101 protein-coding genes, 1 pseudogene and 1 riboswitch (2 of these 103 cut by a window edge) are annotated in these 115,343 nt (G+C 55.7%); of the genes and pseudogenes, 31 read left to right on the plus strand and 71 right to left on the minus strand.

The genetic code is table 11. The features are described from left to right. The 5 genes from N0M98_RS01795 to N0M98_RS01815 all read right to left on the minus strand — a co-directional run. Positions 1-2,171, minus strand: the beginning of a protein-coding gene (locus N0M98_RS01795) for a WIAG-tail domain (RefSeq protein ID WP_259616763.1). 2,962 nt of this gene lie to the left of the window's left edge; 2,171 of the gene's 5,133 nt are visible here — the first part of the coding sequence; it begins with the start codon at positions 2,169-2,171; the stop codon falls past the left edge of the window. Positions 2,172-2,321: 150 nt separating this feature from the next. Next, on the minus strand, positions 2,322-3,824 hold the full coding sequence (locus N0M98_RS01800) for a UDP-N-acetylmuramoyl-L-alanyl-D-glutamate--2,6-diaminopimelate ligase (RefSeq protein ID WP_259616764.1): 1,503 nt from the start codon (positions 3,822-3,824) through the stop codon (positions 2,322-2,324). Between the two features lie 185 nt (positions 3,825-4,009). After that, a complete protein-coding gene (locus tag N0M98_RS01805) occupies positions 4,010-4,546 on the minus strand; it encodes a chromate transporter (RefSeq protein ID WP_259616765.1) in 537 nt (178 codons plus the stop codon). 28 nt (positions 4,547-4,574) lie between these two features. Then, on the minus strand, positions 4,575-5,231 hold the full coding sequence (locus tag N0M98_RS01810; protein ID WP_249862130.1) for a chromate transporter: 657 nt from the start codon (positions 5,229-5,231) through the stop codon (positions 4,575-4,577). Between the two features lie 204 nt (positions 5,232-5,435). Continuing rightward, positions 5,436-6,587 carry a glycosyltransferase family 4 protein gene (locus tag N0M98_RS01815; RefSeq protein WP_249862129.1) on the minus strand — a complete coding sequence of 384 codons (1,152 nt, stop codon included), beginning with the start codon at positions 6,585-6,587 and terminating at the stop codon, positions 5,436-5,438. 225 nt (positions 6,588-6,812) lie between these two features. Here N0M98_RS01815 and N0M98_RS01820 point away from each other — a divergent pair, with 225 nt between their 5' ends. Then, the gene (locus N0M98_RS01820; RefSeq protein ID WP_259616766.1) at positions 6,813-8,000 is read left to right on the plus strand and encodes a YheC/YheD family endospore coat-associated protein; all 1,188 of its coding nucleotides are present in this window, start codon (positions 6,813-6,815) and stop codon (positions 7,998-8,000) included. A gap of 195 nt (positions 8,001-8,195) precedes the next feature. On the opposite strand, the gene N0M98_RS01825 is transcribed toward N0M98_RS01820, so the two are convergent. Both N0M98_RS01825 and N0M98_RS01830 read right to left on the minus strand, forming a co-directional pair. Beyond that, a complete protein-coding gene (locus N0M98_RS01825) occupies positions 8,196-8,795 on the minus strand; it encodes a DNA-3-methyladenine glycosylase I (protein WP_259616767.1) in 600 nt (199 codons plus the stop codon). Between the two features lie 144 nt (positions 8,796-8,939). Beyond that, positions 8,940-9,725, minus strand: a complete 786-nt coding sequence (locus N0M98_RS01830; protein WP_249862126.1) for an AraC family transcriptional regulator — start codon at positions 9,723-9,725, stop codon at positions 8,940-8,942. A gap of 139 nt (positions 9,726-9,864) precedes the next feature. On the opposite strand from N0M98_RS01830, the gene pyk reads away from it, so the two are divergent. Then, positions 9,865-11,283 carry a pyruvate kinase gene (gene pyk, locus N0M98_RS01835; RefSeq protein WP_259616768.1) on the plus strand — a complete coding sequence of 473 codons (1,419 nt, stop codon included), beginning with the start codon at positions 9,865-9,867 and terminating at the stop codon, positions 11,281-11,283. Between the two features lie 111 nt (positions 11,284-11,394). Here the strand turns inward: pyk and N0M98_RS01840 are convergent, their stop codons facing one another. The 5 genes from N0M98_RS01840 to N0M98_RS01860 all read right to left on the minus strand — a co-directional run bounded on the left by N0M98_RS01840 (position 11,395) and on the right by N0M98_RS01860 (position 23,943). Further along, positions 11,395-18,975, minus strand: a complete 7,581-nt coding sequence (locus tag N0M98_RS01840) for a polysaccharide lyase family 8 super-sandwich domain-containing protein (protein ID WP_259616769.1) — start codon at positions 18,973-18,975, stop codon at positions 11,395-11,397. Positions 18,976-19,317: 342 nt separating this feature from the next. Then, complete coding sequence (locus tag N0M98_RS01845) at positions 19,318-20,769, minus strand: sulfatase family protein (protein ID WP_259616770.1); 1,452 nt, start codon at positions 20,767-20,769, stop codon at positions 19,318-19,320. Next, entirely contained in the window at positions 20,766-21,644 is an 879-nt protein-coding gene (locus N0M98_RS01850) for a carbohydrate ABC transporter permease (protein WP_249862122.1), read from the minus strand. The genes N0M98_RS01845 and N0M98_RS01850 overlap by 4 nt, the downstream gene beginning before the upstream one ends. 24 nt (positions 21,645-21,668) lie before the next feature. Then, positions 21,669-22,556: a carbohydrate ABC transporter permease gene (locus N0M98_RS01855; RefSeq protein WP_259616771.1), complete on the minus strand. Its 888-nt coding sequence runs from the start codon at positions 22,554-22,556 to the stop codon at positions 21,669-21,671. A gap of 70 nt (positions 22,557-22,626) precedes the next feature. After that, a complete protein-coding gene (locus N0M98_RS01860) occupies positions 22,627-23,943 on the minus strand; it encodes an ABC transporter substrate-binding protein (protein ID WP_249862120.1) in 1,317 nt (438 codons plus the stop codon). A 148-nt stretch (positions 23,944-24,091) separates the two neighbouring features. On the opposite strand from N0M98_RS01860, the gene N0M98_RS01865 reads away from it, so the two are divergent. After that, the gene (locus N0M98_RS01865; protein ID WP_259616772.1) at positions 24,092-25,594 is read left to right on the plus strand and encodes an ATP-binding protein; all 1,503 of its coding nucleotides are present in this window, start codon (positions 24,092-24,094) and stop codon (positions 25,592-25,594) included. 209 nt (positions 25,595-25,803) lie between these two features. Further along, complete coding sequence (locus N0M98_RS01870; RefSeq protein WP_249862118.1) at positions 25,804-26,487, plus strand: response regulator transcription factor; 684 nt, start codon at positions 25,804-25,806, stop codon at positions 26,485-26,487. Between the two features lie 379 nt (positions 26,488-26,866). On the opposite strand, the gene N0M98_RS01875 is transcribed toward N0M98_RS01870, so the two are convergent. After that, entirely contained in the window at positions 26,867-27,718 is an 852-nt protein-coding gene (locus N0M98_RS01875; protein ID WP_259616773.1) for an EamA family transporter, read from the minus strand. 115 nt (positions 27,719-27,833) lie between these two features. After that, positions 27,834-28,601, minus strand: a complete 768-nt coding sequence (locus N0M98_RS01880) for a DeoR/GlpR family DNA-binding transcription regulator (protein ID WP_249862116.1) — start codon at positions 28,599-28,601, stop codon at positions 27,834-27,836. Positions 28,602-28,877: 276 nt separating this feature from the next. On the opposite strand from N0M98_RS01880, the gene N0M98_RS01885 reads away from it, so the two are divergent. After that, positions 28,878-29,657, plus strand: coding sequence for an EcsC family protein (locus tag N0M98_RS01885; RefSeq protein ID WP_259616774.1), 780 nt, complete (start codon positions 28,878-28,880; stop codon positions 29,655-29,657). Positions 29,658-29,713: 56 nt separating this feature from the next. On the opposite strand, the gene N0M98_RS01890 is transcribed toward N0M98_RS01885, so the two are convergent. The 13 genes from N0M98_RS01890 to N0M98_RS01950 all read right to left on the minus strand — a co-directional run bounded on the left by N0M98_RS01890 (position 29,714) and on the right by N0M98_RS01950 (position 43,300). Beyond that, positions 29,714-30,145 (minus strand): HIT family protein, encoded by a 432-nt coding sequence (locus tag N0M98_RS01890; protein ID WP_259616775.1) that lies wholly within the window; start codon positions 30,143-30,145, stop codon positions 29,714-29,716. A 121-nt stretch (positions 30,146-30,266) separates the two neighbouring features. Then, positions 30,267-30,866, minus strand: a complete 600-nt coding sequence (locus N0M98_RS01895) for a TetR/AcrR family transcriptional regulator (RefSeq protein WP_249862113.1) — start codon at positions 30,864-30,866, stop codon at positions 30,267-30,269. Between the two features lie 97 nt (positions 30,867-30,963). After that, complete coding sequence (locus N0M98_RS01900; RefSeq protein ID WP_259616776.1) at positions 30,964-32,481, minus strand: FAD-dependent oxidoreductase; 1,518 nt, start codon at positions 32,479-32,481, stop codon at positions 30,964-30,966. Between the two features lie 362 nt (positions 32,482-32,843). Then, positions 32,844-33,830 carry an S-layer homology domain-containing protein gene (locus N0M98_RS01905; protein WP_259616777.1) on the minus strand — a complete coding sequence of 329 codons (987 nt, stop codon included), beginning with the start codon at positions 33,828-33,830 and terminating at the stop codon, positions 32,844-32,846. A gap of 108 nt (positions 33,831-33,938) precedes the next feature. Then, entirely contained in the window at positions 33,939-35,588 is a 1,650-nt protein-coding gene (locus N0M98_RS01910) for a b(o/a)3-type cytochrome-c oxidase subunit 1 (RefSeq protein ID WP_249862110.1), read from the minus strand. Between the two features lie 91 nt (positions 35,589-35,679). Continuing rightward, positions 35,680-36,165 carry a cytochrome c oxidase subunit II gene (locus N0M98_RS01915; RefSeq protein WP_249862109.1) on the minus strand — a complete coding sequence of 162 codons (486 nt, stop codon included), beginning with the start codon at positions 36,163-36,165 and terminating at the stop codon, positions 35,680-35,682. Between the two features lie 27 nt (positions 36,166-36,192). After that, entirely contained in the window at positions 36,193-36,321 is a 129-nt protein-coding gene (locus N0M98_RS01920; RefSeq protein WP_249862108.1) for a cytochrome c oxidase subunit 2A, read from the minus strand. Positions 36,322-37,079: 758 nt separating this feature from the next. Further along, entirely contained in the window at positions 37,080-37,682 is a 603-nt protein-coding gene (locus tag N0M98_RS01925; RefSeq protein ID WP_259616778.1) for a hypothetical protein, read from the minus strand. A gap of 176 nt (positions 37,683-37,858) precedes the next feature. After that, complete coding sequence (locus tag N0M98_RS01930; protein ID WP_259616779.1) at positions 37,859-38,980, minus strand: hypothetical protein; 1,122 nt, start codon at positions 38,978-38,980, stop codon at positions 37,859-37,861. Further along, a complete protein-coding gene (locus N0M98_RS01935; protein WP_259616780.1) occupies positions 38,977-40,440 on the minus strand; it encodes a sensor histidine kinase in 1,464 nt (487 codons plus the stop codon). The genes N0M98_RS01930 and N0M98_RS01935 overlap by 4 nt, the downstream gene beginning before the upstream one ends. 4 nt (positions 40,441-40,444) lie before the next feature. After that, a complete protein-coding gene (locus N0M98_RS01940; protein ID WP_249862104.1) occupies positions 40,445-41,134 on the minus strand; it encodes a response regulator in 690 nt (229 codons plus the stop codon). A 147-nt stretch (positions 41,135-41,281) separates the two neighbouring features. Continuing rightward, positions 41,282-41,833 (minus strand): MFS transporter, encoded by a 552-nt coding sequence (locus tag N0M98_RS01945; protein WP_259616781.1) that lies wholly within the window; start codon positions 41,831-41,833, stop codon positions 41,282-41,284. Then, the gene (locus tag N0M98_RS01950; RefSeq protein WP_259616782.1) at positions 41,834-43,300 is read right to left on the minus strand and encodes an FAD-binding oxidoreductase; all 1,467 of its coding nucleotides are present in this window, start codon (positions 43,298-43,300) and stop codon (positions 41,834-41,836) included. A 138-nt stretch (positions 43,301-43,438) separates the two neighbouring features. Between N0M98_RS01950 and N0M98_RS01955 the strand changes: the two genes are divergently transcribed. Then, entirely contained in the window at positions 43,439-43,654 is a 216-nt protein-coding gene (locus tag N0M98_RS01955) for a hypothetical protein (protein ID WP_249862101.1), read from the plus strand. A gap of 150 nt (positions 43,655-43,804) precedes the next feature. After that, positions 43,805-44,314: a GNAT family N-acetyltransferase gene (locus N0M98_RS01960; protein WP_249862100.1), complete on the plus strand. Its 510-nt coding sequence runs from the start codon at positions 43,805-43,807 to the stop codon at positions 44,312-44,314. Between the two features lie 365 nt (positions 44,315-44,679). On the opposite strand, the gene tenA is transcribed toward N0M98_RS01960, so the two are convergent. The 4 genes from tenA to N0M98_RS01980 form a co-directional block, all read right to left on the minus strand. Continuing rightward, positions 44,680-45,348 (minus strand): thiaminase II, encoded by a 669-nt coding sequence (gene tenA / locus N0M98_RS01965; protein ID WP_249862099.1) that lies wholly within the window; start codon positions 45,346-45,348, stop codon positions 44,680-44,682. Between the two features lie 96 nt (positions 45,349-45,444). Beyond that, on the minus strand, positions 45,445-46,251 hold the full coding sequence (locus N0M98_RS01970; protein WP_249862098.1) for an energy-coupling factor transporter transmembrane component T family protein: 807 nt from the start codon (positions 46,249-46,251) through the stop codon (positions 45,445-45,447). A 35-nt stretch (positions 46,252-46,286) separates the two neighbouring features. Beyond that, entirely contained in the window at positions 46,287-47,819 is a 1,533-nt protein-coding gene (locus tag N0M98_RS01975; protein ID WP_259616872.1) for an ABC transporter ATP-binding protein, read from the minus strand. Beyond that, positions 47,819-48,406: an ECF transporter S component gene (locus N0M98_RS01980; RefSeq protein WP_259616783.1), complete on the minus strand. Its 588-nt coding sequence runs from the start codon at positions 48,404-48,406 to the stop codon at positions 47,819-47,821. Before N0M98_RS01980 ends, N0M98_RS01975 begins: the two co-directional genes overlap by 1 nt. 127 nt (positions 48,407-48,533) lie before the next feature. Beyond that, a riboswitch (TPP riboswitch) is annotated at positions 48,534-48,638 on the minus strand. Positions 48,639-48,867: 229 nt separating this feature from the next. Between N0M98_RS01980 and asd the strand changes: the two genes are divergently transcribed. Together asd and N0M98_RS01990 are read left to right on the plus strand one after the other, a co-directional pair. Continuing rightward, complete coding sequence (gene asd / locus N0M98_RS01985) at positions 48,868-49,656, plus strand: archaetidylserine decarboxylase (protein ID WP_259616784.1); 789 nt, start codon at positions 48,868-48,870, stop codon at positions 49,654-49,656. 46 nt (positions 49,657-49,702) lie between these two features. Beyond that, positions 49,703-50,980, plus strand: a complete 1,278-nt coding sequence (locus N0M98_RS01990; protein WP_375295434.1) for an MFS transporter — start codon at positions 49,703-49,705, stop codon at positions 50,978-50,980. 174 nt (positions 50,981-51,154) lie between these two features. Here N0M98_RS01990 and N0M98_RS01995 read toward each other — a convergent pair whose 3' ends face one another. Then, positions 51,155-52,579, minus strand: coding sequence for a stalk domain-containing protein (locus N0M98_RS01995; protein ID WP_259616785.1), 1,425 nt, complete (start codon positions 52,577-52,579; stop codon positions 51,155-51,157). A gap of 85 nt (positions 52,580-52,664) precedes the next feature. Next, the gene (gene pdxR / locus N0M98_RS02000) at positions 52,665-54,143 is read right to left on the minus strand and encodes a MocR-like pyridoxine biosynthesis transcription factor PdxR (RefSeq protein ID WP_259616786.1); all 1,479 of its coding nucleotides are present in this window, start codon (positions 54,141-54,143) and stop codon (positions 52,665-52,667) included. Between the two features lie 120 nt (positions 54,144-54,263). Here pdxR and N0M98_RS02005 point away from each other — a divergent pair, with 120 nt between their 5' ends. After that, positions 54,264-54,890 (plus strand): pyridoxamine 5'-phosphate oxidase family protein, encoded by a 627-nt coding sequence (locus N0M98_RS02005; protein ID WP_259616787.1) that lies wholly within the window; start codon positions 54,264-54,266, stop codon positions 54,888-54,890. 140 nt (positions 54,891-55,030) lie between these two features. On the opposite strand, the gene N0M98_RS02010 is transcribed toward N0M98_RS02005, so the two are convergent. Then, complete coding sequence (locus N0M98_RS02010) at positions 55,031-55,327, minus strand: DUF6509 family protein (protein ID WP_249862091.1); 297 nt, start codon at positions 55,325-55,327, stop codon at positions 55,031-55,033. Between the two features lie 169 nt (positions 55,328-55,496). Between N0M98_RS02010 and N0M98_RS02015 the strand changes: the two genes are divergently transcribed. Then, complete coding sequence (locus N0M98_RS02015; RefSeq protein WP_259616788.1) at positions 55,497-56,819, plus strand: ABC transporter substrate-binding protein; 1,323 nt, start codon at positions 55,497-55,499, stop codon at positions 56,817-56,819. Between the two features lie 142 nt (positions 56,820-56,961). On the opposite strand, the gene N0M98_RS02020 is transcribed toward N0M98_RS02015, so the two are convergent. The 3 genes from N0M98_RS02020 to N0M98_RS02030 form a co-directional block, all read right to left on the minus strand. Next, positions 56,962-57,228 (minus strand): hypothetical protein, encoded by a 267-nt coding sequence (locus tag N0M98_RS02020; protein WP_249862089.1) that lies wholly within the window; start codon positions 57,226-57,228, stop codon positions 56,962-56,964. Positions 57,229-57,342: 114 nt separating this feature from the next. After that, positions 57,343-57,891, minus strand: a complete 549-nt coding sequence (locus tag N0M98_RS02025) for an SLOG family protein (RefSeq protein ID WP_259616789.1) — start codon at positions 57,889-57,891, stop codon at positions 57,343-57,345. Then, the gene (locus N0M98_RS02030) at positions 57,888-59,057 is read right to left on the minus strand and encodes an MFS transporter (RefSeq protein ID WP_259616790.1); all 1,170 of its coding nucleotides are present in this window, start codon (positions 59,055-59,057) and stop codon (positions 57,888-57,890) included. The genes N0M98_RS02025 and N0M98_RS02030 overlap by 4 nt, the downstream gene beginning before the upstream one ends. A gap of 89 nt (positions 59,058-59,146) precedes the next feature. Here N0M98_RS02030 and N0M98_RS33820 point away from each other — a divergent pair, with 89 nt between their 5' ends. Further along, a complete protein-coding gene (locus N0M98_RS33820; RefSeq protein WP_375295435.1) occupies positions 59,147-59,524 on the plus strand; it encodes a YrzA family protein in 378 nt (125 codons plus the stop codon). Positions 59,525-59,552: 28 nt separating this feature from the next. After that, positions 59,553-60,224 carry a sulfite oxidase-like oxidoreductase gene (locus N0M98_RS02040; RefSeq protein WP_259616791.1) on the plus strand — a complete coding sequence of 224 codons (672 nt, stop codon included), beginning with the start codon at positions 59,553-59,555 and terminating at the stop codon, positions 60,222-60,224. A 65-nt stretch (positions 60,225-60,289) separates the two neighbouring features. Here N0M98_RS02040 and N0M98_RS02045 read toward each other — a convergent pair whose 3' ends face one another. Next, a complete protein-coding gene (locus N0M98_RS02045) occupies positions 60,290-60,877 on the minus strand; it encodes a DUF3238 domain-containing protein (protein ID WP_259616792.1) in 588 nt (195 codons plus the stop codon). A gap of 275 nt (positions 60,878-61,152) precedes the next feature. Then, positions 61,153-61,986, minus strand: a complete 834-nt coding sequence (kduI, locus tag N0M98_RS02050) for a 5-dehydro-4-deoxy-D-glucuronate isomerase (RefSeq protein ID WP_249866479.1) — start codon at positions 61,984-61,986, stop codon at positions 61,153-61,155. Between the two features lie 361 nt (positions 61,987-62,347). On the opposite strand from kduI, the gene N0M98_RS02055 reads away from it, so the two are divergent. Further along, a complete protein-coding gene (locus tag N0M98_RS02055; RefSeq protein ID WP_249862084.1) occupies positions 62,348-63,655 on the plus strand; it encodes an aminotransferase class I/II-fold pyridoxal phosphate-dependent enzyme in 1,308 nt (435 codons plus the stop codon). Between the two features lie 167 nt (positions 63,656-63,822). On the opposite strand, the gene N0M98_RS02060 is transcribed toward N0M98_RS02055, so the two are convergent. The 6 genes from N0M98_RS02060 to N0M98_RS02085 form a co-directional block, all read right to left on the minus strand. After that, complete coding sequence (locus N0M98_RS02060; RefSeq protein WP_259616793.1) at positions 63,823-64,092, minus strand: hypothetical protein; 270 nt, start codon at positions 64,090-64,092, stop codon at positions 63,823-63,825. Positions 64,093-64,106: 14 nt separating this feature from the next. Continuing rightward, positions 64,107-64,415 carry a hypothetical protein gene (locus tag N0M98_RS02065; RefSeq protein ID WP_249862082.1) on the minus strand — a complete coding sequence of 103 codons (309 nt, stop codon included), beginning with the start codon at positions 64,413-64,415 and terminating at the stop codon, positions 64,107-64,109. Beyond that, the gene (locus tag N0M98_RS02070; RefSeq protein WP_259616794.1) at positions 64,412-64,774 is read right to left on the minus strand and encodes a hypothetical protein; all 363 of its coding nucleotides are present in this window, start codon (positions 64,772-64,774) and stop codon (positions 64,412-64,414) included. The genes N0M98_RS02065 and N0M98_RS02070 overlap by 4 nt, the downstream gene beginning before the upstream one ends. Next, on the minus strand, positions 64,764-65,246 hold the full coding sequence (locus tag N0M98_RS02075; RefSeq protein WP_259616795.1) for an RNA polymerase sigma factor: 483 nt from the start codon (positions 65,244-65,246) through the stop codon (positions 64,764-64,766). Before N0M98_RS02075 ends, N0M98_RS02070 begins: the two co-directional genes overlap by 11 nt. 135 nt (positions 65,247-65,381) lie before the next feature. Next, entirely contained in the window at positions 65,382-66,641 is a 1,260-nt protein-coding gene (ilvA, locus tag N0M98_RS02080; RefSeq protein WP_259616796.1) for a threonine ammonia-lyase IlvA, read from the minus strand. 220 nt (positions 66,642-66,861) lie between these two features. Next, a complete protein-coding gene (locus tag N0M98_RS02085) occupies positions 66,862-68,817 on the minus strand; it encodes an S-layer homology domain-containing protein (protein WP_259616797.1) in 1,956 nt (651 codons plus the stop codon). Between the two features lie 282 nt (positions 68,818-69,099). Here N0M98_RS02085 and N0M98_RS02090 point away from each other — a divergent pair, with 282 nt between their 5' ends. Next, positions 69,100-70,713, plus strand: a complete 1,614-nt coding sequence (locus N0M98_RS02090; RefSeq protein WP_259616798.1) for an FAD-dependent oxidoreductase — start codon at positions 69,100-69,102, stop codon at positions 70,711-70,713. 77 nt (positions 70,714-70,790) lie between these two features. Here N0M98_RS02090 and N0M98_RS02095 read toward each other — a convergent pair whose 3' ends face one another. Next, entirely contained in the window at positions 70,791-72,584 is a 1,794-nt protein-coding gene (locus N0M98_RS02095; protein WP_259616799.1) for an ABC transporter ATP-binding protein, read from the minus strand. Positions 72,585-72,883: 299 nt separating this feature from the next. On the opposite strand from N0M98_RS02095, the gene rsgA reads away from it, so the two are divergent. Beyond that, positions 72,884-73,945 carry a ribosome small subunit-dependent GTPase A gene (gene rsgA, locus N0M98_RS02100; protein ID WP_259616874.1) on the plus strand — a complete coding sequence of 354 codons (1,062 nt, stop codon included), beginning with the start codon at positions 72,884-72,886 and terminating at the stop codon, positions 73,943-73,945. A 159-nt stretch (positions 73,946-74,104) separates the two neighbouring features. Here rsgA and N0M98_RS02105 read toward each other — a convergent pair whose 3' ends face one another. The 3 genes from N0M98_RS02105 to N0M98_RS02115 are packed head-to-tail and all read right to left on the minus strand — an operon-like array spanning position 74,105 to position 76,955. Then, positions 74,105-74,644, minus strand: a complete 540-nt coding sequence (locus N0M98_RS02105; RefSeq protein WP_249862075.1) for a hypothetical protein — start codon at positions 74,642-74,644, stop codon at positions 74,105-74,107. A 46-nt stretch (positions 74,645-74,690) separates the two neighbouring features. Continuing rightward, positions 74,691-76,103 (minus strand): DEAD/DEAH box helicase, encoded by a 1,413-nt coding sequence (locus N0M98_RS02110; protein ID WP_249862074.1) that lies wholly within the window; start codon positions 76,101-76,103, stop codon positions 74,691-74,693. Between the two features lie 54 nt (positions 76,104-76,157). Further along, positions 76,158-76,955: an alpha/beta hydrolase family protein gene (locus tag N0M98_RS02115; RefSeq protein WP_375295436.1), complete on the minus strand. Its 798-nt coding sequence runs from the start codon at positions 76,953-76,955 to the stop codon at positions 76,158-76,160. 348 nt (positions 76,956-77,303) lie between these two features. On the opposite strand from N0M98_RS02115, the gene N0M98_RS02120 reads away from it, so the two are divergent. The 4 genes from N0M98_RS02120 (at position 77,304) to N0M98_RS02135 (ending at position 80,159) form a co-directional block, all read left to right on the plus strand. Beyond that, positions 77,304-77,567, plus strand: a complete 264-nt coding sequence (locus N0M98_RS02120) for a DUF2573 family protein (protein ID WP_249862072.1) — start codon at positions 77,304-77,306, stop codon at positions 77,565-77,567. A 252-nt stretch (positions 77,568-77,819) separates the two neighbouring features. Then, positions 77,820-78,599 (plus strand): RNA polymerase sigma factor, encoded by a 780-nt coding sequence (locus N0M98_RS02125; RefSeq protein ID WP_259616801.1) that lies wholly within the window; start codon positions 77,820-77,822, stop codon positions 78,597-78,599. A 21-nt stretch (positions 78,600-78,620) separates the two neighbouring features. Beyond that, positions 78,621-79,622 (plus strand): hypothetical protein, encoded by a 1,002-nt coding sequence (locus N0M98_RS02130; RefSeq protein WP_259616802.1) that lies wholly within the window; start codon positions 78,621-78,623, stop codon positions 79,620-79,622. Between the two features lie 18 nt (positions 79,623-79,640). Beyond that, positions 79,641-80,159, plus strand: a complete 519-nt coding sequence (locus N0M98_RS02135) for a pentapeptide repeat-containing protein (RefSeq protein WP_259616803.1) — start codon at positions 79,641-79,643, stop codon at positions 80,157-80,159. Positions 80,160-80,327: 168 nt separating this feature from the next. Here N0M98_RS02135 and N0M98_RS02140 read toward each other — a convergent pair whose 3' ends face one another. The 5 genes from N0M98_RS02140 to N0M98_RS02160 all read right to left on the minus strand — a co-directional run bounded on the left by N0M98_RS02140 (position 80,328) and on the right by N0M98_RS02160 (position 84,492). Then, positions 80,328-81,101: an SDR family NAD(P)-dependent oxidoreductase gene (locus N0M98_RS02140; RefSeq protein ID WP_249862068.1), complete on the minus strand. Its 774-nt coding sequence runs from the start codon at positions 81,099-81,101 to the stop codon at positions 80,328-80,330. An 86-nt stretch (positions 81,102-81,187) separates the two neighbouring features. Continuing rightward, a complete protein-coding gene (locus tag N0M98_RS02145; RefSeq protein ID WP_249862067.1) occupies positions 81,188-81,646 on the minus strand; it encodes a chemotaxis protein CheX in 459 nt (152 codons plus the stop codon). A 128-nt stretch (positions 81,647-81,774) separates the two neighbouring features. After that, positions 81,775-82,572 (minus strand): ABC transporter permease, encoded by a 798-nt coding sequence (locus N0M98_RS02150; protein ID WP_259616804.1) that lies wholly within the window; start codon positions 82,570-82,572, stop codon positions 81,775-81,777. Between the two features lie 16 nt (positions 82,573-82,588). Then, entirely contained in the window at positions 82,589-83,485 is an 897-nt protein-coding gene (locus tag N0M98_RS02155; RefSeq protein ID WP_259616805.1) for an ABC transporter permease, read from the minus strand. Further along, complete coding sequence (locus N0M98_RS02160; RefSeq protein WP_259616806.1) at positions 83,476-84,492, minus strand: ABC transporter ATP-binding protein; 1,017 nt, start codon at positions 84,490-84,492, stop codon at positions 83,476-83,478. Before N0M98_RS02160 ends, N0M98_RS02155 begins: the two co-directional genes overlap by 10 nt. A 351-nt stretch (positions 84,493-84,843) precedes the next feature. On the opposite strand from N0M98_RS02160, the gene N0M98_RS02165 reads away from it, so the two are divergent. The 5 genes from N0M98_RS02165 to N0M98_RS02185 all read left to right on the plus strand — a co-directional run bounded on the left by N0M98_RS02165 (position 84,844) and on the right by N0M98_RS02185 (position 88,776). Beyond that, positions 84,844-85,611 (plus strand): gluconate 2-dehydrogenase subunit 3 family protein, encoded by a 768-nt coding sequence (locus tag N0M98_RS02165; RefSeq protein ID WP_249862063.1) that lies wholly within the window; start codon positions 84,844-84,846, stop codon positions 85,609-85,611. Positions 85,612-85,629: 18 nt separating this feature from the next. Continuing rightward, on the plus strand, positions 85,630-87,351 hold the full coding sequence (locus tag N0M98_RS02170; protein WP_249862062.1) for a GMC family oxidoreductase: 1,722 nt from the start codon (positions 85,630-85,632) through the stop codon (positions 87,349-87,351). 14 nt (positions 87,352-87,365) lie between these two features. Next, positions 87,366-88,103 (plus strand): twin-arginine translocase subunit TatC, encoded by a 738-nt coding sequence (gene tatC, locus N0M98_RS02175; RefSeq protein WP_249862061.1) that lies wholly within the window; start codon positions 87,366-87,368, stop codon positions 88,101-88,103. Positions 88,104-88,204: 101 nt separating this feature from the next. Further along, positions 88,205-88,408, plus strand: coding sequence for a twin-arginine translocase TatA/TatE family subunit (tatA, locus tag N0M98_RS02180; RefSeq protein ID WP_249862060.1), 204 nt, complete (start codon positions 88,205-88,207; stop codon positions 88,406-88,408). Then, on the plus strand, positions 88,405-88,776 hold the full coding sequence (locus N0M98_RS02185; protein ID WP_249862059.1) for a c-type cytochrome: 372 nt from the start codon (positions 88,405-88,407) through the stop codon (positions 88,774-88,776). Before tatA ends, N0M98_RS02185 begins: the two co-directional genes overlap by 4 nt. A gap of 53 nt (positions 88,777-88,829) precedes the next feature. Here the strand turns inward: N0M98_RS02185 and N0M98_RS02190 are convergent, their stop codons facing one another. From N0M98_RS02190 to N0M98_RS02200, 3 genes are all read right to left on the minus strand, one after another. After that, complete coding sequence (locus N0M98_RS02190; RefSeq protein WP_249862058.1) at positions 88,830-89,297, minus strand: zinc ribbon domain-containing protein; 468 nt, start codon at positions 89,295-89,297, stop codon at positions 88,830-88,832. Positions 89,298-89,527: 230 nt separating this feature from the next. Further along, entirely contained in the window at positions 89,528-90,010 is a 483-nt protein-coding gene (locus N0M98_RS02195; RefSeq protein WP_259616807.1) for a CcdC family protein, read from the minus strand. Positions 90,011-90,151: 141 nt separating this feature from the next. Then, positions 90,152-91,111, minus strand: a complete 960-nt coding sequence (locus N0M98_RS02200) for an acetylxylan esterase (RefSeq protein WP_249862056.1) — start codon at positions 91,109-91,111, stop codon at positions 90,152-90,154. A gap of 221 nt (positions 91,112-91,332) precedes the next feature. Between N0M98_RS02200 and N0M98_RS02205 the strand changes: the two genes are divergently transcribed. After that, positions 91,333-92,625, plus strand: a complete 1,293-nt coding sequence (locus tag N0M98_RS02205) for an MFS transporter (RefSeq protein WP_259616808.1) — start codon at positions 91,333-91,335, stop codon at positions 92,623-92,625. Between the two features lie 116 nt (positions 92,626-92,741). On the opposite strand, the gene N0M98_RS02210 is transcribed toward N0M98_RS02205, so the two are convergent. The 4 genes from N0M98_RS02210 to N0M98_RS02225 form a co-directional block, all read right to left on the minus strand. Further along, positions 92,742-93,332, minus strand: a complete 591-nt coding sequence (locus tag N0M98_RS02210) for a type 2 periplasmic-binding domain-containing protein (RefSeq protein WP_259616809.1) — start codon at positions 93,330-93,332, stop codon at positions 92,742-92,744. 175 nt (positions 93,333-93,507) lie between these two features. Next, positions 93,508-97,848: a X2-like carbohydrate binding domain-containing protein gene (locus tag N0M98_RS02215; protein WP_259616810.1), complete on the minus strand. Its 4,341-nt coding sequence runs from the start codon at positions 97,846-97,848 to the stop codon at positions 93,508-93,510. Positions 97,849-98,019: 171 nt separating this feature from the next. Further along, positions 98,020-98,874 (minus strand): AraC family transcriptional regulator, encoded by an 855-nt coding sequence (locus tag N0M98_RS02220; protein ID WP_249862050.1) that lies wholly within the window; start codon positions 98,872-98,874, stop codon positions 98,020-98,022. 210 nt (positions 98,875-99,084) lie between these two features. Next, positions 99,085-99,576: a cysteine dioxygenase gene (locus tag N0M98_RS02225; protein ID WP_259616811.1), complete on the minus strand. Its 492-nt coding sequence runs from the start codon at positions 99,574-99,576 to the stop codon at positions 99,085-99,087. Positions 99,577-99,886: 310 nt separating this feature from the next. Between N0M98_RS02225 and N0M98_RS02230 the strand changes: the two genes are divergently transcribed. Beyond that, positions 99,887-100,684 (plus strand): TIGR01457 family HAD-type hydrolase, encoded by a 798-nt coding sequence (locus N0M98_RS02230; RefSeq protein ID WP_249862048.1) that lies wholly within the window; start codon positions 99,887-99,889, stop codon positions 100,682-100,684. Between the two features lie 19 nt (positions 100,685-100,703). After that, positions 100,704-101,319 (plus strand): annotated as a pseudogene (locus tag N0M98_RS33825) (histidine phosphatase family protein). Here N0M98_RS33825 and N0M98_RS02235 read toward each other — a convergent pair. Both N0M98_RS02235 and N0M98_RS02240 read right to left on the minus strand, forming a co-directional pair. After that, positions 101,265-101,825, minus strand: a complete 561-nt coding sequence (locus N0M98_RS02235) for a PadR family transcriptional regulator (RefSeq protein WP_249862046.1) — start codon at positions 101,823-101,825, stop codon at positions 101,265-101,267. The pseudogene N0M98_RS33825 and the gene N0M98_RS02235 overlap by 55 nt on opposite strands. 273 nt (positions 101,826-102,098) lie before the next feature. Beyond that, the gene (locus N0M98_RS02240; RefSeq protein WP_259616812.1) at positions 102,099-103,637 is read right to left on the minus strand and encodes an MDR family MFS transporter; all 1,539 of its coding nucleotides are present in this window, start codon (positions 103,635-103,637) and stop codon (positions 102,099-102,101) included. 266 nt (positions 103,638-103,903) lie between these two features. On the opposite strand from N0M98_RS02240, the gene N0M98_RS02245 reads away from it, so the two are divergent. After that, complete coding sequence (locus N0M98_RS02245; protein WP_249862044.1) at positions 103,904-104,806, plus strand: LysR family transcriptional regulator; 903 nt, start codon at positions 103,904-103,906, stop codon at positions 104,804-104,806. A gap of 6 nt (positions 104,807-104,812) precedes the next feature. Continuing rightward, the gene (locus tag N0M98_RS02250; RefSeq protein WP_259616813.1) at positions 104,813-105,619 is read left to right on the plus strand and encodes a histidinol-phosphatase; all 807 of its coding nucleotides are present in this window, start codon (positions 104,813-104,815) and stop codon (positions 105,617-105,619) included. Between the two features lie 233 nt (positions 105,620-105,852). On the opposite strand, the gene gloA2 is transcribed toward N0M98_RS02250, so the two are convergent. Then, positions 105,853-106,242, minus strand: a complete 390-nt coding sequence (gene gloA2 / locus N0M98_RS02255) for an SMU1112c/YaeR family gloxylase I-like metalloprotein (RefSeq protein ID WP_249862042.1) — start codon at positions 106,240-106,242, stop codon at positions 105,853-105,855. A gap of 12 nt (positions 106,243-106,254) precedes the next feature. Next, positions 106,255-107,739 (minus strand): glycerol kinase GlpK, encoded by a 1,485-nt coding sequence (gene glpK, locus N0M98_RS02260; protein ID WP_259616814.1) that lies wholly within the window; start codon positions 107,737-107,739, stop codon positions 106,255-106,257. Positions 107,740-108,044: 305 nt separating this feature from the next. Between glpK and N0M98_RS02265 the strand changes: the two genes are divergently transcribed. Beyond that, positions 108,045-109,706: a glycerol-3-phosphate dehydrogenase/oxidase gene (locus N0M98_RS02265; RefSeq protein ID WP_259616815.1), complete on the plus strand. Its 1,662-nt coding sequence runs from the start codon at positions 108,045-108,047 to the stop codon at positions 109,704-109,706. A gap of 8 nt (positions 109,707-109,714) precedes the next feature. On the opposite strand, the gene N0M98_RS02270 is transcribed toward N0M98_RS02265, so the two are convergent. The 6 genes from N0M98_RS02270 to N0M98_RS02295 all read right to left on the minus strand — a co-directional run. Further along, positions 109,715-110,266 carry a glycerol-3-phosphate responsive antiterminator gene (locus N0M98_RS02270; protein WP_249862040.1) on the minus strand — a complete coding sequence of 184 codons (552 nt, stop codon included), beginning with the start codon at positions 110,264-110,266 and terminating at the stop codon, positions 109,715-109,717. Between the two features lie 264 nt (positions 110,267-110,530). Further along, on the minus strand, positions 110,531-111,901 hold the full coding sequence (locus N0M98_RS02275) for a sensor histidine kinase (protein WP_249862039.1): 1,371 nt from the start codon (positions 111,899-111,901) through the stop codon (positions 110,531-110,533). Positions 111,902-111,903: 2 nt separating this feature from the next. Then, positions 111,904-112,617, minus strand: coding sequence for a response regulator transcription factor (locus N0M98_RS02280; protein ID WP_249862038.1), 714 nt, complete (start codon positions 112,615-112,617; stop codon positions 111,904-111,906). A 253-nt stretch (positions 112,618-112,870) separates the two neighbouring features. Next, complete coding sequence (locus tag N0M98_RS02285) at positions 112,871-113,839, minus strand: carbohydrate ABC transporter permease (RefSeq protein WP_249862037.1); 969 nt, start codon at positions 113,837-113,839, stop codon at positions 112,871-112,873. Positions 113,840-113,855: 16 nt separating this feature from the next. Further along, entirely contained in the window at positions 113,856-114,719 is an 864-nt protein-coding gene (locus N0M98_RS02290; protein WP_259616816.1) for a carbohydrate ABC transporter permease, read from the minus strand. Then, positions 114,719-115,343: the 3' end of a DUF5696 domain-containing protein gene (locus N0M98_RS02295; protein ID WP_259616817.1), read on the minus strand. It continues 1,730 nt past the right edge of the window; 625 of the gene's 2,355 nt are visible here — the last part of the coding sequence; the start codon falls outside the window, past its right edge; the stop codon is at positions 114,719-114,721. Before N0M98_RS02295 ends, N0M98_RS02290 begins: the two co-directional genes overlap by 1 nt.

Genomic DNA, 115,343 nt, shown 5'->3' on the forward strand with positions numbered 1-115,343 from the left:
AGCTTCTCCGCGGTTACCGACTGCTCGCGCAGCTGCTCGAAGCCCACGGCGCCGAAGGCGATATGGTGGATTTGCACGCCGCCAAAAGCCAGCTTGGATGCCGTCACCGACTGCTCTTGCAGCTGCTCGGTTCCTACGGCTCCTACGCTCAGCTGCTCGCACCCGACCGCACCCGGGTTCAGATGCTGCGTTTCGACCGCCCCTTGAGCCAGTTTGGAGCTTGTGACCGACTGGTCCTGCACATGGACCGAACCGACCGATCCTGGCGACAGATGAGCCGCTTTGACAGCCCCGTTCATCAGATGCTCGCTGAGCACCGATTGTTCCGCCAGCTTCTCCGACGTCACGGCGCGATCGGCCAATTTCTCCCGCGTTACCGCTTCCGTAGCCAGATGCGGCGCTTTGACGGCCGCCTTAGCCAAGCTTTGCGACTGGATCGAGCCCGCCGCCAAATGCTCTCCCAGCACTGCCTCGCGGCCAAGCTTTTCGCTCGTTACGCTGGAATGCGCCAGCTTGGCGGTAGTAATCGACAGATTCGTCAATTTATCCGTCGATACGGATTCGCTCGCCAGCTTCGACGTCGTTACGCTCTGATTGGCCAGTTGAACGCTTTGCACGGCTCCCTCCTGCAAATGCTGATGCTGAATGGAACCGTATGCCAGCTTCTCGGACGTAACCGCCCGATCTTGCAGCTTGGAGGTTACGACCGCATGATCCTGCAAATGATCCTTGGCGATTGAGTTCGGTCCGACATGGTCGGCCTGAACCGCCTTTTCGGCCAAATGGGCGCTTGTGACCGCACCGGAGGACAAGTGATCTGCGGTTACCGATTTCTTGGCCAGCTTGCTCGATACGACGGACAAGTCCCCAAGCTTCCCTGAAGTGACTGCTCCGTCAGCCAGTTGGAAGGAACCGACGCTTTGTTCCGCAAGCTTTTTCGCCGTGACCGCTCCGTCCTTCAAATGCCGAGGCTCCACGCTTCCCGATTGCAAATGCACGGCTTCGATAATGAAATGATCCAAATGCATTCCGTTTACCGCATGTTTGGCAAGCTTATCCGCCGTAACCGCGCCATCCTGCAGATGGTCCTCATTTACGGATTCGATAGCCAGATGCGTCTCGTTCACTTGATTAGGGGCGATATTGCCGCTGTGCACAATATCGTTGGCCAGATGCTCGTGCAAAACGACGCCCGACTGCAAATGCTCGGAAGCGACGCTCCAAGGAGCCAGCTTTTCTTCCGAAACCGACTGGTTCGCCAGCTTCTCTGCCGTAATTTCTCCGTCCGCGATTTTGCCGGCCGTAACGGAAAGATCTCGCAGTTTCTCCGTCGTTACGGACAAATCCGCCAGCTTAGCCGTATTAATAATGTAGTTCGCCAGGTTAGTCGTTTGAATCGTTCCGCTTTTAATTTTCTCCGAAGTGATGGATTGGTTAAGAATCTGCTCCCCCGTAATCGCTTCTTCCGCCAAATGCTTCGTATGAATCGAACGCTCCGCGATCTTGATCGCATCGATCGTTTTATCGGCCAGCTTATCGGAGGTGATGCTGTTGTCCTGCAGTTTTTCGCCGCCGATCGTTCTTTCCTGAATTTTGTCTCCGGAGATCGCAAACGGGGCGATATGTTCTTCCGTGACTGCGCGGATGCTGAGCTTCTGCGAAGTTACGCTGCGGTCGCCGAGCTTCGACGTGGTGACCGCGTAATCGGAGAGCTGCTCGTGGCTGATCGAGCCGCGTTTGACTTTGCTCGCGTCAATCGCATTGCGGGCGACCTTCTCCTGGGTAACCGCCTCGTCAGCCAGGTCGTCGGTATATACGACCGGCCCGCTTACCGGAATTTGCTTGCGCTGCTGCAGCACCGGCTTGAAGGAGAGCGGTTTAGTCTCTTTCAATACAGCCGGCTCTTCTTTGACTTTCTCCTGCACTGGCGACACTTGCGGCTTTTGCGGAGCTTCCGGTTCCGTCGCCTTCGCCGCCGCGGCATCCTTAGTAAGAACTTCAGCCTCCGCCGGCAAGTGACTGATCAGCGCATCGCCTTCCTCTGCGCGGGGTTTTACATGCTTGCTGCTTGATGAAGCTTCATCGAGCCATTTTAACTCATTAAACGCACCGCTTTGCTTTCTTCGAAGCGGAGATATTTTGGCGCCGGCCCGGCTGCTCTTTTTCCTCATCTGCACTTCCTCCTGTGTGGTTGGCCCGTAGTTTTATGCATATGTCAGACTTTTGCAACCTTAAAGTAGTCTTTTGTAACATATGCATTTACCTAGAAGGAAGTCATTAGGCCCGGGAAAAATAGGCTCACACCTATCCGAAATGGAAGCTTAACGGCCTTCACGCTCCCGCAGCGCATCTATGACGGCTTCGCGGTCGTCGAAATGCATTCGCCGGCCGTTCATGAATTGGTAGTCTTCGTGACCTTTGCCGGCGACGATTACGACATCCCCTTCACCTGCAAGCATCACAGCCCGGCGAATCGCATCCGCCCGGTCGGCAATCATTTCGCAGTGCGAAGCCGGAAAGCCCTCTTCCACAATCCCTCGCCCTATATCCTGCATAATGGCATCGGGATGCTCATAACGGGGATTATCCGACGTTACGATAATCCGCCCGCATAGCCGAGCCGCGATCCTGCCCATTTCAGGCCGCTTGGCGCGGTCCCTGTCGCCTCCGCAGCCGAATACGGCAACCAGTTGACCGCGGGTAAATCCGCGGGCGGCGCGCAGCGCTTGCGCCAGACCGTCCGGCGTATGGGCATAGTCGATCAACACGGTGAACGGCTGGCCTTCGTCTATCGTTTCCATCCTGCCTCTGACAGGCTTCATACCCGCCATATATCGTGCCGCCTCCGCAATTTCTATTCCTTCGGGAATGACGGCCGCGATTGCCGCCAGCGCATTGTATACGTTGAACAAACCGACCAAAGGGAGCCGAACGGCGGCCGACTGCCCGAGGTACGACACGTCGAACTGCGTTCCCGATGCGCTGAGCCGGATATTTGCCGCCGTCACATCGGCTTTATTGTTTATTCCATAGGTAACGATTTGCGCCGTCGTCTGCCTTCGGCAATAATCCGAAGCGGAATCATCCGCATTAAGCACGGCAACCGCCCCGGCGCCGTCGCTGCTGCAAGCGTTGCCGAGACGTGAAAACAAGAGCCCCTTGGCCTCCAAATAGTTATCCATGGTCAGATGATAATCCAGATGGTCCTGAGTCAAGTTGGTAAACACCGCAGTATGAAAACGGGTGCCGATGACCCGGCCCAAGTCGAGTCCTTGCGATGTAACCTCCATCACGCAATAATCCGCCCTGGCGTCGGCCATCCGGCGCAAATTATTCTGTAGGTCCGGCGGTTCCTGCGTATTGTTGGCAAAAAACGTCTCCTCCTGTCCGATCCGCGTGTACAGATTGCCCATTAATCCGGTATGAAAGCCATGCTCTTTTAACAGATGCTCGATCAAATGACTCGTCGTCGTCTTGCCGTTCGTTCCCGTAATGCCGATGACCTTGAGCCGCGTGCTAGGATAATCGTAAAAACGCGAGGCGGCGGCAGCCAAGGCGTACCTTGCATCCTTAACATAAATAAGCGGCACGTCCCCGCTTTCTGCAACATCCCGCTCCACTACCAGCGCCGCCGCTCCCCTTCGCACCGCATCCCCGGCGTAAGCATGGCGGTCCTCCAAAATACCCGGGGAACCGGGAATGCAGACAAACAAATCTCCGGGGCGAACGCGCCGGGAATCCATCTGCACGCCGGTGATGTCAACCGTATCATCGCCTGTCCTGCGAATCGTATGCAAACCTGAAAGCAGCCTTCTTAGCTCCATCGCTTATCCTCCTGTCGGCTCCATCGTCTTACTTGGATACCTTATTGTATTACCATTTTAAGGGCATTATTTTTCCCGTATCCAAAAATGACGCCGATGTTATCCAGATGTCAGAAAAGGCTGCGCCAACGGCAAAAAGAGCCTCGCATAACGAGGCTCGCCGGTGAAAAAGCATCCTATTAGATTTAGTAGAAAAACGCTGTGCCCATCAAAGCCGATACCGACAAAACGACCAGCGGGTGAAGCCGGTATTTGGCGGTACCAATGACGGCGAAAGCGAATATAATGACGAGGGCTGCGGTATGGGCATTGATTCCGAGAACCGTCGATCCGCCCGCCCCTACGCGGTAAGCCGCGAATATGACCATCGCCGCCACCATCGGTTTAAGCCCGTAAAAAATCGCCTGCATCCATCCGTTATTGCTTTTTTTATAGAAAAAAATAGCCAATGCGATAATGATAAGAAAGGAAGGAAGAATCATGCCGATGACGGACACGACCGCACCCGGCATTCCGGACGTTTTGAATCCGATCAGCACCGCGCTGTTCGTAGCGATGGGTCCGGGCGACATCCCCGCTAACGATACGGCCTCGGCAAAATGCTCCGGCGTCATCCATTGATGCTGCAGCACCTCATGCTCAATGACGGAGAGAATCGCATATCCGCCGCCGAAGGAAACGAGGCCTACCTTAAAAAAAGTCCAAAACAACGCTAGCAGCATAATTTCTGCGTCCTTTCCTCAGAAGCCGTCATATTCCGTCTCCCCATATATATTGCCCGGGTCCTGCGGCCGCCGGAACGACGGAATCGCGCTTATCCGGCTTGCCTTCCTTTAATCCCCGTCCCAGCTTCTGCTTCCACTTGAAACACATAACGCCGACGAGTGTGCCGATCAATAGCAGCACGGCCGGATGCCAGCCGGAGAATACGAGCGCCGCCAAGGCTCCCAGCAAAATCAGCAGCGTCGTTTTATCGGATACGGACGACTTGAACATGCGCCACCCGGCTACGGCGATGAAGGCGACTACCGCGGCATGAATGCCTTCGAAAGCGGCCGTTACTTTCTTCGCATCGTGGACCGCCGAATAACCGATCGTAAGAAGGAGCATAATAATAAAAGTCGGAAGAGATATGCCGAGAACCGCGGCAACGGCACCCGGCAGCCCAGCCAAACGATATCCGACCAATGTAGCGGCATTAACGCCGATGCCCCCGGGAGCCGAACCGGCGATGGATAAGGCTTGACTCATTTCCTCCGCGTCCATCCAGCCCCTTTGTTCCACAATCTCCTTCTCGATAGCCGGAATCATCGCGTATCCGCCGCCGAATGTAATCGGACTGATTTTACAAAAAGACCAAAAAACTCCCCACAGTAAAGACGCCTTTTTTTTATTTTCTTTGTTCATGATGCAGCATCCCCCCTGTTAAAAACCGATCTTATCGTTCATGTCCATTATATACTACTTATTATCTTTTTGGAATAAACTTTGACATAAAACTTTTTTATTTTAAATGAAAAGTCCGTTTATGCACAAAAAGAGGCCTAATCGGCCTCTTTTTTCAGCGGAATACTATGAATTGAATTTCAACTTAATTTCATTTTAGAATTTTCAATATAACCCATATAATTCCATCCATCGCCTTGCCGTACATTCCCAAGTAAACTGTTCGCGAACCTTCCTCAGGCTTTCTTCCCCAAGTTGTTTGGCCAATTCCTGACGAGTCAGCACAGTGGAAACCCACTGCGGCAGCTCCTTGCCCAGCAGCGGCGCATCGATCAAGTAGCCCGTCACCCCATGCTCGATAATTTCTTTCATTCCCCCCACGCGGGTAGCCGCCACCGGAACGCCCGAGGCCATTGCCTCCACGTTGACCAAACCGAAAGCTTCCCTGCTGTTGGAGGGAACGACGAGAATATCGGCCAATCCGAACCACGACGCGATTTGATTATGCGGAACATATGGGATGAAGCGAACCCGCTTCTTCATCTTGGCCCCCATGCGGTGCAGTCGCCTCACATAAGGCGTCGTGCGTTTCGAGCCGTAGAACGCCCCGCCCACGACCAGCAGAACCGCGTCCGGCACAAGCTTGGCGATTCGCGGCATCGCCCGCAGCAGATGATGGACTCCTTTTATTTCGATAAGACGCCCTACATATAAAATGATCTTTTTACCGCTAAGCCCCATACTCCTAAGCATTCTCTCCCGTCTTGCGGCACCTTCCTCCGTCCAGCGGGAAGTAAACTTCTCTGTATCGACGCCCAGATGGTTGACTACGATGTTACCGCTTATGGAGGGGGCCATCCGTTTCAGCCGTTCCATAAGATAGCTGCTGTTGACGACAATCCGGTCGGCCGCAGCCAGACAATCTTGCAGCTCGGCTCTGCCGATATGACGCCCCGAAACGAAAGTAAGCGAGTGAAGGACAAGCCAGATTTGGGCTTTCGGATGATGACGGCGTAAATAACGGACGAAGCGCGGGCGGTTTTCCACCTGAATGATTTGCGGCTTGTATTCGAAGAGCTTCCGGCTTACGTGGCGAATATAAGCTGAAGGGGTAGGCGCAGGCACCCTCACGTAGCGGACGCCGCCCACATTCTCCAGTTTCGGTCTGATCCCGGACATTCTGCCGAACACAACCGGACTTACTCTGGCGGTCATGCGTTTGGCCACCTGTTCGATCACAAGCTCGACCGAGCTGCTCGTTGCCGAGGGAATGACGAAAGAACCCGGAGATACGATAGCGATCACAGGACGTTCCATGCTGCCGCCTCCTCTGTGACACAATTCCGTTCATAATGCAATGTATTCAACTGCAGAGCTACGTGGAACGGCATAGGGACGACTCCCTAACCGAGAAGACGGGACAGGCGCCTCAATGTTCAATGAATGCCTACCGCATTTGTCCATTACCTGTTCGAAAGCGGCGGCATAAGCTGTATAAAGACTCGAATGCAAGGCCATTTTCGCACAAAAGGAGTGAGCCTCATGGAGTCTCCCTACGTAGGCATCCTAGTCAACGACAAGCTGCACAGCCGGCTCCCGTCAGGGAACACCCAATACGAAGCCGTGGATTTTTACGTGGAGGCCGCCGGAGAATACGGATTAACCCCTTGTTTTTTTCGCATTCAAGACGTTAAGCGCGATACGTTCCGGGTCAACGCTTACGTCAAGGAGAACGGCCGCTTCGTGCAAAAGCATATTCCGCTGCCGGCCGTCATTCATAACCGGGCCATTTACAACGGATCGGCCGAATATAACGAATTATCGTCCTGGGTAGCCGGCGGAACCCGTCTGTTCAACCAATGGAACCGCTACGGCAAGCTGCGGGTTCACGAGCTGCTCATGCAGAATCCCGACCTTCGCCCGCATCTGCCCGGAACCTCGGCGGCGAACACGACGAATATCGGTATCATGATGAAGCTGTACGACAAAATCATTATCAAGCCGGATCGGAGCAGTATCGGAAGAGGCGTCATGCTGCTGCAAAAAATCGCTTCCGGCTGGAAGCTCACCTATCCGGTCAGCCTCAGCGTGCGTAACAAAAAGAAGCGGCATCTTCGCTTCCGCGGCCCCCGGCTTCCGGCGCTACTCGTTCGGCGGCTGAAAAAAATGCCGTATATCGTGCAGCAATGTCTCGCCTTAGCGACCTATCGCGGCAGACCGTTCGATCTGCGCGTTTCCGTGCAGCGGGACGGATCGGGCCTGTGGCAGGTCACGGGACTTGTAGCCAAGGTTGCGCCCAAAGGCAGCTTTCTGACTAACGTGGCACAGGGCGGTACCGTGCACCGGCTCGAAGACATCCTCGCAGAAGAATACCCGCTGCTTGACGGGCAGCTCGTCTACGCGCAGCTGTGCGATTTCTCGCTGCGGGTTTGCCGTTATCTCGGCGAACAGCTGCCTCATCTGGCCGATCTCGGTCTCGACGTCGGAATGACCAAAGACGGCTATCCCCTCTTCGTTGAATGCAACGGCAAGGACCAGCGGTACAGTCTGCGGGAAGCCGGGCTGCTCGACGAATGGAAAGCTTCGTTTTTCAACCCGATCGCCTACTCCAAATATTTGCTGGATAGCTGCGTCAAAGAACAAATCCCCCAAAAGCCATCCATGCCGCTACGCGGCACCACAGACAATGGAAATGGGGTACCAAGAGTAATTTCCAGGGTAGTGACGTGATGCTCTGAAGCTTATTTCGTCCGTATCCAGCTTCAGCTGAATCGGCGTCTAACCATTCAGCTAGGATCGTTCTATGGGTAGACATTACTTTCGGGGGAGCCCCCGGATATCCACAGGATATTGCTGCGCATCATTTCCTAAACAAAAATAAAGCGGCCCTATCAACAGGACCGCTTTGTTTTTGAATCCGCCGCGTTAGCCGCGTTCATGCGCGTGCTCCGCTTGATGCCCGCAGCCGCCTTTGTACAGGTAGCATTGCGTCATGTGGTCGTTGACCATTCCGGTCGCCTGCATCAATGCGTAACAAATCGTCGATCCGACGAATTTGAAGCCGCGCTTGCGCAAGTCTTTGCTCAGCGCATCCGATTCGGCCGTGCTGGCCGGGACCTCGCTTAAAGAGCCCCAGCTGTTCAGAATCGGGCTGCCTCCGACAAACCGCCATATATATGCGTCGAAGCTGCCGAATTCCTCCTGAACTTTCAGCAATGCCCTGGCATTGGTTACCGCCGACTGCACTTTCAGTCGGTTGCGGATGATTCCCTCATTCGACAACAGCTCCTCGATCTTGGCGTCGTCATAGGCGGCAACCTTGAGCGGATCGAACCGGTCGAACGCTTCGCGGTAATGCTCCCGCTTCTTCAGCACCGTATACCAGCTTAGTCCCGCCTGCACTCCTTCGAGTATGAGCATCTCAAACCATTTATGGTCGTCATGTACCGGAACTCCCCACTCCCGATCGTGGTAGTCCGCATATAGCGGGTCGCTATTCACCCAGCCGCAGCGCGTTTTCTCCACTCGCTATCCCTCCATCTGTTCGTCATGGCTTTATCATACCATAGGACTTGGACAAGTTCTGTCATAGTTCGATCGGCAGATTGAAAAGAGCGGTCATTGATTCATGGCCTGCGGTCGATAGAAAGCAGCGGACAAGCCGATTTTTCATTGGACCGGCAGTTCCCGTTCTTTGATATAAGCCGCGGGAAGCTTGCCCGTCTCCCGTTTGAAGATGCGGTGAAAATAAGACGGATCGCAGTAGCCCAAATAATCGGAAATATCTGCTACCGTTCTGCGGGAATGCGTCAGCAAATAAACGGCCGTCTTTACCCTTAGCGCGTGAACGTAACCGCCTATCGTTTGCCCGGTCACCCCGCTGAACAGCGAAGCGGCGTAATTGGGGCTTTTGCCGATCGCGTTCGCCAAATCTTCTTTGGTCACTTTTTCCCGGTAATGATTTTGGATGTACGCTTTCATCAGCTCGATATGCCGTTCCTTCACGGAGGTCGGCTTGCCTTCGTCCAGCTCCCGGTTCCAATGCGTCAATATTTCGAGCGCCAGCGATTGGCACATCGCTTCGCGGTATGGCAGCTGTTCATTCCATTCTTCATGCATCATCCGGAACCTTTGCAGCAGCAGCTCGTATTTTCCCGTTTTCCATTTGCAAAAGTCCTGCGCCGACAGTAGCGGCAGCGCCGGAGACGACGTTTCGTCGCGAAAAGCGGCGACATATTTCTCATGCATGACAGTCGGGATGCTCTTGCCGTAAAAAGGAACGCCGCTCGGGATCAGCAGCAAATCCCCCTTCTCCAGCATCAGCTTTTCCTGATGAACCCAGTATAAGCATTTGCCGTAAGTGACGAGAATGAGCAAATACCACGGGGCTCCTTCCTCATATTCCTCAAACCACTGGACTCCCGTATCCTGACGAACGGTTTCCATATGCAGCATCGCGGGGTCACCTGCTCTATATAACGTAGTTTTTCGATACTATTATACATTTGCCGTACTATATTTCATAGTCTAATTCGACAATTTTCCCTACAATGAGTTCCAACAGCATATAAACAACAAGGAGTGGAACTGATCCATGCTACGTAAAACGAAAATATTGTGCACTATGGGACCTGCCTGTGATTCGATCGATACACTGAAAGAACTGATTCGCGCCGGAATGAACGGAGCCCGGATTAATATGGCCCACGGCGAATTGTCGGATCATGCCGGACGGATCGCAAAAGTGCGTCAGGCTGCGGAAGAGCTCGGCGCAACGGTCTCCATCCTGATCGACATTAAAGGGCCGGAAATTCGCATCGGACTTCTGGAAGAGGCTTCCTACGAGCTTCACACCGGCGGCGAGCTGACATTAACGACGGAACAGATCAAAGGCACGGCCAACCGGATTTCCGTCTCTTATCCGCAACTGACTCAGGATGTCGGCGTAGGCTCGCGCATTCTGATCGACGACGGATTGATCGAGCTGCGCGTCGAAGCGATCGAAGGCACCGAGATCCGCTGCCGCATTTTGAACGGCGGTGTGATCAAACCGCGCAAAGGCGTCAATCTGCCGGGCGTACACACCTCCCTGCCGGGCGTAACGGAAAAAGACGTCCTGCACATTCAGTTCTCCGTTGAACAGAACGTCGATTTCATCGCTGCTTCCTTCGTGCGGAAAGCAAGCGACATTATGGAAATCCGGAAAATTTTGGAGGAAAAGAAAGCCTCTCACATTCAAATTATTTCCAAAATCGAAAACCAGGAAGGCGTAGACAATCTGGATGAAATTTTGGAAGCCTCCGATGGGCTTATGGTCGCCCGCGGCGACCTCGGCGTCGAAATTCCGGTGGAGGATGTGCCGATCATTCAGAAGCAGATGATCGCCAAAGGCAATGCCGTCGGCAAAACGGTCATTACCGCGACGCATATGCTCGATTCGATGCAATCGAACCCTCGGCCGACTCGCGCGGAAGCGTCCGACGTGGCGAATGCCGTCTATGACGGCACCGACGTGCTGATGCTGTCCGGGGAAACGGCCGCAGGCAAATATCCGGTGGAGTCCGTCCGGACGATGGCGGCTATCGCAACGAACATCGAAGCGACGCTGCCTTACAGCGAGATGCTGTCGCAGAAAGCGGCGCTGCGCAAAACGAACATCACGGAAGTAATCAGCCAAGCCGCCGTAGGCTCTTCGCTCGACCTGGAGGCGCAGGCGATCATTACTCCGACGGAGACCGGGTTCAGCGCGCGGATGGTATCCAAATACCGTCCGAAATCTCCGATTATCGCGGTTACCGCCAACGATTGGGTGCTGCGCCGCCTTACGCTATGCTGGGGAGTCACTCCGGTCCCAGGACCGAAAGCGGAATCGACCGACGCCATGTTCGAATCGGCTATCGGCAGCGGCGTGAAATCCGGCATCATCAAGCAGGGCGACTTGATCGTCGTTAGCGCAGGCGTTCCGGTGGGGCAATCCGGGTCCACCAATCTGATTAAAATTCAGAATGTCTAAGATTCAAATGGCCCCTCCGCTCTTTTTCACCTCACTTCATCCGCGCAAGAAAATAAGAAAAGCTGCAGAGAACGTTCTCTGCAGCTTTTTGCTTTGTTTCGGGTTAGCCGCCTAGCGGTCTGCTGCGCCCTTGCCGTTAAACAGCGCGAACATCAATGCCGCCGCTTCCGCTCTGGTCATTGCGGCTTGCGGGTCCAGCCGCATGCCGCTTTTGCCGTGCAGCAATTCGTCGCGCAGCAGCAGCGCCGCCGCTCCCCGGGCATATCCGGAGACGGCCTGGCCGTCGGAATAATCATTCAACCTTCTTTCATCCTCCGCCGTCGCATCGATCGACGCGCCGTACAGCGCACGCGCCGCGAATACGGCCGCTTCTTCCCTGCTGACCGTCTGCTCGGGAGCAAACCTTGCCTGGCCGACACCCTGAACCCATCCGGCTTCATAGCCCGCTTGCACAGCCTTATACTCCCAGGAGCTTGGGGAAATATCCGTAAAAGGCAGCTCTTGCGCCGGCTTGGAGGCGGCTTGCCGCTGCATGGTCTTAACGAGCAGCTTCATCCATTCCGCGCGGGTCACCGGAGCGTCCGGCTCGAACTTGCCGTCTGCTCTGCCTTCGATAATGCCTTTGGCCGCCAAAACCGACACGGCACGAGCCGCCCAATGAGACGAAGGCATATCGGCGAACGAAAGGTTGTTGATTGAAACTTGGTACGTGCTGAAATGATCCGTTACAAATCGAACCGTATGCGTCGCTTCGTCATACCGTCCCGCTTTATTCTCCGGCGGATTGGAACCGTTAATATAGAAGACGGTCAATAAACCAGGGTCCTCTCCTTGCTGCAAAGCGTAAGGAAGGCTGACCGTCACAGGAGAGAGCAAGCGGTCGATTGCCGCCGTGCCGCCGGCGGAATTCGTTCCTTGCAAGCGCAATTCGAACGCCGGGGCGCTGCCCGCTTGCGTCTGCATGACGCTGATTTGGAACGCGTTCAGTCCATCCAGCGCAAGCGATTCCGGCAGCCATTCCAGGGCAACCCCGTTCAGCTCTGTGCGTAGCCTCGTATAGCCGTAATCGCCCAGGTTGGTGAACATAGCTGCGGGCAGCTGCAGCGAAGCGGGCTTCGCCGCATCCGGCGTCTCCAGCCGGATCGTTAAGTCGCCGCTCTGCGGCAGCGGCAGACCGGCCGCCTGCAGCCGCTGCGAGGCCGCCGTGCGCAGCTCGTCAAGCCGGGCGAGCTGCGCCGTTAGATCATCGGCGGTCAGTGCCGCCGACGAGGAATCCGCGGCCTCCGGCGCCGCTTCGAGGACGCTCAGCCGATCGAGCGCCGCTTGCAGCGCTTGGCGCTGCGATGCGCCGCCGCTATCGCCGGCCTGCTGCTGCAGCAGGCGCTCCAGCTCGGCCAGCGCGGATACCGCGCCGCTCACGCCGCTCGCGCTGTCGCCTCCGGCGCTGCTGCCGCTGCGGTGGCTCCTGCTTCCGCTACCGCCGTCGCCTCCGCTTCCGCTGCCGCCATCGCCTCCGCTTCCGCTTCCGCTTCCGCCATCGCCTCCGCTTCCGCTTCCGCCATCGCCTCCGCTTCCGCTTCCGCTGCCGCCATCGCCTCCGCTTCCGCCTCCGCTGCCGCCATCGCCTCCGCTTCCGCTGCCGCCATCGCCTCCGCTTCCGCTTCCGCCATCGCCTCCGCTTCCGCTTCCGCTGCCGCCATCGCCTCCGCTTCCGCTGCCGCCATCGCCTCCGCTTCCGCTGCCGCCGTCGCTTCCGCTTCCGCTGCCTCCGTCGCCTCCGCTTCCGCTGCCGCCATCGCCTCCGCTTCCGCTGCCGCCATCGCCTCCGCTTCCGCTGCCGCCATCGCCTCCGCTTCCGCTGCCGCCGTCGCCTCCACTTCCGCTGCCTCCGTCGCCTCCGCCTCCGCTTCCGCCATCGCCTCCGCTTCCGCTGCCGCCGTCGCCTCCGCTTCCGCCATCGCCTCCGCTTCCGCTGCCGCCATCGCCTCCGCTTCCGCTGCCGCCATCGCCTCCGCTTCCGCTGCCGCCATCGCCTCCGCTTCCGCTGCCGCCATCGCCTCCGCTTCCGCCGTCGCCTCCGCTTCCGCTGCCGCCGTCGCCTCCGCTTCCGCTGCCGCCGTCGCCTCCGCTTCCGCCATCGCCTCCGCTTCCGCTGCCGTCATCGCCTCCGCTTCCGCTGCCGCCATCGCCTCCGCTTCCGCTGCCGCCGTCGCCTCCACCCGGTGCTGCGGCCACCGTCACGGCGCTGGTTGCCCGCTCACTTCCGTCGGCGGTGCGCACGGTAATTACCGCGCGGCCCGCTGACAGCGCTGTGACGACGCCCTGCGAGTCGACGCCGGCTACCGACGCGTCGGAGCTTTCGAATACTAGCTGTCCGTTCACCGCATCCGCCGGTGTTACGGACACCTGGAGCATGGCGGTCTCGCCGATGCCCAGCGTCAAGCTCGCCGGCGTCACTGCGACATGATCGGCCGTCGGCACGAACGTGTACACGCTGACATCATCGATGTAGACCGGCGCGTCGACCGCGCCGTAGCTTGTGCTGAAGCGGATGCCGTCGATCGCGCTCCCTTCGTTCCAGAATACGGCGTCCGCGGCGATCAAAGCGCCGTCCGCGTACAGCTGGAACCGCTGCCGGCTTACGTCCACATCCAGCTTGACCGTATGCCAATTTAATGTAGCAACCTTGATCAAATCTGTCGTTACATTGCCCGGGCCCGTCAGCTTCAGCGTCCCGTTGGAGCTAAGCTTGATCAGTGACGTGCTTCCGTTCATTAACTCGAAGGCCGAAAATTTGCCTGTATTTTTCTCGCGAAATTTCCATTCGGCGACGAATCTGCCGGTTTGAGGGGCAAACGTCCGGCTGGCCGCATCGGAAAATTTGCTGTCGTTATCGTTCAGCAGCAAGCTTTTGTTTGCCACCGAAGGCATCTCCGCCACGGATACTTCGGCCGTCGACGCTTTATCTGCAATCGTCCAGCCTTCCGGCTTCGCGCCGGTGTCCGTGCCGTTGAAATTATCGTACAGGAGAGGGGAAGCGCCGAATACGTAGACGATCACATCGTCAACATACAGAGCCGTCGACGCATTGTCCTTCTCCGTTGCAATGCGAAGCCCGTCGATGCCGCTTCCCGCATGACTGAATGGTATGCCGATAGCGGCAAGCGTCCCGTTCACGCTGATGTCGAACGTATTTCTGACCGGATCGATCCGAAGCTTCGCTTGATTCCACATGCCTTGGGCGACCGCGGCCACCTGCCGCTCTCGGCCGTCCGCATCCTGCACGCTCAATACGTCGTCATGCGCCCGCAATACGATTGCTGCGGTCACCCCGTCCGTCAGCTCGAAGGCCGGTGCGGCTCCTGGGGCGGTCGAAGCCCACTTCCATTCCAGCTCGAATTTCGTGGTCTGGCGGGCAAAATCCCGCGACGCCGCCACAGAGCCGCTGCCGCTTCTATCGAGCAGCCGCAGCGACAGACCGTCGGCGCCGCTCAGTCCGACGAGCGAAGCGGTCGTATCCTTATCCGTTGAGACGTTCCAATCCTCCGGCTGGTTGCCCGCCGTTTGCCCGTCGAACACATCGTATACATGCGCGATCGGAGGTACGGCCGGAAGCGGGTCCGGCACATTGCCCGGTTCTGCGGCAGGTGTGGCAGGTTCCGGCCGCGGTTTTGCCGGGTCCGTATCAAAGACGGCATGCAGCGTTTTGCCCATCGTCCCGTTCACGTTCACGGTCAATTTGATCGTCGGCGACAGCTGCGTCACGAATACTTGCTCGTCGGAGGACAATACCCCGGCTGCCGAACGGTTTAATTCCAGCTCGATCGTCCCCGTATTCTCCAGCGTCGGATCGGCTACGGCTAGCTCCAGCTTGCCGCCGTCCTCCTGCTCCTTGACCATAACGGACGCCGGACGGCTGCTTGTGATGAAATCCGCCGTCGCCGGCTCCTCCTTCCAGAAGTTCGCGGCCGTAATATGCAGCTGCTGCTCGCGCACCGCTTGCACCGCCGGGGAATTGCTGATAATCGTCACCCCGGGATGCGCAGCGTAATCGCTCGTTTGCTGGGCCGATTTGTTCGGCAGCACGATATAGCTGTAGGTCCCGTTATCCGGGTTATGCCCATGGTCGAACCACATCGTCAAAAATCGGTTCGTCCGCACATCGGAAGAAGTCGTCGGGTTATCGTTAATATCGAGCCAGGTGCCGCTGCGCTGCTCCCGCAGCATATGCACGCTCGGCGCATCCGGAAACACGTAACCGATATCCGCTCCGGGCGCATTGCCGGTAAGATGAGCCCAATGCGTCTGCTCGCTAACCTGCGACCAGCCCGCATCGGCAGGCATCGTCACCCCGTCGACGACAAACGGATTGTCGCCGGCAGCGTTCAGCTTACGCTGATCGACGGTCGTCTCGATCGTGCGGTCGTCGCTGCTGCTGATCCCGGCTCCGAGAGCGACGATTTCGTCGTCGAACATAAACCACGACTTGTTCGCCGTCAGCGTCGTGCCGATCTGCTGCAGGTTCATTCCCGTCGCGCCGTACGCTCCCAGCGCGACGCCCCCGGCCCAGGAATTGCCGGGCGCCGCTTCCCCGTCGCCGTACTGGTAGTTCGTAAACGTGCGCTCCCGCGTATCCACTGTCGTTCCCGGCAAACGGTACAAATTGACGGTCGGCCAGTAATCGTTCGTATACTGGTTTTTATCCGCGTTGTACAAATACGTCATACCGTCCCCGGTATACCAGCCTTTGCCGTTTTCCCCGTTCGTCAGCTCGTACGTCTGAATCCGCTTCGAGCTTTTGCTGACGCCGAACGCATATTGATCGCCGCGGTGCACCGACCGCGCCATCCCGTTCAGCTCGTAATGCGCCGGCCCGTCTCCCTCGGCTACAATCGCCGGATCGGCCATCCATTGCTTCACCGTCTGAATCGTCTCCGCATCGCTTAATTGCTTGTAATAGTTGAAGTCCGCGTTCGCCGTCAAATAATGCTTGATCAGCTGCTTCATCTTCAGCGCATCGTCCGCAGGCGCGAATTGGGCGAGCCTCGCCATTCCGGCAATAATGCCTCCCGCCGCCTGATTGACCGTGTTCGCCTCTCTGGCGATGGCCCGGCCGCGGACCATATCCATCACCTGGCCGTTATAGATGATAGGAGCGAAAGCATCGTTAACCCAGCGGAATACATTCGATGCTTGCGGGTCGGTGACCTCCCAGTCGGTGCCGGCGAGCATATACAGCAAATTGCCGACGCCGCGGATCAGCACCTCTCCGTAGCTTCCCGTGTAAGCGACGGTGGAATGCTGGACGAACGAGCCGTCTTCGTAAAAACCGTCTCCGGAGGTCACATAAGGAAACAGCGGGCTCATCTGCTCGCGTACATGCGTTAAGCGAGTGTCGTCCTTCGTCACGACGCCCATGATGAGCTCTACCGTCAAAATGTCCGAACGGTTGGCCCCGGTCTGCGTGAAGCTCGGAAGCGAAATATCCCCGATAAAATGATCCATCGTCCCGACGTACCGGCTGAGCTGCTGCGGCGTCAAAACGTCGTACAGCAGCACCGTCAGATCGGCCAGCCGCAGCGGCGCGCCGATTTGCCAGTTCCACCAGTTGCCGTACTGAATGCCCGTTTCGTTATATTGATTGGCGTACAGCCAGTCCAAAGCTTCTATTATATCGTCCCGCAGCCCGATATGATGGTAGAGCGCGCCGCCTTTCATCGAATACGCAAGCGCCATCGTTTTCAGCCGGGTGTAGTTCGTCGTCACCCCGTCGGATACCGTGTCGGAAGGAAGCACGTCGCTCCACAAATAGGATCGTCCCGGATCGGTGTTCAACGTGCTCCAGTAATTGGCCGCGCTCGTATTGGTCGACGAAACGATCTCCGCAATGTTCGCATCCGTAGTATCAATGGCGGCTCCGCCGTCCAGCGTTTTTTTCCATTTTAGCCGCATGAGGTCGAATGCATCGGCCGGCTCCGCCTGCTGCCGCACCGTTACGGTCGTGGCCGCCGTCTTTCCGCCGTCTTGCGCCGTTACCGTAATTTGCGCGGTTCCCGGCTGATAAGAGCGGACAAGCCCGGTTTCATCGACCGAGGCTACCTCGGGCCGGCTCGAAGACCACGAAACATCGCGATTGGTCGCGTTGGCCGGAGTCCATTTGGGCTGCAGCGTTATCGTATCCTGCACATCCATCGTTACCGCAGCGGGCAAAGAGACTTGTTCCACAGCAATGATCGCATCGGTTACCGTCACCAGCGACGACGCGCTCGCCCCGCCGTCGGCGGCTTTGGCCGTAATGACGGCCGTCCCCGCCGCTATGCCGGTCACAATGCCCTGCGAATCGACGGCGGCTATCGACGGCGCGTCCGAAGACCACTCCAGACGGGGATCGGAAGCCTCGGCGGGTTCAATGACGGCAGGCAGCGACGCGGACTCTCCGGTTGCTATGCTGAGAGCCGAAGGCAGCGAGACGCTCTGAACATGGACGAACGGCACGACCGTGACCGTCGTTGCGGCCGTTTTCCCGCCGTCCACGGACGCTGCCGTGATCAGCGCGGTTCCCGCCTTGATCCCGCTGACGACGCCGTCGCTATCGACGGCGGCAATGGCCGGGTCGGAGGAAGACCAGCTCACGCGCTGATCGGTCGCCGAAGCAGGCTCGACGTACACGTTCAATGTTACGCTCATTCCTTCCGCCACCCGGACCGCCTCCGGCAGCAGCACCTTGTCGACATGAACGACCGGAGTCACCGTAACAGCGGTTAATGCGGTTTTTCCTCCGTCTCTCGACGTCGCCGTAATGACGGTTTGCCCCGCCGTAACGCCCTTGATGATGCCATCCGCATCCACGGCGGCTACGGAAGAATCTGCGGACGACCATAAGATACGGGAGTCCGAGGCATCCGCCGGACGAACATCCGCAGACAGCGCAGCGGTCGTCCCTTCCGCCAGCGACACGGCGGACGGCAGTGCAATACCGCTGACGGGGACAAACTCGGAAATTTTCACATCGTCGACGTACATGCTGGCCGGCGAACCGCCTGTCCCGGTTTGGGAAATTTTAATAGAAGAAATTTTATCCCAATTCGCCTGAAGCGGCGAGCCCGTCAGCACGGGCTGTCCGTTGACGAATACGTCGAGCAGCCGCTGATCCTGATCGAGAAATGCGCGTACCGAATACCACGTATTCGCCTCGTAGGAGCCGATTTGCGTGTTAAACGCTTTCATTTTGCCGCCGGCATCTACGGACACAATAGTGGTATACAACCCGCTCGCGCTTTTCAGCTCCAGCACGCTGCGGGCATGCGTCGTATCCGCAAACAGAACGGAAGCCTCCAGGACGACTTTACCGGTAATTTGCGCCGACAGCGTTCTCGCCGTATTGACGACTTTGCCGGCCGAAGTCGACACAAGCCGCAAACTGCGATCCGCACGCGAGTAGACGGCCTCCCCGACCGCATAATCGCCCGCGCTTACGTCCGCGTTGTACAGCCCCCAATTGCCTCCGACCTCCGCCGCCGGCCCCGAAGTCGAAGGGGTCGCAGGGTAGCTGTCGAAGCTCGCCGCCACGTAGACGCGGGCCGCCGCCTCCGCTCCGGGAATGCCTCCGGCACAGGAGAGAGCCGGGGAAACAAGCAGCATTGCGGCTAGCAGCCGGCATACAAATAACCGGAACCGTTTCGAACCGAACATACATGATTCCTCCTCTAGTTATGAAATGACCATTTTATGTAAGCGGTAACATATCATTTTAAAAAAAGAACGCCTCCGATTCGGAGAAACCGTTCGTTGAGAAAATTTAGCTGCGGCTAAGTCCTTGTCTAAACCCGCACGATTGAGCGTGGGAAGGAAATGGGCTATGGGGTTCCAACCGCTGTTCAAAGGCGGCCGCTATCGCTTCTCCGCCCCACAGCCATTTCCTCTTCTGTTCTACTGTTGCTTCCGCAAGCCTCACAGGCAATCCTGATATTTTCCAAATTCTATATTTATAGTAAGAACACCTTCTATCGACGTCTTTTCATCGGTGCCCGTGACCTATTCGGCTATAAAAGCGTCGCCCGCAGCCTTAAGCCATTCGCGGAGCTGGCCCTCCAGCCGCTCCGCCACGGGATGCTGCGAAGCCCTCTGCAGCTTGAGCGGATTCATCTGGTAAGGGTCCTCCTGCAAATCGTACAGAAGACGCAAGCAGAAGCTCGGATCGACGGCCGAGTAACCCCGGTGCACGACATACGTATACCGCGCCGTCCTCACCCCGCGCCAGCCGTAGCGCTTGTTGTCGAGCCCTTGGGCGGCGAACTGCTCGATCGCGTCCTTGCGTCCCGGGAAGGCGCAGATGAACGCGGCGGACGGAGCGTCGCCTCCGCGGCCGAGAATCGGGCCGGAGCAGTCGGTTCCCTCTACCGTCTCGGGGATCGCCAGCCCCGCGAGTCCCAGCAGCGTCGGCATAATATCGACGCTGTTGAATAGGAGGTCGGTCTCACCGGCGGCAATACGCCCGGGCCACCGCATCAGACAAGGAATCCCGATCGATTCTTCATGCCAGGAATGCTTCGCCATTAAGCCGTGGGCTCCCATCAGCTCGCCATGATCGGACGACAGCACGACCAGCGTATCGTCCGCAAGCCCGAGCTCCTTCAGCTTTTGCAGCAAACGGCCGAACTGCTCGTCAATGCCGGTAACGGCGGCGCAGTAGTCGTTCATATATTCCGTCAGACGCTCGATTCCGTCCTCGAACGGCTCGCCGGTATGCGCGGCCAGCCCTTCCGCCCGCACATTCGGCCGAAACTTCACAGTCCGTCCCTCATATATCCGCTTGTAGCGGTCCGGAACCTGATCGAACGGACTGTGCGGCGGATTCCAGGAGACGAACAGCGCGAACGGCTCTTCCCGCCGCCGAGCCCGCTGCTCCAAGTAATCGAGCGCCATATCCGTCTCATGCTCGACGGACCATTGACGGATCTGTATCATCTCCGGCGAATCCCGCCAATAATGCGGGGTCATATGCTCGTCGTACGTGCCGTACGAGTACCAGAAGTCGAAGCCGTGCCGCTTCGGCCCGGGCGGCGTATAGGCGTCCCAGCCGGCCGCTCCCGATTCTGGCCGCTCCGCGACGTTCTGCTCCGGCAAGTCGAGATGCCACTTGCCGATATATCCGGTCGCATAGCCGGATTGCTTCAGCGCATCGCCGATGCACATATCGCTCTCGCGAAGCTGTATGTCCGCTCCGAGCTTGCAGTTCGTGTACACGCCGCTCGTCTGCGGATACGTTCCCGTCATCAGCGCCGCCCGGTGCGGCGAACAGAGCGGCGTACAGCTGACGGCGTGGTTAAACACCAGGCTCTCCGCGGCAAAAGCGTCGATATTCGGCGTCATCACCTCATCCTCGCCGCGGAAACCGGCTGCCTGTCTGCGCCACTGGTCGGCAAACACATAGACGATGTTCGGCTTGCGTGTCAGGCCCGCCGGCTCGTTCATCGTATCCGTCATCCTTTCACCGCTCCCGCCGCAATGCCTTCCACGAAGTGATCCTGAGCGATGAAATAAATGATAATCGTCGGAATGATCGCGCAGACGGCCGCCGCCATCAGCGGAGCGTATTCCGTCGCATGCTCCGTCTGGAAGTGCTGCATGCCGAGCTGCAGCGTAAACAGCTTGTCATCGTTCAAATAAATGAGCGGCCCGAGAAAATCGTTCCACGAATGCATGAACGTAAAGATCGTCAAGCTCGCGATAGCCGGACGCGTAAGCGGAAGAATAATTCGCGCGTAAATGCCGAATTCGCTCAGCCCGTCGATCCTCGCCGCCTCGGACAGCTCCTCGGGAATCGACATATAGAACTGCCGGAACAAGAACACGCCGAACGGACTGAACGCTCCGAGCAGAATGAGCGCCCAATGCGAATTCAGCAGGCCGAACTGCTTCATCAGCAAAAACTGCGGAATCATCATCACCTGAAACGGTATCATCATCGTCGTAATATACAGGAAGAACAACTTGTCCCGCTCCGGAAACCGTACCTTGGCGAACGCATAAGCGGCCATCGAGCAGGTGACGATCTGCAGCACCGTCGTGCTGACGGCAATTTTGATCGTATTGAAATAATAAGTGAAGAACGGCAGGTCGTTCCATACCTTCGAATAATTCGAGAAGTAGAACGTGCTCGGAATCCACTGGATCGGGAAGCCGAATACTTCCGCCTCGGATTTGAACGAAGCGGAGATCATCCACAGAAACGGCAGTATCATCGAGCCTGCCACGGCGATAAGCACAATATATAACAATCCTTTAACGATCCGCGCTCCCGGCGAGCGGGTAAGCTTCAAGGAATGCGGCTGTTTGGAAGTATGCGCGACTGAATTCATTCTCTTGTCATCCCCGTTCGTCGGTTAGTAGTTGACCCATTTTTTCTGGCCGCGGAATTGGATTACCGTAATCAGCATAATAATGGCGAACATCACATAGGCCATAGCCGAAGCATAGCCGTATTCGTACCGCTGGAAGGCGGTGTAATAAATATCGTATACAAGTACGTGCGTGGAGCGTCCCGGCCCCCCTTTGGTCAGAAGGAAGATCAGGTCGAACACTTTGAACGAATTGATAATGCCCATAATGACGGTGAAAAAAATAACCGGCGACAGCATCGGAATCGTAATTTTGACGAGCTGGGACAGCTTGCCCGCCCCGTCGATTTCCGCCGCCTCGTACAAGTCCTTCGGAATCCCCTGCAAGCCCGCCAAATACAGCACCATATAGTAGCCGACATTTTGCCAGATCGTAACGATAATGACGGAGAACAGCGCCCACTGCGTCGAAGCGAGCCAGCCCGGAGGATGATCGACGCCGATGCTTTTCAGCATGCCGTTGATCGGCCCCATCGTCGGATTGAACAGCAGCTGCCAGACGACCGCGACGGCAATGGTTGCCGTAATATGCGGCAGAAAGATCGCCGTACGAAATATTTTGAGTCCCTTGATTCCTCTATTCAGCGCCACGGCCGCAAGAATGGCGAGCAGCAGCGTCAGCGGAACGGATACGACCATCATGACAATGCTGTTCAGCAGCGAAATGCGGAACGATTCGTCGCCGATCAGCCGCTTGTAATTGTCCAGTCCGGCGAACGTGATGTCTCCGAAGCCGTTCCAATCGGTAAAGCTCATCAGAAACGAGGCAACGACCGGAAAGCAAATGAAGATAAGAAAACCGAGTATATTCGGGAGCAAAAAAGCATACCCTACCAGCCGGTTTCGTCTCGTTAACGCTCTTGATGCCTGCATGCGTTCAGCTCCCTCCTGCAAACGGAATCGCGCCGTAATCCTAGGAATACGGGCGATCCCATTTTTTTATCTATTGTTTACCCGCTTTGTAATCCTTGGCGTATTTGTCCGCCCATTCCTTTTGCACGCGCTCGCCGATTTTTTGAATCGCTTGGTCGACGGTTTGGCCGCCGGAGAGGGCAAGCTCGCCTTCCTGTACATAGATGTTGCCGACAACGATGTTTTTCACGCCCGGCAGCAGCGGATATTCCGGATATTCCTTTTGCTCGACGAAGTAGTGGATGTTTTTCGGCTTCATGCTGCCGTCGCCTACATACGCTTTGCGGATGTCGTCATTCGTAAATCCGGTCAGGAAGCCTTTGGAAGCGAAAATTTTGGCGCCCTTCGCTCCGGTCAAATACTGCAGCAGCTTGAACGCCGCTTCCTTGTTCTTCGACTCCTTGTTGATCATGATCGACACCGGGGTCGCCAAGCTCGTATTAGGCGCTACGCCGGCCGGATGCGGGATCGGAACGACATCCCAGTCGAAGCTGATTTTTTTATCCGCTTCGGCTTGACGCAGCTGCGCGACATGCCAGTCGCCGATAATGTTCATCGCTACGTTGCCCTTCTGGAAGGCCGAGTTATAATGCGCCGAAGTCGTCACCTGCTCGGACCACGGCATGATCGAACCGTCCTGCTCCAAATCTTTGCGGAATTGCAGCGCTTTCTTAAACGGCGTCAAATCTTTGTCGATGATGGAAGCGCCGGTTTGAACTGCCTGCATGTACCAGGTTTGCGCCCATTGCTGCAAGTAAGCGCCGTAAACTTTGTTCGCGCCTTCGCCTTTGGTCATCTTTTTCGCCAGGTCGCGGAACTCATCCCATGTCATATCGGCTTTCGGATACGGCACGTTCATCTGATCGAACAACGTTTTATTATAGTACAGCATGTAATTCGATTTGCGGTAAGGCAGTCCGTAAATTTTATCGTTGACCTTCATCCCGTCCAGCAGCGGACCGAAGCCGGATACGTCGACATTGTCTTTTTTAATGTAATCGTCGAGCGGCTCCAGAATGCCCGTATCGAGGAACACATCCATATTGCCGCCGAACAGGTCGATCTTCTCTGCGCCGGACAGCTGCAAACGAAGCTTTTCATAATACTGCGCTTGCGGAATCGTCTCGAACTGGACGTTAATGTTCGGGTTGTCCTTTTTGAATTCCTCGTACGCCAGCTTGGTCGTCTCCAGATCGTCGGGCAGCACCGTCATGCGCAAATTGATTTCTTTGGAATCCGAGCCTGAGGCATTACCCGCTGCTTGATTCTCCGTTGTTTTCCCGCCACAGCCCGCCGCAACCCCTGCGAGCAGCGTGCCGACGAGAGCCAGACTCATCACTTTTTTCATTTTACATCCACCCTTTGTTTTGTTATCATAAGATTTACGTTTTCGCTGACCTAATTATAGGGGAATCCGATCCGTTTGCAGAAGGTGAATGTTTTATTCCCCCTCCCTTGCCTTCCACCCGCAAATTGTGTATATGGAGTCGTTCAACATGATCTATTTCACCTTGTTGTTTATCGTCTGTACGATTCTGCTTACCTACCGCAGATTGAACAGCCTGTCCACCCGATTTATGTTCGGCATTATCCTCGGATGGGTCATTTCGTTTGTTTCCTTTACGCTGTACTTAAGCAAATTCAACTATTACTACAACATTATTCATACGTTTTTCGACTTCAGCCCGGGCACCTGGAATTATCTCGTGCTGACCAAATTTAACGCCAACGCGCTGATCCGGATGCTGAACGGGGGCATTATCGCGTTCAACGGCTCGCTGCTGTGCTTCGCCATCTCCTTCACACGAACCGCCCGAAGGCGAGCGAACGCTTTCTTGTACGGGATTGTCGCCGTTTTTTCGCTGCTAACGTATTTGTTCTACGATCCCGGCGTCCAGATCCGGCTGCAGGGTCTTATCGTGCAAAGTCCGGAGGAACAGGGGGAGGCGCTGAGAAGTCTCGTTAACGCTCTGGAGACCGGGCTGCGCTATGCGGGATACGGTCTAATCTTGGCGGCCTTCTTCATGCTGCTGAACTACTATATCAATTATCCGAAAATCCGTTTTTTGAAAAATTATGCACTGTACCATATATTAAGTCTCGTTCCCGTCGTGCTGATTCATTTTCTGATGTTCTCGTGGGCGCCCAAAAATCTGGTGATCGCAACCTATCTGGAGGGCTATTACAATTATCTCCAGCCGCCGATCGGCTCGTACCCGTGGACGTTATATTTATTTCCGTATATCGTCTTTGCCGCGCTTGCGTTTCTCATCTTTATCGTATTCAAGTACAATTCGATCGAGGCGTATCATAAAAATCAGGACGTGCAGATCAACAAAAGCATCGACACCGCGTCGCTCGGCGCGAGAGCGTTTACACACGCCGTCAAAAACCATCTGCTCGCCGTCCGCTCGGAGGCCGAATATTTGAAGGAAAAATATGCCGATGACGAGGACACCTCTTACAGCCTGGACCTGATGCTGCAATCTTGCTCGTCGGCGATGGAGAGCATCAACGACGCGGTGCACAAGCTCAAATCGATCGAGCTGAACCTGCAGCCTTGCCGCCTGAACGCGCCGGTCAAGCAGGCGCTTGCCCGCATCCGGCAGGGGAACGTGCAGCCGAGCATCAAGGTGCTCGCCCATAGCGACGTACCGCTGGCCTACATGGATCAGCAGCATATGGCCGAGGCCGTGTTCAATATTATCGAAAACGCTTTAGAATCGATGGCCGGCACGCCGGACGGCACGATCACGATCCAGCTCGGCCGTCAGGACAGCTGGGGGATGATCTCGATCGCCGATACCGGGCCCGGCATGCCGGAGGAGCTGCTGGAGCAAATTTTCTCGCCGTTCTTCTCGACGAAGCCGTCGATTCATAACTGGGGCATCGGGCTGTCGTACTGCCATAAGATCATTACCGGCCACGACGGCAAAATCAGCGTGGAAAGCAAGCTCGGCCAAGGCACGACGTTCCGCATTTATTTGCCGGTCATTTAGAAATCGGAATTCCCGCAAGGGGGGAATAAAATATACCCCCGTATCCAAAATCCGGCGAGGAACGGCGGAGAGGACATTGGAATCCGAACAACGATAGACTCGATTTCAACAAGCGATTGGAAGATCAAATGGACGCCGCAGCGGACTTTTTCACCGTTAACAGATCTTTTTAATACAGTATGGGGTTGAAAAGGGAGGTCGCTTTACAGATGGAGAACAGAATCAAAGTGCTGATCGTAGACGATATGGAGGCGCACCGCCGCAGATTGGAGCGGATTATCGCGGGATGCGCGGATATGGAGAGCGTCGCCTCGGCAGGCTCCGGCTATGAAGCCGTCCTGTACGCCGCCATGCATCAGCCGGACATCGTGCTGATGGATATCGAGATGGAAGACCCGCTCGCCGGCATTCATGCGGCCAAACAAATTCACGAGAAGCTGCCGCATATGAAAATTATCGTGCTGACCGTGCATAAGGACGACAATATTATATTCGCCGCCTTTCAAACGGGCATTATGGACTATATTCTGAAAACCGCGGAGAAGGAAGAAATTATCGAGGCGATCCGTTCGGCCTACCATAACCGCTCGCCGATCCGGCCGATGATTGCGGAAAAAATCCGCGAGGAGTTCGTAAGAATCAAGAAAACGGAGACCAGCCTGCTCTATGTCATACAGATTATTTCGGAGCTGACGCCGAGCGAGCTGCAGGTGCTGAAGCTGCTGTGCGAGAACAAGACGCGCAGGCAAATATCGGAGGAACGCACCGTCGAATACGAGACGATCAAGAAGCAGGTCGGCAGCATTCTCAAAAAGTTCAAAATGCAAAGCACGGCCGAAGTCGTCGCCTCCGTCAACGAGCTGAAAATATTCGAAGTATTGAAAAAGCTGTAGCTCTCTCTTCTGAGCCGAACGTCCCTTGATCAAGCGCCCCCGAAGGTTAGACGCAGACTAACGATCGGAGGCGCGGATCATTCGCGGACGTTCGGGCTTTTTGCATATCGTCCTTCGCCGCGGACGGCTGCTATGCCTTTAGCTGCGGCTCCCCGCTTATTCCGGGCGCTTTTGCTGGTTCGAGACCTGCCCGCGCATCATATCGGGCGCATAACCAGACGATCCTCCCCCGCCCCGAAGCGAGTAAAATGGAGATTCCCGGCCTCATCGAGCGTAACGATATCGAAGGCGGTTTCGGTTAGCGTCCCCTCTTCCCTCTCCGGCGCCTCGGGAAAATCCCGGTGCGTCTGAGCGTTCAAGGTAGAGACCAGATGCCGTATTAAGCTCCAAACCCGGCGACGATCATAACTCCCAGTGCGACGATAGCCGAAGATATCACTCTTTTCAAGCCTTGGGCTTCCTTCAATACGAAAATGCCAAGCAATGTCCCGAACACAACGCCGATTTCGCGGATCTGAGAAATATGCGATACCGGAGATATGCTCATCGCATACAGAAACAGCAAATAAGAGCCCGGATTAAGAACCGCGCCGATCGCGATCCATTTCCAGTTCGCCGCCAGCTTCTCCTTCAGACGGTCCATCTTAAGCACCGGCTTGGTAATCCCCAGAACAAACCCGACATTGGCCACCTCCAGCAAGGTTAACGGCGACAAATGCTGCAGATTGAGCTTATCGACGAGCACATAGGAGGTCGTGCACAAGCCGACGCTGAACGCAAGCAAAACCGGCTTGAGCTCCACCGCAGCTCCTGCGCCGAACGTCCATCCGCTCATAATGAAAATGCCGGCGATTATGCAGAACAAACCGAGCCATCCCCACCCGGACAGCGATTCCCCGAGAAAAAACACGCCGATGGCCGGAATAAGCAGCGTCGAAGTGCCCCTCATGATCGGATACACCTGCGACAGGTCGCCATGCTTGTAGGTTTCGGTCAGCAGCAAGCCGTAGGCGGCCTGCAAACCTAGCGACAGCGCAATGAGCATATACCCTTCAAGCGATAAAGACGCGCCAGCAATTTCCCATACCGAGGAAGGGAGCAGCAGCAGGACGGAAGGAACAAGAATCGCCCATAGAAACAAGCCCTTCTCTTCGCTCTTCTTTGCAAATAAATTCCAGACCGCATGAGTAAGTCCGGAACAAATGACCAGCAGCACCGCAGCAATAATCAAGATTTCATCCCCTCTCTTATCCAACACACATAATAGCACACAAACACACAAATATTCAATATATCAAACAAAAAACCGCCCGTAATCGGACGGCTTCTATACACAATAACTCAGATTACTCATACACGATCTCAAGCCCATGGCTCTTGTACCGCTCGACGATCTCTCTGTCGATCAGCGGGTCTGTTACGTAGCGTTCCACTTCGTCGATGCCGCACACCTTCAGCAGCGAGACGACCTCGAATTTGCTGCTGTCGGCCAACGCGATCGTCCGCTTGGCGTTTTTGTGCATCAATTTTTTCAACTGCACTTCGCCGATGCCGAAATCGGTAACCCCCGCCTCAAGGGAAATGCCGGAGACGCTCATAAAGAACAAATCGGCATGAAACTGCGATACGAACGCTTCGGCCAAATCGCCGATCACGCCCCGCTCCTCGTTGCGAATGACGCCGCCGGTTAAAATAATCGTATAATGCGGCATCTCTACGAGCTCATTGGCGATCGGCAGCGAATTCGTAATGATCGTCAGCCGTTCGAATTTGGGCTTCAGCGCTTTGGCGAACTCGGTATTCGTCGTGCTGACGTCCAGCGCGATCGACTGCCCTTCCGTCACATAGCGGGTGGCGAGTTCTACGAGCTGTCTTTTTTCCTCTACGAATTTCGTCTCCCTGAATGTAAGCGGCTGCTCCTTCTTATAATCGATTTCCGCGGGAATCGCCCCGCCGTGAACTCGTTTCAGGAAGCCTTCCTTCTCCAGAAACTCCAGGTCCCGGCGAACCGTCTCGAACGATACGCCGAACATTTCGATCAGTTCGGAGACGACTACCGATTTTTCCTTATGCAATTTTTGAAGAATCGCTTGATGCCTTTGTTGTACGAACAAATCATTACATCCTTTCCGGTGGACGGTCGCGGCCCGCCTTCCCTGCCTTGAAACGTATCGTCAAACGTGTTCTCTCACGTATTTTATCATACTGCAGCCAAGGTTCAAAACGCATCCGCACATAAACGCACAATTCCCCACAATCCTCCCCCGCAAGCGGAGGCCGGAGTCTGTCTTCCCCGCCGAGCAAACCGCTCCATTTCGCGATATAATAGAGAAGAGCCGCGCTTCTGCAATCGTATCCCCCTAAGAATGAGAAAAAGGAGGCTTGACCGCATGGACATGAGCGGAAGCATTTATGAGCAGCAAACGGCCAGAGCCTTGAAGCGGTGGGAGCTGGAGCTGCTGAAGCCTCCGGGCTTTCTGGAGAAAACGTCCAAGGCCGTCTCGACGCGCATCAATCAGGTCATCCCGGATAAAGTGCATCAGACGATTACCGCAGCGGTCAAAGGCATCGTCCAAACCGCTTTGTTCAGTATCGAATATATGCCGAAAAACCCGCCGTTAGCCGGCCTGTCCTTGGCGCTGCGGGATCATAAAGCGGAGGAATTGCTCGGATTTTACAAAAAGCTCGCCGCCGCGGAAGGAGCCGGAACGGGGGCCGGAGGCATTTTGCTCGGACTGGCCGATTTTCCGATTTTGATCGGGATCAAAATGAAGTTTTTATTCGAGCTGGCTCACGTATACGGGCATTCGACGCGCGACTACCGGGAGCGGTTATTCGTCTTGTATTTGTTCCAGCTCGCCTTCTCCAGCCCATATAAAAAGCCGGAGCTGCTGCGCAAAATCGCCCTCTGGCCGGAGACGAAGCGCTCGCTCCCTCCGGCAGAATCGTACGCTCGCCACATCGACTGGCAAGAGCTGCAGCAGGAATACCGCGACACGATCGATTTCCGCAAAATGCTCCAGCTCGTTCCCGGCATCGGCGCCGTCGTCGGAGCCTGGGCGAATTACGGGCTTCTGGAGGAGCTGGGACGCACGGCGATGAACGGCTACCGGATGCGCTGGCTGCAGGAAGCCGGGCGTCAAGCCGAGCCAGGGCGGCTTGACGAATAGCAGCGCGAAGACCGCCTGACGATGAACGGTTTCATCGCCGAGGCGGTCTTCTGCCATTACGGCAGCCGGCTCTGCAGCTCCGAGCTCAGCCGCTCTCTCGTCAACGCCAGCCGTTTCTTGGCAAGGCCGGCGTAATGCGGCTCCTGCCATGCAAAGCCGTCTCCGGCATACCGGGGAAATACATGCATATGATAATGCCGCAAATCGTTGAAGGCGCCTCCGTTCTGAATGACGGTGATGCCGTCCGGACGGTACAGCGCCTTGAGCGCGGCTGATAACAGCGAGGAGGCTCTCATCACCGCTCCGGCCGTCTCTTCGTCCAGTTCGTCGACATCCAGCACATGCCGTTTGGGTACTATTAAAGTATGGCCATCCGAGAACGGTTCATGATCCAGAAGACAAGTTACCCACTGATCCTCGTATACGATTTGGGCTTGCTGGATGCCAAGAGCCAAACGGCAGCCGAGACATGATTCAGATCGGTTCAAAACGATTCCTCCCCCGAAGCTAATCCCATCCCCATTATACCATTTACCGGAACTACCGTATGCTGGTACGTTTTTTTCCTCGCGGCTATCTGCACATCGGCTTCCCCGGACTCGCCGTTCGTTACTTCGGCGCCGTTACCATACGCATGAGCATTTCGACCTTCGGAACCCGGTAGCCTGCGCCGTGGTGACCGCTAATGATCATAATGCCGGAGAGCACGGTCAAATATGAAGCGATAAGCTCCTCAGGATCGTCCGCCGCTATTTCGCCGGCCTGCTGGCCGGCCGCGAACAAGGGAAGCAGCTGCTCGACAAAAGCCTGCATCGGATATTGCTCCAGCAGCCGTTTGGCCTCCTCCGGAACGCCGTCCGACGTGCGTGCCTGATGAATGAACATGAAGTAAGACGATCCGCCCTCATCCAAAATAGCCTCCGTCAAGGCTCTGATTTTCTCCAGCGGCGAGCCTTGCAAATGGTTGATCTTGCCCAGCTCCAGCGCGGCTCCTTCCATCGCCTCCCGCACCAGAGCGTTGAACAGCGCGTCTTTGGATTTGAAGTAGTGGTACAGCAGACCGTGACTGATGCGGGCTTCCGCCGCGATCATGCTCATCTTCGTGCCTGCGCTGCCTTTATGGGCAAAAACCTTCATCGCGGCCCGCATAATCTGTTCCCTTCGTTCATCGCGAATCTGATGCAATTGTTCATCGTTCAAAGGCGACAATGGTACTCCCCCTCTATGGTACAGCTCTTTCGATATACAATGAGCGCTGACTATGAGTATACCATGTTTCATATCGCCTTACTTATAACGGCAAATGTCATTCGCCGCTCTTTTGCGGAGCAAACGGTTCATAAGGCAGCCGCGAGAAGGAAGGAACGATCTGATCCCACATCGCTTCGAGATGTTCGCCATATTCCCGGACCAGTTCGTCAAGCAGCTGCTTGCCTTCAGCCGTAGCATTCAAAATGGGCATAACCGTGTCGAAGCGCAGCATCTCCTCCGGCGTAACCGATAATGTATTGACGGCCCAGTACAGACCGTACAGCTTCTGATTTTGCGTCGTTCCTTGCTGCAGCAGCAAAGAGATATACCGGCTGGCAAAAGAGATCGCCTTCAGCGGCTCGGCGCCCTCATACTCTACGCCTTCCCACTGCAGATCGTTGGCGCAGTTGAGCCACCAGGCCGGTTCGATCACATCCTGCAGCCGCCGCAGCACATGCAGCTCGAACCCTTCCTCAGGTACGGACTGCCGCTCTCTCAGAGTCGCTTCCAGCACCTCGGCCTGAATGGCCGCCACCGTCATCCCTTGGCCGAAGATCGGATCATAGATGCAGATCGCGTCGCCGAGCGCGAGCAACCCGGACGGCCATTTCTCCATCCGATCATAGCGGCGGCGGTACAGCTCAGGCACGCGGAAACCGCGCGGAGGCGCAAGCGGCTCGAGCTGCCGGACGATCGAATCGATCAGCGGCGTCGGAAGCCCCGCTATCTCCCGTTCATAAGCCTCCGCCTCGACGGGAGGATATTGTCCGCCCGGCCGATACAGAAGCATTTCCGCAACCCCGTTCTCAATAAAGGAAAATACTCCGGTGAACGTACCTTTAGCGGGCTGCCCGGCAATATTGATCGTATCCCATGTTTCCATCAGATGATTCAAATGAGCGGGCACCTTATAGCGGCGCGTGCTGTAACCGAGCGCTACTTTGAGCAGATCCGGCCGCGGCACCTCGTAACCGGCGGCCTCCAGCCACGGAGTCAGCTTGGAGCCGCGCCCGCTCGTATCGACGACAAGATCGGCATTCCATGTGCTCTCCGCTCCTCCCCATCCCTTCTCGCGCAGCCGGATTCCCGTAACGCGGCTGCGATCCTCGTTCATAAGAAGCCCGGTAACCTCTTGCTTCACTTGTATCCGGACGTTGGCCAACTTCTTCACCTGGTTACGAAACGCCCATTCCAGCAAAGCTCTGCTGAACTTATAATCATGGCGGGGATTTTGTACATCCAGGCTGCCGTATTGATTGCCGTTATGCAGCCGTTTATTGAATACGGGGAGAGCGCCGCCGGCCAACAAATCGTCTTCATAACCCGGGAACAGCCGGTTGGTAATCTTCTTGCCGCGTTCCGTAAAACGGTGCGGATGAATCGCTTGCGGCGTGCCTTGCCGTTCCGAAGGCGATTCCGGAAGTTCGTCCCGCTCCACGATGAGCACCTCCTCGTAAAAGTCCGAAAGCACTCTGGCCGCCAGCAAACCCGCTATGCTTCCCCCGATAACAATCGCCTTTCCGGTTGTGAATCCGTTCTCCCCAGCTTGCAGTTTGCTTGTGTTCATTGTCATTTGAATCATCCTCCATTTTTTTGATTGATCAATTCAGTCAATAATGATGCAAAAAAATTTAACCGTACATGTAATCGGAAGCCGCCGGACTACGTCAATATTCTCATGCATCCAATTGCATGAAAATCTTAAGCCGCTTCGCTCTGCGCATCCTCAGCGCCGTTCCCTGGTGCGTCCTCCATCTCCTTCTTCCTCGCATGATGCAAAAAGTCGGAGCAGTGAATTCGTTCAGCGATAGTCATTTGAATGAATGATTAATTCATTTAACGTAAATTTACACTATATTCCTCCCTTTGTCAATAGGGTTTACTCCGATCAGCGAAAAAAAAGAAAGCTGCACGCGGCAGCTCTCTAAAGCCTTCCTATTCGGGAAGCAACACAAACGTCTTTTTAATGGACGGCACATCGACGGACATCTTCAAATAATCCGCTCTCGCCTGCTGATCGTTCGGATCGTACGGAACATCCGTCGGAGTATTGAATAAATAGACGAACCCGCTCTTCTCGCCGAGCTTGGTGATCGGAATCAATCCCTGAATCTCCTCGCCATCCGCCTCCCACGCTTTCTCGGACCAGACGGAAACCGTAAACAGCGTTCCCAGCACCGTCTTTTTATTTATAAATTCGATATTGGTGCCATTGGGAACCTGTCTCTCCTTCACTTCATACTTACCGTCCCAGCTCTTCGGGATTCGCAGCGTAAAACCGTGAGCTTTGTTCTCGTAAAGGACGGTATCGCCGAGCACGCCGCCATAAGCCTCCTGTGCGGCCGGGACGGGCTGCAAACGGTCGAACCGGCTCGTCAAACGATGAATGAGCAAGGCGGACTCCGCCCTGGTGAGAGGGTCCGATGGGCGGAAGCCTGCCGGAGTGCCGTCCGTTTTCCCTTCGGCTATCCCCTGATCCAGCATATATTGAACGGCATCGTCAACGCTGTAATTGCGCCCCGCCGCATTCGCCGCCAATTGCGCCGCTTTCCCTCTGTCGAAGCCGGCTTCTCCGGAAGCGGCGGCAATCGTCCAGCCGAGCTTCTTCGCATAGTCCGTATAAGGCGCCGCCCAGCCGGGCCCTTCGGTACTTTTGGCCAAATCCGCCGGATGATAGGCGCGAAGCAGCATCGCGATAAATTCATTCTCGTCTATCGCAGCGTTCGGCTTGAAGGTTCCGTCGGGATATCCTTCGGCGATCTGCTGCTTCACTGCCCATTCGATACCGGAATATCCCCAGAAGTCTTCGGAGACATCCGAAAACGGCACAAGCTTCTCTTGGGCATAGGCTAAGCCATGACTCGTTATTATAAGACTCATCAGCAGCGCGGCGGCAAAAAACGATTTTCGATGTTTTGTCATATTTCACCTCTTTGCGTCAATGCCCGCTAATCTTCGTCATACTCTTCTATATAAATAGACGAGACGGCGACAGATTAGTTGCACTCGCGATGCGCCCCATTATTTAGGTTACCAAGTAACCATTCCCTTCGCACCGGCGCCGGGATTGTTTAACAGCTCCATCACGGGAACCGTATACGCGACCAAAATGAGCACGACCAGCACGCCGACCCATACGCTCCAGCGCTCGAAGATCGCCGGCGTTGTCTCCGCGGCGTCGCGCACCTCGGCGATCGGGTATTCCGTGTACCCTTTAGGCGCCCGAAGCAGCATAACGACATTGAAGATGATCATCAGCACGCCGACGAACAAGATTGTGCCGCCGATCGCCATCACCACGTGATACGGCATCCACAAAATCGCGTCGGGGTGATCCTGGTACGTCGTATAAGCGGTGCGGCGCGGCGAACCGAGCAAGCCGACGGTATGCATTGAGCCCGACATGAAGAACATTCCGACCAGCCAGACGATCGTCTGGGCAATTCCCAGCTTGTGCATCAGCGGAGTCAGCACGCGTCCGGTCACCGCGGGGATCAGCCAATACGTGACGCCGAAGAAGGTCAGCGCCACGCTCGTCGCTACCGTCAGGTGGAAGTGGCCGGTAACCCACAGCGTATTATGCACGACCATGTTCATCTGATTGCTCGCATTGATCAATCCGCCCGCTCCCGCCGGGATAAAGATGAGCATGCCCATGAACGGAGCGAAAAACCGGACATCGCCCCACGGCAGCTTTTTCAGCCAGCCGAACAGTCCTTTCGCTCCAAGGGAACCGCCGTGCAGCTCGAACGTAGCGAACAGGGAAAACGCCGTCATTAACGAAGGAACAACGACCATGAAGGTGAGCACGACCTGCACGTATTTCCAAACCGAGGAAATGCCGGGCTCCATCAGCTGATGGTGAAATCCGACCGGTATCGAGAACAGCAGCAGCATAACGAAAGCCAGCCGGGCGAGCGCGTCGCTGAACATTTTGCCGCCGATAATTTTCGGGATGATGACGTACCAGCAAATATACGCGGGCAGCAGCCAGAAATAAACCAAAGGATGGCCGAAATACCAAAACAACGTCCGGCTCAACTCCACGTTGACCGTCTCTACCCAGCCGAATGACCATGGGATCAGCATGAACAGCACTTCAATCGCCACCCCGATCGTCGCAATAAGCCACATAAGCATCGTTACAACGGCCATGAAGGCAAACAGCGGCGACAGTCGGCCGTTATGCGTCCTCTTCCAATAGCGGTAATGGGTGAAAATGCCGAACCCGCTCATCCAGCTGCCGACGACGACCAGAACCAGCGCGACATAAAACCAGGGCGAAGCCTTCATCGGCGCGTAGAACGTATAGAGCACCGTCGCTTTATTGAGCAAAATCAGGACGGTAGCCAGCGCCGTTCCCGCCGTCATCAGGCCGTAGCCGAGCCAGCCGAGCGATCTGGCGATCGGCAGCAGATGGCCTCCCATCGTTTTGGCTATCCCCGAATACAGGAAGCCGATAATGAAGTAAGTAGTAAAAATAAGCGCCATCAGCACGCCATGCGCCGTAAGCAGCTGATAGTAGCCGATCTCGTAAGGCAGCTTGATCGCTCCTCCGCGCACCAGCCCCTGCAGCACCCCTGCGACGCCTCCCAGCAGCAGCGCCAGAAAGGCGAACAAAATATGAGCAAGGACCAGCGCCGAATCGCGGCGGTCGAAACGTTGGATATCGTTAGTCATGCTTCTACACTCCTTTGCGCGGGTTAACCGCACATAATGTGACTTTTTTCACAATATAATTGGAAATCGGCGGATTGCAGCGGGATAAGTCCTATTTGACCAAAATCCGCGTCTGCATCATCTCGTGCGCCGCGCCGCAATATTCGTTGCATAACACCAAATATTCGCCGGGCTTCGTAAATTTGTACGTCAAATGATTGACCTCTCCGGGCACGACCATCATATTGACATTCGTTCCGGGAATTTGAAATCCGTGAACGACGTCTTTGCTCGTAATGTGAAAATGTACCGTCGCTCCCGCCGGAATCTCCATATTCTCCGGACCGTAGCCGAATGCGAACGCTAACATGTAAGCGTCGTATTCGTTGTCGCCGATCTTCTTCAGCCCCAAGTCGTTAAACGGCGCGGTCTGTTCCACCGTCTCCGGATTGACGACTTCGCGATGGTGGCCGTGATCGTGATCTCCGGGCGGCTGCGCTCCTAGGGCGAATGCTCCGATCCCGAGCACGAGCAAAAATACGCCGAGCATGGATACCCCGAAAATAAGCCAAATTTTTTCCAACTTATGCATATGCATGCGTGACAACCCCTTCATTCGATTGGTTTACCCTCTGACCGCAAACAGTACGAATACCCCGACCCAGGTCAAAATAAGAAATGCCGCGAGGAGCATAACCGATGCGAAAGTCCCCTTCAACGACGTCTCGGCGTGATCCTTTTCCTTCTGTTCCAACCTGCCTCACTCCCTTCGGATGCTTACTTCTGAGATCATTGTAGGTCCCGTATGCCTTCGCCACTATGACCAAAGTCACATGCGACCGTTTTTGTTCGTGAACTTTGTATGGACGTCGGCACATCGTTTCATTGACCGCATTTTCGGGAGGATTGGGGCCGCTGGCCCGCCTGGAAACGGACGATCAGCACGTCTAAACCGGCGCTGCCAATCGTAACGGACACTGCAGACGTTATATAGTCAAATATCCCGGCTGTCGGATTTTTAAGGGACATGGGTGCAGTTATTTAATGAAAATGGGCTCTTGATAAAACGAATCGGGAGCATTAAGCGCTGTGGCGACCGTTACAATAGGAAGACGGCCGATTCTGGCAAAATAACGGCCATGGTGTCCGTAAGCGCTCTCGCCGGGCGCTGCGGCGGCTGCAAACAAAAAAAGAGTGCCAGCGAGTGGTTCTCGCTGATACTCTTTTTCGATGTTCCGATCTAGGGCGGCCGGGTTAAGGCGCCTGTGGCTCCGGCGCTGCCGTCGGGCGCTGCGCCTCGCTCTGCCCCCGCGCTGCCTCCGGCTGCGGCACCGCTCTCAGCTCCGGCACCGCCGTCGGGCGCTGTGCCTCGCTCTGCTCCCGCGCTGCCTCCGGCTGCGGCACCGCTCTCGGCTCCGGTGCTGCCGTCGGGCGCTGCGCCTCGCTCTGCTCCCGCGCTGCCTCCGGCTGCGGCACCGCTCTCGGCTCCGGTGCTGCCGTCGGGCGCTGCGCCTAGCCCTGCTCCCGCGCTGCCTCCGGCTGCGGCACCGCCGTCGGGCGCTGCGCCTCGCCTTGCTCCTGCGCTGCCGCCGCCTGCGGCACTGCCCTCAGCTCCGGCGTCGCCGTCGAGCGCTCCGCCGCTCCCTGCTCCTGCGCTGCCGCCGCCTGCGGCACTGCCCTCAGCTCCGGCGTCGCCGTCGAGCGCTCCGCCGCTCCCTGCTCCTGCGCTGCCGTCGCTTGCGGCACTGCCTGCGGCGCCGACTCCGGCTGCGCCGCCCCGCGGTCCGCCGCCGAATCCGTCGGCGTCTGTGCGGCTTGCCCGGACGCAGGCTTGTCCGCTTGCGCTCCGGCGGTGCCGCTATCCGCGCCGCTCTGCGTTCCGCCCGCAGCATTGCCATCCGCGCTCGCGCTCTTCTCCGCATCGCTTCCTCCCGAAGCGGAATCCGTCGGCGGATCGCTCTTCTGCCCTCCGCCAGCGCCGCTTCCCTGCGCCCCGCCTACCTGCCGGCCCGCCGCATCATCGCCGGACGCGCCGCCGCTGCCGCTGTTGTCGCTGCAGGCGGCCGTCGCCAAAGCGACGGCGAACGCCATAACCATAAGCAATGATTTTCTCATCCGTTCCTCTCCTTCACGTCATCATCTCTTTACCACTCTCTCATCGTAGCGCAGCGATGTTGCCGAAAAATCTCCCGGATGTAAACAAAGTGTAAACCCCGCAGTCCGAAGCGGCGGCAAAGCAAATCCCCGCATCACTGTCGGCGAAGCGACGGCGATGCGGGGATGGCCGATTGTCATTTGAATTCGATGATCAGAGGCGTTTTTGCCGGAACGACCTGAAGCGCGGGCGCAGGACGCGCTTCAAACCATTTTCTCCCGTTCAGCAATATTTTCTTATTATCCGGGCTCCAATCCAGCCGGGTCGGCACGATGCCTTTGTAAATGCTTTGTTCGTTCAAGACATTGTTGCCCTGCAGCTTGGCCGCATAGAGCGATTCGCTTTCCTTCGAGTAGACGATATATTTGGAATCGTTAGAAAGCTTGAATATGCCGACCTGCTCCAGCAGCACCGCGGTGCTGCTATTGCGCTTATCATACGTAATCAGCGCGCCGTTCGCTCCGCTCAGCACAATCTGATCGTCGCTGATGAAATCCACTCCGTCGGCATGGTTCAAGTTATGCTCATAGCGAAGCTCGAACGCGCCCTCGCTCAACGTCCCGTACGCCGCATACGGCTGACCGCCCTCCATCCTGACAATAACGGCGCTGGCCCCGTCATCGGCCGCCTTGGCATAGACGACCTGCCAGCCGGGCAGCGCCCAGGAGTTTACAGCGGCGGTCTGCCGGTCGTAAACGACCAAGGCCGCTTCGCCGAATCGGCTTTTTTCCTTGGCGTAGGCGACATACCGGCTGTTGTTCGACCATGCCAGCGGGCTCGTCCTGGCTGCGGCCGCACCGGCGTCGCTTTCGCTCATGACGGCTTCCTGGCGATCCGAAACGGTTGACAGCAAGCTGTATGTTTCCTTCTCCCCATCATAACGGGTGAGCGCTATATATTTGCCGTCGGGCGATACCGCGCCCAGCTCGATTCTTTCCGTCGCGGTATCCTGCCACGCCTCGCGGGTGCCCGTCTGATAATCGATCGCCGTTAAGTGCCGCCCCGCGCTGCCGCCGATCAGCCCGATCACCCGCCGATTGTCGATCCATCCTGCAATGTCGCTACCCGTGATATCCTGCTCCGGCAGCTTGTAAATTTTGCCGACTTCCAGCCCGTTATGACCGGAATCGGCCGACTCTCCCGCTTCTTCGGTATCGGGGATCACGACAATCTTGTCGCTCAGTCTCCCCGCGCATCCGGCCAGCGCCAGACAGAGCAGCGCGCAGAAGACCAGCGCTCCAAACCGTGCTACGATCATAATCCTCCCTCCTTGCTTATTCCTCGCGGCAACCGGATCACTACGGTCGTCCGCCCATCGGCGCCTGCGACGGCAATGCTTCCTCCGTGCTCGTCGGCGATCGCCTTGCTTATGCTAAGCCCGAGACCGCAGCTGCCGACTTCCTTGAATGCGCGCTGATCCGAACGGTAAAACGGCTCGAACCAGCGCTCCAGCTCCTCGGAACATATATCCTCGCCTTGATTGGCGACGACGATCCGCACATCTTCGCCGGAACGGGCCGCCTTAACATCAATGCCCGTATGGGCATAGCCGTATTTGATCGCATTGTCGATGACGTTGATCAGCAGCTGCCTCAGCTTCTGCGGGCTGCCGTTCACCTCGAGTCCGGCTTCCGCTTCGCATGCGATCGTCTTCTTATAACGCTCCGCCTTGATCGCCATGCCGTCGCACACATCCTGCACGAGTCGACCGGCATCGACTTCCTCGAACGGTTCTCGAACGGATGTTTCTTTGGAAAGCTCCAGCAGTTTAACGACCATCTCATGAAGCCTCCGGCTTTCGCCTACAATATGATTCATGCCCTTGTCAAAAAATGCTTCGTCGCCGCTTCCGTTGTCCTTGATCATTTCGGCATAGCCGAGAATCGTTGTGAGCGGCGTCTTCAGCTCATGCGTCACATTGTCCAAAAACCGCTTGCGGTGACGGTTCAACTCCTCCAACCGATCTCTGTCCTGCTCAATGCGCCCGATCTGCATCGTAATTTTTTCGATCATCCGGTTGAAATTATCCGCCAGCTTGCCGATCTCGTCTTTTCTTCTAAAACGGATACGGACGCCCAAGTTGCCTTCCGTCACCTCAGTGGAAGCTTTGGCCAGTTGTCCGAGGGGAATCGTAATATGTCTGGACAATAAGTAGGAGAATAGAAACGCCGCAGCAAAGATTGCTATCGTCACATAAAAAATAACGTCGAGTATATGTCTGCTCTGCTCATGCAGCAGCGAGAAATCTTTGGCGAAGCGCAAAATGCCTACTTTTTTGCCGTCCATCATAACCGGATAGGCGTAATACACCATGGCGGGACTATCCGAATAATGGAGCGTGTACGCCGTCTTGCCGTCCAGCGCCTGCTTCAAATCCTCGTCTCCCGCGGCCGCGAATGCCGAAGCGTCGGAAGTATACAGCAGCTCGCCCTTCACCGAATAGGCGCTGACTTCGCTTGAGCTGACATGCTGCAGCTCAGCGACCATCTCCTGCGCCATTTGCCCGAAATAAATTTCGTCGTTGCTGTAATGATTGATCATGAACGTCTGTTTCACGTAGACGCTGCTGTTTTTTTTCAGGCCGATCAAGTCCTCCGTAATGATGTTCTCGTTGCTCGTCTCGATAATTCGGACGACGAGAAGGTTCAACAGCAGCAGCGACGCCGCGAAAATGATAAAGAAGCCGAGCAAAAACTTGACCTTGATCGTCGAAATCATTCGGTTAGTTCACCTGCTTCTCCACTTTGTAACCGACACCGAACACCGTAGTGATCCAACCGCCTGCGTCGAGCTTTTTGCGGAGCCGCTGGATATGGATGTCTACAGTCCGGGTGTCTCCGGCATAATCGTAGCCCCATACGAAGTCGAGCAGCTCGTCCCGCGTAAACACTTTGCCCCGATAGCTGGACAGCGCCAGCAGCAGGTCGAACTCCTTGGGAGTCAAATCGACGACGGCATCGTTTTTCTTGACGACGCGCTCACTTTTAATTAACTCGATATTTTGAAACCGGATCGTCTCCTCTTCCGGCTCCGCTCTATGGGCTTGGGCCAATCTGCGGAGCACCGTCCGGATGCGGGCGATCACCTCGCGCAAATCGAAAGGCTTCGTGATATAATCGTCCGCCCCGAATTCCAAACCGAGAATTTTATCGGTAATATCCGATTTGGCCGTAATCATAATAATGGGAAGATTGCGGGTTTCCGTCACCTTGCGGCACAGATCGAGCCCGCTCATATCGGGAAGCATCCAATCGAGCAGCAGCAGATCGGGCCCGAACTCCTCCGTAAGGCGCAATCCTTCGGCGCCGGTGCGGGCAATCGTCGTGCGGAAGCCTTCTTTGTTCAAGCCGTAGGCCAGCAAGTCCGCAATCGCTTCTTCATCTTCTATGATCAATATTTTGCTTCTGTCCATGTATCCATTCGCACTCCTGTTCCTTAGAGCCTGGGGATAATGCGGTCTAACCGGTTCCTTTCGAAGGCCTCATAAATGAGCTTCCCAGCCGGCTCCCCGTTCCCTTGTTCTCCGCGCTTCTATGAAGATCGTAGCACAGTTACCCGCCTAGCCGCCACTTTGCGCCCCCTGCCTGCCGCGCTTCCACACGGCCCAGGCGCTGAACGCGTACAGCAGCGCGCTGCAATAAAATAAAGCGTCGATCGTAAGCCAATCGATCACATAGCCTCCGGCGATGACGGCGAAGCCCGACGCTATCGAGGTCCAAAAATGATAAGAGCCGATCGTCCCGCCGCGGGCCCCGGGCTGCGTATAGTCGGCGAGCAGCGCCTTCTCGCTCATCTTCTGCATCGCGCTGCAGGCTCCCATCAGAAATTGCAGCGCCAGCACCCAAGCATAGGAGTCGACCCAAGGGAACAGCAGCATCGCCGCCGTCATCCCGAGCGAACTGTATACCAGAATGGACAGCGCATGCCTGTCCAGCTTCTTCGCCACCCATTGCGAGACGGCGGCCGAGCTGATCGTGAAAACGGCGAACGCCAGCCCGTATTTCGAATACGTATTGCCCAAATTTTTCAAAAACAATAAATAATACGGATAAATCATCCCGGCCGCCAGCGTGACGATGCTCTGCGACCGGATCAGCCATTCGAGCCTCATTCAAGATTCCTCCTTGCCCTGCCCGGTGCCGGGCGGCTCCGCGTAATACTGCTCGTAAAAATAATTCATAAACAGCCGCTGCGGATCATACTTCGCCTTTTGCTCCCCAAATTCGCGGTAACGCGGATACGCCTGCTGAAACTGGGCTTGGGTCGGAAATGCGGCATAAGGCAAATAATACGTTCCCTGATGGGCAAGCACCCGATCCAATACGTTTTGAATGCTGCGGCGCGCCTTGGCCTGCCCTTCATCCGACAGCGGCATGTTGAACAGGCAGACGAGGGCGAACATATTTTGCTGCGCGTAGGACAGCATCGCTTCGTTATCCTCGTTCACATAACGCACCGTAATGTTCAGCAGGTTCAGCTCCTCCTGCGTCAGCACGCTGCGCAGACTATGAACGAATCCGGCGAATTGATCGACGGGGATAAAATATTCCTGCAGCAGATCGTTTTCTCCCGCCTGACGGTATTCCATGAACTCCGACTCGGAACGCATCGCATTGTTGCGGCTGATCCGGCTGTTCTGCTGCATCGAGAAATAGAGCTGCTGCAGGCGCCAAAACCCGTTTTTGCCCCAATCGAAAGCGCGGTTAAGATGAAACAGCAGCTTGGACGGAATGACGCCCTTCTCGACATCGCTCAATCGGTTGTAGTTTTGCAGCGGAGCCTCCCGGTCCACCGTATAGTTGATCGCGTACATCCGATCGAGCATATGATCCGGAGCGACCGAGATCCGGGCGATATGCATATGAACGTCGGGGTTGCCCTGCACCTTGTCGGCAAAATACCGCGCGTACTCTTCTACGCTTACGGCATCCGTATTCACTCTGTATACTTCATCCTCCGTCAGCGACAAGGTTACGTCCAATATGATGCCGAACAACCCGTAGCCGCCCAGCGCGAGCGGGAACAGCTCGGCGTTCTCCGTACGGCTAACCTGCCTCACCGAGCCGTCGGCCGTCAGCAAGCGGAACGATTCGACGCTTTTGATCAGCGAGCCGTTGCGAATGTCTCTGCCGTGCGCGTTAATGCTGATGGAGCCGCCGACGGTAAAAATATTTTGCGACTGCATCGTCTTGACCGACAGCCCGTACGGATTGACCGCGTCCTGCACATCCTTCCACGTCGCGCCCGCCTGCACGCGAACGGTCCGGGCCGCCGGGTCTACCGACAGCACTTTGTTGAAAGTGGTCATATCGACGACGATGCCGTCCTTGTAATACGTATGTCCTCCTTGGCTGTGCCGCTGACCGGCTATGGAAATCGTCAGATGCTTGCGCCTCGCCTCCTGCATAAGGTCCGCCAGCTGCCGCTCTTCGCGGCCTTCCGCCACCCGCTCCACCTTGACCGGATGCAGCCGGCTGTAATCGGTGACGAGATAAGGGTCCTGATCCGCGGAATCCAGCAGCTTGTACTGATACAGGCATACGGCGGCGAGCAGCAGCAGAACGATCGTTTTTTTCATAACCATACCTCCGCTTTCCATCCTCCTACCAACATACCATAAGATGGAAGACGGCGTCGATCGCTGCTGCCGCCGGGCCGGTCATTCTGTTATAATACTTGTAGACAACTGTCAATTATAGAATCAGGAGATTATACTATGGCCAGCAACCGCAAGCTTTTTACCGATCAGGACTTTCAGGAAGCGATGGATCGCCGGACGCCGATCCGCGTCTTCCAGGACGATCATATCGTAGATTCCGGCGTCGTCATTATCCGTTTTACCGGCGAATCGATAGTAACCCAAGCCGGGGTCAGCGATGTCACGTATCATTCGAGAGCGGGCTGCGAGTTTTTTGAAATGAGAAAGCGGTAAGCCGCTTCCTCATCTCCCGGCAGGCGCGGCTTCGGTTATCGGCAGCAGAGGCTCGGCGGTATAACCGCCGAGCGAGGTTCAAATGAGCCGAACATGTTTATGAAATGAACACTGGAGGCATAGGCAAATTCTCATGGAGGGGATAGGAAGATGAGCGGGAAATGGCATATTCGGGAGATCGTTAAGCTAACGCCTTCCTTATCGGAAGATTTGTCGCAGCTGCTAGTGGAGGTTGTTGAAGACGGAGCGTCTGTCGGATTTCTGCCGCCGCTGTCCCGCGAAGAAGCGAACAGCTATTGGAACGGCGTTCTTCAGCCCGGAATCCTGCTGTGGGCGGCCGTCATGGACGACGCCGCGGTCGGAACCGTCCAGCTGCAGCTGGCGCAAAAGGCCAATGCCTCGCATAGGGCCGAGATCGCCAAGCTGATGGTGCATCCGCTGGCGCGCCGCAAAGGCATCGCCAAAGCGCTAATGCATGCAGCGGAGAACAGAGCGAGAGAAGAAGGAAGAAGCCTGCTCGTACTGGATACGCGTGAAGGAGACGCTTCCAATCGTCTGTACTTGTCCATGGGCTACATCGAAGCCGGGCGAATTCCCGGGTATGCCCGATCGGCCGACGGCCGGCTGGACGGTACGGTATTGTATTACAAAACCGTGTAGTCCGCGCATCGAGACGCGGGCGGAAGAGTCTCCCTCTCCCGATCGCCGCGGCCGTCCATCCGCAGGCTGCCCGCACAACACCGCCGCTCATCATTGCCTGAACGACTCCAACGGACACAGCAGCCGCTATTTAGGAAAAAATCGGCCTGTTTGATTTTTAACGGACATGGATGCCGTTCGCTAACAACGATCGCCTCTTCATGGAGCGAATCTGCGCCAATAAGCGCTGTCGCGACCGTTGCATGTTGAAAAAAGCCGATTGCATCAAAATAACCGCCATGACGTCCGTTAGCGATGGAATCCGTTTGGCAACGTCAAAAGCCGCCGGTACAAGGTTTACAGACCTTGCCGGCGGCTCGTTCTCGTTAACGATAGGTCGGCCATACTTCGTGAGTGTACGCCATTTCCCAGAACATGTATTCATAATGGCTGCTGACGACGAAATGCTGCTTCATCCGGCGGCGGTCCGCTTCGGACACATGCTTGGCAATCTCGTCCAGGCGGTCAATCTGCTCCTGTACCAGCTCGCGGAACCATTCCCCTCCGTAAGCTTTGATCCATTCCTGATAAATCGGCTCTTCCGGCGCCGAGCCTTGAAGCTTCTCCCCGATCTCATAATACAGCCAGTAGCACGGCAGGATGGCGGCGATAATATCGCCGAGATGCCCGTTGTACGCCGCGCGAAGCATATGCGACGTATAAGCGTAGGCTGTCGGGGAAGGCTGGAACGCGGCCCGTTCCTCGGCGGTAATGCCCATTTGCTTGGCGAACGTTTCGTGCAGCGACAGCTCGGCGTTATAGGTGCCCTGCGCATGTACGGTCATCCGGTTCGCAACTGCCAAATCGTCGGCTTTGACCGCTCCCAGCGACTGCACTCTGGCGAATTGGGACAAATAGTAGGCGTCGTTCAATAAATAATGACGGAAGCTCGCCAGCGGCAGCGTACCGTCGGCAATGCCTTGAACGAACGGATGGCGGAAGCTGGCGTTCCAGCTGTCCTCTACGGCAAGTCTCAGCTCTTCGGAAAATTTCATCGGTTTCTCTCCTCCTGACCGGGACCTGCAAGTCCCGGAAAGTATCGTTTGCGCCCTCGATAGTTCCACCCGAAGCTTTCGGTGAACGGCAGGGCGTCAGTTCACTTGATACCGCACATCCCCGACATGGAAATACGGGAAATGCTGGCCGATATACAGCGCGGCAAGCACCGCCGCCGTCAAGTATAAGAGCAGGTACGCATCGCGCAGCGAGAAGCCGATGCGATAGTAATACGTGCGCGCGCGAGCCGAAGAGAAGCGCTTGGCCTCCATCGCCACGGCGATACGCTGCGCCCGGCGGATGCTCTGCGCGAGCAGCGGGATCGCGTACAGGCGCAGCGTCTCGTACACGCCGCCGAGACCGGCCCGCCGCTTGACGCCGCGCACCTTCAGCGCCATGCCGAGCGTATGAAACTCGCCGACCATGATCGGCATCAGCCTGAGCGCGGCCATAAAGCTGTAGGCGAACTTCGGCGGCAGCTTGCACTGCTGCATCAGCGAGTAGAACAGCGCGACGGGTCTGGTCGTCAGCGCGAAGATCAATCCGGTCAAAGCCATGTTGACGGTTTTGAAGCCGATATGCAGCCCCCGATAGAAGCTCTCCTCCGTTATGCGGACCAGCCCCCAGCGCAGCCAGGTCGTGTCGCCTTTGCCGAACAGCATCATCGACATCGACGATGAGACGAACAAGAGCGCGAACGGCAGGAACATCAAGAGCAGCCTGCGCAGCGGATGTCCGGAGAAGAGCAGCAGCAGGAGCAGCTGCGCCGCCGTGACGTTGATCAATACGTTGATGTTATCTGTAAACAGCACCACGAAGAACAGCAAGAGCGACAGCAGCAGCTTCGCGCTCGGATTTACCCGGTGCAGCCATGTTTCCTCATAGGACAAAAAGTTGTCCACGGCAGTTCACTTCCTTTTTGCCACGCTTCAAAATTTTACGCTTCAACCGGCAGCGCGCCGGACGGCGGCGTTTCGGCGACATCCGAAGAAGAAGCTTCCTCCGCCGCCCGCAAATATTGCCGCGGCTGCAGGTCCTTGGCCAACCTCCCGCGTTCGATCTCCCAGACGCGGGTGGCGAAATAGCGGACGATGTCCAAATCATGCGTCACCATGATGATTGTCGTCCCCTGCCGCCGCCAGGCTTCCAGCTTCTCCAGGATGGCGAACGTATTCGCCGCATCCTGTCCGAAGGTCGGCTCATCCAGCAGCACGAGCCGCTGCTCCTTGACCATGGCGGTAGCGACGCTAAGCCGCCGCTTCTGCCCGAGGGACAGCTGATACGGATGCTGGCTCCGCTGTTCCTCGAGGCCGAATTCCTCCAGCAGCGCAAGCGCCTGCTTCTCCGCGCCCAGGACACCGTCGCGCCGGAAGCCGAACGCCGCCTCGTCGAGCACCGAATGCGTGACGAACTGCATCTCCGGATTCTGGAACACGTAGGCGGCGCAATCCGCCACATCCTTGAATCCGCGCACTTCCCGTCCCGCGAGCCGGTACGCCTCGCCCGAAGCCGGGATCAGCTGCATCATCGCCTGCAGCAGCGTGCTTTTGCCTGCGCCGTTCTCTCCGACTACGGCGATCCATTCGCCGGGGCCGGCCTGCGCTTCGTCCACGTGCATCTTGGGCTCCCGCCCGCGGAAGGCGGTGAACTGCTTCAACTGAAGGAGCGGATTTCCGTACTCCCTGCCGGCCGCCGGCCCGGCCCCATCCGCATCCCGAAGCGCCCGGTACGCCGCGCCGGCGGCATAATCGCTCCATACGCCCGGATACCAAATGCCGAATTGCTGCAGCCGTTCCTTGTGCCGGTCGAAGACGGTCTCCGGCGAGCCGTCCGCCAAGATAGCGCCGTCGTGAGTGAAAAGCACGACACGATCGACAAAATCGATCACCTCGTCGATTTTATGTTCTACAATAAGTACGGTCTTGTCTTTGCCGATCTGCTTGATCGTATCCCATACCTGCTTCGTCCCTTCCGGATCGAGCAGGGCGGTCGGCTCGTCGAAGAACAGCACTTCCGGCTCCAGAGCCAATACGGACGCAATCGCAAGCCGCTGCTTCATCCCTTGAGACATCGACTGAATATCCAGATGAAGCTTAGGCAAATTCAATCCGACCTGCCGGAGCCCCTGCTCGATCCGGGCGGTCATCTCTTCCCGGGGAACTCCCAGATTCTCCAGCACGAACGCCATCTCCTCATCCACAAACGGCATGCAAAACTGGGTGTCGGGATCTTGGAACACATATCCCCAGGACGGGGGAATGACAATCTCGTCGAATTTGACGGGAATCTCAATAACATCCGGGATGAGCCCGGTCAGCACCTGAAGCAGGGTCGACTTGCCGCAGCCGCTCGGACCGAGCAGCAGCACCTTTTGCCCCGTGTTGACCGAGAACGAAATATCGTCGAACAGCAGCGACGGACTGCCGGCGAACTTCAGCCGCAAACCGGTGACGGATGTGCTGACCGGCATCATTTTCTACGCTCCAGCGCCTGGTAATCGGCACGGCTGGCCGGACGGACCAGCTGCGTCACGCCGGTCGCCTCCAGCGCCTTGACGAGCCAGTAAGCGCACAGCCCGGTAAAGAACACCGAACCGATAAAGCGGAAGGCGAAATACAGCAGCAAATTCCATGATTGCAGATCGGTCAAATAGCCTTTGAAGGCGTCGAATACGAGCGAAGCCGCCGCCGAACCGACTCCCGCAAGGCATGCCGTCGCCGCCGAGAAGCTGCGGTAGCGGAATAAAGCGAAAACCAGCTCCGCCAGCAGCCCTTGCGCAATCCCGTAAGTCAGCGATTCCACGCCGTATTGCGAGCCTGAGATCAATTCTCCCGACGCCGCCGCCACTTCGGCCAGCAAGGCGACGCCCGGCTTGCGTATGATCAGCGCCGCAACGGTAGCGGCCATAAACCAAACGCCGTATACGAGCTGATCGAGCTGCAGCCCGGCCAGCTTCACTACATTGGAGACGTCCCCCCACAACCGGTAAATAATGCCGAATACGATCGCGATGACGATCGTAACCAGGATGTCCGTCAATTTTAACCCTTTGGACATGTAAACCCACTCCTCCTCTATCTTGTTTGGGGCCATAGCTCCGACCTTCTTCTGATTGATTGGGACAACGCAATAAGACCACTTCCCGAAACAGGAAGTGGTCTGCATGTTCAATAAATACACACGCTTCAAACGCTCTCCACTTCCCTACGCTGGCACGATCCAGATCAGGTTCAGAGGGTCTAGGATCTATTGATCCAGTCTCAGCCTTGCGGCTCCCCTAGTGACAATAATCATATTAACACGAATGAAATAAATGTCAACGGCTAATATATAGCATCATGGTCGCTTCGCTTCCGTCCGCATCGTTTGGAGCGGCATGCAACCGGAGAGCTTCAACCTTGTCGTTTCCTATGAAAATGTCATATGCATACGATTCTTTTTTCTTGCGTTGCAGCAGGTTCTGTGTCAAGATATTCGGTAGACAAGAGACTTTAGAAAGAACAGGTGAATGTACACTTATGATGAAACCCTTTTTCCGCTTGTTGACCGAGCTGTCCTCGCGCAAGTCGATCTCCAGGTTAACGGGAGCTTTTGCCAAATCGAGAGCGAGCCGCGGCCTTATTCCGCGTTTTGCCAAAATATATGGAATTCCGATGCAGGATGCCGAGAAGCAGTGGACCGAGTACGCTTCGCTGAACGACTTTTTCACAAGACGCTTGCGCCAAGGGCTTCGTCCGGTGAACACCGCGGAGCATACGCTGGTCAGCCCCGTCGATGCCGCCATTACGGGCATGGGGCCGATCTCCGAAGGGTTGATTGTCAATGTCAAGGGACAGGATTACACCGTAGAGGAGCTGCTGAATCATTCTCCGCGTACGGTCAATTACAAGAACGGCTTCTACTTCGTCCTTTATTTGAGTCCGACGGATTATCACCGCATTCATACTCCGGTGGACGGCGTCATTATCGAGAAGGAACACGTGCCCGGCAAAGTCTACCCCGTCAATGAATTCGGGCTTCGCCAGATGCGCAGGGTGCTGAGCCGCAACGAACGCCTGATCACTTACATGGATCATGAAGGCGGCGAAATCGCCGTTGTCAAAGTGGGCGCCATGAACGTCAGCAGCATTAAATACGTCTCGCCGCTGCCGGACCGGCTCAGCCGCGGGGACGAGCTGGCCTACTTCGAGTTTGGTTCCACCGTCGTGCTCTTGATGGAGACGAACACCTTCAAAAGCCGAGACGACCTGAAGGTCGGCAGCAAAGTTAAAATGGGCGAAGCTCTCGGAACGGTCAAGCCTTCCTAGAAACCGCCCCGCATCCTATGTTAAAGCAGAGGAGTTTAGTACAACCATGCAAGCAGCACAGACCGGAACGGCCGCTTCCGGAGCAATGACGCAGGCGGCGCCGCAGCCGGGCATCAAGCCTACCGTAATGCGTATTTTACTGGCGATCAGCATCGTACATTTATTCAACGACTCGATTCAATCGATCATCCCGGCGATTCTGCCGATTCTCAAGGATACGATGCGGCTGAATTATATGCAGTCGGGAATCATCGTATTTTCGCTTAATATGACCGCTTCGATCATGCAGCCTGTCGTAGGACTGTATGCGGACCGCAAGCCTTCCCCCTACATGCTTCCTCTCGGAATGGGGCTTACCTGCTTGGGGGTCTTCGGGCTGGCCTTTGCGCCGAATTATTGGCTTATTTTACTGTCCGTCGTCCTCGTCGGACTCGGCTCGGCAATCTTCCATCCGGAGGGCTCGCGGGTAGCCCATATGGCTGCAGGCTCGCGCCGCGGGCTGGCGCAGTCGATCTTCCAGGTCGGCGGCAATGCCGGACAATCGCTCGCATCCATTATGACGGCGCTGATCTTTGTGCCGCTCGGCCAGCGGGGCGCCGTATGGTTCATGCTCGTAGCGGGACTGGCCATCGTCGTCCAGATGTATATCGCCCGCTGGTACGGCGGCTATTTGGCCGCCCACCCGCGCAAAGCCAAATCGGCGGCGGCGCGCGCCGTCAGTCCGGCCCGTAAGAAGGAAGTGAGCTTCGCCGTCGTCATGCTCATCTTCCTGGTCTTTGCCAGATCGTGGTATCACTCGGGCGTCTCGATCTATTATCCGTTTTATTTGATGGAAAAGTTTCAATTGTCGCTGGAGCATGCGCAGATTTATATTTTTCTGTTCGCCGCCGCCGGCGCCGTAGGCACGTTCCTCGGCGGGCCGCTGGCCGACCGGTTCGGACGGCGCAACCTGATCTTCTTCTCCATGCTCGGCTCGGCGCCGCTGGCGCTGGCGCTTCCTTATGCGAACGCGTTTTGGGCCTACGTCATTTTGCTGATTAACGGACTGATCATTTTATCCAGTTTTTCCGTAACCGTCGTCTATGCGCAAGAACTGATTCCCGGCAAAGTGGGCACCGTATCCGGTCTCATTACCGGAATGGCTTTCGGCATGGGCGCTCTGGGCGCCGTCGCTCTCGGAAGTCTGATCGACAAATTTCACCTGACGGTCGTCATGCAGATGCTCAGCTTTCTGCCTCTGCTCGGGCTGCTCACCTTTTTCCTGCCTTCCGACCGCAAGCTGAAGGCATGGGCGCAGGAAGCGGAAGGCGCTGCCGGGAAGTAGCTGTTTGTTGAAGCCGGCCGTTTCATAAACAGCAAGTACGGCAAAAGAGGCAGTTCAGGGCGCTGAAACCCTGAAACTGCCTCTTTGCTATTGCCGGCGAATATAGACTGGAGCCTTGCCCGCAAGTGAGATCCGGCCGCCTCCGATTGCCGCGTCCAGCGCTCTGCCGACGCTTCAATAAGCAAAAAATACGACCTGATAAACCACCCGCGCCTCATGGCCTTCGGCATCTTTGAGCCCGGAGATTTGCACCTCGAAACGGTCTCCGTCCTCATACCTCATATCCCCGCCCGGCCTGAATACGATGCAATTGGGCACGCCGTATTTATGCGTATTGACATTGAAATAGGCTTTTCCTTCGCCGGCGGCATCGTCGTCCTTATCCATCGTCCAGATCTCCCGGTCGTTCAGCCGGGTTAACGATACGGACACCTCGTTCGGATCGGGCGTCGCATATTTGTCCGGATTTAACGTCACCGACCAAGGATCATTTCCTTGGAAATATTTTAGCGGAAAATACCCTTTGCCTGGCCAGCTTATTATGTCATAGTCAAATTTATCCGCGCGGCTCTGATCCAACACCTGCATCGATGAATAAAACGACCGATACCCGTTAGCCGCCCGGCCTTCGGCCAAGCCGAAGCCGATTTTCTTCAAATCCGGGTTTAAAATCCATCTTCTGTGGCCGACGGAGGCAACATTCGATTCGTCATTGTCGCTCATATAGGAAACGACGGTTCTCGGTAAAATCGCGTTCTGCTTAACGGCTCCCGCAGCGCCGTACAGGCTGTATATGTTGCTGCTGCTCGTGGAGGCATATCCTTTGCTGTAAAAGCTTTCGCTCATGCCTTTCGGCTTCGCGGGCGTATGCGACAGCTTACCGTATACGGCCAGCAGCACGGCTCCGTACTGAGCTTGCTCGTTCAGGAGCGAATCCTGCGCGAGATCGTCGGGAATACCCGCCAAATAGCGCATCGCATTGACGGTTCGGACGCCGTCTTCGATAAAATCGGTATTGAGCTTGCCTGCTTGATGGGGGGAGACGATTTGCGGCTTGTCCTCGAAGGGATCGCCGGAGAACTGCGGAACGGCCGCCATCATTCTGGAGACGATCTGGCGCTTCGTCCTGCCGTAGAACGGCTCGTCCGCATCGATGCTGACCGTTTGCGTACCGGCATCCCAAGATACGTACATCCCGAACACTTCGTTGAAAAAGCGGGCGGGAACCATCGCCGTATTCCCGACCAAACGCACCTCCGACTCCAGCTCCTGCGGCCGATCCGCTATATAAGCTTCTTTGGAGCCGACAGGCAGCCTTGCGGACTGGCCGTCCTTAGTGACGGTAACGGTTCTGGAGTGATCGGACCAGGCGACAGATGCGCCAAGCGCTTCCACAACCGGACGCACAGGTACGAACGCAATCCCGTTCATCAGCAGCGGCGCCTGATCCATCGCTTCGGCGGCACCGTTAATTTTCACCGTAATGCCGCCGTCGTCCGCATAAGCGGCGGCGGGTCCCGGCCCGGCCGTCCAGATTAGTGCCAGCATTGCAAACAGAGACGCCGTTACGGCCGTCCCCCTACCCCATCGACGTTTCAATCGCTCACCCCCGTGGGTATTCGTCCTTTTTATTTCGACGCTCTTGGCCCGATTTCCTGCATTTGGGAGACATTTGCTTATCCGTTCAGGAGCCCGCCGATCGCTTCATAACGGCGACGCCGTACTCCATTTCCTCTTCCGTCAGATGCGGAAAATGGAAATAGACGCCGATCCGGACGCCTTCGCTGCCCTCCCCGCGAATTTCCGACCAGCGAACTCCGGCATCCGCACATTGACTGCGGAACTGCTCGTACGCATGTGTGCATCCGCGCCACCAGCCGAATATATGCAGGCCTGCATCGCTTTTTACCCATGAGAACCGTTCGGATAACGAATCGGCCAGACGGCGGCTCAAGCTTTCGTATTTGCGAGAATAAATCCGCTTCATTCGGCGCAAATGCCGTTCATACTGCCCGCCGGCCATGAAGGCGGCAAGCGTTTTTTGCTCCAGCAGGCCGGCGGGCAGCGGCTCGAACAACGCTTTGGCTTTGGCGAACGGAGCGGCCAGCGCAGGCGGCAGCACGGCGTAGCCGATGCGGACGGAAGGCAGCAGCGTCTTCGTAAAGCTGCCGATGTGAATCACCCTCTCCCTGCCGTCGAGCGCCTTCAGCGGCTCCAGCGGCATACCGCGGTGGCGGAACTCGCTGTCGTAATCGTCCTCTACGATGACGGCTCCCTTGGCGTAAGCCCATTCGAGCAGCTGCCTGCGGCGCTCCAGGCTTAAGACGACGCCGGTCGGAAACTGTCTGCCCGGCGTGACGAACAACAGCCGGGAATCCCAATCGGCCGGGACGATACCCTGCCCGTCCACCGGAACGGATACGGGTACGCCTCCGGCCGTGCGGACAGCTCGCGGAATCCCCTTGAAGCCCGGAGACTCGACAATGACCTTATCCCCTTCCCCTACGAGCAGTTGTACGGTTAGCGTTATCGCCTGCATCGAGCCGTTAACGACTATGATTTGCTCGGGCCGGGCGGCGATGCCGCGGGCTCTGCGCAAATATTGGGCGATCTGCTCCCTCAGCTCTTGATCGCCTTCCGTTGGCGGCAGCCCTCCTCGGCCGTTCGCCTGCCCTTCTTGCCGATACAGCAGGCGCGCCTGGGCGTGCAGACAACGATTCCATTCCTCATGCGGAAACCGCTGCAAATCGGTGGCATACGCATGAAAATCCGCCGTGCGGGGAGCTTTGCCGTTGTATGCGACCGAGCCGGCGGAGTACAGCTGCGCTTCCTGCTCCATTACGCGTCCGCCCCAGGGAGACAGCGCATAATCGTCTCTGTCCTCTCGCTTCGGCTCGCCGGGCCGCTGCTCCGCGTCGTAGAAGACGAAGGTGCCGCGGCCTACCCGGCATTCTACGTAGCCTTCGGCCGCCAGCATATCGTACACTTGATTGACCGTTCCGCGGGAGACGCCGGATAAGGCCGCCAGCTCCCGGCTCGACGGCAGCTTCGTCCCGCAAGGAAGCACGCCGCTTATTATGGAGTCTTTGATCGCATGGTAAAACGCCTGCATCTTGGTCGGGTATTTACCGGTATATCCTTGATACGGAATCTGAAAATCCATTCGAACCTCTCCCTCCTCTCCATATTCAATGGTCCAATAAAATCAATCTAAATTGGATCTTTTGAATTGTCAATCATTGCACTACACTGGGAATCAATCATTTCAAAGAGGTGACCCTACATGAGACGCAATGAATTTTCCGTAACGGAGCAAAATGAAATCGATGATTTTTTGCAAGAAATGTCGTTTGGCATTATGGGCACGGCGGGCTTGGACGGCTGGCCGCATTTGACCCCGATCAATTACGCCTACCATAACGGACATATTTATATTCACGGCTCCCGCGCCGGACAGAAAATGAAAAAGATCGCCCGCCATAAGCAGGTCAGCTTCGCCGTCGCCAAGGAGTATGCGATTATCCCGTCCTATTTCAGCGATCCGCAGCTCGCCTGTCCCGCAACGGCCTATTTCAAATCCGTGCACATCCGCGGGGAGGCTCAGCCTGTGGACGATCCCACGGAGAAGGCCGAGGCCTTGTCGGCGCTGATGAAAAAGCTGCAGCCCGAGGGCGGCTACATCCCTATCGACGCCTCAGATCCGCTGTATCAAGGTGAGCTGAAGGCGGTATCCGTTGTCCGCATCGGCATTCTCGATCTGACCGCCAAATTCAAATTCGGGCAAAATCTCAGCGGCGAGCGCCGGGACAAGCTCGAACAAGATCTTCTCGCCAGAGGGCTTCCGCTCGATCCGGAAACCGCCGAGCTGATGCGCAAATATTGCCCGCATCATCGGGAAGAGAAGTCCTGAGCAAGCGGCCGAAGCTCCAGCCGGTAGAAGATCGGTTGATGCCGCACGAACGGTATCCTCAAGCTCAGGCAGCAAAAAAGGGAAAGAACGTCCGCCGTCAGGCTTTTCGTTCTTTCCCTTTTTTCTTGCCCGAGAAGCGCTTATTCCTCCGCCTCTTGATAATGCTCCTTGCAGAAAGTTTCTACCAGAGCGCGCTCCTCATCTTCCATATCAAATTCGAGGTAAACGTTCGTGCTTCTCTCGTATATTTCATATTTAACTATGTGAGCGCGGCTTTCCTCCACACTATAGATGACTCTGACGTACAGCCCGTTCTCGGAATACAGCTCGTCTTCCTCATCCACCTCGATGTCGAGCACGAACTCGTACCGTTTGCCTTGCAAAATTCCGAACGGGTCTCTAACCAGTTCCACGCTATAACCGCTAATGGCTATCATTTGTCTCATCCTTTCCATGCAGCCTCAGAATCCTATTATACATGGAAATGGGAAAAAGTAATCCGAAACATGCGCCTAACCACCTATGTTTTCAAATATAGCCCCAATGAAAACGTATACATTACATCCTATAATGGTAAACAATTCAAAAACGTAAAGGAGGAAGAAAATGGCAACCCGTTTATTCCGAACGTCCATCTATACGTTGTCCGCGCTAGCGGTACTCACTGGCTGTACTATGCCGGCTGCAGCTCCGGGCGATCCGCTAGCAGACAAGCAATCCCCCGGCCCGTCATCGCCGGATAACGAAATCTTCATTTACACCGTTTATCCCGTTTTTGGCAAAGAAGACGTCTGGGAAAAGCAAGTCGGCCAATTTTTGAAAAAAAAGTTTCCCGAGCTCACCTTTAAGCATGCGCAGTGGGACAATCCGGGCAGGCAGTATCAGGATTTGATCGCGGCGGGAACGGTTCCCGATATTATTTTCGACAACCCCGGGATGAACTACCAGCGTTATATTTTGAAAAACGATCTCCAATACGATATGAGCGATCTGATTAAAAAGTATAATTTCGATACGAGCCAGTTGAATCCGGCCTTCATGGCGCAAATACAACGCTTGTCGCCGGAAGGAAAAATGTACGGCCTTCCGTTCATGTCGGGCGAGTTCGTGCTTTTCTACAACAAGGACATCTTCGATAAATTCGGGGTCGATTATCCGAAGGACGGTATGACCTACGATGAAATCTACGAGATGGCCAAGAAGCTGACCCGCGTCGAAGGGGAGCGCACATACAAAGGGTATCAGCAGCATCCCGGCTTATATATGACCTATAATCAGTTGTCGCTGTCGCCGCTCAGTCTGACGGAGGACAAAGCCGAACTCAGCTCGCCCGGATGGAAGAAGCTGGTCGACAATCTGCGGCGGTTTTACGAAATTCCGGCGAACCAGTTTACGTCCGTCGACGACTTCCCGAAAGGCAATATGGCCATGACCGTCCATGTATCCGGCAAAATCGTGCAGTGGTACGAGCAAAATAAAAACCTGAATTTCGATATCGCCTCCATGCCTTCCTTCGCCGATGCGCCGGGAGTGAAGGCCCAGCCGAACATCAACGTCGCTTATATTACGAAGCAATCGACCAAGAAGGATCAGGCGTTTCAAGTCATTCAATACTTGCTTTCCGAGGAGATGCAGATCAATTACGCCAAGGACGGCAATATCGGCGCTCTGCAAACCCCCAAGGTTCAAGAAGCGTTCGGCAAAAATCTGCCGCAAATGCAGGGCAAGCATGCGCAAGCGATCTTCTACGGCAAGAACGCCATGCCTCCGGCGGCTCGCGCTCCCGGTCTCACCTATATCGACGTGCCTGTGCACAACGTGTTCCAGCCTTTGATCTTCTCCGAATCCAAAGATTCCGTCACCGCGCTTCGGATGGTGGAGGAAGCGGCTACGAAAGCGATCCAAACCGAGAAAGCCGCAAGCCAATAAACCATGCCTCCATAATGGACTCTGCCTGCCGTTATCGGGGTCCATTTTTTTCATTATTAGGGCTAATCAAAATGAGAAAAACCTGTTCATCGCTGAACAGGTTGTAGGTTATGTTCTTGGAGAAGGGATTTGGAGTCTCTCGCTATTCGCTTGCTTCTTCGTTTGCCTCATCTTCCGACGATTCGTCGGGTTCTTCCTGTGCCGCGGCTTCCGGCTGCTCTTCGCATTCACCGTCCTCCGCTTCTTCTTCCGATTCCGTTTCTTCTGGCGCTTCGCATGCTTCATCCTCGGCTTCGTCCACAATCTCTTCTGCCGCCGCTTCTCCGGCGTCCTCTGAAGCGCTTACATTTTCTTCGAACGCAGCGTCGGCCTCTACCGGCAATTCATCTTTTTGAAATTCTTCTCCCATAGCAATCCCTCCAATTTGCACTTAGTTTCCCTAAGTGTGTTACTATTGTATGCCGGAGGAACGCCGTTTAGAAGTATGCTGAAAAAAATGAACTGCCTGCAGCCGACAGCGGTTTTAGAACTCCGTTTGCTCCTCTTCCACAATATTTTGCAGGTCGTCGGCCGTAATCGTGAGCAAGCGGTAATCGGTCCGCTCGGCCAGCTTGAGCGCCTGCTCCTTGATGAACTTCGGAGAGCCTTCCTTCTCTTCGTCGTACAACAATAGAATGCCGTCGGAGTTGCGCAGCAAAAACTTGTTTTTCTCCCGGAACTGCCACGGTCCGTCGTAGGCCGTCTTGGTTACGCTGTTGACGTAATCGGCGCGCTGCATAATGTCCGCGTACAACCCCTTTTTCTCCTCGCTCCAGTTCTCCTCCTGCTGCAAAAAAGGGGTGATGACGGCCAGCTGCAGCTGAGGATAATCTTCGCGCAGCTCCAGCGCCGCCTCGGCCGCCCACAGCTCGACGCCCCACTGCCCGCTGACGATCGCCCATTCCAAGCCTTCGTCGACGAGCGATAGCAGCCGCTTTTTGATCGCCTTCTTAATGATCGCGATACCGGGATGCTTGAGTGAAAAGATGCCAAGCTCCGACGCCTTATAGCCGGTAATCAGAACCCGCTTCATCCGTGTAACGCCCCTTTCTGTTCGGCCGCCGCCGACCGCTGCCTGCTTTCTCTGACGATAACCCAGCCGATGCATGCGGCGCACGCCAGCGCAATCCAAGCATTGTACATGAACACGCTCCTCATTCCGAACGACTCGCTGGCGAAGCCGCCGATGAAGCTGCCGATAATCCGGGCCACGCCCAGGCTGAGAAGACCGTTCAGCGTCTGGCCGCTTGCCTTAAGCTCCTTGGGAACTTCCCGGTTAATATACATCGCCATAGTCACGGTAAGCACGATAAACATAAGCCCGTGCAGCAGCTGCGCAGGCAGTACCCAATACGGATTTTCGGTGAAGGAGAAGGCGAACCAGCGCAGCGCCGTAGCGATGCTCGATACGAGAAATACATGCGTCAGCCGCACTTTGGCCATAATCCGGCCAGCCAGCAGCAGAAACGGAATTTCGCTGATCGACGAGATGACCATCGACCAGCCGATCATGACGTTGTCCGCGCCAAGCTCGCGGAAGTATATCGGGAAAAACGAATAGTAGTAGCCCAGCGTAATTTGCAGCACGAGGTTAATCCCCATATACAGCATCAGCTTGCGGTTTTTGAACAGCACCCAAACCTGCATTTTGCTGCCGGACGATTGATAACCGGACACTTTGGGGAATTTCAGCAGCAAGAACAGCGAAATCAGCATGACGACGGCAAAAACCGGAAACAGGTACTGAATGCTGACCTTCGCCAAATAACCGAAACCGAGGGACATGAGCGCGAACCCGATCGTTCCGCCGAGACGAATCGGCCCGAACGCCCAGCGCTTCTGCTTATCCAGCTCTTCCAGCGTGATCGCGTCGCTGATAGCGAAGATCGACGTTTGAAAGAAAGTGAACAAGCACACCATCGCAAGCAAATAATAAAACGCCGTGGACAGCGGAAAGAGCAGGATCATCACCCCGCTGCCTACAAGCAGTGCGGCCAATACCGAGTTTTTTGTCTTCGCCCTGTCTCCGATCGTTCCCCACATCGGCTGGGCCAGCACGGCCACGAGCGGTCCCAAGCTCAAGAGAGTGCCGATTTCGGCCGGAGCCGCGCCCACCGATTGGAAATAAACCGGAATGTAAGTGCCGTAGACGGCATTGCCCATATAGATGACCATATAAAACAGCAAAAAATAGATCATAAGAAATTTTCGCTCTTTTCGCTCCAAAGTGAGAGTACGAGCCTATTATCTCACCGGCATCCGGGCTTGACAATGCATTTTCTAATAAAATGCGAACGAGCGGCGGCTCGAACAACAATAAGCGAAGGGCTGTCCAAGGCGGCGAAACTTCTGGTACAATAGGTAATAACTGCGGAAGCCGAGGGCAACAGCGATCGGACAATGCTTTCGCATGCGCAGTCAGCGCGTTTCACCACATTTCTAATCGGGAGAAGATCGAGATGGAGTTCATAGTCGACCGTATCGAGAATAAGGTTGAATTGTTCGAAGCGTATGATTTGAAAACGCTGGAGAGAAAAATAGAGGAGCAAATCCAGAACAACAAAGCGCTGCTGCTGGACGTGCAGTCGATACAGCACAGCGTCGCGTTCGATCCGAATATCGGCAAGATGCTGTACAGCGCAGCCGTTCATTTTAAAGCGAAGTAAACTATCCCAAAGGAGCTTAGAGCACATCATGAACAATAAAGCCGAAAGATTGAAACAAATGAAGCCCGTTCAACCGGCGGGCGGCCATGCGTACGGAGACCGGCTGCCGCCCGGACAAGTCGTTACGGAGCGCTTCCCGATTTTGCATGAGGGCGAGGTCCCCGAATACGATATGTCCAAGTGGGATTTTCGGATTTTCGGCGAAGTCGAGAAAGCCGCCGTCTTCTCGTTCGACGAGCTGATGAAGCTGCCGCAAACGACCGTCCGCTGCGATATTCACTGCGTCACTCGCTGGAGCAAATTCGATACCGAATGGCGCGGCGTTCTGTTCAAGGACTTGCTGAAGGAGCTTGAGGTCAAGCCTTCCGCCCGCTATGTCATGGTTCACGCCGATCACGATTACGAGACGAACGTGCCTTTGGCCGACCTGCTCGGCGACGATATTTTGCTCGCTACCCACTATAACGGCGCTCCTTTAACGCCAAAACACGGTTATCCGATGCGTTTAATCGTCCCTCATCTGTATTTTTGGAAAAGCGCCAAATGGATTCGCGGGTTCGAGTTTATGAACGAGGACCGGGCCGGCTTCTGGGAGAGCAACGGCTTTCACCTGTACGGAGACGCCTTCCGCGAGCAGCGGTTTTCCGGCGAAGCGCTCGACATTCCGGAAGATGAATGGGTACATAAAGACTTCGATTAATGCCTCTGTAGACGAACACCCCCGCAAGTTCTTTTGGCCGAGCCTGCGGAGGTGTTTTTCGCTATTTATACGTGTTTCTCAAAATGGTATTCCATTTCACCCGCCATCGCTGCGGGCGTATCGCCGGTATCAAGGAAATGATGCAAGTAAATCGGCTGAAACTCGCCGAAGTCCACCTGCTTGTAAAATTCGTAGCACGGAAAGCCGTCATGAGAGCCGCTAATATGAGCGGTGCCGTCTTCCTTCGCCTTGATGCGGAGCGCATAATCGGGCGACGGCGCGCCCGGCCGCAGCGGATTGCTTACGCTCGCTCTCATCGTAAACGTCACTTCGCTCTCGCCCCAAACCTCATTTTCCATAACGATGCCTTCCGTCGAAGCATGTCCCTGCCGGTAAGTGACCGTTCCGTCGGAGCCGGTCACCTTGAGCACCGTGACCCCTGTCGCGCCGAAGGAAACGAGCCTCCGCTTGGCAAAATCGACCACGACCTCCTGCTCGACCCTGGATCTTCCCGTATTTACCGCATGAGGAGTAAAACCGCGAATATCCGCCGCAAATTCCAGCCGATTCCCGCTTGCGGGATCATGCGCCGGCGGCAGCCAAGCCATCCCCCCGATAAAGACGCTCGCTCTAAATTTTACGATATCAGCCATGCGCTTATCCCTCTCTTTGCTAGAACCAATCCCCCAAAAGTGACGTGATGCTCTGAAGCTTATTCCATCCGCATCCAGCCTAAGCTGGATCGGCGTCTAACCCTTCCTCTGGGATCGTTCTATGGGTAGACATTCCTTTCGGGGGAGCCCCCGGATTTCCACAGCAAATTGCTGCGCATCATTTCCTAAACAATTAAAAAACGCCCCGCCGCAGAGTGCTCTGCTTAAGCGGGACGGCTTCTTGTTATCGCCTTATTCAAGGCGCTTCAAAACGATTAACGAAGATCCTTCGGTTCAACCTTGTCCATGTCGTGGAACACTTGGTTCTCGCCGGCCATAGCCCAAATGAACGTGTAGTTGTTCGTACCGACGCCGGAGTGAATCGACCAGCTCGGGGAGATGATCGCTTGCTCGTTGCGCACAACGAGGTGGCGGGTTTCGCTAGGTTCGCCCATAAAGTGGAACACCAGGCCGTCTTCCGGCATATCAAAGTAGAAGTAGACCTCGGAACGGCGGTTGTGCGTATGGCAAGGCATCGTATTCCACATGTTGCCCGGCTTCAGCAAAGTCATACCCATAACCAATTGACAGCTTTGAACGCCGTTCAAATGGATATATCTGTGGATGACGCGCTCGTTGGACGAATTGATCGAACCGAGGTGCTCGGTTTCCGCTTCTTCCAGACCGACTTTCACGGTTGGGTATTGCTTGTGAGCCGGCGTGGAGTTGAAGTAGAAGCGAGCAGGATTCGCGGAATCCGCGCTTTTGAACGTAACGTCTTTATTGCCAAGCCCGATATACAGGCAGTCTCTCGTATTCAATTCGTATTCGGTACCTTCAACGACAACCGAACCTTTTGGTCCTACGTTGATAATCCCGATTTCGCGGCGCTCCAGGAAGTAGTCGGCACCCATCTCATGCTTGTCCGCTTCGAGCTTGATCGGCTCGGAAGCAGGAATAACGCCCCCGGTAATAAAACGGTCTACGTGGCTGTATACCATGGTCAATTTGCCAGGAACGAACAACCCTTCGATCAAATACTCTTTTCTAAGTCTGTCCGTATCGTACGATTTCGTTTCCGTCGGATTTGTCGCATAGCGGATTTCCATAGCAATAATTGCCTCCTCAATAATGATTGGTTGCGTCGATTTCGGATCGGTTGCATCCGTAAAACGTTTCAATTCGACAAAAAAGCGAATTCCGTTTCGTCCGCTCCCCTGTATATGGTAACATAAAAAGTCTTCCCTCGCTACCGCCATCGAGGATGTTCGAGCTTTGTCACATAATTGTCCCGCTTTTCTCCGTTTTCCCGAACAGATGCAAATCCCGAAATTCCGGTCGGGGCCGGGGCAAAATAGTTCGGATCTTTTTCCAAAACAGCCCGTGACTCCCCCGGGTGAAAATGGTATAATATAGCCTAATGTCAGGCCTGTAAAAAGTATAGTTAGACGAATGGAAGGATGGAGCGAGATGAACCCTCTTGCACAACAGCTGAACGACACGATTGCCAAAGAAAACCCGCATGTTTTCGACATGCTTTCCAGCCTTGGGAAGCAAATCTACTTTCCTAAAGTAGGCATCCTGAGCCAATCGGCCGAAGCGAAGCAAAAAGCGAAGAAATTTAACGCCACCATCGGAACCGCATTGGAGAACGGCAAGCCAATGCACTTGAAGGTGATTCAAGATACATTGTCCGCTTACGATCCTAAGGACATTTACGAATACGCCCCTCCTGCGGGCAAGCCGGAGCTGCGCAGCGCATGGCGCGAGAAGATGCTTGAGGAGAATCCTTCCCTTCGCGGCAAAAGCCTGGGCAATCCGATCGCAACGAACGCTCTGACGCACGGACTCAGCATCGTCGCCGATTTGTACGCCGATGCCGGCGATGCGGTCATCATCCCCGACAAAAACTGGGAAAACTACGAGCTGACCTTCGGTATCCGCCGCGGCGCCGAAATCGTATACTATCCTCTATATAACAGCGAGCGCAAATTCAACGCCGAAGGGCTGCGCAGCGCGCTGCTCGCGCAAAAGGACAAAGGCAAGGCGATCGTCGTATTGAACTTCCCGAATAATCCGACGGGCTATACGCCGGGCGTCGAGGAAGGCCGAGAAATCGTAGCGGCTATCAAGGATGCGGCGGAAGCGGGCATCAATGTCGTCGCCGTAACCGACGACGCGTACTTCGGCTTGTTCTTCGAAGAGTCCTTGCACGAATCGCTCGCCGGTCAGCTAACCGGGCTGCATCCTCGCGTGCTGTCCGTCAAGATCGACGGAGCGACCAAGGAAGAGTACGTGTGGGGCTTCCGCGTCGGCTTCATCACCTACGCCGGCCAAAGCGAACCGCTGCTTGCCGCCTTGGAGCAAAAAACGATGGGGATTATCCGCGCCACGATTTCCAGCGGACCTCATCCTTCGCAAACCTTTGTGCTGCATGCTCTGAAATCCCCTGATTTCAAAGCGCAAAAGCTGGAGAAATCGAACATCATGAAAGGCCGCGCCAACAAAGTAAAAAGCATTCTGGACTCGGGCAAATTCGATGCGGCTTGGGAATACTACCCGTTCAACTCCGGTTACTTCATGTGCTTGAAGCTGAAAACCGTCGACGCGGAAACGCTCCGCGTTCATCTGCTCGACCAATACGGCATCGGAACGATCGCCCTAGGCGAAACCGATCTGCGCGTTGCATTCTCCTGCATCGAAGAAGAAAATCTCGAAGAGCTGTACGAGACGATTTTCCAAGGCGTTCAGGATTTGCAAAAAGTCTCCTCCAAATAAACAATCCCACAAAAACCTGGCGGACATTTTTCCGTCAGGTTTTTTGCAGTTCGCGCTGCTCTAACGGCTTCCTCCCCTCCGCCATCCCGATGTCCCGGTCGCTTCATGCAAACAGGCCGCCGATCGGCAGCCTAAACGAAGCGGAGCGATGCGCGTTATGCGGAATGTTAGACCTTCGTCCGCGCATCGGCCGTATGAAATTTTTTACCCTCGTCACCGCTGATCCGCTTCATATTGCGAAACGCGTCCTTCCATTTGGGCATAAACATCGTTTTATAGCATTGGGCGAGCTCGGCCGCCTGTTCCGGCTCCATCCCGAAGCTAAGCAGCTCCGTCTCGAACGCCCTGGCTCCGCTGCGACGCTCCCGCACAAAGCCGAGCCACAAGCCCGGCGTCTTGGCTATCAGCAAAGCGCCGTGAACGATGATCTTCACCATGCTCATCGGGCCGTTTAATATTGAGGCGGGGTCGGGCCGCCGGTTACATTGTTATGGTTTACGATGTTTTTGGGGATCAGCTCCGCGGCGATCGATTTCACCGTATTCATATAGTCCTTGGACATTTTCAACGCTTCGTCGGCAGGAATCCCCGCTTCCATCAATTCTTTGTAAAAGGTTCCGACCGCCTTCCCCATTCGCGCTCCCGCTTCCTCCGAATACAAAGCGGATAGCAGATCCGTCACCAATTTGGGCGCTTTGCCCGATATGATCTCCAGCAGCTCGCCGATTTCTTTCGTTGGAATGTTGTTTCCGTTACTCATGTCAAACATCTCCTTTGTAAAAATTTCATCATAGGATAAATGACCGGAGGAAGCGTCAGCTGCAGCGTCAGCTCGCTCCACCAAATCCAGGGCCTGGCTTCCTCCTGCGCCTCGTTCGCAGCATCGCTTCGATCCGCTGCGGCCTGCCGCTTGATCGCGGCAAGCAGCTCACGCTTGCGGTCCGGCTGCAGCGAAGACCGGAGCTGCCGAAGCTTGGCGAAAAGCTCCACTTCTTCCTTCAAGCACCGCTTAAACTCCGCATCCGTCAAAATCAGCTCGAACACGGTCCGCTTTTCCTGCTCCCCGAGAAGTCCCTGAACGTAACGCAAAGCCCATTCTCGCTTCTCTTCAATTTCCATCCCGGTTCTCCTCCTTCATCCAGCCGGACAGCTTCTTCTTGGCGGCATGGCATCGGCTCTTCACCGTGCCTTCGGGTATCCCCAGCATTCCCGCAATTTCCTGGATCGACAGCCCTTCTACGTAAAGTCCGTACAGAATCGTCCGCGACGATTCCTCCAGCTTGCCCAGCAGCTCCCGCACGTAGAGCGCTTCCGCCCAATCGGCTTGCCTGTCTGTCCCTATCGCCTCCTCCTGCTCGCTCATGGCCCCGACATCGGGCTCGCGTCTCAGCCGGTCGACCATTCTCCGGTGAGCAATGGTGAGGAGCCATGCCTTCGGGTGCTCCGGCTGCACGCCGCGGTCCACTTCCTTGAATGCGGTGAGGAACGTGTCCTGGAAGATGTCTTCGACCAGGTGAACATCCCGGATTTTAAACCGTAAAAACGAGTACACGCTGTCCGCATACGATGCGTAAAGTTCGTCGAATGTCATCCCCCCAACCGTCCTTTCACCTTTATAGTCGCCAAATTCGGCGTTAAAGTTCGGTTCGGTCAAAAAAAACACCGCCTCGGTTCGGATGCCGAAAGCGGTGTTGTCACGGTATTGGACGGGTCCGTACCCGTATCGCTAAATAAGCAGATTGAACAAGTGCGGATTTTTGTTAATTTCAACGAATTTGATTCCCTTATTATTCATTCTATCGATTAACGGACCGTAATCCTCTTTGTTCTTCAGCTCGATGCCGACAAGCGCCGGCCCGTTCTCCTTGCTTGTCTTCTTCGTATATTCGAACCGGGTAATATCGTCGTTCGGTCCGAGCACCTCGTCGAGAAATTCGCGCAGCGCTCCGGCTCGCTGAGGAAACTCTACGGTAAAATAATGCTTTAACCCTTCGTAAATGAGCGAGCGCTCTTTAATTTCCTGCATACGGTCGATATCGTTATTGCCGCCGCTGATTACGCAGACGACGTTTTTGCCGGCGATTTGCTCGCGGTAAAAATCGAGCGCGGTAATCGCCAGCGCCCCCGCCGGTTCGGCTACGATCGCATTTTCATTGTACAGCTCCAAAATGGTGGTGCACACTTTGCCTTCGGGCACGACGACGACATCGTCGACGACTCTGCGGCAAATGTCGTAGTTCAGCTCGCCTACCCGCTTCACGGCGGTTCCGTCGACGAATTTATCGATCTCCGTCAGCGTAACGATTTCTCCCTGATCGATCGAATTGCGCATCGATGGCGCGCCGGTCGCTTCGACGCCGATAAACCGGGTGGACGGGCTGACGCCCTTCACATACGTCGCAATGCCCGCTGCAAGCCCGCCGCCGCCGATGCCGGCGAAGACGAAATCGACAGGCTCGCGCATATCGTTCATCAGCTCCAGCCCTACCGTTCCTTGTCCCGCAATAATTTGCGGGTTATCGAACGGATGGATGAACTGCATCCCTTCCTTCTCGGCGCAGCGCACCGCTTCGTTCAAGGAATCGTCGAACGTGTCGCCGGTCAGAATCACTTCCACGAACGGGCCGCCGAACAGCTTCACCTGCGAAATTTTTTGCCGCGGAGTCGTCGTCGGCATGAAGATTTTACCCGGAATTTGCAGCGCCTTGCACGAATAGGCCAGCCCTTGCGCATGGTTGCCCGCGCTCGCGCAAACGACGCCTTTCTGCAGCTTCTCTTCCGGCAGACTGCGGATCAGATTATAGGCTCCGCGTATTTTGAACGAACGGACGACCTGCAAATCCTCGCGTTTCAAATAGACATTGCAGTTATATTTCTCCGAGAGAATGAAGTTTTTTTGCAGCGGAGTATGATGAATAACGTCTTTGAGCACATGACTGGCTACGATGATATCTTCGAGTCTAACTTGCGGTAATTGATTGTCCATGACTTCCTCCGGTTTAATCTATACGTAATTTTATCTATTATACACCCAAGTCCGCCGCTGTCCATAGGCTTTAACATAATTCTCACATTACCGGCCGTCCCGCCCCGAAGTTCGTTCCGTGAATAAGAACAGCCCTCCCGCCGAGCCGGACGGCTCGAACGGGAAGGCTGCTCCTTGCGTAATCTAACCTTTTTTTCTTATTCTCTATCGAAAGTAGGAATTAGCGAATGACGATCGTGTGCACCACTTGATCTTTGCCTCGCAGCTCGACCGTACGGTCCGTTGTCAGCTGCGATTGGTCGCCTTCGATCGTTAAGCTCGACGATACGTTGTAAACCGCCGTTTGCACCGAACCGTCGCCGAGCGTCTGGTTAATCGAAATCGTATTGATGGAGCCGTTGGAATTCAGCGTATACGAATTGAAGGTGCCGATGACGGTAAAGTCGACTTCTTCTTCGACCATCTTCGTCACTTCGACGAAAATCACTTGACCGTTATAGGTGCGGACATTGATTTGATCGCCCGCCTTCAGCTCGGAAGCCGCTACCGTACGGCCGTTGCGCACGATTGTCGGATTGGAAGCAAGCTCCACGTCGTAAGTTTTGTTATCTTTGGTCAGCGTCAGCACATTGTTGCTGACCGCCGCGTTCACGGTAGCCGCAAACGTCGTGTTGTCGGGAAGATCGCTGCCGGCCAGCTTCGTCACTTCGACGAAAATAATTTTACCGTTATACGTACGGATATTGACTTGATCGCCCGCTCTCAGATCGGAAGCCGACACCGTACGGCCGTTGCGCACGATCGTCGGGTTGGACGCCAGCTCTACGGTGTAGGATTGGCTGTCCTTCGTAAACGTCAGCTTATTGTTGCTCACCGCCGCGTTCACGGTAGCCGCGAATGTCGTATTGTCGGGAAGGTCGCTGTCCGACAGCTTCGTCACTTCGACGAAAATAATTTTGCCGTTATACGTGCGGATATTGACTTGATCGCCCGCTCTCAGATCGGAAGCCGACACCGTCCGGCCGTTGCGCACGATCGTCGGGTTGGACGCCAGCTCTACGGTGTAGGATTGGCTGTCCTTCGTAAACGTCAGCTTATTGCCGCTCACCGCCGCGTTCACGGTAGCCGCGAACGTCGTATTGTCGGGTAAGCTGCCGCTGTTGCCGCTGCCGCTTCCAAGCTTCGTCACTTCAACGAAGATCGCTTTGCCGCCGTACGTGCGGACTGTCACTTGGTCGCCCGCTCTCAGCTCGGAGGCCGCCACTTTCGCATTGTTGCGGAAGATGAAGGCGGCTGCGTCCAGCTCGACGCTGTACGGCTGTCCGTTGGAGGTCAGCGTCAGCATATTGTTGCTGACCGCTGCGGTCAGCGTCCCGCGGACCGCCGTGTTATCCGGCAGCTGATCGCCCGTACGGTCGAGCAAGGCCGCCAGCTCGGCGCGCGTGACGGAGCGATCCGGACGGAATGTGTTGTCCTCGTAGCCGTCCACCAGCTTCTTCTCGATCGCTTCTTCCACGTAGCCTACGGAGCCGGCGGGAATTTTGGACGCGTCCTTGAAGCTCAGCTTCGTGCTCATTTTCGTCTTGGCCTCGTCTTGCAGCTTCAGCGCCTTGATAAGCAGCGTCGTAGCCCAGAGACGGTCGGCGTCCTTATCCGGCTGAACGGAATCGTCGGACTCCTCGAACAGATCGTTTTGCAGAGCCACCGCAACATATCCTACGGCCCAAGGATAATTTTTCTTGATTTTATCCGCATCTTTGAAGTTCAGGTTAGATTGCATCGCTTCGGTCGATTCCGCTTCATCGCGCAATCCCATCAGACGAACCGCCGCTGTAATCGCTTCAATGCGCGAAATCGTTTTACGAGGCTGGAACGTTCCGTCCTCATACCCTTCGAATACCCGCTTGGAAGCAAGACTCGCAATATACCGCTGCGCCCATTCCACGTCAGCGCCTTTCACGTCGTCGAAAGACAGCTTAATGTTCAAGTTTTTTACGTTCAAATTATTTATGTATACGTCTTTGCCGCTGTTTACTTTCGTTTGCACCGCATCCCGGCCGCGGTCTTTGTCGTTGCCCTTGCCTTTGCCGCTATCGGCAAATGCGGCGGTAGATCCTCCGAGCACCATGGCCGCAGTAAGACCCGTTACCATAACCTTCTTAAAAGCGTTGTTCATCATCATTTCTCCCTTATATAAATAATGTATGACGGTTTAAGCATCGGACAGCCGCTGCAGGCAGCTTCCGCTTAAATGGATAAGTTCGGTTAAGAACCAATGAATCAGAACCTTCGCGAAGTGTTCCTGGATTTACTACAATGTTTCGCCGCCCCAAAAATGTTTGTGGGGGTCTTTTGAACACGTATCGGAAAAATGATAGACTTATTTGGGTACTGCCTTTTTTACCGAGATTATTTACGGTTCGGGGTTACGCGAAGCAGCAGGAAGGAGTAATGAAGCATGAAATGGAATGCAAAAAGACTATCCGTCGGTCTCGTCGTACTGGCGCTGATCGCCGTGGCTGCGGTGTCCTCCATCCAGTTTGTACGGACGAATCAGGGCAAGCCTCAAGCCGCGGCGACCCCGGAGTCACTGCCGGGCGGCAGCTCGCAGACGCCGAAGCCGACTCCGACGCCCGAGCCGCCGATTCCATCGGAGCACGCCGACGTTGTGGTCTTCGGCAGCGAGCTCGAAGGCATGTATTTGGCCCGAGCGGCGGCCGACGAGGGGCTGAAGGTCAAGGTGCTCGACCCGCGGGATGCGATCGGCGGACAGCTGCTCCAGGGGCAGATGCTGTTTCTCGACGAAACGCGGGACGACCAGTATCATTCGTTGGTGCAGGGACGAGCCAAAGAGCTGTTCGACGGGTTCCGCAACGGCAAAATCCGCAAGCTCCCGGAGTTTCAGCAATATTACGACAAGCTGAGCAAAGATATTTCTATCGAATCCGGCGTCAGCATCCAGAGCGTTCAGGAAGCGCCCGGCAAATTCGGACCTCATGCCGTCGAATCGGTCATCTATACCGACAAGTCCGGCGCCAAGAAAAAGATCGAGGCCGATTACTGGGTCGACAATACGGACTTCGCCGCGCTGCTCGGCAAATTGCAGTCGAAGCGGATGCCGGGACTGGAGCAGTTCTACGGCCAAAGCAACATTGAATATATGAGCTCCGGCATGATGATGCTGTTCAAAAACGTCGATTGGGAAAAATTCAAGACCAGCTTCAACAACATGACGCCGGAGCAGCGCAGAGCCAAGTACGGCGGCGGTTCCGTCAACGAAAGCTTCGCCATCGGACTGAGCGGCATGACGGACGCCTACAAGCCGACCAATGACCGGGTGTTTTTGCGAGGGCTCAACGCGGTCAACCAGCGCGACGGGCAAGTCGCCATCAACGCCTTCCTGATCTATACCGTCGATCCGTCGGACGATAAGTCGGTGGCGGAAGCGATGGAGCTCGGAAAGAAGGAAATCCCGCTCATCCTGGAGCATTTCCGCAAAAACATCACAGGCTGGGAGCATGCGGAGCTGAACGGCTTCCCGAACTACTTGTACATACGGGAATACAATCACTATGAATCGGATTACGTTCTGAAGCCTTCGGATATGCTCGGCGCCAAAATGTTCTGGGACAACGTCAGCATCGCCGGCTATCCGCTGGACCTGCAAGGCACAAGCGCCAACAAATGGGGCATCGAGATGGGCCGCCCGGACAAATACGGCATGCCGCTGCGCAGCTTCCTGCTCAAGGATTACGACAACGTCATTATGGCCGGCAAAAATGTCGGCGCCTCCGCCATCGCCTACGGCAGCGCGCGCATTCAGCCGAATACGAGTCTTGCCGCGGAAACGATCGGCATTCTGCTCGGCCAGCTGTACGGCAAGAAGGCGCTGCGCGAGCTGAAGGAAGCGGATATGCCCGCGCTCGACAGCTACCTCGAAAGCAAATATAAGATCAAGCTGACCGGGGTCAAAGGAAACAACAAGATCGCCGGTTGGACCAGCGATGAAATCGCCAAGCTCGACACGGGCGAAATTGTGTACGCGTCGTATGTGAACAAACGGAAAAAATAAACCGCAGCGGTAAACAAAAAGCAGAGGGCTCTTCAAGCTCCCTCTGCTTTTTTTGCCGTTGTAAGAACTGCCTCGCGTCAATTCACCCAAGCACCGCCGCTCGCCTCGGGCGCAGGCACCGGAGGAACCGACTCCTTGATCTGAAGCTGCCGGGTGGCGAATTCGCGGTACAAACGGTGCGTCTGCAGCAGCTCTTCATGCTTGCCGCGGCCTGTAATTTGCCCTTTCTCGATAAACAGAATCTGGTCGGCGTCGACGACGGTGGAGAGACGATGGGCAATGACCAGCGTCGTCCGGCCTTTCATCAAGTTTTTGAGCGCTTCCTGCACGACGATTTCCGATTTGCTGTCAAGGCTCGACGTCGCTTCGTCCAGCATCAATATTTTCGGATCTCTGAGCAGAGCGCGGGCGATTGCGATCCTCTGGCGCTGACCGCCGGAAAGCTTGATGCCCCTCTCGCCGACTTCCGTATCGTAGCCTTCCGGGAATTCTTCGATGAACAGATCGGCATACGCCATCGCAGCGGCCCGCTTCAGCTCTTCATCGGTAACGAGGCGGTCCGTGCCGTAGCAGATGTTGTCTCGGATCGTTCCGGCGATCAGCGGGCTCTCCTGCGACACATAGCCGATTTGACTGCGCCACGAATGCAGCGAATAGTCTTCGATTTTTCTTCCGCCGACGCGGATTTGCCCGCTCTGCGGCGTATAAAACCTCTCCAGCAGCGAGAACAGCGTCGTCTTCCCTCCGCCGCTCGGTCCCACGATCGCCGTCACCTTGCCCGGCTGCAGGGTGAAATCCATTTCTTTAAGCACAGGTTCGCCGCCTCCGTAGCCGAAGGTAACATGATCGACGACGATCGGCTGATGGGCGTTGTCAAGCGTCAAGCCGCGTTCGATATCTTCTTCCTCCGCTTCCAGCGTCGTAATGATCCGCTCCGTGGCGCCGACGGCCTTTTGCAGCTGCGTAAAGAAGGTTGTAATCTGGTTGATCGGCATAATAATCTGGATCAAGTACAAGATGAATGCGACCAGTTCACCGGCCGTCAATATCCCCGAAGATACCCGCATACCGCCGTATCCGATAATGACGACGAGCAGCGCCATCAGCACGAAGGAAATGAGCGGCGCGATCATCGCCTGAACTTTTCCCTCCCGAACCCCGTACTGGAACAGCTTCGTAATGCCGCTCTTGCCGTTCTCATATTCCAGCGGCTCGGCGTTGGACGTCTTTACAAGACGGATTTCGGACAGCACCTGGCTCAGCACCCCGGTAAATTTGGCCGTTTCATCCTGAAGTCCTTTGGAGATGGCAAACATTTGCCGCCCGATCGGCACCAAAATCAGGATCGCCAGCGGCACGGCCAGCAGCATGATCAGCGTCATTTTCCAATCCAAATACAGCAAAATGCTGACCGAACCGATAATCGAGATCATGCCGTTAAAAAAGCTCGTCACATGCTCCGATATGAGCCCTTTGACGACCCCGGTATCATTGGTCATCCGGCTGATCGTCTCTCCCGTACGGTGGTTGTCGTAATAAGGAACCGTCAGCGCCAGCAGCTTTTTCCACAGCCGGTCCCGCAGGTTCGCCACGACGTTTTGTCCGACATGGTTAAGCAAATAAATCGATAGGCCTCCGGCAACCGCCTGGGCGGAGAAGGTGAGCACCAGCGCCGCAATCTGCATCGGCCGGATCGACGTCAGCGAGAAGCTGTCGACCAGATTTTTAGTGAACAGCGGTACGATCAGCCCGACCACGGTGGAAATGACGCTAAGCGCGATCGCGATGCCCAGCTTCCACTTGGACGGCTTCGTTTCCCGAATTAAAGTCATAAATAAACGCCAACTGCCTGTTGCTCGTTGTTCTTTCATTTCAGCACTCCTATCCGTTTTTACTTCTGTGCAGCTCTCTATGGGAAAAGAATACGACAGTTTTATAAACGGAATATAAACGAACCGGTTCCCGCCGCCCCATCGCGAATCTGCCGGTGAAAAATCGATATAGCGATTTTTTACCTGTTGCCGTTCCCGCAGGTTACCTATACTAAATCTATCCTAATCAGATCGGAGTGAGGCGTAATGATTGAACGCGGTATAAGCGCCGTGCGCGCGGAGAGAACTGCCGTCCGGACAGACGGAACTAATCTAGTAGAAAGAACGGTGTTGTTATTATTACGAAGTTTACCTCTTTAGAAGCATACGGCTTTCAGCCGTTTTTCGTCGAACAGCTGAAAGAAGATTACGACGTCGGCCGCGTTGCCTTGGAGCACAAGCATTTGTACCGCATTTATGCCGAAGACGGCGAGTGGCTCGGCGAATTATCCGGCAAGTACCGGTTTGAAGCGGGCGAACGCAGCGATTACCCCGCCGTCGGCGATTGGGTGTGGATGAAGAAGCTGCCCGGCGAACGCAAGGCGGTCATCCATGGGGTGTACGCCCGCAAAAGCAAATTTTCCCGCAAAGCGGCCGGTTCCACAGTAGAAGAACAGATCGTCGCGACCAATATCGACCGCGTCTTTCTCGTGATGGCGATGAACCGCGATTTTAATGTGCGGCGGCTGGAACGCTATTTGCTGACCGCTTATGACAGCGGAGCGGCGCCGGAAATCGTGCTCACCAAAAAAGATTTATGCGACGACGTCGAAGCGAAGGTGCGCGAGGTGGAGACGATCGCCTTCGGCGTGCCCGTCTACACGGTGAACAGCCTGATCGGCGAAGGCACGGAGCAGATGATCGCCACGCTGAAGCGCGGCGAGACGATTGCTCTGCTGGGCTCCTCCGGCGCCGGCAAATCGACGCTGCTCAACAGCTTGTACGGCGAGCAGCGGCAAAAAACGGGCGGCGTGCGCGAGGACGACGACCGCGGCAAGCATACGACGACGCATCGCGAGCTGGTCGTCCTGCCATGCGGCGCGCTCATTATCGATACGCCGGGCATGAGAGAGCTGCAGCTGTGGGAAGGCGGCGACTCGATGGACGCGGCGTTTCGGGACATCGACGCTCTGGCCGCCGGGTGCCGATTCGCCGATTGCGGCCATCGGGCGGAGCCGGGCTGCGCCGTGCAGGCGGCGCTTGCGAACGGCACGCTGGAGCGGGAACGCTACGCCGGCTATGTGAAGCTGCAGAAGGAGCTCGCCTATATCGAGCGCAAGACCGATACGGCGGCCGCCAAAGCGGAGAAAGACTGCTGGAAAAAGATTCATAAGGACATGCGTGAGCGGACAAACCGGTAACCGGCCGCACGCACGCATAAGCACGCAAGCGAAGATAACCCGGGCCCAGCGGACCCGGGTTATACGCTGTAACGACAAAAAAAGCACCTGTCCCGCAAGCGGCATCGAACCTGTCCGATGCCGCTTGCCGCAGTGTGCTCTTGTATGCGCCTATCCCGTCTATCTCAGCTTCAATCCGACTCTCACCGCATGCTCCTCGAAAGCGACCGAACGCACCCCCGCCGGCCGCGGCAAATAATCGTTCAGCTCGACGTTCAACGGCTGAAGACGGAACCAGTCCAATGGCACGGATAGCCGTTTGATCTTCGTCGACGTATGAACGGCCGTGAGGTACGGCTCTTGCCATGACATCGTAAAATACAGCCTGGCTGCAGCCTCCCACTGTCCCTTGTACAGCAAATTGACATCCGCTACCCACTCCTTGCCTTCCAAGCTGAACTCGGCTCCGGTCACTTCCAAATCCGGCGTCACTTGGGCATGCGCGGCAAGCGCCTTCTTAAGCAGGCTGTTCACTTCCGGCTCGGTCAGTTCCACCTCCAGCTTGCGGCTGGCGATCATATCCGCCAGCTTGCCGCGCACCTTCAGCTCCGAATAGGTTAAATCCAATGGACGCTCAGGCTGCACATACCAATATCCGATTGCGGCGATGACGGCGCAGCCGATCGCCAGCGAGACGATGCTCCGCAGCAGCTTTCCCATAGGCTTTAGCCAACCCCTCTCCCGAATCCGCCCTCGCCGGAGACATCTATGACTTCGGTTTGTTCTGCTTCTCCTTCAGCCAGCGCGGCGCTCCCTTGTTTTTGCGGTCGCGCTCGCGCTCCGGCTTGCGCTTGGCCTGCGGCGAAGACGGCTTGGCGGCGCCTCCCGGAGCGGCTTTGGCCGCAAGCGAGGAGAGCTTCGCGCGAGGCTCCGCCGACTTGCCCGATGCGCTCTTGCGGTTTTCCGCAAGCTCGGACTCCGCCGCCGGGCGTCCGGCAGGCTCCACCCGCGAACGCGGAACCGCCCTGGAGGCGCCGCGCCGCTGGCCGGGGTCGATGACTTTCCCGTACGCCATCTCTTTTTCTTCGATGTCAATGCCGAGCGTTTTGGCAAATTTATTGATAATAAATCGTTCTTTGTGCGTAATGATCGAGACGGCCGTCCCCTTCTTGCCCATCCGGCCGGTACGCCCTACGCGGTGAACGTAATGATCCGCATCGATCGGCGGATCGAGATTGATGACATGGGTCACATGCGGGATATCAAGACCGCGCGCGGCGATATCGGTTGCGAGCAGCAGCTGGAACTTGCCGGACCGGAACGCCTGCATCACCTTGGCCCGATCCTGTTTGCCCGCATCGCCGTACAGCGCCTCTATAGACAGTCCGGCGAACTGCAGCTTGCTAACGACCTCGGCAACGTCATCGGTTTCATTGATGAAGACGATGGCCGCGGGAGGGTTGTACAATCTGACGATACGGCGCAGCGTGTCGATCTTGTCTCGTTCCTCGCACACAAAGTATTGATGCTCCAGCGTCTGCGACGTGCGCTGCTCCGGATTCACCTGCACGAACGCCGGCTCCCGCATCCAGCGGTCGATCACCGCCTGAACCTGCGGCGGCAGCGTAGCCGAGAAGAACAGCAGCTGCCGCTCGCGAAGCATCCCTTTGAATATAGCCTCTACCTCATGCATCGAGCCCAGCTCGAACACCTGATCGACTTCGTCGACGACCGCAACCTGCACGTGATGCATGGTCAGCTTGCGCAGTTTAAGCAGTTCCAGCACCCGACCCGGCGTGCCGACCACAATCTGCGGGCGCAGCTTCAGCCGGTCGATTTGCCTGCTGATGGCCGCCCCTCCGATCAGCGATTGTACACGGATGCCGCTGCCCTCGGTCAGCTGTTCGAGCGTAGAGACGATTTGAACGCCAAGCTCCCGGGTCGGCACCAGCACGATACCCTGCACGTCCTTGGATGTCTTGTCTATTTTATGCAGCAGCGGCAGCGTGTAAGCGAGCGTTTTGCCGGAACCGGTCTGGGACTGCGCAACCACGTCCTTCCCCTCCAGAATGACAGGTATCGCTTCGGCTTGAATCGGCGACGGCGTCGTAATATTCAACGCTTGCAGCTTGCGAACGTAAATGTCGTCAATATGTAAAGTAGCAAAACCGTTATTCATCGAATTCCCCCTTCATCAAAAGCATCCTAATCATACCAATGGAGAAGCGGAACATCAAGCCTGCTCTGCCTGCGCCAGCTTCCCTGTGATCCAGCCGAACACCGCATCTAGCGCCTTTTCGTCCTCTTCCTTCGGAAAACGGTGGTCCAGCCCCTCATACAGCTCCATGGCGTAATCCTTGCCCGCTCTCTCCAGCCCTTCCGCCAGCTTGCGCGCCTGGGCAACGCCGACCTGCGAATCGGCGGTTCCATGGACGATCATCACAGGCACAGAGATCCGCTCTAACCAGTACACCGGCGAGCGCTCTTCATACGCCTCGCTCTGCTTGCGGGGATGGCCGACGACCCGCTTCAGCATACGGCGCAGATCGACCCGCTCTTCGTACGTATGGAACAAATCGCTGACGCCGCCCCAGACGACCACCGGTCCTGCGTCCGGACACTGCTTGGCCGCCAGCAAAGCCATCATCGCTCCGCGGGAAAACCCGATGAGCGGAACCGGCCCGCGCTTGACCTCGGGCAGCGAGCGAACGAGGGTGATCGCATGGCAAACGTCGTAGCGGTCTTCGCCGCCGAAATCCTCGCGCCCTTCGCCTCCTTCGTTGCCGCGATAAAACGGCGCAAAAACGCAATACCCGCGTCTAGCCATCGACATAATGCGTCTTTTGCGCACCATGCCGACCTTGCGGATGCCTCCGCGGCAGTAGATTAAGCCCGGATACGGCGACAAAGCCGATGCGGCTGCAGGGACCGCCAAATAGCCTTTGACCCTCAGCCCTTCGCTGACATAAGTGAGCCTGTACAATAAGATGTCTCTGTAGCGGCTTTTGAGCGGCTCGCGTTCCAGCAGCATGCCGTTCGGCTGCTCGCGTTTCCGGCAGAACGCCTCCCCCGGAGAGGAGCTCGCGGCGCAGGAATCGGCGGCGCTTTCGCCGGCCGCTTCCGGAGTCTGCGCCCCTCCTCCTGTTGTCCATCCTATGCCGGCGCCCTCCGATATAGAAGTCACTGCGCCGCCGCCGGCTCCCACCGTCGTCTTTTCTTTAGTTCGTCCGTCATTCATACCGTTCAGCGGCTCCTTTCCCGCATTCATCTTTCCCGATAAGCGCTTGCCCTAATTTTTGACAGAAGCCCGTTCGTGCGCTAGACTTACTATTGTTACGACAAATTTACTTTCTATTATGTTCTGAAAGGTGGAGCTTCTATGAATCCCCAGTTTCAAACCGAATTTGACGCCTTGGTCGAAAAGTTCGCCGAGCTGCTTACAGGAGATACATCCCCCGAAATGGTGGAAAAAATAAAAGTATGGTCCGTCTATAACCATATTCACAGATCCATGCCCGCGCTGGCAAATCACTGGAATCAAACCCACCCGGAAGGCAAGGCGGCTGTCAGAAGCTTGTACGAAGAGGTTCGCTCCTTGAACCTGGCGCTGAAAGAACGCCATAACGCTCAGGAGCCGGAGTAACCGGCCGCTTCTCACGACACTAGAATATCATATTGCAGCTGAACTTAAGACCGGAGGCTTCCATGTTCCAGTCTTTTTTTTATTACTTTGTCAGAAATAAGCGGCGGACGGCATCAATACGATATGGATCGGAGGCTTCCGCTTTTGGAACGATGCTCAAGGCATGCCCGTTATGCAGCATAGAGCCGTCCCAAGCATGGACTGCCGTTGAATGGGCGTTTTAAGAAACGGAAAGCGGGGAATCGTTCAAACATGACTTATTACATGGGAAAAAGCTCGCTGCCGGATTCCAATGAGGATGAGGCCGCGGCTGCGGAACCGGAAGCCGATATCGTCCTTCGGGCCCGTCAAGGATGCAGCGAGGCGTTCGGCAAGCTGGTAAGGATGCACCGGCGCATAGCCTACAGCTGGGCCGCGGGGATCACAAGGGACCACCATATGGCCGAAGACATCGTTCAAGATGCTTTGATCCGCGCTTTCCTGAGTCTCGGGACATTAACCGAAGACAGCCGTTTCGTCCCGTGGCTGCATCGGATCGTGCGCAATCAAGCGATGATGAAGCTTCGCCGAGGGGGCCCTTACGGCAAGGAACAGCCGTTCACCAGCCTGACTTCAGGCGCCGTTAAGGACGCTTCGGGAGTCGATTGGGATCATCTCGACAGCATCCTGGCGTTCATCGCCTTGGAACCCGATCAGCCGTCGCTGCCGGGTTCGGCTCCGCAAGCTTCCTGGCTTCCCGAGGAAAGGCTGCTTCGCAAAGAAACGGTTCGGTTCATTGTCAGTCTGCTGGACTGCTTGACCGTCAAAGAACGCAGCTTCGTAGAGGCGCACTTTTTCCGTCAGCTCACCCCTCAGGAAATCGCCGGCCTGTTCAATACGACAACCGCCAATGTGTACAAAACGATCTCCCGTTCCCGGCAAAAACTGCAGCAGGAGCGCATTCGAATCCATGTGACGGATTACGTGGAGCAGCGGGCGCACGCCGGTCATAACCGGCGCGTTCTCCTGGACAGCTCCAAAATCCGATTTTGATGAAAAGGATGGGAGCTTCTCTTGGAAGAAATCGCAGCTTGCATTGCGCATCAAAATTCATGGACATCCGCCGCCGTAGCCATGTATGGAGCTATCCGGTTTACCGGCTGCCATGAACTGGACCTGATAGACGTAATGGGCTACACGGGGCACGCTTTTCGCATTAACATTCATCCCCGGAACGTTGATGTGGCAGGACCCACGGGTTATCCGTGGGGACCGTTTTTTGCGGAAGGGCTTGGCAATCTCGGCTTTCGAACGGCCTCCGTGCGCTCCGCCAATCTCGCGCCCCCTACAGCGGAGGAGCTGACTCGCGGTCTGAATCTGATTCAGGCGAGCCTTGATAAGGGAATTCCCGTCATAGGCTGGGACTTGTTCATTCCTGAATTCGGTCTTCTGTACGGCTACGACGACGACAAGAAGCTGCTTCATGCCAAAGATCCGAAGATGAAGGACGGAGGGACGCTGCCGTATGAGAAGCTGGGACGGGGCGAAATCTCCGAGCTGTTCGTCATGAGCCTGGAGGAAGCCCGCCCCTTCGATAAAACGTCGGCTCTTCGCGGCGCGCTCGCCATGGCGATTCGTCATGCCAGACAAAGAGAGCATCAGCATGAACTGCCCCCTTACATGAACGGTCTTGCTGCTTATGACGGCTGGAAGCAAGCGTTCTCCTCCCGCGCCGTAAGCGAATTCGGCAATGCTTACAATACGGTCCTCGTGTATGACGCCCGGCTCTATGCAGCCGCCTTCATGAAGCGGCTGCAGCAAGTGTGGAACGCGGACGACGAGCTGGAGCAAGCTATCCGGCAGGCGGCCTCCGAAGCCGAAAGGCATTATGCCCGAGTCGCGGAATCATTGAAAGTTATGCATACGATGTTCCCTTTTCCTCAAGGAGGCAGTCCCAATGACCCTTCGGAGTCGATGCGGGCGATCGAACGATTAGAAGAGGCCCAATCGGCCGAAGAGCAGGCCGTGCTTGTCCTCGAACGCATGGCGTCCTTGCTCTTAGCTCTCGACAAATAAAGAAAGCGGTGAATCCGAATGAAACCATCCCATGAATCCCCGACAGAAACCATTGTCATTAGCGGCAAAAAAGAACCGATTCAGCAAATCCTGCTGAATGATTCGAATTTCTCCGGTTCCGAGTTCCGGAACGGTTATGCGGAGCGGGTAAGCTTTCAAATGGTCGCGTTGCCGAAGCTGTCTTTTCAATGCGCCGATTTGCACGGAGCCCGCTTCAACGACATTAATTTTAGCGGAACCCGCATTAACGATGCCAATTTGAGCGACCTGGAGATCTGCAACGCCCAGCTCGGAGGAGCGTATATTCATAATATCGGTCTGCCGCCGGAGGGGCACCCCGCTTATGAAGAAGGCAAATCGCAGCGTCCGCTTCGGTTCGAGAACTGTGATTTGAATGGCAGTACGCTCTCCGATTGCCGGCTGGACGGCGTATCTGTCCGCGGGTGCAGTATGAAAGACATGACGATCGACGGAATTCCCGTCGAGCAGCTGCTTGCCGCCTACAGGCAGGCACGGGGCGGCAGCGGTATCGAGTAGCTTACCTTGATGCAGGCGGAACGGTTTTCCGGCCGTCCGTTGCCTTAACAGGACGCCATGCAGAAATAGAAGCAGCGCCCTTCTCATAATGAAAACTCAACCCGCCTCTTTGAACAGGGGCGGGTTGGTATTATAGGATCAAGCCGTTCGGCGGTTTGGCGTATGCGCCTATTTCTTATTCAGCACCTTATAAGCCACCTTATCGAAGGCGCGCGGAAACAGCTGAAACAGCTTGACGCCGAGGCCGGCGGTAAACGGCATATCGACCTCCGGGATGCGCCTGGCTATCGACCGCAGCACTTTATCGGCCACCCGCTCCGGCTTCAGCATGAACCATTTGACGTTCCGGACATAGTTGCCGCTCGGATCGGCCTTGTCGAAGAAGGGCGTATCGATCGGCCCCGGATTGATTGCGCTTAAGTATACGCCGGTTCCGACCAGTTCCTGGCGCAATGAGTTGGTGAAGCCGAGGACGGCATGCTTGGTCGCCGTATAACCGGTCGATTTGGCCGATCCGATCTTGCCGGCCATGGAAGCGATATTGACGATATGGCCGCTTCCCGACTGGAGCATATGGGGCAGCACCGCCTTCGTGCAGCGGACGGTTCCCATATAGTTCACGTCCATCATGCTCTCGAACTCCTCCAGCGGCGTGTCCACGAACCGTTCGAACACCCCGTAGCCGGCGTTATTGATTAAAATATCGATGCGCCCATACTGTTCGATCACCCGCTGCATCGTCTGCGTCACCTGCGCGGCCGACGTGACGTCCAAAGGATGCGTTCCGCAAGGTCCGTTTAAACCGGCCGCTACTTGCTGCAGTTTGTCTTCGCTGCGCGCCATCAGCACGGGAACCGCCCCTTGCAGCGACAGCTTCCTCGCCATTACCGCCCCGATTCCGCTGGAAGCCCCGGTAATGACGGCAATTTTCCCTTGAAACATAGTATGACACCTCCATCGGCATGAAAAAAAGCGGTTCGCCCTCGGCATCTCCGCAAGGCTCCCCGCTTCTATTGTAATCGATTCGATTAAACGATCAAAACTTGAATGTCCAGCTCGCCGATTCCTTCCATAATGAGCGGAATCGTCAAAGCCTTCTTCGGCAAAAAACCTGCCGAGTTCGCGGAATGCAGCAGCTTCGGCGGCGTAATGTCCACCTTCACTCCCTGATTGTACAGCATCGTGCTCGCATTGCCGCTGATCATGTTGCCAAGCTCGGAAATGGCGCTCTTGCTCATCTCATCCATCTCGGTGATGGCGAACCCGCCCATCATAGCGGAGACTACCTTCAAGGCGACCTCTTCATGCAATCCGAATACGATGTCCCCTTCCATCTGTCCGGTCATGCCGATTTGAATCCAGATGTATTTCTCTACGAACTTTACGTCTTTTATCCCAAGCTGCCCGGTCGAAGGTCGTATGCTGGCGACTTGCTCGATAACGATTCTTGCAGATTCCAAAAAGGGATTGATATATTCTGCCTTCATGAGGTGGCGGTCTCCTTTACGACAAAATCACGTAAGATCCATAGGTCTATAATATCATTCATTATACCTAATTTTCTCCAATAAGTATATGTTTTTGTAACCCCCCTTATGAAAATAGTTATTTAGACTCACATTCGAAGCCCCATCATATTGCCTGAACTGTATCTCCTTAGCCCAATGTAAAAAAAGGCGCTGCCGCCTGCCGTCAGCAGGAGCGCAATGCCGGCGGCTTCCGCAAGAAACAGCGGTTCGACGCTGCGGAGCAGCCCGATCGGCAAGTAGCTGATAAATCCGGCCGGTATGACGGTGAACAGAAGCAGCTTGCCGAGCCCGGTAAAAATCCCCGTAGGATACGTCGAGAAGGCCAGCAAACCGTTGAACAGCTGTTGTCCGATCCCCTCCGCGCTGCCGATATAGAACGCGAGCGTCTGCGCCGCCACGACGAAGAATAGAAAAATCAGCATCGCGAGCAGCAGGGCCAGCGCAAACTTCAGTATCCCGGCCGGCGTCAGATCGCCGAACAGCGCGAACAGAATGAGCGAGAACAAGATATCGCCGATCGCGGAAACCGACATCCGGCTGATCAGAATATGCAGCAGCACCGGTTTCGGCTGCGCCAGATAAATATCCAGCTGCCCCGCGGCAACGAGCGAAGCGAGACGATAAGCATTGCCGAACAGCACCGCCGACAAACCGAAGCCGCCGGCGCTTACCGCCCACATCATCGCCACATCGCGAAACGTCCATCCTTGCACCACCTGAAATCGCTGAAAGTACAGCCCCCAGAATAAAATCCACACGGCATTGTTAACGACCATCATACCGGCCGTAAGCAGAAAGCTCATCCTGAATTCCATCGCTCCGGCCAAATTCAGCTTCCAGCAGGTCCATACGAACAAGAGCAGACCGCGCAGTTTACCTCCCATGGGACGCGCTCCTTCCTTAGCCGCCATTGACATTCACCTTCCTTATTCCCATACCGTAGATGAGCATAACCAGTCCGGCGAGCAGCGCGATCCAAACTCCCTGGGTCAAAAGCATCGGAACGAGCGAAACATCGTCCCATCGCACCGCCGTTTTTGCCGGAAAGTAAAGCACGGTTTGGAAGGGCAGCCAGCGGCATACGTCCTGCAGCATTTGCGGGAACAACTCAAGCGGCATCAGCATGCCCCCTATCGTGAACAGCAGCTTGTGATAGACGAACTCCAACCCGCGCGTTTCTTCCACCCAGAAAGCGCAAAGCGCCAAAGCCATATTCAGCAGGTAATTGACCGTCACCGAGCCGATCGCCACAACCGCAAAGCCCGCCCAGCCCCATCCGAAATGCGGCAAGCCGAACATCGCGATACCGAGCAAACCGCCGATGCACAGATTGACGAGCAGCCGTACAAGCACCTCGCTGACATAGCCCACGTAATGATAGCCGATGTAGCTCAGCGGGCGGGTCAGCTTATAGCCGACATCGCCGTTTTTGACCTCATCCTCGATGCGCGTCGCCAAGCTCGGGAACGCTGTCGTCAACGCTTCGGCAAACAAAATGTACCAAATAATTTGATCGTAGCTGTATCCCTCAATGAGCCGGCTCCCTTCCCCCTGATAGGTCACTCGCCATAATTGAATGAAAATGTACATGATCGTAATAAGGAAGATCGAACGTATTAGAAAATCATACACATAGGCAAAATGATTGCGCAGCGTCACCCTCCCGATAGCCGCGTATTTCATGATTTTGCCGCCCGCCGTCGATGGCGGCGAGACCGGCCTCTCCCCGTCTGCGCCCAGTTGAAGCGCCGCTCCCACGCGGGCCTTGCCGCTCTTCTCCGAGTCTGCTATACGCATGCAGCCCCCTCCTCTTGCTTCCCGACATGCCCGCCGCGGGCATATATATGCGTGATGATCTCCTCCATAGGCGGGTCCTCGATCGTAACGTCGATCACCCGGTATTTGCTGACGATCTGCGCCAGTACCTGTTCAATACTAGCCTGCGCCGTATCGACAAAGAGCAGCATCTCCATCCGCCCCTGCGCCAGCACCTCGACGCCGGGAAATTGAAACGGCGGCCCTTCTTCCTGAAGCTTCAGGCGAATCGTCTTCGATGTAAGCAGCTTCCGCTTCATCCTCTCCACCCGATCATCCAGAATCACTCGGCCGTAATTGATGACGACCGCCCGCTTACAGAGCTGCTCGATGTCTCCGGCATCGTGGGAGGTCAGGAAGATCGTCGTGCCTTCCTCCCGGTTCATCTGCAAAATCAGCTCGCGAATTTTATGCTTCACGATCACGTCCAGACCGATCGTAGGTTCGTCGAGAAATACGATCTTCGGGCTATGCAAGAGCGCCGCCGCAATCTCGCAGCGCATCCGTTCCCCGAGCGACAGCTTGCGGACCGGGATATGCAGGTAAGGCTCCAGCTCAAAGCGGCGGACCAGCTCATCCCTGCGGACGAAATAATCGCTGCGGTTCAGTTCGTAAATGCGGCTCATCAGCTCGAACGAATCGCTGGGAGGAAGATGGTACCAGAGCTGCGATTTTTGCCCGAACACCGAGCCGATATGATAAGCCAGCCGGCTGCGCTCCTTCCAGGGGCAATACCCGAGCACCTCGGCCATTCCGCCCGATGGATGAAGAATGCCCGTCAGCATCTTGATCGTCGTCGACTTGCCCGCTCCGTTCGGTCCGAGAAACGCGACGATCTCCCCCTGCTCCACCGTCAAATCGATCCCGTGCACGGCGGTTTTCTCCTCATACTTAGGTCTAAGCAGCGATCGCAGACTGCCGCTTAGACCGACTCCTTTTTGCTTCACCGCAAACCGTTTCGTTAAAGCTTCCACCTTGATCGCCTTCATCGGCACATTCTCCTTTCCTCCAGTAAAGCAGAAAAGACCCCGCTTTCGTTTCGCCGGCAATCGGCGGAACTTGCACGAGGTCTTTTATCCCTACGGTGTTAACGCCGGCCTCTCCGCCGGACGTTCGGCTTCGCTTGGTTCGAACCGGCTTGGCGCCGTCGGATCCCTAGAAGCCCTCCCACTTAATTGTTATATATTACCACACCGATATAAAGCTGACAATCCGTTTCAAAATGGTTTTCCAAAAACTTTTTTGTATCGAATAAAACTTCAAAAGATAGGAAAACTAACTTCATTAAAGGTAAATCATCCATGTATTGCACACCATTTGAAACGTAAGGAGGAGCTTTTGTGCCGGAACATCGTGATAATCAGCCTCAAAGTGATTCAAGGCGCAAATTTTTAAAATATTCGGGTGCGGCCATCGGCGGCGTCGTCGTAGGCGGCGTGGTGGGCGGCGTCATCGGCAAAAGCCTGGGAGGCAAGCCTGCCGAGCCTGCCAAGCAGCCAAACGAGGCGCAGCCCGAAGCGGCCGACTACAATCAGGCGCTCATGTTCTTTAATCAGGAACAATTCCGGATTACGGAAGCGGCGACCGAACGGATTTTTCCCAAGGACGACCTTGGGCCGGGAGCCAAGGAGCTCGGCGTCGCTTACTTCATCGACCATCAGCTGGCAGGCCAGTGGGGGATTAACGCCCAAGATTATATGATGGGGCCGTTCCAGAAAGGCGAAACGACGCAAGGCGACTATCCCAGCGTAAAACGGCATGAGCTGTTTACGATGGGCTTGCAGGCCATTCAAAATTTGAGCCAGCAAAAATATAAAAAATCGTTTCTGGATTTGGCCGAGGCGGAGCAGGACGAAGTATTGAAAGCATTAGAGAACGGCGCCGACATCAGCTTGTACGGAACGACGGGCCAAGCCTTCTTCAAGACGCTGATCAGCTTTACGACGGAAGGCGTCTACGCCGACCCGCTGTACGGCGGCAACAAGAACATGGGAGGCTGGAAAATGAAAAATTATCCGGGCAACCAGATGAGCTATTTGGATGTCGTCGACAAAAAAGAATTCGTCAAAATGGAACCGCAAAGCTTGCGCGACCATTTGAGCCACTAGAGAGGAGGGAATGAGTTCATGGCTACAACTTTGCCGAAGGTACCGGTAGTCATTGTAGGTTTGGGCTGGACTGGCGGCGTCATTGCCGCAGAGCTGACCAAAGCCGGCCATAAGGTCGTCGCGCTAGAGCGCGGCAAAGCGAGAAAAACGGAAGATTATTACATGGTGCACGATGAGCTGCGTTATGCCCGCCGCTACGGCTTGATGCAGGATCTGTCCAAGGAAACCGTCACGTTCCGCAATACGGAAAAGCTTACTGCGCTTCCTATGCGCTCGTACGGTTCATTCCTGTTAGGAGAAGGTCTCGGCGGGGCCGGGATTCACTGGAACGGCCAATATTTCCGTTTTCTCCCTTACGATTTCCAGATTTATTCCAAAACCGTCGAACGGTACGGAGCGAAAAAAATTCCCGAAGGGATGACCATCCAGGACTGGGGCATCACTTACGACGAGCTGGAGCCGTACTTCGATAAATTCGAGAAAATGGCCGGCATCTCCGGCGAGCCCGAACAGAACCCGATGGTGGGCAAACGGTCGAATCCGTTCCCCACGCCCGCGATGAAAAAAACGCCGAGCTTCACGATGTTCGAAGAAGCGACCAAAAAACTCGGCTATCACCCTTATATGATGCCATCCGGCAATCTGTCCACGCAGTATACGAACCCGGACGGCATCGCCCGCGCCGCCTGTCAATACTGCGCATTCTGCGAACGGTTCGGCTGCGAATACGGAGCCAAGGCCGATCCGGTCGTTACCGTCATCCCGGTAGCGCAGCAGACGGGCAATCTGGAGATTCGGACCGAATCCAACGTGACGAAAATATTGAACGACGGCAAGAAAGCGACCGGCGTCGTCTATGTCAACACGATTACGGGCGAAGAATTCGAGCAGCCCGCGGACGTAGTCATTCTGACCAGCTATGTGTTCAATAACGTCCGGCTGCTGCTGAATTCCAAGCTGGGCAAGCCTTACGATCCGAAGAGCGGGACCGGGGTCGTCGGACGAAACTATGCGTATCAGGTAAACGGCGCTTCCTCGGTCGGCTTTTACGACGATCAGGAGTTCAACCTGTACGCCGGAGCAGGCGCGCTCGGGATGGAGATCGACGATTTCAACGGAGACAATTTCGACCACGGCAGCCTGAACTTCATTCACGGAGCCGGCATTCGCATCTCGCAGGCGGGCAACCGGCCGATCGACAACAATTCCACGCCGAAAGGCACCCCGGCCTGGGGCAAGGACTTCAAGCAGGCGTCGATCAAATACGCGAACCGCGTTCTCTCCGTCAGCGGTCAAGGGTCCAATATGCCGTGGCGGCATCATTACCTGGATCTTGATCCGACGTATAAAGACGTCTACGGCATGCCGCTGCTGCGCATTACTTACGATTTCGAGGACCAGGACCGCGAGCTGGTGAAATTCATCGCCTCCAAAGCGGACGAAATTATGAAAGAAATGAAACCGTCGAAGCAGCAGACGAATGCCGAATTGAAAAACTATAATATCATCCCTTACCAATCGACTCATAACACCGGAGGAGTCGTCATGGGGTCGGACCCGAGCACTTCGGTCGTCAATACCTATTTGCAAATGTGGGATGCAGATAACGTATTCGTCATAGGAGCCTCCGCCTTCGCCCATAACAGCGGCTACAACCCTACGGCGACTGTCGGGGCGCTGTCATACCGCGCGGCGGAAGGGATTCTGAAATATTTGAAAACGCCGGGGTCTCTAGTATAGCGAGGTGTTAATGCATGGAAGCGAGTGAAGAGCTTGTCGGGCATCTGGCCGAAATAAGAAAACGGCTGATTATCGTTATTGCCTGGTTCGTGCTTGCTATGGGAACGGGGCTGTACATAGCCCCCGCCATTTTGCGGTACATCCGGTCCCAGCCTGCAGCGGTTCACATCGAATGGAACGTGTTCTCCTTTACGGACGGACTGTTCATTTACATGAAATGCGCGTTCATCTTCGCGATGTTCGCCACATTGCCTCTCCTTTTGTATCATGTATGGGCTTTTGTGCGCCCCGGTTTGACGGAATCCGAAGCAAAGGAAACGTTCGCCTACATTCCCGCTTCTTTATTCCTCTTCGTATCGGGGGTCGCCTTCAGCTATTACGTTGTTTTTCCGATGATGGTCCAATTTATGAAGAAGATGAATCAAAGCATCGGCGCCGTGGAAACATACGGTATAGACCGGTACTTCTCCTTCATGTTCAACATTATTTTCCCGCTTGCCGTCGCCTTCGAAATGCCGGTCGTCGTGCTGTTCTTAACCCGGATCGGCGTGCTGACCCCGGAGAGGCTGAAGCAAGTAAGAAAGTATGCGTATTTGGGGCTGGCGATTACCGGATCATGCATTTCCCCGCCTGATTTCGTGTCGCATTTGTCCGTCACCATCCCGTTGATTTTGCTGTTCGAGCTGAGCGTCGTCGTGTCGGGACAATATTACCGGAAATTGGCGGCGAAGCCTCGAGAACAGCTGACCTAAAAGTGTGGTGATTGAGTCGTATCCTGCGACGAAGCTGGGAAAATCCGTCTGTAAAGGCGACCGCTGACGATGTTTCAACTTTCCCAAAGGAGGGAACACTCATGTTCAACAATATCGGAGTATCGGGGCTGGTTATCATTCTGATCATAGCTCTGATCGTATTCGGGCCGGCCAAGCTGCCGCAGCTCGGACGGGCGTTCGGCGACACGCTGCGCGAATTCCGCAATTCGACCCGCGGCATGGTAGACGATACCGCAGCCGACAAAAAAGAAGAACCCAAGTCAATCATGGAGGAACTAAGATGAAGCTGAAATGGACGATCTTTCTGCTGACCGTTATGATCATCGCCGGCTTGGCCGCCTGCGGCACAAAGAATGAAACGGCGCCGACGCCAAGCCCTTCAACGGCGCCTTCCGGAGGAACGACAGCCGGAGGCGGCGGTACCGCAGCGGTCGACGCGGATGCGCTGTACAAGCAAAACTGCATCGCCTGTCACGGAGGCAATCTCGAAGGCAAGACAGGCCCGAACTTGACGAAGGTCGGCGGCAAGCTGAGCAAGGATCAGATCGCCGCCAAGATCGGAGCCGGAGGCGGCGGCATGCCCGCGTTCAAGACGCAGCTGAAAGACACGGAAATCCAAGGCTTGGCCGACTGGCTGGCAGCCAAGAAATAAGCCGTTGCAAAAAACGATAAGGATGGCGCTCGCGCCATCCTTATTCGTGCGTCCTAGAGAACGACGCCGCAATGCCCGCAAAACTTGGCTCCCACTTCATTGTAGCTCCGGCACGCGCGGCACATGACCTGAATCGGTTCCTCGGTCTCTTTTTCCGCGACAAAGACGACATCCTCGAATTGAAATCCGCAAACCGAGCAAAACTTCACATCGCGCGATACCACTCTGCCGCAGCGACACAGCTTCTCGTTTTTGGCTTCCTTCAGCTTCGCTTCGAGCGCTTGTATATCCTGGCGAATATACGTGATGTGTTCGCAGTACGCGTTTACCTCCTTTTCCGGCCGCTTCCAATTGCCGGACGCGTAGGCGCCGTAGACGGCTTCGCCGATCAGCGCGTACGCTTTCTCCATTTCTTTTTCTTTCGCTGAAATATGCGCTCTCAGTCTCGTAGCCTCCACCGTTTGCTGTGCTTTTTTGGCCGCTTCGGACGCTCCCTGCTTCATTTTATCAAAAAAAGACATCGGCCAAGCCTCCCCTTAAGTAATACTGCTCTTAGTCATCATATGTCGGGAAAGGCCGCCCGCATTCCCCCTCTTGAGCCGAAAAATAATGCCCGTTGGCACCGGACGTACCGGCCGGGGACGCTGCCGCGGCGAGTTAGCCCGATATGCAAAAAAGCTTCCTCCCCGGTGCGAATAAAACGTTTCGCGCCTTGGGAAGAAAGCTATGTTTGCAAATTCGTAGATCCGGTCTACCGCGCTTCCGCGCGGAGCTGGATTTTGCGGTATTGGGCGTACATGGCGAGCCGCCACGGAAGCAGCATGCCGAAGGCAACGAGAAAGAAAATCGCACCGGTCTGCGGAAGCGATACGTATTGTTCGATCAGCTGCCGCAATGCTATGCGCACCAGCAGCAGTCCGGCCAAAATGAACACGAACGCTTTGGAGCGTTTGAGATAAATTTCTCCATCCCTTGTCTCCATCTGTGAAGTCCGAATCAGCGGATAGGAAAAGATAAACGCTCCGACCAAAAAAGCCGTAAGCGCCCATTCCAGCGGAATCCGGGTTATCGGGAAAACGAACATCAAAAAGCCCGTGCTCATGGCAAAGGGCGGGATCAGCAGCTTTCTGGGATTCACCGGCTTGTTGGAAGCGCGCATCCTTACTACCATGGCCATACAGGCGGCGGCCGCCGCCCCAATCGTAACGGTCATCTGCGGATTAGCTATATGCATGGCGTAACCACCCCGAGTTGTGTCGTCACTGGACGAAGATTTTTTTCAATACTTTTATTATAACGAAAATCCGCGTCCTATGTAAGTGCGCCCTGCTGGAACTTTTGTTATTAGATCATGCCGGTTGCCATACGCTGGGCGCTACAGCCGGAAATGATCCTCGCGGATAAACCGGATGCGAGTCCGGATATGATCGCGGCTCGTAAAATGTCCGTTAAACGGGAATACTTTCAATGCCTTCTCCGTTTGAATCCGATTGTATACCGCAAAGATCGTTTCGGGCGTGCAGACGGTATCCTTCAGCCCGACGGACATCAGCACCGGCGCGCGAAGGCGGTCAGCCAGGTTCACCATGTCAAAATAGCTGAACGTCCGCAGCACTTGCTCCAGCTTGTCCGGATGGGCGGCGACGAAATCGGCCGCCTCCTTCAGCGAGCCGGTGGAATGGAACAGACCGTAATCCATGTAGCATAAATTCGGGATATCGGCGATGATCTTGGCCGGCTTGCCGCTGAGCGCCCCGGTCAGTAATGCCAGCCCTCCTCCTTGGCTTTCGCCGCAGACGACGATCTGCGAGGCGTCGACTTCGGGCTGGAGCGAAGCCCATTCCAGCGCTTTGAGCGCATCGACGGCGACTGCGCGGTAGTAGCTCTTCTGCGGCTCCAGAATGCCCTGTGTAATCCAGCCGCGGGTCATGCCGTAATGCTGCGGCAGAAGATTTCCGGTCTCGCCTCCTTGACCGCGCACATCGACGGCGAATACCGCGAAGCCGGCCAGCAGCCAAGCCGCATGCTGCTCCGGGATGCCGCGGCTCCCGGTATAGCCGTGAAACGAGATCACGCACGGAAGCTTATCCTGCTTCGCCGGAAAGCCCGGAAGCAGGTACCAGCCTTTAATCGGCGTCGCATCAAAACCGTTATAGGTCACTTCGTAGGCGTCGATATAAGGCGCCTCCGTCCGCACTTTCTCCCGCCGGTCATTCAACGGCTTCGCATCATATTCGGCGAGCGTTGCCTCCCAGAATGCGTCCAGATCGTCCGGCGCCGTGCGGTCCGCTTGGGTTGCATACAGCTCCTCTAGCTTTTTATCAATATAGTGCATGGAAGATCGTCCTCCTTCATCGCTTGCCGGTATTCGTCTTTAAAGATCAAAGCGCTTCCAATCAAGAGAATACTCCATCCGCCAATGTTTTGCCAAATCTTTTATTTACAATTCCGATTTTCAGAGTATAATTCAGTTAATATACATATATATTTAGAATGTTATAAAAATCGTCAATGACGCACTGATCGTCAAGAAATGACGAAGGAGGAATTGTTAAAATGACCCAATCGCTGGCCGACCGGAGCGTGGAAACACCACCGGACGCCGCCTCAAGCAAGCCGCTGAAGGAGCCTTTGTGGACCCGCAGTTTTATCGTGCTGGCCCTCGGCAACCTGCTGCTGTTCTTCGGCTTCCAAATGCTGCTGCCTACGATCCCCGCTTATGTCACACAACTCGGCGGAGATAATTCCGCCGTCGGTATGGTTATCTTCATTCTTACCTTTGCGGCGCTTCTCATCCGTCCTTTTTCCGGCGCGGCGCTGGATTTGATGTCCGGCCGGCTTATTCTCATCGTCGGATCGGTCGTCACGCTGGCAGCCATCGGCAGCTACATAGCCGCTTCCGCCGTAGGAGCCATCTACGTGCTGCGGATCGTGCACGGGTTCGGGTGGGGAATTTCAACGACGACTTACGGAACAATGGCTTCTCACATGATTCCCGCTTCGCGCCGCGGCGAGGGAATGGGATACTTCGGCTTGGCGTCCACCCTCGCTATGGCGCTCGGACCGATGACCGGAATCGCCATTATTAATACGTTCAGCTTCACCGTTCTGTTCGCCGTATCGTTTATTTTGACATTGTTGTCCCTGCTCGTGTCTCTGTTCGCCGGTCGGAGCGGCAGAGCCGCCGCCGGGGAAGCCCGCTCTGCTTCCGCCTCTTCCGCTCCTTCCGGACCGTCTGCGCAAGCCTCGAAGCAAGGAGCGCTGCTGTCGCGGCTGGTGGATAAACAAGCCTTGTTTCCTTCGCTGCTGGTGCTGCTTATTGCCGTCACCTACGGCGGCATCGTCAGCTTCATCACTTTGTTCGGGAAAGAGCAGGGTATCGCCAATGTCGGCTGGTTTTTCTCGGTCAACGCCATCATGCTGTTTTTGATCCGGCCGATATCCGGTAAAATTTTCGACCGTCGCGGTCATGTATGGGTGCTCGCTCCCGGCGCCGTCTTTAGTCTGATCGGCCTGATCCTGCTGTCCTACGCCTCCAGTACCGCTCTGCTGATAGCGGCGGCCGCCTTCTACGGAACCGGCTTCGGCGCAATCCAGCCCTCCCTGCAGGCCTGGATCATCCAGCGTGCCGCTCCGGAACGGCGCGGCGCCGCCAATGCCACCTTCTTCTCCGCGTTCGATCTCGGAATAGGTCTCGGCGCATTGCTTCTCGGTCCTATCGCAGCGGCGACGAACTACGCTGTCATGTACCGGTTTTCCGCCATTATGTTCGTGCTGTACCTGATCACTTACATCGTCTATATGCTGCGCAGCCGCAAACTCGGACAGAAGAAGTCTGCCCTCCGGTGAGAAGGGCGCTCTTTCCAGCTGCATCCGCCCGATCCGGTTCACCGATTCGCTTGGAACGTCATGACCGCAAAGGTCGGACGTTCTTTTTTTTCGCTTCCGGAAGTCTGCGCTTTAAGCTATAGCACCTTCTCAAGCCGGGCGTACAGCGCCTCCACGGCCTGCCTCTTCCAAACAAAGCTGCCGCGGCCGGCAATGAGCCTATCGCTTGCCTGCATGACCGTACCGATCGGCGGTCTGTTCCCGCGCAGACGATAACCCGGCTCGGCATCCAGCGTTACATCGGAAAATGCCTGCAGCTCTTCCATAACAGGCGTCGTCCTTACGGCAAAGCCGCGGCTCAAAAAGTAGCTCGACGCGATACGCGGAAACTTGGTCGCGACAACGAGATCCGGACGGTGAAGCGCATTTTCCGGCCCGAACAGCGACAGCGCGAGACGGTTCGTCCCCAGGTCGAGCAGTTCCACCGACTTTTTCGCCGCTTCGGCGATAAGATGTTTGCCGGTAATGCCGAGATCCGCGGCGCCGGTTTCGACGAGCAGCGGAACATCCGCCGGTTTGACGAGTATCCACTCCAGCCCCTCAGCCTGAAACAAATATTTCCGCGAAGCGCTCAGCTCTTCGGGCAGTTCGATTCCCGCCTTCCGCAGCAAGCCGGCCGCCGCATCGCAGCTGTCCTTCGGCAAAGCCATTCTCAGCATGTCGCTCATACATATCCTCCTTCATTTTTTTCATCAGCTCAAGCAAAGTTTATCTTTTATCATACCACAAATTTCCAGACGGTTTTTGCCGAATAAAAAAAAGCCGCACCGGCCGGAAATGCCGATGCAGCCTCTTCACTTTCCCGCCGGGCCTAACTCTGAACGGTTTAAAGCTTAACGGCTTTTAACGTACAATCCTCAGCGTGCCGCTGCCCTGGAAAAGCGTGCCGTCGCGCAGGCTGCCGATGACGGTCACTTTCACGCTGCCGGCAGCCGGGCCGGCGGCCGCGATCACCTGCTGCCTGTCGAAACGGACCAGCGCCAGGCTCAGACGCTCGCGGCCCCGCTCCTCAAATTCCCAGCGGCTCGGCTCGGGATGGACGGATTTGCCGTTAACGAGCAGCCGGACGCTGCTCTTGTCGATAGCCTTGGCGTCGTATCCCCGGGGAAGCTGAATCCACGCGCCGACGGAATCCAAAACTCCCGGAGCCTTGACAATCAGTATCGGGGGAATCAGCTCCACCTGCGCTTCAACCGCAACCTGGAAATGCGCCTCCTGTACCGTCTGATTGCCCGCTTTATCCGACGCCGTCACCGTCAGCACGTTATCTCCCGCCATGGACGACAGCCGAGCGGTCTGCCCGTTCTTGACCGGCTTGCCGTTCAATGCGGCGCTGACGCCGTCCGCACCCGACAAGTCGTCGTAAACGGAATACGTCACCGTCATCGTCTGACCCGTCGTATAGGAAGGCTCCAAGCGAATGTCGACCGCCGGTTTCGTCTTGTCGATGCGAATTCCGCCAACCGTCGCCGTCGCCTCGTTCCCCGCCCGATCCACGGCCGTTCCGGTCACCGACTGATCGATCCCTTCGGAGGAAATCGTCCGATCGGGAGAAACCGAGGCCAAGCCGGAGCCGCTGTCGGCCGCCGTAAAATGCACCGTCACATCGGTGCGGTACCAGCCGTTGGCATTGGGCTCAGCCGCAGGCGCTCCGCTAATGACGGGAGGCGTCGTATCGACTATCGTAATAGTCTGCACTCCCGCTGCAGCCGCACCGTACGCGTCGATAGCCGTCCAATGAACGAGCGTCACTCCCAGCGGAAAATCTGCGGGGGCGTCGTTTACGATCGATACCGCTCCCGGCGCGGCGGCCGCGCCGATATTCACCGCCGTTCTTTCTCCCGCCGCCTCGACCGTCAGATCGGGCGGAACTGTCAGCTGCGGAGGCTGCGTCTCCGTCTGCTTCACTTCTACCGTAAAGCCCTCATTCCGCCCCCCGCTGAGCTCGAAGACCAGCCTGCTCTCTCCGACCGGCAGCGCGGATAAAAAGGTTTTGTACAGCCGCACCTCATTGCCGTAAGCGGAATCCGTAACCGAGTAATCCCGGGATTCAGTCAATGCGGTATCCCCCAGCCGTATCGCCTTCAATGGATTTCCGTTCCCCCGGACCGTCACGTCGATATCGCGCTGTAAAGCGGGATGTTTATCGAAAACGGCGCGATCCGGCGAAAGAAACGCATCCGAAGCCGTATAATAAACCTCGATCTCATTGATCGTCGGCTCCTTGCTGACTCCCGACTCCTTTTTGGTAGAAAACATCCAAAGTCTGAAATATTGTCCGGTTACAGGGGCGAAGTCGATTTTCTTTTCGGCTCCGATCGAAGTTCCCGCCGTGCCCGGAATATCCACGTAATTGACGCCGTCCTCCGAATATTGAAGCACATAGGAGTCCACCCGCTGGTAAGAGCTTTCCTTAATAACCGCCTGATTGAACGTGATGGAATCTCCGAAGTCGACCGTCAAAAATTGATCGGTCACCTTGCCCTTCTCCGCGGACCAACGGGTCGAGCCGCTCCCGTCAAACGCTTTGGACGCAGTATAATCCTTGCTCCATTCGGACGACGCCAAATACGTTTTATTAAGCGTGAAGCTCTCCTGCGCGACATTCAGGGCCAGCACGGCGTCGTCTCCGCCGCTAAAGGTAAACGTAAGGGTATAAGATCCCAGCTCAAGCGTGGACAAATAGGCGCTCTTCAGCGTGACCGACGTCCCGTTGTTCACGTAATCGATACCGGGGACGAGCATTCTCGTTTCATCGCGCACGGATGCGAGCGTATTGCCGTTTAAATTCACGGAGATCGTGCTGTCGCCCGAATGCTGCGCATAGTTAAGCGTAGAAGCGCCGAGCTGCGAGCTGGCCGGAGGCGTGACGCGAATGTTCAAGAACGCGCGGTTGCCGGCGCTGAAGGAGAACGTCAAACTATGATAGCCGAGCTCCAGCTTGCTTAAATATGTTTTTGGGAACAAAACCGACGTCCCCTGAACCACATAATCGGTTCCTTGCACCAGCAAACCGCTGTCGTCCCGGATCGATGTCAGCGTGTTTCCGTTAAGTCCCATACCGACGGTCAGGCTGCCTCCGTTCACCGGATAAAGCACGGAGCGGACCGCTAAGATCGATTGAGCCGGAGGCAATCCGGGGGCCTTCACCCCGATTTCGGAAAAGGGGATCGGCTGGAACCCGGGGATGCGCGAATAGAGAATCGAGTCCTCCTTCAGCTGAAAATTGCCGTTGGCCGCATCTTCAAACCCCAGATCGTCCTTGCTTCCGAACGTTACGTTGTTTTCGAACGTGCCGAGCTCCATGTTCCGGCTGTCCCCAGTAATCGGTCCGCTGTTCACGATGGCGTTGTTGCGGACGACATTGCGCTTGGGCAGCAGCGGCTCGTCGCTTAGAATGTCCGGCAGCGTCGGATAGCGCTCGCTCCATATGTCGCTCTGATAAGGCACCTGATCGAATTTGCTCATCAGCGATTCGTAATTTTTCTCTCCAGGTTTATAGCCGCGGTTCATAAAAGCAATCGAAGAGCCCGTGTCGATCACGATATTGTTCTCCACAATATTTTCCCGGCCGTTGGCCAGCTTGAACGCCTGCTTGCCGATATTGTAGAAGACGTTGCCGCGCATCTCCACGCCGCTCATATAATCGTCCAGGTAGATCGCCGCCGTCGAAACGCGAAGATCGCTCGCGACAATATCATGGAAGTAGTTGTAGCGGATGACGTTGCCGCGCCACACGAAGCTTCGGCCTGAGTAGATCGCCGAGGCGTCCGCGGTTTCTTTGACTACATCGTAAATTTCATTGTATTCGATGACATGGTCGTTCCCTCTGAATTGAATTGCAAAATGCGGCGCGTTATGCAGCTTATTATGCGTCGCCCGGTTGCCGACGCCGTTCAGCTCGACCGCGGAGGTATACGTCAATTTGATTCTGGAATAATTGAAAATATCGTTGTTGTCGGCATAGTTGCCTGCCGGCGTCAGCGTCGCGACATCGCCGCCGTTCAGCGACACGCCGCCGTTGCCCATGCTGTAGATGCTGGAGGCGTACACGCCGTTATTGCTTCCGCCGTTAATTTTGACGGCATAGCCGCCCATTTTACTGATCTCGCAGTATTCGATCCGGTTATTGTCCCCCCCGGTCATATCGATCGCATTGCCTCGGCTTACTTCCAGCGCAAGCCCGCTGAATACGATGTTCGACGCTCCGTTCATCGCGATCATATTTTGGTCGAACAGCGACAGCTGCACGCGCGAGCTTGCCAAGGGAGCCGGAGGATACAGATAGAGCATTCCGTCCGCGCGGTCCAAATACCATTCGCCGGGAGCGTCCAGCTCTTCCAATATGTTGTAGAAATAAAACCGCTGTCCCGCTTTCATCGCGTAGCTGGACGTATTATACGTCTCTATCGTCTTCGTCGCCTGATCGATCGATTTGATCTGCAAATCGTTGGTGAACCAGTCGTTCCCCCAATATCCGAGCGCCCACGTATCGTTCGCGCTGCTCCAAGGCCGCAGTCCGCCGTCATCGTACGTGAACGTGTAGCCTGTGCCTTGCGACGAATTGCCGGCATATACGACCTGGTTTACCGTAGTGAACCCTTCGTTCGGCCAGCGCGCCAGCGTCATCACATTGCCGTCCACGAACAGCTCCGGGGCTACGGCCAAATAGTTGCCGAGCGTTCCGTAGTCGCTGATGCCGAGCGCCTTCAGATCCACCTGCCGCACCTTATCCGCGGCTTCCTGCGGAATTCGGGCCCGAACCGCCGGGTCCGTCACCGGCTCGAACAAGGAAGCGTCCAGCGCATCGCCTCCCGAGAGCGTTACCTTTTCCCCGTTATAGGCCTTGTACACGATGGGAGCGTCCGCTTCCCCCGAATCCCGGCCGTCGAGCTGGAACGTACGATCGATACGGTATTCTCCTCCTCTCAGCTGTACGGTGACGCCACCGGCAGGCAGAGCGCCTCCGCTCTTCATCTCCCGGATCGCATCTCTCGCCCGCTCCAGAGTCGCAAACGGATGCTGAATCGAGCCGTCGCCGGCATCGCTTCCGTCTACGGCTACAAACCATTCAACGGAAGCCTGGCGTTCGTCTGCCGCCGCCCCCTTCCCTGCGGACAGCCAGCTTGCGCCCAGCACCATGCAAGCTATCACCGCTTTCATGAAACCGACCTTACTCTCCATTATGAGCCTGCCTCGCCTTCACACTGTATTTGGGTATATCCCCATTTATTCCCTCACCATCATACAGCGCTTTCAAGACGAGCCGGAATAGAGCAGCCTAACCAAACTTGTTGTAAAACTAACTTCTCGCAGAGATGACGACCAAGTACGCGCTTCAGCAGGCTGAGGGTATCACGGATTCATCTTCCCGGCCCCTCCGTGCAAATGTCGGTAATCGGTCGGAGACAGTCCCGTGCTCTTCTTGAAGGCCGCCGAGAAGTACGAGCCGTCGCCGAATCCCGATCTTTGCGCCACCTCTCCGATCTGCAGCTCCGTCGACGCCAGCAGCTGCTGCGCATTCTCCATTCGGCGTTCATGAATGTAACGCATCGGAGGAAGGCCCATATAGCGCTTGAACATCCGAATAAAATAATTCGGGTGAAAATGCGCGTGCTGCGACAACTGCTCCACGGTCAGATCCTGCGCGAGGCGGGCTTCGATGTATTGAAGACAATCCAGCAGTTTCCCTATGGCGACGGGAGGCGGATCGCGGCGCAGGAGCATGACGGCGCGGTCTATGAAGAAACCGATCAGGGTGAACAGCGCCGCTTGAACTTGCAGCGTTGTCGCAGGTCCCGTGCCGGTGCGGCGGTCGGCCAGCTCGCGGAAGCCGCTTTGCAGCTGCCGGATATCCTCTGCGGCAACCGGTACGGCATAAGGAAGCCCGAACCATTGGAAAAGCCTCATAAAGCTGACGTTAGCGCGAAAGTGGCACCAGTACATCGTATAGGGAATGCCATCCGCGGCGGAATACGCCTGCTCCACCCCTCCTGGCAAAAACCAGAGCTCGCCGGGCTTCGGCCGGTACTGCTTGCCGTCCAGTCGAAGCGAGCCTTCTCCCTCCATGATGTAATACATTTGGTTGTACGAAGGAAGGTAGGCGGAGCGCCTCCATTCGGGGCTGCAGACCGACAGCTTGGCAAAGAGCAGCTTGACCCGCAGCCGGGACAGCTGATGATTCAATAATTGCGATTGATCTTGTTCCATCTCCCACTCCCCTTTATTCGTTGGCCTTAAACGGCATGCGCGGCACCGGTCACCTCCCGTTCTCCTGTCGCTTCCTTCAAACGTTTTCTTTCTCTTACATGTTCGATTCGCGCCGAAGCTTCCCCTTCCGCCTGCATAAGAAACCGCTTGTGGCAAAAAAATAAGCCCCGGGCCGCATAAGCCCGAGGCAGTCCATCCCGAGTAACCGGGTTATATAACGTAATCGAGCACCTGCTCGTACGTATGATACACCTTCGTATTGCTCATAGCCGGAGTGTAGGCATGTACAGAAACGACCCGTCTCGTCCCCGTATTGCACATTTGATGAATCATTCCTTCCGGCGCGTACAGAAATTGCCCTTGCTTCACGACGCTCTCGCCGCTCTCGTCAACATAGCCTTCCGCACCGAGTTCGTAAATTTTGTTGGTCAATTCACCCTCCACGACATAAGCGCATCCTCTCGAAGCCCCGTGATCGTGAATCATCGTCTCTCTCCCTACAGGCAGATGAATCAGGATGACTTCGACGACTTCGGATTGAAATAACACCTTGCGCCCGTAAGGCAAATACGAAGGCTCCGCGACATACGAAGACACCTCCTCTTCCTTCAGCTCCAACTGCTGTATCGCCTGCCGCAAATCATAGGGGGACGGGTCGGTCATATTGCGAAACGCTTGCTCAATGGATTCAAGTAGTTTCATGCTGCCTTACCTCCGTTAATAAAGTTTTCTATGGATTTGCATAAATAAAACTTATATTCAACTGAACTTCTATACAAATATTCGAGCGGAGGGTAAGGAGTGCTTGTCCATAAAAAAAACGGCGCTTGTCCGCTGCAAAAAATGTTCACAATCGGAAATAAGAGCAAGCCGGATTTTACCGCCCCATTGACAATATTTTGCTCCAGCAAGCTTCCGTTCCCGCTATGCCCTAGCCAGAACCGTTCTCCATTTGCTACAATGTTCTCTATTCATATCCCGAGCTTAAGCGAAATCAAGGAGGACAATAAACATGCCCGGTTTTCTACTCGATTTGGACGGAACGTTATACCATGGAGACCGGCCGATTCCCGGCGCGGCCGAATTCATTCAATGGCTGAAGAAGCAGCGATATCCGTATTTGTATGTCACAAACAATTCATCGCGCACGCCCGAGCAGGTGGCCGAGCATCTCGGCAAAGTCGGAATCGAAGCCGAACCGGAGGAAGTGCTGACCACTTCGCAGGCGGCCGCAATGTATATGAAGGAGCAGGGCACAGGGAGCAAGGTATACATGATCGGCGAAACGGGGCTCGAACGCGCTATGCTGGAAGCCGGGTTTTCGATCGTGACGGAAGGCCCCGTCGACTTCGTCGTGCAGGGCATCGACCGCAGCTTCAACTACGAGAAGCTGGCGCAGGCGGTTAGCCTCATCCGGGCGGGAGCCGGCTTCGTGCTGACGAATCCGGACCATCTGCTCCCGTGGAACCACGAGCTGCGCCCCGGCGCGGGCTCGATCGGCGCCGCCATCGAACGGGCGAGCCAGACCGAGCCTGTCGTGATCGGCAAACCGTCGCCGATCATTATGAACTACGCCATCCGCAAGCTCGGCCTGCCGGCGGAGCAGATCTGGGTCGTCGGCGACAACTTGCGGACGGACATCCGCGGCGGCGTCGCCGCGCATTGCCGGACAGCGCTCGTGCTGACCGGGCTGATTACCCGCGCGACGCTGGAGCAGGAGCAGCTCGGCGCAGGCGTGCAGCCTGAGCTCGTCTGCGACAGCTTGGCCGAGCTTGCGGACAAGCTGTCGCAGCAGCCGGGCCGCGCGTAAGGAGGAGGTTCACACGACGATGACGCGAGTGATCTTGATTCGCCACGGCGAGACGGCGGCGAACCGCGAGCCGGTATTTCAAGGGCATATGAACAATGCCCTCTCCGAAGCAGGCGTCCGCCAGGCGGAGCGTTTGGCGGAACGACTCAGCGTCTGGGCGATCGACGCCTTGTACTGCTCGGACCTGCCGCGCGCCGTTCAGACCGCGCAGATCATAGCCGGGCGGCGGTCCGGCGGCGGCTCGCTTGCGACGTCTGCGGCGCTGCGCGAAATCGACCGCGGCCGCTGGACCGGCATCAGCTACGCCGACTGCCTGGCGGCCGATCCCGACGGCTGGCGGGCAAGCCGCCGCGATCCGTACTTCCGCTGCCCGGGCGGCGAGTCGTTCGTCGACCTGCATCATCGCATCGTGAAGGAAGTAAGCCGGATCGCCTCTCTCTCCCGGCGGAAGCGTCGCGATGGTAACCCACGGCGGCCCGATACGCGCCTTCTTCCGCCACTGTGTCGGATTGCCGCCGGGCGAGAACAAAAAAACCCGAAACTGCGCAGCTTGTTCAGCCAGCGTAGTTCCGGGTTTTCGTCATTCGTCGATCGGCGTTCCCCGCTCTCTCAGACGCCCTTCCTTGGCGTCTTGAGCCAGCCGCTCCAAACTGCGCAGCTGCGTCAAACCGTGCTCGTAGGCGCTCATCATCAGATGCAGCACCCCCCGCGGCACTTTGGGGATATGCTCCTCGTAGATGTCCCGCATTTGCTGTACTTTCGTTTGTTGCTCCTCGACCTTTTTGGCCAAAATCGCATAAATCTCATCCTGATCCCCGTACTGCGCAAACACGAGGGCGGTCGCCATCGGATCGTAAATTTGCTTGCGCTCTTCAAGCTGGCACAGAAGCAGCTCCTGAAAGAGTTCCTTCCCTTTGCCGGTAATTCGATATATCGTTTTATCCGGACGATTACTGTCCTTAACGACTTCGACCGCTTCGATGCATTCATCCTTGCGCAGCTGATCGATCGCGTAATACAACGAGCCGTCCTGTATTTTAATATAATGATGCAGTTCCCGCACCTTCATCATTTGCCGGATTTCATACGGATGGGAATCTCCCTCCATCAGCAATCCGAGAATAACCAATTTCATCGACATGGTCGTTCACCCTCTTGTCAAAACAATAAATGACTGCTCTATGTTGAGTTCGACAACCGTCAGGCATTAACCTGCTCTTTAGAAGGGCGGTGAAAAAGTCCGCTGCGGCGTCCATTTGATCCTCCAATCGCTGTCGAAAACGGATTTTTGGGATTGTTTTTTCGTTTTTCTACGGAGAGAATCCGTTTCATGGGTTAACCCTTCAAGAAATCCGGGGACAAGAGCGATCGGAAGATGCTTTCGCACGCGAAGTCCGCGTTTTTCACCGCCCTTTTAGACCTCGGAAGCGGCCTGCTCCTTGCGCAGGCCCTGCTGGCTGCGGGACGGGATTTCCATCTTCGCTTTGCCCATCAGAAGGATGAAAAGAAACCCTGCCACCGCCATAAAGATGGCGCATAGAAATACAAAAGCGATCGAATCGGCCAAACCCGCAATCATATTCTGCAACTCGGGACCCGGGATCGATGCCCGCACTTGCGGCTGCAGCAGCGCCTGCGGATCGATCGGCTTCGCGGCGAGCCCCGAATTCGGCATCAGCTCGGCAAGCTTCGACTTCAAAGCGCCCGCCTGCACAGCCCCGAGCACGGTAACGCCGATAGCCGAGCCGATCGAACGGAAAAAGCTGACGAGCGAGGTGACGATCCCCCTCAGCTGCGGGCTGACGTTATGCAGAGACGACATGGAGGTAACCGGGAACGACATCCCGATGCCCAGACCCATGAAAATCATATACATCGTGATAGACCACCTAGGCGTTTCAACCGATACCGTGCTCAGCAAAGAAGTCGCAATAATGAGCAGTACGGCGGAGACGAGCATAATGTTGCGGTAGCTCGTTTTGCCGATAAAACGGCCGCCGAGCGTGCTGCTCACAACGACGGCGAGCATCATCGGCGTGAGCACCTGGCCGGCGCTCGTAGCCGAGCCTTCGAATACTCCTTGGATAAACAGGGGAATATACGAAGCGGCGGCGATCATGATGGCGCCGTAGAGCAGGCATGTTGCCATGCTGGCGCTGAACAGCTTGTTGCGGAACAGATGCAGCGGCACGACGGGTGAGGCGACCCGCGATTCAACCAGCAGGAACAGCAGGAACAGCAGAACAAAGCCGGCGAACAGCCCGTAGCTTTGCAGCGAGTTCCAGGCGAATTCCTTGCCGCCCAGCTCCAGCGCGAACATCAGGCATAAAATCGAAGCGGCGAACGTGACCGTGCCGAGCCAATCGATTTTTTGATTGCGATTCGTCGCCAGTACCGGATGATAGAACAGCGCGATGAGAGCGAAGGAAATGACTCCGAGCGGCAGATTAATATAAAAGATCCACGTCCAGTCGACATTGTCTGTAAAATAAGCTCCCGCCAGCGGTCCGAGCACGCTGGAGATGCCGAATACGGCGCCGAACAGCCCCTGCATCTTGCCCCGCTTCTCCGGCGGAAACAAGTCGAAGACGATGGCGAAGGTGATCGGCATCAGCGCACCGCCCCCGATCCCCTGAATGGCGCGGTACACGATAAGCTCGAACATCGTGGTCGACATGCCGCACAAGGCGGAGCCGATCATGAATACGGCCAGCCCAAGCAGGAAAAATAATTTTCGGCCGTACATATCCGATAATTTGCCGAAGATCGGCATCGATACGACATTGGCGATCAGATAGGCGGAGAACACCCATACGAATTGATCGAGTCCTCCCAGCTTGCCGACGATCGTCGGCATGGCGGTGGATACTATAGTTTGGTCCAGCGCTGCAAGCAACAGCCCGAGCATAAGACCGGCAATCGTCCAACGGACGTTGGATTTCTTAGGCGGCATAATTTCCCCTCATTCCCTCAAGTTTGATTACACTAAATTATTATATTCAAATTTGAGTATTAATCAAGTAACTTATTTATTTACACAATAAACTATTTTAGTGCCAAACTACTTTTCGTTTGATCCCCGGCATCAAGTGTCATATAATGAAAATATATTTCAAGAAAAGGAATTTATATTTTTTGTAAAGCTGATAAATTAAATCTATTTTGATGATGCTAATCTCGCAGTAGTTTAGCCCCTTTTTGGAGAGGAGGATCCGGTCATTGAATTTAAACCAACTGGAGACGCTGCTCACAATTTCCAAAACGATGAGCTTCCGCAAAGCCGGTGAAGTCCTCAACCTGACGCAGCCAGCCGTATCCGCCCAGATTAAAAGCTTGGAGGATGAATTTAAAACCGTACTGATCGACCGTAATCAGCCGGTGACGCTGACCGACAGCGGACGGGTATTCCTCGAGCATGCGGAGCTGATTTTACAAACGGTGGAAGACTTAAAGCAGCGTTTGGCTGATTTGAATCAAACCCCGCAGGGACATATTCATCTTGGAACGACGACTTCGATTGCGATTCAAATTTTGCCGCGGGTGTTGTCCTACTTCCAAAACCAGTTCCCTTTGATTAAGACGACCATTCATTCGATGACTTCGTCGCAAATTATGCAGAGCGTCGAGAACGGAACGATCGATATCGGCATTACATACTTGTTTGAGAAGCATCCGGCGCTGGAGAGCTCGGTTCTTTATTACGACACCTTCGAGCTTGTCGTTTCCCCGCAGCACCCGCTGAGCCGCTTTCAGCATATTCCGATCGAGAAGCTTCAAGATATTCCGCTCATTATGCTTTCGCCGGAGACGGCCGGCCGCCGGTTCGTGGATCAAATTTTCAAACAGCTGAATCTTGCTCCGCAAATTGTCATGGAGCTGTCAAGCAGCGAGGAAGTAAAGCGGATGGTCGAATTGAATCTCGGCGCGGCCATTATTTCCAAGATGTCGATCGCGACGGAGCTCAGGCTCGGAACGCTCAAAATGATCAAAGTCAACGAGCTGGAAATCAGCCATCCCGTCGGCGTCGTTTATAAGTCGGGGCGGTATTTGAGCTCGGCGCTGCATCAATTTTTGCTCGATTTGAAAGGCATGCAGGAAATCCAATTTATAGGATCGGAGTGACGTGAAATGAAATTCGATTTGCATACTCATCATGAACGCTGCGGACATGCGCTGGGCACGATCCGCGACTATATCGAGGCGGGGATCAGCAGCGGCTTGTCCGTGATCGGCATCTCGGACCATTCGCCGTATTTTGCCAGCGACGCGGACCACGAGCAGCCCGGCATCGCAATGGCCAAGAGCGAATTCGCCCGCTATGTGGAGGAAGTGCTGAAGCTGAAGCAGGAGTACGCCGGTAAAATTGACGTGCTGCTGGGCTGCGAATCCGATTTTTTCCCGGAGCATGTCGACGTCTACCGCAGCGTTTACGAACAATACCCTTTTGATTATCTTATCGGCTCCGTTCATCTATCAGGCGGTGTCAGTATTTTTAACAGGAAGCGCTGGGATGGTCTGACCGACCGGCAACAAATCGAGCAAAAAGAGATTTATTACGATCTGATCGCGCAGTCGGCCCGCAGCGGCCTGTTCCAAATTCTCGGGCATATCGATGCGATGCGCGGCTTCTATCCGGCCTTCTCGGACATCCCTACCGATGCCGTGGATAAAACGCTGCAAATCATCGCCGAGCAAGATGTCGCTATAGAGATTAACACTTCCGGCAAAACCAAAGATTGCGGCGGCTGGTATCCGATCGACGCGGTGCTCGAACGCGCCAACCATTACGGCGTTCGCGTCACCTTCGGCTCCGACGCCCATAAGCCGGAACGTGTCGGGGACGACTGGGAGCTGGTGAGCCGGCGGCTGAAGGAAATCGGCTTCAAAGAGTGGGTTTATTTCAAGCAAAAACAGCGGCAGATCGTGCCGTTGTAATTCATAAAGCAGATTCGGGGCCGATTCCTTGCGGGGAATCGGCCTTTTTGCGTGCGGACGGATAGGCAGCTGACCCTCCCCCTTCCGCCGTATGCATTGAGACAAACGCTGCATTTTGAGTTCGACATTGCCGGATGAGGAGCGATTTCACTAAAAAAGCCCGGCTCTGCCGCTCTTCACAGAGCTGGGAGAATCGGGCTTTCCTTAGTTTTCGGCTTTTTGGCTAACGCCGCCTACGCTTCGTACAGCTCCAGCGGCAAGTCGTCCGGGTCTTTGAAGAACGTATATTTCTTCCCGGTCACCGGATCGACGCGGACCGGTTCGACGTCTACGCCCTGCTCGCGCAAGTATGCAGCGGACGCTTCCACATCGATTACTTCAAAGGCGAGATGCCGCAGCCCTCTCGCTTCCGGGTACTGCAGCCGGGGCGGACAATCCGGGAAGGAGAACAATTCGATCTGCGTATGCTCCGCAATTTGCAGATCGAGCTTATAGGACTGCCGCTCGGCGCGGTACGTCTCTTCAATGATCCGAAATCCGAGCAGCTCGGTATAAAACCGTTTGGACACCGTATAATCCGAACAAATGATAGCTACATGATGAACTTTACGTATAGATAACATATAAGGTAAAAATCAACTCCCGATTTGATACGAAACGGCCCGCTTCCAGCCCGCCATCCTCCGCTCTCTGAACTCCTCGCCCTGCTGCGGAACGAACGTGCGGTCAAATCCTTTCAACGTCTCCAGCTCCGCCACGTCCTTCCAGAAGCCAACGGCAAGGCCGGCCAGCATGGCGGCTCCCAAAGCCGTAGTCTCAATCGTCTTCGGCCGCGCGACGGGCACTCCGAGCAGATCGGCCTGGAACTGCATCAAGAAGTCGTTCTTGGCCGCACCTCCGTCTACCCTCAGCTCCTTGAGCCGGATACCGGATTCCTCCTCCATTACCTGCAGCACCTCGCCGCTCTGATAGGCGATCGATTCCAGCGCCGCGCGCACCAGATGCGCCTTGGAGGCGCCGCGAGTCAGTCCGGTAATCATCCCTCTTGCCTCCGGCTCCCAATAAGGGGTGCCGAGACCGGTGAAGGCGGGTACGAAGAAGACGCCCTCCGTATGCTCGACGGAAGAAGCGAGCGCATCGGTTTCCGACGCGTCGGCGATCAGTCCCAGACCGTCGCGCAGCCACTGAATGACCGTTCCGGCGTTAAACACGCTTCCTTCCAAAGCATAGCATACTTGGCCGCCGATTTTCCACGCGATCGTCGTAATGAGCCCTTTTTGCGATAAAATCGGCTTCTCGCCCGTTTGCTTCAAGACGAAGCAGCCGGTTCCGTACGTATTTTTGGCCATCCCTTCCTTGAAGCAGCCTTGACCGAACAGCGCCGCCTGCTGGTCGCCCGCCGCTCCGGCGATCGGTATGCCGGCAGCTCCCCCGAGCAGCGTCGTATGTCCGTACACTTCGCTGGAGGAGCATACTTCCGGCAGCATTGCGGCCGGTATGGACAGCTCCTGCAAAATGTCGCGATCCCACTCCACGGTGTGAATGTTGAGCAGCATCGTTCGGGAAGCGTTGGATACATCCGTCACATGGCGCCGGCCCTCGGTCAGCTTCCAGATCAGCCACGTATCGATCGTGCCGAACAGCGCTTCCCCGCGCTCCGCCTTCTCCCGAATATCCGGATTCGCGTCGAGAATCCATTTCAGCTTCGTGCCTGAGAAATAAGCGTCCAGCACGAGCCCGGTCTTGCCCTGAATCGCCGCGGCCGCGCCCCTCTCCCTGAGCTCGTCGCAAATGGCGCTTGTGCGGCGGCACTGCCAGACGATGGCGGGATGCAGCGGCTTGCCGGTCCGTTTATCCCATACGACCGTCGTTTCCCTCTGGTTGGTGATGCCGATAGCCGCGATATCCTCCACCGCGATCGTCTCCACCGCCTGCTTCAGCACTTCGAGCTGGGTTTGCCAAATCTCTTCGGCGTCATGCTCGACCCAGCCGGATTGCGGAAAAAACTGCGTAAATTCCTTTTGCGCCGTTCGAACAATCGCTCCCTGACGGTCGAAGACGATCGCCCGGCAGCTCGTCGTTCCTTGATCTATTGCAACGACATAACGGGATGTGCTCATCCTTTCTCCTCCTTGCCGCTTCGCCTGACGGATTAAACCGTTTTCAAGTTGAAATCTATCATACGAACATTTTCTCTGTCAACCGTATTGATTCCTCTCCACTCTCGTGTTATGATACGAATAATCAAGTACATGCAAGACCTATGACAAGTTAATATTTGGTCAGAGAATAAGAGTAGACCGTAACATACCTTGCTGCAAGCCGTTTTTCGGACTTGGGGCCAGGCCGTGTTATCGGTCTTTTTTTGTTGCGGCCCGGTCATCCGGACAGAAGGCATACTAACGAAGAAGAGGGTTGATTTCAGATGAGTACAAGTTTTTCAGGAGTGCATCGCGCGGAGCATAAACAAAGCCTAAGCAGTCAGCAGTTGGACTTGCTGGTCATCGGCGGAGGGATCACGGGAGCCGGCATCGCCCTGGATGCTCAGACGCGCGGCATGTCGACCGGCCTGATCGAAATGCAGGACTTCGGGGCTGGCACGTCCAGCCGTTCGACCAAGCTGATTCACGGCGGACTGCGTTACTTGAAGCAGCTGGAATTCAAGCTGGTCGCCGAGGTCGGCAAGGAGCGCGCGATCGTATACGAAAACGCCCCTCATGTAACGACTCCCGAATGGATGCTGCTGCCGATCATCGAGGGCGGTACGTACGGGAAGCTGGCGACGTCGGTCGGCTTGCTCGTATACGATTATTTGGCCGGCGTCCGCAAAAAAGAGCGCCGGATTATGTTCTCGAAAGAAAAAACCTTGAATAAGGAACCGCTGCTGCGCACGGATAAATTAAAGGGCGGAGGCTATTACGTCGAGTACCGGACGGACGACGCGAGGCTGACGATCGAGACGATGAAGGAAGCGGTGCGCCGAGGCGTGAAGGCGATGAACTATGCCAAAGCCGAGGAGCTGCTTTACGACAAGGGGAAAATCGTCGGGGTCCGCGCGGTGGACCGGATGAGCGGAGAACGCTTCGAAATCCGCGCCAACAAGATCGTCAACGCAGCCGGCCCTTGGGTCGACACGATCCGCGAAATCGACGGCTCTAAGCAGGGCAAACGGCTCCATTTGACAAAAGGGGTCCATCTGGTCATTGACGGCAGCCGCTTTCCGCTCAAGCAGGCGATTTACTTCGATACGCCGGACGGACGGATGGTGTTCGCGATCCCGCGGGACGGCAAAACGTACGTCGGAACGACAGACACGAACTACCAGGGCGATATCGCCCATCCCCGGATGACGGTGGAAGACCGCGACTATATCGTCCGCGCCGCCAACTTCATGTTCCCATCGCTCAAGCTGGGGCCGGAAGACGTCGAATCGAGCTGGTCGGGCTTGCGGCCGCTCATCCACGAAGACGGCAAATCCCCGTCCGAGCTGTCGCGGAAGGACGAAATTTTCATCGCGCCGTCGGGGCTGATCACGATTGCCGGCGGCAAGCTGACAGGCTACCGCAAAATGGCGGAGCGCATCGTCAACCTGGTGGCAAGCCAGCTTGAGCAGCAGGGCCATGCTTCGTATCCCGGCTGCACGACCGACCGCGTCAAACTGTCCGGCGGAGATGTCGGCGGCTCCCAAGGCTACCCCGGCTTCCTCAAGAGCAAGGTGCAGGAGGGCGTCCGCATCGGACTAAGCGAAGCCGAAGCCAAAACGCTCGTGCAGCGCTACGGCTCCAACGTCGACCGCGTCTTCGAACTGTACGGGAAACACCAGGAAGAAGCCAAGCGTTACGGCATGCCCGCCTCTTGGTTCGCTTCCCTGCTGTACGGCATCGACGAAGAGATGGTCGTAACGCCGCTGGACTTTTTCATTCGCCGCACCGGCTCGCTGTACTTCAATATCCAAGCGGTCCATAGCTGGAAGCAGCCGGTGATCGGCTATATGGCCGAACGCTTCGGCTGGACTGAAGAGCAAGCCGAGCTGCAGGCGTCCGAGCTCGAACGCCATCTTCACGACGCGGTAGAGCCGCTCGCTTAGCAAACGCGTTAATAATGGCCCCATATGTCTTTCCGGGAGGTCGTCACGGCGACCGCCCCGGCCTTCAGGGCCATCTCCACATCCTCCACCGTACGTATGAGTCCCCCTGCAAGAATCGGAATGCCGAGCTCTTCTTTCATCTCTGCAATGATATGCGGGATTACCCCCGGCAGCACTTCAATATAATCGGGCTGTACCTTCGCCGTAATTTTATAGGTCGTCTCCAACGCCGTCGTATCGAGCAGAAAATGCCGCTGAATGGCAAGCACTTTGTTTTTCTTGGCGGTCGCTATCGCCGCGCTCTTCGTCGAGATGATGCCGGCGGGCTTGACCGATTGGCATAGAAATTCGATCGCATACTCGTCGTTTTTCAACCCGTGGATCAAATCCGCGTGAATGAGCATTTTTTTCTGATGGCTTCTTGCCAGCTGAACGATGCTTAACAGCTGCGAGATATGAATATCGAGCAGCACCAGATATGTAAATTGGCTTTTGAGCAGCAGCTCCAAATCTCTCATCTTGCGCACCGCTGGGAGTACCTTTTGACCGTAAAAATTCATTTGCCTGCCTCCTTCTCATTCCCTGCAACCTGTAACCTGCGTCCGCCTTTTCGCCACGCTTCTAAAAGGGTGGTGAAAAAGTCCGCTGCGGCGTCCATTTGATCCTCCAATCGCTGTTGAAAACGGATTCTTTGGATTATTTTCTCGTTTTTTGTGGAGAGAATCCGTTTTCAAAGGCGAACGCTTACGCTTTTCCAGATTCAAATGGCCCCTCCGCTCGTTTTTCACCGGGCTTCTAGAAGGGCCGTGATTTCATCGCGCTTCTTAAGCCAGCTGCTGCTCCAGCGACTTGTACACGTTCGGAATCGTCACTGTAAACGACGACCCGTGTCCCAGCTCGCTCGTCACCTCGATCTCGCCTTCATGGGCTTCGACGAGAGCTTTGACAATACTCAGCCCCAAGCCGACCCCGCCGCTGAACCGGGAACGCGACTTGTCCACCCGGTAGAGCCGGTTGAACACATAAGGCAAATCGGCTTCGCTGATCCCGATTCCGGTATCTTTGCAATAGATAATAGTAGAATCTGTCGTCCAATCGACGCCCAGCGTCACCTTCCCGCCTTCGTTCGTATATTTGATCGCATTGGAGACGATGTTGGAAATAATCTGGATCATTTTGTCGCGGTCCACCTCCGCGTAGCAAGGAGCATTGGTCGGCACGAACTGCAGCTTGACGCCTTTGCTGCGGGCCATCTGCTGAAAGTTGCGGTATACGTTTTGCGTGAGCTGCACCATGTTAATACGCCGGATATGAATCGTAAACCGCGCGGCTTCCGCCTCCGACAGCTTCTCCATATCGTTCATCAGCCGGGTTAAGCGGATCAGCTCGTCATAAATTTGCTGCAGCCATTCCAGGTCGACTTCATAAATGCCGTCGATCATCGCCTCCAGCTGAGAGAGCATCGACGTCAGCGGCGTCCGCAGCTCGTGCGTCAAATCTTCCATCAGATGATGACGCCAATCCTCCTGCTTCTTCAGCTCCCGCGACAGCTCGTTGAGCGTCAGGGCCAGTCTGCGCACTTCTTCGGGGCCTTTCACCGAAGCCTGCACTTCCCAATTGCCGAGCCGGATCTTATGAGCGGCCTCCTGCAGCCTCTCCAAATGGGCGGAGAGCAGCCGGGCCACGAAGAAGCTGACGATGACCGAGATCACGATAATGATGCCGTAGAGCAGCGCCGAGCGCGTCTGCATCATCTTCTGATAGGCGACGACGTTCGGGTCGATCTGGTTGACGGTTTTCAAATAGCCGACCTGCAAAACCCCTTTCGTTTCCCCTTTAGCCACCACCGGATACTCCTGAACAATCAGATCCTTCTCGTTCTGTACTCTTGAAAACATGTCGAACCAGATGTTGCGCCGGTCTTCCCCGTAACGGACCAGAATCCCGTACAGCGTCGCCCTGCGGGTCAGCCACGATTTCTGATCCTCATTGTACGGGCCTACGGACATGTTCTCGTTTCTTATGTCGTCAATTAATTTGAAAGCGTTTACTTTAAGCTGATCCTCCTGATACCGGTCAAACACATTTTGCCAGTTAAAACTGTAACCGTAAGCGACGATCGAAATGATAAGAATAAAGCAGCTTTGGAGAGTAATAAATAGAATCACATTCATTTTACGCAAAAATCTAATCATAATCAGACCGTTTCCTTCGCATCGGGCTCGGCGGCAAATTTATATCCCGAGCCGACCATCGTCAATATGTAACGCGGCTCCTTCGTATCCTCTTCGATTTTTTTTCGCAAGTTTTTGACATGGGTATCGATCGAGCGGCTGTCCCCTTGAAACCGGTAGCCCAGCACATGATAGGAAAGATCGCTGCGCGACCAAATTTTGCCCGGCTTGCTTGTAAATACGCTGAGCAGCTTGAATTCGGTCGTCGTAAGATTCGTATGAACGCCGCGGACGAGCAGCGTATTCGCCTCCAAATCGACCACGATCTGGCCTCTGTCGAAGGTCAGCACATCCGGCTTCGCCTGATCGGCCTTATACGCATGAATGCGCCGTCTTAAAGCGTGAATGCGGGCAATGACCTCCTTCACCCGAAACGGCTTGGCGATGTAATCGTCCGCACCCAGGTTCAGTCCCGCTATCGTATCGCTCTCCCGCGATTTGGACGTCAGCATAATGATCGGCACGACCGATTTTTCGCGAATGCGCCGGCATACTTCTTCTCCCGGCAATCCCTCAAGCATCAGGTCCAAAATGACCAGATCGTACGCGCGGCCGTCGAACAGCTGCACAGCCTCCAACCCGTTAGCGGTGCAATCGACCTCCCAGCCTTCGTTCTTCAAATAAGCGGTTACAACTTCGCGGATTTTAGGTTCATCTTCCACAAGTAATATATGCATTCTGTGATTCCCCCTATCTTTTCATATTACTTGGCTATTCCTTTTTAGACAAGAAACAATTCCCTACTATCCCCAAAAGTGTGCCCGATTTCAACCTATTCACGGGTTAACCATTCAAGAAGTCGGGGGACAAGAGCGATCGGAAGACGTTTCCGCATGCGCAGTCGGCGTTTTCATCACACTTCTCAAAACAAACGAAAAAAAGCCTGAACATCGTCAGGCTTTCATCCGTCCTTGCTGCCAGTTCCGCTAACTATTCAACCAGACCCGTACGCTCTACGCCCTCAACGAACCAGCGCTGGGTAAACATATAAACGACAAGCACCGGCATAATGATCAGGAACGAAGCGGCCATCTTGATCGGCTCGGCGAAGATGCTCGGACCGCTCTGCTCGGCTTCCGCCGCCAGAGATGCGGCAAGACGCGACAAGCTGATCGACAGCGGCACTTCCTTGGCCCCGAACATATACATGGTCGGATAATAGAAGTCGTTCCAGTTCCACACGAAGGAGAACAGGAAGACGACGATGATGGCCGACGTGGAGATCGGGAGCATGACCCGGAAGAACACCCGGAAGACGCTGGCGCCGTCCATCTTGGCCGCTTCCTCCAGCTCCTTCGGCAGCGTGCTGAAAAACTGCCTGTAAATGATGACGAACAGCGCTCCCTTTAAGCCATGGCCGAAAATCGCCGGAACGATCAACGGCAAGTACGTATTGATCCACCCGAAGTCCTTAAACAGCAGGATCGACGGCAAAATCGTGACCTGCGGCGGCATGACGAAGGTGAAGATCAGACATACGAACCAGAACTTTTTCAGCGGGAATTCCAGCCGCGCAAACGCATATCCGGCGACTGCGCAGGAGATGACCTGCAGCACCGCGACGCTCAACGCAACCGTCATACTGATCCAAAACGCGCTGCTGTATTTCAGCAGCCTGAACGCTTCCTCCAGATGCCCCATAAAAAACGAACGCGGCACCCAAATGACGGCGGGATCGAGCAGGTTCGACGAATCCTTGATCATGGTCGTTATCATATACAAAATCGGTTTGATATAAATAAAGGCCACGTCGATGAGGATCAAATACATGAACAACCGGAAGATTAACCCTTTATCGGCTTCCTTGCCGATGAACAAATGCTTCAGCGTCGTCAGCCAGCGGCTCACGGTGTGAGCGTCAAAGCGCGAGTTTTTTATATCTCTTACGATTTTTTGCATTCCGTTCGCCTCCTTTCTATTTGCCTCCGCTAGCGGATTTGTTGACTCTGGAGAAGATGTACAGCACAATACCGAGGAAAATAAGCACGATCATAAAGTAAATCCAAGCCAGCGCGCTGGATAAACCGTAATTCGTCGTATTGACCTTGGAGATGATCGGATTGGACGGAAACGTAAACAAATCGACGACCGTATAAATCAAATTCAGCAAAATGAACGGGGTGAGTCCCGGCAGCGTAATTTTCCAGAACGTCTCCCACGGGTCCGCGCCGTCGATCCGCGCCGCTTCATAGACCGAGGTCGAAATCGTCTGGCGCCCGGCCAGGAAAATCAAAATCTGCACGCCGGAGTACCACAGGATTAGAACGAACGAGCTAATGACGGACACTAGCGGCGCCGCCCACGCTTTGGGCAAATACGTGTTGATGTAGCTGCCGACTTCAAATTCCTGAACGAGAGCCAGCGTTCCTTCGCCCTGGGTTATAAATTCCTGAATGATTTGACCGGTAGAGAAAATGACCGGCAGGAAGAAGATGACCCGGAAGAACGAGCGGCCGAAAAATTTTTGATTCAGCAAGATCGCAATCAGCAGCGAGAAGACGACAATGACCGGAATCATAATCAGCGCCTGCCGCAGGAACGGCAGCAAGTCGTTGTACAAGAGGCCGCCGTCCGCGAACAAAATTTCCCGATAATACTGGAACCCGACCGGCGAATATTCCACGCCGCTGGCCGTTATTTTCACCCGGTTGAAGCTCATGTAGAACGAGTACGCCAAAGGGAAGGCGATGAATGCCAGAAAGCCGATGACCCAAGGTGCGATAAACAGCGAGCCTTCCACTTTGCGGAGAGTGGCGGAGCTCAATTTGTATTTGCGCATTATTGGCTTCCCCCTCCTTGCACTACGATGAAGTCTTGAGCCGGCACGCTCAGCTTGCCGTCGCTATAAGGCGTCGTGTTGTAGTTCAGCACCAGCTTCTTGCCGCCTTCGTACGTCACTTCCCTGACGTTGGGAGCGATCGTTCGATGGCCGACGATGAACTTGTTCTGTACGTCGCCGAGCGCCTCGTTATAGCGCTGGTATTCTTCCACGGCCGTAGACTCCCAGTCATGCACGTTCATGCTGTAATAATAGATGGAATAAGCGCCTTTCATATCCTCCGACGGCGCGCTCGTAAAGATGAACGAAGGGCTTGCGCCGTATTCGATGCTGCGGAGCATCTCCGTCTTATATTGGTCGCGCAGGTTGGACCAGTTGGACGAATAGGTGATCAGCCCGTGCAGAGCGATCTGCATGAACGGAATCGATTCGTCGATGAACAGATCGTACGAGTAATCGTCGGCCAGCCGGTGAATATGATTAATATCCTTGAGCGCGTACAAGTTGGCCCTCTCCACGCTCACTCCGCCCAGCGTATCCTTCACCTGCTGCAGCATCTCCTGCTGCGTATGCATCGTATCCGTTCTCGTCGACAAATAACGGGTGTTGAAGTCGCTGTCGAGA

The organism is Paenibacillus doosanensis, assembly GCF_025060755.1.
In the GTDB taxonomy this organism is placed as follows: Bacteria; Bacillota; Bacilli; order Paenibacillales; family NBRC-103111; genus Paenibacillus_S; species Paenibacillus_S doosanensis.

Bases quoted from the DNA above. Each gene is read 5' to 3' on its own strand.
- N0M98_RS01960 (WP_249862100.1), top strand. From the start codon at position 43,805: ATGAGCGGGAAATGGCATATTCGGGAGATCGTTAAGCTAACGCCTTCC.
- N0M98_RS02015 (WP_259616788.1), top strand. From the start codon at position 55,497: ATGGCAACCCGTTTATTCCGAACGTCCATCTATACGTTGTCCGCGCTA.
- gloA2 (WP_249862042.1), bottom strand. From the start codon at position 106,242: ATGTTATCTATACGTAAAGTTCATCATGTAGCTATCATTTGTTCGGAT.
- N0M98_RS02140 (WP_249862068.1), bottom strand. From the start codon at position 81,101: ATGTTTCAAGGGAAAATTGCCGTCATTACCGGGGCTTCCAGCGGAATC.
- N0M98_RS01850 (WP_249862122.1), bottom strand. From the start codon at position 21,644: ATGAATTCAGTCGCGCATACTTCCAAACAGCCGCATTCCTTGAAGCTT.
- N0M98_RS01840 (WP_259616769.1), bottom strand. From the start codon at position 18,975: ATGTTCGGTTCGAAACGGTTCCGGTTATTTGTATGCCGGCTGCTAGCC.
- pyk (WP_259616768.1), top strand. From the start codon at position 9,865: ATGCTACGTAAAACGAAAATATTGTGCACTATGGGACCTGCCTGTGAT.
- N0M98_RS02065 (WP_249862082.1), bottom strand. From the start codon at position 64,415: ATGAGTAACGGAAACAACATTCCAACGAAAGAAATCGGCGAGCTGCTG.
- N0M98_RS01910 (WP_249862110.1), bottom strand. From the start codon at position 35,588: ATGACTAACGATATCCAACGTTTCGACCGCCGCGATTCGGCGCTGGTC.
- glpK (WP_259616814.1), bottom strand. From the start codon at position 107,739: ATGAGCACATCCCGTTATGTCGTTGCAATAGATCAAGGAACGACGAGC.
- N0M98_RS02155 (WP_259616805.1), bottom strand. From the start codon at position 83,485: ATGCGTATAGCAGACTCGGAGAAGAGCGGCAAGGCCCGCGTGGGAGCG.
- N0M98_RS01900 (WP_259616776.1), bottom strand. From the start codon at position 32,481: ATGACAATGAACACAAGCAAACTGCAAGCTGGGGAGAACGGATTCACA.
- N0M98_RS01845 (WP_259616770.1), bottom strand. From the start codon at position 20,769: ATGACGGATACGATGAACGAGCCGGCGGGCCTGACACGCAAGCCGAAC.
- N0M98_RS01815 (WP_249862129.1), bottom strand. From the start codon at position 6,587: ATGGAACGTCCTGTGATCGCTATCGTATCTCCGGGTTCTTTCGTCATT.
- N0M98_RS02055 (WP_249862084.1), top strand. From the start codon at position 62,348: ATGAACCCTCTTGCACAACAGCTGAACGACACGATTGCCAAAGAAAAC.
- N0M98_RS02200 (WP_249862056.1), bottom strand. From the start codon at position 91,111: ATGCACTATATTGATAAAAAGCTAGAGGAGCTGTATGCAACCCAAGCG.
- N0M98_RS01800 (WP_259616764.1), bottom strand. From the start codon at position 3,824: ATGGAGCTAAGAAGGCTGCTTTCAGGTTTGCATACGATTCGCAGGACA.
- N0M98_RS01830 (WP_249862126.1), bottom strand. From the start codon at position 9,725: ATGCTGCATATGGAAACCGTTCGTCAGGATACGGGAGTCCAGTGGTTT.
- N0M98_RS01860 (WP_249862120.1), bottom strand. From the start codon at position 23,943: ATGAAAAAAGTGATGAGTCTGGCTCTCGTCGGCACGCTGCTCGCAGGG.
- N0M98_RS01935 (WP_259616780.1), bottom strand. From the start codon at position 40,440: ATGATTTCGACGATCAAGGTCAAGTTTTTGCTCGGCTTCTTTATCATT.
- N0M98_RS02135 (WP_259616803.1), top strand. From the start codon at position 79,641: ATGAAACCATCCCATGAATCCCCGACAGAAACCATTGTCATTAGCGGC.
- N0M98_RS02045 (WP_259616792.1), bottom strand. From the start codon at position 60,877: ATGGCTGATATCGTAAAATTTAGAGCGAGCGTCTTTATCGGGGGGATG.
- kduI (WP_249866479.1), bottom strand. From the start codon at position 61,986: ATGGAAATCCGCTATGCGACAAATCCGACGGAAACGAAATCGTACGAT.
- N0M98_RS01940 (WP_249862104.1), bottom strand. From the start codon at position 41,134: ATGGACAGAAGCAAAATATTGATCATAGAAGATGAAGAAGCGATTGCG.
- N0M98_RS02185 (WP_249862059.1), top strand. From the start codon at position 88,405: ATGAAGCTGAAATGGACGATCTTTCTGCTGACCGTTATGATCATCGCC.
- N0M98_RS01865 (WP_259616772.1), top strand. From the start codon at position 24,092: ATGATCTATTTCACCTTGTTGTTTATCGTCTGTACGATTCTGCTTACC.
- N0M98_RS02150 (WP_259616804.1), bottom strand. From the start codon at position 82,572: ATGGGAGGTAAACTGCGCGGTCTGCTCTTGTTCGTATGGACCTGCTGG.
- N0M98_RS02040 (WP_259616791.1), top strand. From the start codon at position 59,553: ATGAACAATAAAGCCGAAAGATTGAAACAAATGAAGCCCGTTCAACCG.
- N0M98_RS02010 (WP_249862091.1), bottom strand. From the start codon at position 55,327: ATGATAGCCATTAGCGGTTATAGCGTGGAACTGGTTAGAGACCCGTTC.
- N0M98_RS02030 (WP_259616790.1), bottom strand. From the start codon at position 59,057: ATGATCTATTTTTTGCTGTTTTATATGGTCATCTATATGGGCAATGCC.
- N0M98_RS01805 (WP_259616765.1), bottom strand. From the start codon at position 4,546: ATGCTGCTAGCGTTGTTTTGGACTTTTTTTAAGGTAGGCCTCGTTTCC.
- N0M98_RS01980 (WP_259616783.1), bottom strand. From the start codon at position 48,406: ATGTCCAAAGGGTTAAAATTGACGGACATCCTGGTTACGATCGTCATC.
- N0M98_RS02240 (WP_259616812.1), bottom strand. From the start codon at position 103,637: ATGCCGCCTAAGAAATCCAACGTCCGTTGGACGATTGCCGGTCTTATG.
- N0M98_RS02215 (WP_259616810.1), bottom strand. From the start codon at position 97,848: ATGGAGAGTAAGGTCGGTTTCATGAAAGCGGTGATAGCTTGCATGGTG.
- N0M98_RS02235 (WP_249862046.1), bottom strand. From the start codon at position 101,825: ATGTCGATGAAATTGGTTATTCTCGGATTGCTGATGGAGGGAGATTCC.
- N0M98_RS01955 (WP_249862101.1), top strand. From the start codon at position 43,439: ATGGCCAGCAACCGCAAGCTTTTTACCGATCAGGACTTTCAGGAAGCG.
- N0M98_RS01810 (WP_249862130.1), bottom strand. From the start codon at position 5,231: ATGAACAAAGAAAATAAAAAAAAGGCGTCTTTACTGTGGGGAGTTTTT.
- tatC (WP_249862061.1), top strand. From the start codon at position 87,366: ATGGAAGCGAGTGAAGAGCTTGTCGGGCATCTGGCCGAAATAAGAAAA.
- N0M98_RS01925 (WP_259616778.1), bottom strand. From the start codon at position 37,682: ATGAGAAAATCATTGCTTATGGTTATGGCGTTCGCCGTCGCTTTGGCG.
- N0M98_RS01915 (WP_249862109.1), bottom strand. From the start codon at position 36,165: ATGCATATGCATAAGTTGGAAAAAATTTGGCTTATTTTCGGGGTATCC.
- N0M98_RS02220 (WP_249862050.1), bottom strand. From the start codon at position 98,874: ATGGAACAAGATCAATCGCAATTATTGAATCATCAGCTGTCCCGGCTG.
- N0M98_RS02285 (WP_249862037.1), bottom strand. From the start codon at position 113,839: ATGCAAAAAATCGTAAGAGATATAAAAAACTCGCGCTTTGACGCTCAC.
- N0M98_RS02205 (WP_259616808.1), top strand. From the start codon at position 91,333: ATGACCCAATCGCTGGCCGACCGGAGCGTGGAAACACCACCGGACGCC.
- N0M98_RS02025 (WP_259616789.1), bottom strand. From the start codon at position 57,891: ATGAAGCGGGTTCTGATTACCGGCTATAAGGCGTCGGAGCTTGGCATC.
- N0M98_RS02125 (WP_259616801.1), top strand. From the start codon at position 77,820: ATGACTTATTACATGGGAAAAAGCTCGCTGCCGGATTCCAATGAGGAT.
- N0M98_RS01885 (WP_259616774.1), top strand. From the start codon at position 28,878: ATGGACATGAGCGGAAGCATTTATGAGCAGCAAACGGCCAGAGCCTTG.
- N0M98_RS02250 (WP_259616813.1), top strand. From the start codon at position 104,813: ATGAAATTCGATTTGCATACTCATCATGAACGCTGCGGACATGCGCTG.
- pdxR (WP_259616786.1), bottom strand. From the start codon at position 54,143: ATGGATTTTCAGATTCCGTATCAAGGATATACCGGTAAATACCCGACC.
- N0M98_RS02170 (WP_249862062.1), top strand. From the start codon at position 85,630: ATGGCTACAACTTTGCCGAAGGTACCGGTAGTCATTGTAGGTTTGGGC.
- N0M98_RS02145 (WP_249862067.1), bottom strand. From the start codon at position 81,646: ATGAAGGCAGAATATATCAATCCCTTTTTGGAATCTGCAAGAATCGTT.
- N0M98_RS02275 (WP_249862039.1), bottom strand. From the start codon at position 111,901: ATGATTAGATTTTTGCGTAAAATGAATGTGATTCTATTTATTACTCTC.
- N0M98_RS02085 (WP_259616797.1), bottom strand. From the start codon at position 68,817: ATGAACAACGCTTTTAAGAAGGTTATGGTAACGGGTCTTACTGCGGCC.
- N0M98_RS01950 (WP_259616782.1), bottom strand. From the start codon at position 43,300: ATGAAAAAAACGATCGTTCTGCTGCTGCTCGCCGCCGTATGCCTGTAT.
- tenA (WP_249862099.1), bottom strand. From the start codon at position 45,348: ATGAAATTTTCCGAAGAGCTGAGACTTGCCGTAGAGGACAGCTGGAAC.
- tatA (WP_249862060.1), top strand. From the start codon at position 88,205: ATGTTCAACAATATCGGAGTATCGGGGCTGGTTATCATTCTGATCATA.
- N0M98_RS02190 (WP_249862058.1), bottom strand. From the start codon at position 89,297: ATGTCTTTTTTTGATAAAATGAAGCAGGGAGCGTCCGAAGCGGCCAAA.
- N0M98_RS02225 (WP_259616811.1), bottom strand. From the start codon at position 99,576: ATGAAACTACTTGAATCCATTGAGCAAGCGTTTCGCAATATGACCGAC.
- N0M98_RS02265 (WP_259616815.1), top strand. From the start codon at position 108,045: ATGAGTACAAGTTTTTCAGGAGTGCATCGCGCGGAGCATAAACAAAGC.
- N0M98_RS01855 (WP_259616771.1), bottom strand. From the start codon at position 22,556: ATGCAGGCATCAAGAGCGTTAACGAGACGAAACCGGCTGGTAGGGTAT.
- N0M98_RS02060 (WP_259616793.1), bottom strand. From the start codon at position 64,092: ATGGTGAAGATCATCGTTCACGGCGCTTTGCTGATAGCCAAGACGCCG.
- ilvA (WP_259616796.1), bottom strand. From the start codon at position 66,641: ATGGACAATCAATTACCGCAAGTTAGACTCGAAGATATCATCGTAGCC.
- N0M98_RS01975 (WP_259616872.1), bottom strand. From the start codon at position 47,819: ATGCCGGTCAGCACATCCGTCACCGGTTTGCGGCTGAAGTTCGCCGGC.
- N0M98_RS02110 (WP_249862074.1), bottom strand. From the start codon at position 76,103: ATGAATAACGGTTTTGCTACTTTACATATTGACGACATTTACGTTCGC.
- N0M98_RS01990 (WP_375295434.1), top strand. From the start codon at position 49,703: ATGCAAGCAGCACAGACCGGAACGGCCGCTTCCGGAGCAATGACGCAG.
- N0M98_RS02020 (WP_249862089.1), bottom strand. From the start codon at position 57,228: ATGGGAGAAGAATTTCAAAAAGATGAATTGCCGGTAGAGGCCGACGCT.
- N0M98_RS02070 (WP_259616794.1), bottom strand. From the start codon at position 64,774: ATGGAAATTGAAGAGAAGCGAGAATGGGCTTTGCGTTACGTTCAGGGA.
- N0M98_RS02290 (WP_259616816.1), bottom strand. From the start codon at position 114,719: ATGCGCAAATACAAATTGAGCTCCGCCACTCTCCGCAAAGTGGAAGGC.
- asd (WP_259616784.1), top strand. From the start codon at position 48,868: ATGATGAAACCCTTTTTCCGCTTGTTGACCGAGCTGTCCTCGCGCAAG.
- N0M98_RS01905 (WP_259616777.1), bottom strand. From the start codon at position 33,830: ATGACAAAACATCGAAAATCGTTTTTTGCCGCCGCGCTGCTGATGAGT.
- N0M98_RS02120 (WP_249862072.1), top strand. From the start codon at position 77,304: ATGAATCCCCAGTTTCAAACCGAATTTGACGCCTTGGTCGAAAAGTTC.
- N0M98_RS01930 (WP_259616779.1), bottom strand. From the start codon at position 38,980: ATGATCGTAGCACGGTTTGGAGCGCTGGTCTTCTGCGCGCTGCTCTGT.
- N0M98_RS02230 (WP_249862048.1), top strand. From the start codon at position 99,887: ATGCCCGGTTTTCTACTCGATTTGGACGGAACGTTATACCATGGAGAC.
- N0M98_RS02160 (WP_259616806.1), bottom strand. From the start codon at position 84,492: ATGAAGGCGATCAAGGTGGAAGCTTTAACGAAACGGTTTGCGGTGAAG.
- N0M98_RS33820 (WP_375295435.1), top strand. From the start codon at position 59,147: ATGCGAACGAGCGGCGGCTCGAACAACAATAAGCGAAGGGCTGTCCAA.
- N0M98_RS02095 (WP_259616799.1), bottom strand. From the start codon at position 72,584: ATGAAAGAACAACGAGCAACAGGCAGTTGGCGTTTATTTATGACTTTA.
- N0M98_RS01820 (WP_259616766.1), top strand. From the start codon at position 6,813: ATGGAGTCTCCCTACGTAGGCATCCTAGTCAACGACAAGCTGCACAGC.
- N0M98_RS01945 (WP_259616781.1), bottom strand. From the start codon at position 41,833: ATGAGGCTCGAATGGCTGATCCGGTCGCAGAGCATCGTCACGCTGGCG.
- N0M98_RS02005 (WP_259616787.1), top strand. From the start codon at position 54,264: ATGAGACGCAATGAATTTTCCGTAACGGAGCAAAATGAAATCGATGAT.
- N0M98_RS02270 (WP_249862040.1), bottom strand. From the start codon at position 110,266: ATGAATTTTTACGGTCAAAAGGTACTCCCAGCGGTGCGCAAGATGAGA.
- N0M98_RS01870 (WP_249862118.1), top strand. From the start codon at position 25,804: ATGGAGAACAGAATCAAAGTGCTGATCGTAGACGATATGGAGGCGCAC.
- N0M98_RS02105 (WP_249862075.1), bottom strand. From the start codon at position 74,644: ATGGGAAAGCTGCTGCGGAGCATCGTCTCGCTGGCGATCGGCTGCGCC.
- N0M98_RS02280 (WP_249862038.1), bottom strand. From the start codon at position 112,617: ATGCATATATTACTTGTGGAAGATGAACCTAAAATCCGCGAAGTTGTA.
- N0M98_RS02195 (WP_259616807.1), bottom strand. From the start codon at position 90,010: ATGCATATAGCTAATCCGCAGATGACCGTTACGATTGGGGCGGCGGCC.
- N0M98_RS02075 (WP_259616795.1), bottom strand. From the start codon at position 65,246: ATGACATTCGACGAACTTTACGCATCGTATGCGGACAGCGTGTACTCG.
- N0M98_RS02115 (WP_375295436.1), bottom strand. From the start codon at position 76,955: ATGCTGCTGGAACGCGAGCCGCTCAAAAGCCGCTACAGAGACATCTTA.
- N0M98_RS02210 (WP_259616809.1), bottom strand. From the start codon at position 93,332: ATGAGCGACATGCTGAGAATGGCTTTGCCGAAGGACAGCTGCGATGCG.
- N0M98_RS02090 (WP_259616798.1), top strand. From the start codon at position 69,100: ATGAAATGGAATGCAAAAAGACTATCCGTCGGTCTCGTCGTACTGGCG.